Here is a 115343-nt window from a genome sequence, read left to right on the forward strand (position 1 = left end):
ATCGAGCCCATCCGGTCGTGGACGGCGGCGATGGCGCGCGCGAGGTCGCCGTGGAGCCCGAGCTCGTCGAGCGTCTTGCCGCTCTCGCGCATCTCGGCCGCCCGGCGGACGCCGTGCGTGAGGGCGCGCTCGAACTCGTAGAGCGCGAAGTCGGGCCAGCCGAGGCCGGGGAAGGACGATGCGAGCGACGGCAGCACGCGGTCGAGGCAGCCGGCCTTCTCGGCCCCGAGCAGCGCCTCGATCGTGATCGCCTCGAGCCCCTTCACGAAGACGCTCCGCACCATCTTGATGGCGGTGGCGCTGCCGATGTCCTCGCCGACCTTCTCGAACTTGAAGTCGAGCCGCTTGATGAGGTCCGTCACCTCCGGAGGGAAGCCTCCGGCGATCAGCACGGGCGTGCGGTGGCCCTTCGGGTGGACCGGCGCCATGACCGCCATGTCGACATAGGTGACGCCCTTCGGTTCGAGCAGCGCCGCCGTCTCGCGCTTGCGGCCGGGCGAGACGGAGTTGATGTCGAGATAGACCTGTCCGTCGCGAAGGTGCGCGACGACCGATTCCGCCGCTTCGAGGCTCGATGCGGCCGTGACCGCTGCGACGACCCAGTCGGCGCCGGCGACCGCGTCGGCCGGGGTCGGGGAGACCTCGACGCGCGCCGCCTTCGCCCGGCCCGCCGTCTTGCCGCCGAGGCCCTCGCTGTCGAACAGTATGTCGTAGGTGGAGAAGGCGAGGCCGCGGTCCTGCGCGGCGAGCGTCTCCTGGAATGCGGCGGCGGCCTCGCCGAAGCCGATGAACGCGATCTTCATGAGCGTCTCCTCTCGAGTGTTCGTGCGGCGCCGGCTAGCCGGCGAAGATCCGGCCGTCGAAGAGCTTGCGCGCCGTGCGCAGCACGCCCGCCCGTTTCACTTCGCCGCCCTCCATCGTCGCGACGACCGACATCTCGCCGGTCGGGTGCTCGACGGACAGCGTCTTCTCCTCGCCCTCGGGGATGGCCGCGAGCGCGTGAGCCGGGCTGCCCTCGAGCAGGCAGGCGGTCGCCACGCTGACGGCGCCGAGCACGCCGATCGAGGAGTGGCAGCGATGCGGTATGAAGGTGCGCGTCGAGATGGCGCCGCCGTCTCTCGCGGGCGAGACCATCGTCATCTTCGGCACCGACTTATCCCTGACGTCGCCGAGATTCATCATGGGCCCGCAGGCGAGCCTGATCGCCTCGAGCCTTTCACGCAGCGCCTCGTTCCCCTCGAGCTCCTTCGGGCTCTCCTCGCCCGTGATGCCGAGGTCGGAGGCCCGGAGAACGACGCAGGGCATGCCGTTGTCGATCATCGTGACCTCGACGCCCTCGACCGTGTCGGCCTCGTTGCCCGTCGGCAGGAGCGCGCCGCAGGTCGAGCCTGCCGTGTCCTCGAAGACGACGGGGATCGCCGCAGCCGTGCCGGGCACGCCGTCGATGCGCGCCTCGCCCCTGTAGGTCGGCACTCCGCCCGGCGTCGCCACGGTCGCCACGGCGATCTGGCCGGTGTTCTCCATGTAGATGCGGACGTCGGTCGTGCCGTCATTGGCGGTCACGAGGCCGCGCTCGATCGCGAAGGGGCCGACGCCCGCGAGGATGTTGCCGCAGTTCTGCGCATCGGTGACGATCGCCTGGTCGACGAAGACCTGCAGGAAGAGATAGTCGACGTCGACGCCCTCCCGGCTCGACGGCGCGACGACCGCGACCTTCGAGGTCAGCGGGTCGGCGCCGCCCATGCCGTCGATCTGGCGGTCGTCCGGCGAGCCCATCACGCGCAAGAGGAACGCGTCGCGTGTCGCCACGTCCTGCGGGAGGTCGCCCCGCAGGAAATAGCCGCCCTTCGAGGTGCCGCCGCGCATCCACATGCACGGCACGCCCTGTTCAGACATATTTCAGGCCCTTCGCGGCCAGCCGCTCGCGGAAGCCGTATATGTCGAGCCCGAGCTCCCCCGACTTCAGGCGCTGGCGGTTCTTCTCTTCCTTCTCCTCGCGCGCCTGCGAGGCCTCCGCGACCTTCGCCGCCTCCTCGCGCGCGACGACGACGATTCCGTCGTCGTCCGCCACGATCACGTCGCCCGGGTTGACGATCGTGCCGCCGCAGACGACGGGCACGTTCACCGAGCCGATCGTCTCCTTGACGGTCCCTTGCGCGAACACGGCCTTCGACCAGACGGGATAGCCCATCTCGCGCAGCTCCTGCGTGTCGCGCGTGCCGGCCTCGATGATCGTGCCCTTCACGCCCTGCGCGGCGAGCGAGCAGGCGAGGAGCTCGCCGAAATAGCCGTCCTCGCAGGGGCTCGTCGGCGCGATGACGAGGATGTCGCCCGGCCGGCACTGCTCGACCGCGACGTGGATCATCCAGTTGTCGCCGGGCGGCACGGTCACGGTGACGGCCGGCCCCGCGATCCGCACGCCCTGCTGGATCGGCCGCATGTAGGACGCCATCAGGCCCTTGCGGCCCTGCGCCTCGTGCACGGTCGCGACGCCGAACCCGCCGAGAGCCTCCACGGCCTCGGGGCTCGCGCGCTCGATGTTCTGTACGACGATGCCACTCATCACAGCTGGTCCACGGTTCGGGGGAAGATCGACTGGAAGGCCTCGGCGTATTTCGCCTCGCGGCCACCCGACTGGCCGCCGGAGTTGCGGCGGAACTGGTTGCCGCGGTTCTCCGCGACGTTCGTGTAGTAGTGCCAGAGGTGCTGCTGGCCCTCCATGCACTCGATCGCGGCCTTCTTCTTCTCCCAGACCGGGGTGATGTCGAGGATCGTGTCGGGCTTCCAGCCGCACTGCTCGGTCTGGTGCGGCTCGAACAGGTAGAGCTGCGGCGCGCCGAGCACCTTCTCGCCCGGGTTGTGGCCCCAGGCCTGCGCGATCATGCGGCACTCTAGCGCCATCTTGGCGGCGTAGGGGTGGTCGGTGTTGTAGGGGTCGTCGAGCGAGTGCGACAGCATGAAGGCCGGCTGCACCTTGCGGATGACGTCGACGAGCCGATCCTTCGCGGCCCGGTCGAGCTCGAGCGGGTAGTCGCCGAGGTCGAAGAACTGGATGTCGTGGGCCTGAAGCGCCTTCGCGGCGTTCTCGGCCTCCTTCTGGCGGGCGTCCTTCACCGCCTGGAGCGTCATGCCCTCCTGCTTCCACAGCTTCGCGCTCTCGCCGCGCTCGCCGTAGGAGAGGCAGACGATCGTCACGTCGACGCCCTGCTCCTGGTGCAGGGCGATGGCGCCGCCGCAGCGCCAGACGAAATCGGCGGAATGGGCGCTGATCACCAGCGCGGTTCTGTCGGCCATTTCAGGCTCTCTCCTCTTCGGCGGCCCCGCCGACGGGCGGCGTGCCGTGGGTGTGGAAGCTCATGGTCGTCTTCAGGCCCCGGGCCCAGTTGCCCCTCCGCGATATGCCGAACGGGGCGACGTTGGGGAAGGGCTCCGCTGCGTGCGACATCGTGCACCTCCGCCCGCGCTAGTCCCGTGCCCCGCTCGCGGCGTGGCCCGGCGTCGTGTCACCGGCCGTCGCGCAGCGATAGGCGAGGAAGGCGAGGGCGAGAAGCCCCGCGCCCCGCGCGGCGAGGCTCGTCGCGTCGGTGGACGCGACGTCCGTCGGCCACAGGACGAGGAGCGAGGCGAGCGCCATGAGGCCGCGCTCGGCCGCGCCCATCGGGCGCACGAACCATCCGGCGAAGGCGACCGTCAGCCCCACGACGCCGACGGCGCCGAAGACGATCGACAGCGCGATCTGCGCGCCGCTGCCGATCATCAGGAGGCCCGGCATCGTGACGAACAGGAAGGGCACGAGGAGCTTCACGAAGCCGAGCCGCACCGACTCGATCGCCGTCCGGTTCGCGTCCCCTCCGGAGATCGACGCGGCCGCGTAGGCGGCGAGCGCGACCGGCGGGGTGATCGCCGAGACGAGGCCGTAATAGAAGATGAACATGTGCGCGACGATCGGCGGCAGGCCAAGCCGCGTCAGTGCCGGCGCCACGAGCACGGCGAGTAGGAGGTAGGCGGCCGAGGTCGGCAGGCCCATGCCGAGCACGAAGGAGGCGAGCGCGGTCAGGAGCAGGATCGCCCAGATCCGGCTGCCGCCGACCTCGACGATCAGGCTCGACAGCATGAGGCCGAGGCCGGTCAGGTTGAGGACGCCGATCACGGCGCCGGCGGCCGCGACGGCGGCGACGATGGGCAGCGTCGCGAGCAGCGTGTCGCGGCAGACGAGCGCGAGGCCGACGGGGCCGATCCGCGTGTCCTTGTGCCACGGCGAGATCAGGAGCCCGAAGACGATGCACATGACCGCCGCCTGCGTCGGCATGCGGCCGGCGATGAGGAAGCCGACGAGGGCGATCAGCGGCAGGAGCAGGTAGCCGCGCCGCAGGAGCGTCTGCTTCAGAAGCTGCCAGCCCGCACCCGGATCGGGGGCGAGGCCGAGACGGCCGGCCTCGAGCCGCACCGCGACCATGAGGGCGAGGACGTAGAGGAGGCCCGGCACGAGGGCGGCGAGCGCGATCTGCGCGTAGGGCACGCCGATGATCTCGGCCATCAGGAAGGCCGCGGCCCCCATCACCGGCGGCAGGATCTGCCCGGCCGACGAGGCCGCGGCCTCGATGGCCCCGGCCAGGACCGGCGAGTAGCCGACGCGCTTCATCAGCGGGATCGTGAAGGTGCCGGTGGTCACGACATTCGCGACGGCGCTGCCGTTGATCGTGCCGAGGAGCGAGCTCGACAGGGCGGCCGAGAGGCCGGGGCCGCCCCTGACCCGGCCGGTGAGGCCTCGCGCGAGGTCGACGAAGACCTCGCCGGTGCCGATCTTCATCAGAAGCGTGCCGAGCAGCGCGAAGAGGAAGATGTACTCGACCGCGACCCCCATCGGGACCCCGTAGACGCCCTCCGTCGAGAGCATGAGCGTCGAGGCGAGCCGCCACAGATCGTAGCCGCCGTGCCCGTACTTGCCGGGAATGAGGTAGCCGAACCAGGCGTAGAGGATCGCGCAGACGAGGAGGACGACGAGCGCCCAGCCGAGAGAAAGCCGCGTGAGCACGAGGATCACCGCCATCAGCCCGGCGAAGATCCAGAGGTCGGGCGCGGTCGCCATGGCGCCGCGCATGATGATGTCGATATAGGACTGCCAGAGATGGAGGCCCGGCACCGGCGCGAAGAGGGCCATCGCGTAGCAGAGGATCCGGACCCAGCCGTTCCGGGCCCGGTAGCCGAGATAGAGAAGCCCGGCGGCGGCGATCAGCGAGAAGAAGGCGGAGCGCAGGATGAGAGCCGTGATCAGGCCGAAATAGGCGCCGTAGATCACGAGCGCGGTCACCGCGACCGCCAGGAGGGCGACGAGGCCGGAGACGACGACCGTCTCCGCCCGTCCGCGCGGCCCCGGTGCCTCGATACGCAGCCTTTCGAGGCCGAACGCCATGCCGCCGCTCCGGAACCTACTGCTCGTCGAAATAGCGCTTGGCGCCGGGGTGCAGGTCGATCGGCGTGTTCGGCGCGTCCTCGACCGAGATCGCCTTCGCCTGCGGATGCACCTCGCCGAGCTCGCCGAGATTGTCGAAGATCGCCTTCGTGACGTTGTAGACGAGCTCCTCGTCGGCGCCTTCCTTCGCGAAGAGGGTGGCGGGGTCGTTGATCACCGTCACCGGCTCGGTCTGGTCGGGATAGGTCCCGGCGGAGATCTCGTAGGCCTGGTAGAAGGGGTATTCCTCGAAGATGCCCTTCACCTTCTCCTCGTCCAGCGAGAGCAGCACCATGTCGCGCTGCGCGTCGAGGTCGATGAGCGCCGCCGTGGGTGCGCCGGCGAGAACGACCGTCGCGTCGATCGTGCCGTTCATCAGCGCGGCCGTGCCCTCGGTGTAGGACAGGAACTGAACTCGCGAGGGATCGAAGACGCCGTAGGCCTCGAGCAGGCGCTGGGCGATGACGGCCGAGTTCGACCCGGGAGGCCCGAGATTGACCCGCTTGCCCTCAAGCTCCTCGATGCTCGAGATGCCGGTGTCGGCGGTCGTCGCGATCTGCAGGACGGCCGGGTAGAGATAGGCCACGGCCGCGACCGGCTGGGCGTCGCCGTCGAAGGCGCCTTCGCCGTTCTTCGCCTCGTAGAGGGTCGAGGACGAGGAGAAGCCGATCTGCATCTGGTCGGCCGCGACGCGGCGGATGTTCTCGATCGAGGCGCCCGTCACCTCGGCGCGCGCCGTCGTGTTCTCCATGTGCTTGTTCAGGACGTCGGCCATGCCGGCGCCGATCACGTAGAACAGGCCGCCGGTGCCGCCGGTGCCGATCGAGATGCGCTCCTGGGCGACCGCCGGCGATGCGACAAGCATCGTCCCGAGCCCCAGGGCCATGAACGCGTGTGAGAGCTTCACGTCTCGTCCTCCCTTTCGATGTCGCTGTCCCGGACCCCGGCTCTCCGACCAGGTTCCTCACCGGCTGCCACCGCGAGCGGTGGCGTCCGACCGGCGTCCGGCGTCGCCCCGGGCGGATCCCGCGGCAACTCGGGCTCAACCCTTAAGCACCGTCCGCGCGTCTGTCCAGTGCCCTTAGACGATCGTCCAAGAACCTTGCTTGCGCGATGAGCGGCGCGGGCGCCCATCATCCGCTCCTGCGCAGGAACATTCTTCTTGCCACGGAAAATAATATGGACGATCGTACAAAAGCAATGAGCGACGCAGAAACCACGAGGCGTGATCAGCCCGCGCCGGAACGGCGGCAGGCGAATGTGCGGCAGGCCGTGCTGGCGGCCGCGGAGGCGCTGTTCGCCGCGCACGGCTTCAACGCCGTGTCCATTCGCGACATCGCGGCCGCGTCGGGCGCCCATCCGGGCAGCGTCACCTACCATTTCACGAACAAGATGAACCTCCTGCGCGAGATCTACCGGCGCCACTGCGGGCCGATGAACGCGCGCAGGCTCGAGCTCCTCCGGGAGGCGCTGCGGATCAAGGCGAAGCAGGATCGCCTCCAGGCGATCCTGCGCGCCTATATCGTCCCGGCCTTCTCCTCCTCGACCGATCAGCCGGGCGGCGGCGCCCAGTTCACGCGGCTGCGCGCGGCGCTCTCGGCGGAGGGCAGCGAGGAGACGCGCGGGATCATCGCTGAGGCGTTCGACGACACGACCCGGCAGTTCCTCGACGCGATCCACGAGACGCTGCCGGAGCTGACGCGCGGCGAGGTCGTCTGGCGCTCGCAGTTCCTGCTCGGCTCGCTCTACTACACGCTCATCAATCCCGAGCGGGTCACCCGCCTGTCCGACGGCGAGGTCGACGGCTCCGACATGGACGCCGCGATCGACCAGCTCGTCGCCGCCATGATGTGGGGGCTCATGGGCCCGGCGCCCCGGGACGACGGGAGCGGCGGGTCCCGGACCTGACCGCCGGCGAGCCGCAGACGACACCATCGAGACGAGAAACCGAGGAAACCCGCGGATGGCGACCGCCAGCACGATTCTGCCCTACGACACCGATCCCAAGAAGCCGGACGTGAAGCTGCCGGCGGGAGCCTGCGACGCGCACTGCCACGTCTTCGGCCCCGGCGACCGTTTTCCATACGCTCCAGGGCGCTCCTACACCCCGGTCGATGCCGGCAAGGAGACGCTGTTTGACCTCCACCGCTTCCTCGGGATCGATCGTTCCGTCATCGTCCAGGCGAGTTGCCACGGCTCGGACAACTCGGCGATGCTCGACGCGATCGCGCACGGCGAGGGGCGATATCGCGGCATCGCCATGGTCGAGGAGGACGTGAGCGAGGACGAGTTGAGGCGCCTCCACGAGGGCGGCATCCGCGGCGTGCGCTTCAACTTCGTGACCCATCTCGGCGGCGATGCGAAGATCGAGTCGGTCATGCGGATCGTCGAGAAGATCGCGCCGCTGGGCTGGCACGTCGTCGTGCATTTCGACGCCGAGAAGCTCGAGACGCTGGGGCCGGTGCTCAAGCGCATCCCGCTCGTCATGGTGATCGACCACATGGGCCGGCCGGACGCGAGCCTCGGACTCGACCAGCCGGCCTTCCGCCTCCTGAACGAGCTCATGCAGGACGAGCGCTTCTGGGTGAAGGTTTCGGGTTGTGAGCGCATCTCGCGCGCCGGCCCGCCGTTCCACGACGCCGTCCCCTTCGCCAGGAGCCTCGTCGAGAGCTTTCCCGACCGCGTCCTCTGGGGCACCGACTTCCCGCATCCCAACATCAAGAAGCACATGCCGAACGACGGCGAGCTCGTCGACCTCCTCGCCCTGATCGCGCCCGACGAGACGCTTCTCCACCGGCTGATGGTCGACAACCCGTTGCGGCTCTACTGGCCGGAGCAGGTGTCTCGGGCGTGACCACCCGGTGACGCCTGACGAGGTCCGGCTTCCCTTGCGCAAATAACGCTTTCATCTGTCCGTTCTCTCGCGGAAACTGCGGTGTCATCATCATCTGCAGGACGGGCAGTCGCCGTGAGCGCGGAGGCCGACTTCATCGAGCTGTTCGACGGCGGTGGGGAAGCCCCGGCGCCGCTCGGGCCGCCATGGAAGGTCGCGGTGATCGACGACGACGCCGCCGTCCACGAGGGCACCCGGTTCGCGCTGCGCGACTTCCGCCTCGAGGGCCGCGGCATCGAGCTCCTCTCGGCGTTCTCCGCCAGCGAGGGGCGGGCGCTGCTGGCCGATCACCCCGACATCGCGGTCATCCTGCTCGACGTCGTCATGGAGGAGGACGAGGCGGGGCTCGAGCTCGTCGACGTCGTCCGCAACGAGCTCGCCAACGAGACGGTGCGGATCATCCTGCGCACCGGCCAGCCCGGCCAGGCGCCGGAGCGGCGCGTCGTGGTCGACTACGACATCAACGACTACAAGGCGAAGACCGAGCTGACCGCCGACAAGCTGTTCACGGCCCTCGTGTCGGCGCTGAGGGGCTTCGAGCAGCTGAGGCAGCTGACCGTCTTCCGCGCCGGCCTCGAGGCCGTCATAGAGGCGGGCGCGGAGCTGCTGGCCGCGGAGGACGTCGACGCCCTGGCCGGGACGGCCGCCCGGCGCGCGGCGGGGCTCGTGCCCGGCGCCACCGAGGTCGCGGTGTCCCTGCAATGTCCGGCCGCGGGACGGGCCTTCGCCCGATGGGGCGCCCCCTCCGACCCGCCGCTCGACGGCCTGCTCGACGAGGGCCTGCGGAGGCGCCGGGCGATGGAAGGCGAGGGGCGCTCGGTGCATTTCGCCGTCTCGGGGACGTGCTCGGAGGTGGTGCTCGCCGTCGCGCACGGGGGCGAGGCCGCGGCGAGCGCGCGTGGGCTCGCCGATCTCTTCTGCACCCGCGTCTCGGTCGCCCTCGACAATCTGCGCCTGCGCCGGCAGCTGCACCGGGCGAAGGACGACCTCGAGAGACGGGTCGCGGCGCGCACGGCGGAGCTCGTGGGCGCGAACCGGCGGCTCGAGGCGCAGGGGCAGGACCTGCGGCGGGCGAACGCCTTCAAGAACGAGATCCTCGGCACGATCGCCCACGACCTGAAGAACCCGCTGAACGTCATGCTCGGCCGCGCGCAGATCCTCGGCGAGCTCGTCGAGATGTCGCCCTTGCCGAAGGAGCCGGCCCACCGGCAGATCGAGGAGATCCGCAAGGCGGGCTCCAGGCTCTCCTCGATGATCGACAGCCTGATCTCGAACGCGATGATGGATGCCGCCGACATCAGCCTCGACCGCGCCGAGATCGATATCGGCGAGCTCGCCCGCCAGGTCGCCGAAACAAACCGCGCCGCTGCGGAGCGCAAGGCGCAGGACATCGCGCTCGGCGCAGAAGCCGGGCTTCTCGTCCACGGCGACGGCGAGCGGCTGCGCGAGGCGTTCGACAACCTCGTCGGCAACGCCGTGAAGTACAGCCCGCCCGGCGCGCCGATCGAGGTGTCGGTCGAACGCACCGGCGGCCGGGTGCTCCTCAGCGTCCGCGACCGCGGGCCCGGCCTATCGCCGGAGGATCTGAGGCGCGTCTTCACGCGCTTCCAACGGCTCTCGGCGCAGCCGACGGGCGGCGAAAGCTCCACCGGCCTCGGTCTCTCGATCGTCAAGCGGATCGTCGAGCTGCACGGCGGCGAGGCGACGGCCGCCAACAGGCCGGGTGGCGGGGCGGTCTTTGCGATCTCCCTGCCGCTCATCGGGGAGGAGGCACGGAAGTGACGGGGCAGCCGCATATCTACGTGGTCGACGACGAGGCCGCGGCGCGCGAGATGGTGGGAGACTACCTGCGGATGAGCGGCCTCAGGGTCACGCTCTGCGAGGGCGGCCAGGCCCTGCGGCAGGCGCTGGCCTCGGAGCCGCCCTCGCTCGTCGTCCTCGACCTCAACATGCCCGAGGAGGACGGGCTCTCGATCATCCGCGACCTCAAGCGGTCGAGCGGCGTGCCGATCATCATGCTAACCGCCACTGCGAGCCCGATCGACCGGATCGTCGGGCTCGAGCTCGGGGCGGACGACTATCTCGCCAAGCCCTGCGAGCTGCGGGAGCTCCTGGCCCGCATCCGCTCCGTGCTCCGCCGAGCCGATGCCGGCGCCATCGCGGTCGCGCCGCAGCCGCAGCCGCAGGCGAACGCCCTCGTGAGGGTGGGCACGAAGCAGCTCGACCTCGACGCCCGCCTCCTGCGCGACGAGACGGGGGGAAGCCAGCCGCTGACCTCGTCCGAGTTCAGCCTCCTCAAGGCCTTCGTCGAGAACCCCCGCCGGGTTCTCTCGCGCGACCGGCTGCTCGATCTCGCCCAGGCCCGCGACGCCGAGGCCTTCGACCGCGCCATCGACGTGCGCATCACCCGCATCCGCCGCAAGATCGAGCCCGATCCGCAGCGCCCCACCATCATCCGGACGGTGCGCGGGGCGGGATACGTGTTCTGCCCCGACGGCGAGGGCTGAACTGTTTCCTCTCCCCGGCCGCGACGAAACAATTCTCGCTGGCGACGAAACCTCTTTCCCGCCGCCACGACAGACTGGTGAAACCGGCAGCCCCTAGAACGGTCGTCATAGGGAGCTGCGGTCCGATGCGGCCAGGGCGGAAAGGGGAGACGTCAGATGATCGACGCGCGCACTCTCGTCATCGCGGCCGTGGCGACGCTCGCCGTGGTTGGCCTCGACTTCGGCATCGGCCACAGCGCCGCGTTCGACGAGGCGAGGCCGGCGAAGGATCAGAGCCGCGTCGTCGGTCACACGACGACGACCGACCCGAACGCGCCGCAGTCGTCCGGCAGCGTCACCGTCGTCGGCCAGGCGAAGGCCGATCGGCTGTCCGCCGCGCCGTCCTGCGCCGCTCGCGGCTGGCCCTACCTGCCGGAGGCCTGCCTCGTCACCGCCGACGGCCGCGCGCCGCGCACCGCCGTCCGCACCCTCACGATCGAGGAACGTTCCGCCGCCGGCTCGAGCCTCGTGAGGCTGCCTGTCACGCAGATCGTCAGCCAGTAGGGCTGCCGGGGGGAGCCGGTCGATGGACATGATCCCGAGCAACGTCGCCGGGCGGCGCCCGGGGGGAAGGCCGGGCGGGCCGATCATCCGCCCCGCACGGCTCGAGGAGACGGGGCTCCTGAGCCATCTCCACCTGGCCCATCTCTGGTGCGTCGCCATGCGCGACTGCTCGGCCGACGACATCGCGGCCTATCTCGAGCTGTTCCCCGGCGTCGACCCGGGCCTCGTCGCCTCCGGCCGCTACCTCGTCATGGAGGCGGACGGGCAGGTCGTGGCGGGTGGCGGCTGGTCGCCCGTCGGCGAGACGCTGACCGCGGCCCTCGCCATCGCCGGCAACGGCCTCGCGGAGACGGCCCTTCCCCGAGCATCCGCCATCCTCCGAGGCGTGTTCGTCTGCGACGAGAGGGTCGCAGCCCACCTGACGCGGGGGCTCATGCAGCGCCTGGAAGCCGGCGCGGCCGGTGCGGGGCACGCCCTGTCGCTCGTCGTCACCACCCGCGATGCGGCGATGCGACTTCCCGCGCCCGGCTACCGCGACATCTGCCCGCTGCCCCTCGAGACGAGCGGCGCGAGGGTGCTGCCGCTCCTCCAGCTCAGCAAGCGCATCGGCGCGGCCCTCTCGGCCGTCGCCTGATGATCCAGCCGCGCCCGTCGCCCGATGCAAAACCTGTTCCTGCCTCGGCTGCGCCTGCTAGGATCGGCGGCGTGAAGGCCTCCCCGGGCGACGGCGCGCCCCACGGCCCGAGTGGGCGGGGCAGGCGGCGGGGCAGGCGCGGCATGCGCATCGGCTACAAGATCTTCCTCGTCGGCGGCTTTCCCATCGCGATCGCCGCCGCCATCGCCGTCGCGGCCGTCATGCTGCTCGGCGAAGCCGACCGCGCGCGCAGCGGCGCGATCCTCGCCGGCGCGATCCACCGCAACGTCCTGACCGCCGTCACCGAGCGCGACCGCTACGTCGACTCGCTGCCGGGCGAGCGCGACATGCATTCCGCGCGCTTCGCGGTCCCGACCGAGCGGGCGGAGAAGGATCTCGCCACGCTGCGCGACATCGCGAGCGACGGAGACGATGCCGCCGCGATCGGCGAGGCGCGTCAGGCGCTGGTCCACTACGTCATGAGCATGGGGCAGCTCGAGACGGTCACGCAGCAGAACGACATGCTGATCGCCGAGATGGCGGGGCGGGCGAGCCGCCTGATCGAGCTGACCGACGAGGCCCGCCAGCGCCAGCACGACTCGAACGCCGACATCGTCGCGGCCCTTTCGCAGCGCGACCGGCAGGTGCGCGACGCGCGCGACCTGGTGGAGGCCGGATACGCTCTTCGCTCGGCGCTCTCGGCCGCCGGCGTGCAGGCGATCGCGGTGCTCGCGGGAAGCGAGGCGGCGCGGGGCGAGGCGGGCGACGGGCTCAACGGCTCGCTCCGGCGGCTGCGATACGCGGTCGCCGGCCTGTCCTCGGTGCTCCGGGTGCAGGGGAAGGGCGAGGCTGCCGACGAGCTCGAGGCGATGGCGGCAGGTTTCGGAGATCGCCTGATGGCCCTCGCGGATCCGTCCTCGACGCCGCTCGACGCGCTGCGCGCGGGGGAACCGGGCGGGGACGTCGAACAGGCGCTCACCCAGTGGGCGGAGCGTCTGCTCAAGGTCTACACGACGCAATACCGCGCGCTTCACGACGAGATGGCGGAGCTCCTCACCTATTCCGTGAAGGCGCACGAAACCGAGCAGGCGACGCAGAACATCGCGATCGCCGTGCTGAAGCTCGGCGACGCGGCGGCCGGCGCGTTCAAGAGCCGAAGCCCCGAAGCCTCGGCCGCCGTGCTCGACGAGAGCCGGGCCGTCGCCGACGCGATCGTCGGGCTGCCGATCTCGCCGCTGATCCAGACGGACATGATCGATGCTTTCGAGCGCTGGCGGGAGGGCCTGTCGACGACGACGGAGGGGCTGCGCCAGCAGAACGCGCTGATCGCCGGCATGGACGCCGCCGCCGAGCGCATGACCGCCGCAGCACGCACCCTCGACCAGCGTTTCACCGAGAGCGCCGAGGCGATCGGCCGCTCGATCCGCACGGTGCTCATTCTCGGGGCGGCGATCGGCCTCGTCTTCGGCGCCGGCACCGCCGCCATCGTCGCACGCTCGATCGTCTCGCCGCTCAAGCGCCTCCAACTCGGGATGCTCGACCTCGCCGGCGACCCGCATCGCGGCCGCATCGAGGGCAGCTGGAAGCGCGACGAGCTGGGCGACATGGCGCGCGCGACGAACGTCTTCGTCGGCGAGATCCTGCGCCGCGAGCATGCGCTCAGGCGATCGAAGGACCGCGCCGATCAGGCGCTGGCCGAGCTTCGGCGCACTCAGGCGGAGCTCATCCAGGCGGAGAAGCTCGCCTCCCTCGGCCAGCTCGTCGCCGGCGTCGCCCACGAAATCAACACGCCTCTCGGCATCGCGCTCACGACCTCGACCGTGCTCGACCAGGAGGTGTCGACCTTCCGGCAGGAAGCGTCGTCGGGGCGGCTCGCCCGCGCCTCCTTCGACCGCTTCACGGCACGGATGGAGGAAGGCTCGCGGCTGCTTCTGGCCAATCTGCGGCGGGCGGCCGACCTCGTGCACGCCTTCAAGCAGGTCGCCGCCGACCAGGCGAGCGGGGAGCGGCGCTCCTTCGAGCTCAGCCGCTGGCTCGAAGAGCTCCTGACGAGCCTCGGTCCGATGCTGCGCAAGGGCGGCCACGAGGTGGTGGCCGAGTGCCCCGAGGGCCTCGAGGTCGAGACCTATCCGGGCGCGCTCGCCCAGGTCCTCACGAACCTCGTCACGAACGCCATCACCCACGGTTACGGGCCCGGCGAAAGGGGCACGATCACCATCCGCGTCCGCCCGCTGGACGGCACGACGCTGCGGATCGTGTTCGCCGACGACGGACGCGGCATCCCCGCGGAGAACCGCCGCCGCGTCTTCGACCCCTTCTTCACGACGGGGCGGGGAGGGGGGTCGACGGGGCTCGGCCTGCACATCGTCTACAACCTCGTCACGAGCACGCTGAACGGCCGGCTCGACCTCGAGAGCGAGCCGGGACACGGCACGCGCTTCACGATCGACCTGCCGCTGAGAGTGGCGGAGGCCGTCGCGGAGCCGGCGATGGAGGAGATCGCATGAGACGCACGATCCTGACGGTCCTGCTCCTCGTCCTCGGTGCCCACGCGGCGGCGGCGAAGACGCTCGTCTTCTGCTCGGAGGGCAACCCCGAGGCTCTGAACCCCCAGCTCGTGACGACGACGACCGGCATGAACGCGGCCATGCCGATGTTCAACAATCTCGTCGAGTTCGCGCCCGGCTCGACCGAGATCAGGGCGGCGCTGGCCGAATCCTGGACGATATCGGACGACGGTCGCACCTATGTCTTTCAGCTTCGCCCGGGCGTGAGGTTCCACCCGGCGCCCGACTTCACCCCGACGCGGGAGATGAACGCCGACGACGTCGTGTTCTCGCTGATGCGCCAGTGGGACGAGAGCCACCCCTTCCATAAGGTGACGGTCGGCGGCTTCGACTACTTCAAGGATATGGGTCTTCTCGAGCTCATCGAGGCGATCGAGAAGGTCGACGAACGCGCCGTGCGGATCCGCCTCGCGCGTCCGGAAGCGCCGTTCCTCGCCAACCTCGCCATGCCGTTCAACGCGATCCTGTCGGCGGAATACGCGGCGACGCTCGCGGCGAGGGGGGAGCCGGAGCGGCTCGACGCGTGGCCGGTGGGGACGGGGCCCTTCGTCTTCGACGGCTACCAGAAGGACGTCACGGTCCGATACCGGGCCTTCGACGGCTACTGGCGCGGCCGCCAGCCGATCGACACGCTCGTCTTCTCCATCACGCCCAATCCCGCCGTCCGCCTGATCAAGCTCAAGGCCGGTGAGTGCCAGCTGATGGTCTTCCCCGATCCGGCCGACGCCGCCGCGATCGCGGCCGATCCCGCCCTCGTCCTGATGCGGCAGGAAGGCTTCAACATCGGCTATCTCTCCCTCAACACCCGGATGGCGCCGTTCGACGATGTCCGTGTGCGCCGCGCCGTCAACATGGCGATCGACAAGGGGCTGATCCTCGAGACCGTCTATGCCGGGGCGGGCGTCGTCGCGAAGAACCCGATCCCGCCGACGCTCTGGTCCTACAACGACGACATCGAGCCCTATCCGCACGACGCCGAGGCGGCGCGGCGGCTGATGGTCGAGGCGGGCTATGCGAACGGCATCGACACCGAGCTCTGGTACATGCCCGTGAGCCGGCCCTACAACCCGAACGGCAAGCGCGTCGCCGAACTCATCGCCGCCGACCTCGCCATGATCGGCATCCGCGCCGAGCTCCGCACCGAAGGCTGGCAGGAGTACCGCATCAGGCTCCAGTCGGGATCCGCGCCGATGGCGCTGTTCGGCTGGACGGGCGACAACGGCGACCCCGACAATTTCTTCGACGTCCTGCTCGGCTGCACCGCCGCGAGGCCCGGGGGCAACAACGTCGCCAAATGGTGCGACCGCGACTACGAGGCGCTCGTCTCCCGCGCCAAGGTCGCGCCGTCGCGCGCGGAGCGGGAGGAGCTCTACCGCAAGGCGCAGGTGATCTTCCACGACGAGGCGCCATGGGTTCCGCTCGCGCATTCCGTCGTCTTCCTCGGCGCCCGCAAGGCGGTGACGGGCTTCAAGATGGACGCGCTCGGCCGCAACATCTTCGAGGGCGTGGACCTTTCGGACGTCGATTCTCGCTGAGGCGAGCCCCGCCCCGCCGCAGCCTCCCCGCGAGAGCGTGATTGGCCCCTGTCGCCGTCATTCCGTTAAGGTGCTGCCGCCAACGAAATAACTCCGGGAGCAGTCGATGAAACATGCAATCCTTGCGTCCGCCCTCGTTCTGGCCGCCTCGCCGGCGCTTGCCGAGGACGTGACCTACGAGGCGGCCGGTGCGAGCCTCACGGGCTATTATGCGGCCGCCGAGAACCCCAAGGGGCTCGTGCTGATCGTTCATGACTGGGACGGGCTCGACGACTACGAGCGCGGCCGCGCGGACATGCTGGCCGAGATGGGCTACGACGCCTTCGCGCTCGACATGTTCGGCGAAGGCACGCCGGTCGAGACGACGGAAGACAGGCGGGCTGCCACCGGCGCCCTCTACGAGGACCGGGAGCGGATGCGGTCGCTGATCGAGGCTGGCCTCTCCGCCGCGCGCGAGCATTCCGGTGCGGAGCGCGTCGTCGTGATGGGTTACTGCTTCGGCGGCGCGGTCGCGCTCGAGGCGGCCCGCTCCGGCGTGGCCGAGAACGCCGCCGGCTACGCGACCTTCCACGGCGGCCTCGAGACCCCCGAGGGCCAGAGCTGGCCCCAGGACGTGGCCCCGATCCTCGTGATGCACGGAGCCGCCGACACCTCGGTGACGATGGACCACGTGACCGCCCTGACCGGGGAGCTCGAGGAGGCCGGCGCGACCTACACGATCGAGATCTATTCCGGCGCGCCGCATGCCTTCACCGTGGAAGGCTCCGACCGCTACCAGGAGCGGGCCGACAGCGAGAGCTGGCAGGCCTTCTCAGAGTTCCTGGCCGGGAAGCTCGACGGCTGAACCGCCATCCGCCGAGCGAGAGCGGTGCCCGGCCCGGGCGCCGCGCCTCGCCGGCCGCCGCGGCGGTTCCCCGCTCCGGGCGGGCGTGCTAAGAGCGCAGGAGATGCCTCCGGGCACTCTCGAAGCGCCTGTCCGCACGTCCCTTTTCCGCCCGAGCGCCCCGTCATGGATCATTCTTCGCCGATCGTTCCCGTGATTATGGCCGGCGGGGCTGGCACCCGTCTGTGGCCGCTGTCGCGCGACACGATGCCGAAGCAGTTCATCGCGCTCCTCGACGAGGGCCAGTCGACGTTCCAGGCGACGCTGCGCCGCGTCGCGGCGCGAGGCTTCGACCGGCCGATCGTCGTCACCAACCACGATTTCCGCTTCATCTGCGCGGAGCAGATGCAGGGTATCGGCATCGAGGGCGACATCGTGCTCGAGCCGGAGCGGCGCGACAGCGCCGCCGCCGTCGCCGTCGGAGCCCTTCTCGCCCACCGCCGCAATCCCGATTCCGTCTGCGCCGTGCTCGCCTCCGACCACGTCGTCACGCAGGAGGAGGGGCTGCTCGACGCGATCCGCGAGGCGGCCGCCGCCGCGCGTGGCGGCTGGATCATGACGCTCGGCATCACGCCGGACCACGCCTCGAGCGCCTACGGCTACATCCAGCCGGCGGAGGAGGCGATCTCCGGCCGCGCCCGCGCCATCACGCGCTTCGTCGAGAAGCCCGACGTCGAAACGGCACAGCGTTACCTCGACGAAGGCTATTCCTGGAACAGCGGCAACTTCGTCTTCGGCGCCGAGCTCATGCTCCAGGAGCTCCACGCCCATGCGCCGGAGGTGCTGGAGGGCGCGCGGGACGCGCTCGAGGGCGCGACGCGGGATCTCGACTTCCTCCGCCTCGACCAGGCCTCCTTCGCGCGCTGCCCGAGGATCTCGATCGACTATGCGGTGATGGAGAAGACACAGGCCGGCGGCGTGCTCGCGGCCGAGTTCGGCTGGTCGGATATCGGCTCCTGGGATTCGCTGCACGCGATGAAGGCGAAGGACACCTCCGGCAACGTGCTGGAAGGCGACGTGCGGGCGATCGACACCACGAACTCCTTCGTGCGCAGCGACAACATGCTGACGACCGTCCTGGGCCTCGACAGCGCCGTCGTCGTCACGACGCACGACGCCGTGCTCGTCGCCGCCCGCAGCCACGTGGCGGAGGTGAAGAGGCTCGTCGCCCAGCTCGCCGGCGAAGGTCGCCGCGAGGCCGGCGAGCATCTGCGCGTCCACCGCCCCTGGGGCTGGTATCAGCGCATCGACATCGGCGCCGGCTTCCAGGTCAAGCACATCTGCGTCAAGCCGGGCGGCGTGCTGAGCCTGCAGCGGCACTTCCACCGGGCGGAGCACTGGGTCGTCGTGCGCGGCACCGCGGAGGTGACGCTCGACGGCAAGGTCGCCCTCTACCACGAGAACGAAGCGGCCTACATTCCCGTCGGCGCCGTCCACCGGCTGCACAATCCCGGGAAGATCGACCTCAAGCTGATCGAGGTTCAGGTGGGAAGCTATACCGGCGAGGACGACATCGTGCGCATCGAGGATGTCTACTCGCGGGGCTGAGAGCGTCCCGCGCCGAGGCTATCAAGACGCCCGGTCGAGATGCTCCCGGCCGCCCAGCACCACGAGCCACACCACGCTGTAGAGGAACAGCGACACGACCAGCACGCTGATGATCATGCGCAGCCGGCGGGGCATGGTGGCTTCGTCGGGTAGGTTCGCGTCGACCACGCTCTGCACGTAGATGCTCTGGCGCCGCGCCTCCTGGCGAGCCTGGTCGATCGCGTTCGAGGCGATCGTCATCGACTGGTCGGCGAGGTCGCGCTGCAGGACGAGGTTCTCGTAGGTGGACATGTGGTTCGAGATCGCGTTCTCCGAGCCCGTGAGCTTCAGCTGCTCTTGGCGGATCTGATCCTCGAGAACCTGTGCCTGCACCCTCAGCGACTGGATGAGCGGGTTCGACGGCGAGGTCGACATCTGCTGGTCGATCTGGGTGCGCGTCTCCGCGAGCCTGCGCGTCAGGCCGGCGATCACCTCGCTCGTCGGGGTCGAGCCGCCCTCGGGATCGATGAAGAGCTGGCGATTGCGGAACTCCGTCAGCTCCGCCTGCGCGCGCTTGACCCTCTGCTCGGCTTCGCTCATCAGCCCCTGCGCGTTCGCGAGCGCATCCTGCTCCGCGCGCACGTTCATCTCGTTCGCCAGGCCTTCGCTCAGGCGGATCAGCTCGTGGGCGACCGCCTGCGCGTCCTCGGGCCTGAACAGGTCCACCGTGAGGACGTTGATCCCGGTGAGGTCCTCGCGCACGACGTCGACGCGCGCCTCGTAGCAGTTGAAGAGCGTCTCGAACGTGTCCTTCGACCACGGCTTCATGCAGTAGGTCACGAAGTCCGCCTCGGGGCGGTTCAGGATCTCGCGCATCGGGAGCACTTCCATCAGGTCGCGCAGAGCGTCGCGCGACTTGATGTAGCTCTGGACCGCGTAGGCGTCGTCGTCGGCGCGGCTGAGGCCGAAGGTCTTCAGGAACGACGCCAGGCCACCGATCGAGTTGCTCGACGCGCTGCGCACGAGGAAGCGGCTCTCGGAGACGTAGCGGTCGCTCGCGATGAGGCCGAAATAGCCGACCGAGACGGTGACCGGGATCACCACCATCAGGATGAACAGCGCCGTCGTCAGCGACATCGGCAGCCGCAACGGCCCGAGGCGCGAGGAGAGGCCCTCCCGGCCGGGCAACGCGATCTGGCGGTTCGACGTGAATGGGCTGAGGAGCGACACCCGCGGGCTACTCTCTATCCGTTCTGACGCGCGCTCCTTTGTCGGAGACGTGCTGACGCAGGCGAACTATACGCCGATTATGGACATGTTGCGACGCCAGGGGCTCACGTTCGCACCACCCCTACAGAAGCTCCTTGTAGAGCGCGTCGATGCGCTCCCGGTAGCGCTCCGGCGAGAAGATGCGCGCCTGGTCGGGCCCGCGGCGCGACAGCTCCTCGCGCAGGTCCGCGTCCGAATCGAGGGCGCGGATGGCCTCGGCCATCGCGACCGTGTCGTAGGGGTCGACGAGAAGTCCCGCCTCGCCCACGACCTCGGGAAGAGAGGCCGCGTTCGACGAGAGGACCGGCGTGCCGAGCGACATTGCTTCGAGCGCGGGCAGCCCGAACCCCTCGTAGATCGAGGGGAACAGCAGAGCCCGGGCATTCGCCATCAGCGACATCACCTGGTTGAAGGGCAGGTAGGACAGATAGATGATGCGGTCCATCTGGCCGCCGCCCCTGAGCGCCATAGGGCGCACCATCTCGAGCTTCTTCAGGAGCTTCTCGTAGCCCCAGCCGAGCTTGCCGACGATCACCAGGGGATGGTTCGACCGCGCGGAGATGAAGGCGTCGACGAGCCGCTCGAGGTTCTTCTTCGGCTCGAGCGCGCTGACGAACAGGAAGTAGCGCTGCGGCCTCAATCCGAACGAGGCCACCTCCCGCTGCGTGTCGTCGCGCGACCGGTCGAGGTAGCGGGCGGGCAGGCTCACGGCCTGATGGGTGTTCACCACCCGGTCCTCCTCCACGCCGAGGAAGCGGATGATGTCCTGGCGCGAGAACTCCGAGACGGTGACGATCTTGTCGGCCGTCCGGGCGAGGACCTTGAGGCCCTCGAGCATCGCCCGCTTGTTGTCGAGCGTCGTGTGCGGCAGGCGCAGCGGCACGAGGTCGTGGATCGTGTAGATGTTCGGGCACCCTTTCACCTGGACGGAAGCGGGGTGCGTCGCGTGGAACAGGGCCGGCTGGCGCAGCGGCTTCAGCGTCAGCCTCTTGCCGTAGCGCAGGAGGTGCTGGTCGGCGCGCCAGAACAGGAGCTCGGCCGCCTGCCGGCGCCTGAAGCCGCCGAGGCCGGGGAAGATCGAGGCATCGGCGGTGAAGCCCGAGCCGACCTCGTGCGCCGTCACCGCCCTCGGGAAGTTGGCGAGATAGTGCTTCACCTTCGTGTAGCGCGACCGAATCGGCGAGATCCTCTCCCGGCCGGCGCGGTCGTAGAGGCGGATCTCGTTCCACTCCGGGTTGTTGCGCGCCACGGGAAACTCGGTGTCGAAGACCACGTCGAGCTCGTAGCCGAGGTCGCGCAGCACCTCGGCGAGGTTGCGCGCATAGGATGATATGCCGGTGCCCTCGCGAACGGCGAGATTGCGGCCTTCGAGCAGTATTGGAGCTGTCATGGTCGTCCGAAGTACAGGAGTTGGTCTTCACCGGAGCGGTCCTCATAGGCCACCCGCGGCGCGATCGGAAGAACGTCGCCCGTGATATCGAGGCGGGCGACCGCCCCGTAAATGTCCAGCAGCTCCCCGAGGAGAGCCTGCGCATCCTCGTAGCGGCCCGGGTTGTACTCCAGCACGAGGTGCGGCCGGTGCGTCCGCAGCGTGTCGAGGCCGCCGCGCAGGATCGCGACTTCCGCGCCTTCCGCGTCGATCTTCAGGAAGTCGACCCGGTCCTCCTCCGCCAGAAGCCGGTCGAGGGAGGTCACCGGCACGGTCGTCGACTGAAGATGCGGCGGCGAGACCTTTCCCTTGATCACCCGCGCGTTCTTCGGCTCGCCGGCCGGCCAGACGAGCCGAAGCGAGCCCGTTGGCGTATCGCCCAGTGCCACGCCTTCGATCCTGGTGCGTCTCCGGAAGCCGTTGAGGTGCATCGTCCGCCGCAGCCATTCGAGCGCCATCGGGTTCGGCTCGACGGCCACGACGCGGCCGGCCGGACCGCAGAGATGGGCGAGGGCGAGCGTGTGATAGCCGAAGTTCGCGCCGACGTCGACGCAGACCATGCCCGGCTCGACCCGGCCGATGAGGAAGCGCGTCAGCCAGCTCTCCCAGTAGCCGTCCATCATGACGTGGCCGGCGAAGCCGACATCGTCGCCACGCAGGTACATCTTGAAGCGGCCGAGAACCCGCGCGAGCACGATCCCGTCGCCGACATAGACCGCCTGATGCCGGCTGCGGAACTCGTCCTCGAGCGTCGTCCGGTCGAGGTCGAGGCCGGCGCGCAGGTCGAACGGTCGCCCCTGCCGCGCGAGCCATCGGGCCACGCGCCGGCTGATGTTCAGGTGGCGGAAGGGAGACGGCCGGCTCGAGTGGGGCATGGCGGCGACGTTCGCGAAGCTCCGGAAGGCCGGCGTGGCGGACACGAGGGCCCGGTGCGAGGGATCGGCGGGTGTCACCCGGCGTCACCGTGGTTACACCCATTCCGGCCGAAGATCATCCCCGGACTGCGTGCGGGCGGAGGAGACCCGTCCGGAGCGGCGGGCTCAGACGGGCCTGCCCCGTGCGTGTTCGGCCACCCGCGACACGATCTCCATGCTGAGCTCGACATGCCGCCCCCAGCTGATCGCGCTGTACCCCTGCGCCCGCTTAAGCGCTTCGGCGCGAGAGGGCCCGTCGACATCCGTCAGCCCCTCGATCGCCTCGACCCAGCCATTGCCGTCGATCGTGCCGAGGAGCCGGGCGTGCCCGTCGGCGACCTCGCGGTGGACCGCGATGTCGGAGGCCACCACCGGCGTGCCGAGCGACAGCGCCTCGGCGACCGGCAGGCTGAACCCCTCGACCTGCGAGGGCGCGAGGAGGGCCCGGGCGCCCTTCAGGAGCGCGGCGAGCCCGAGGTCCGGCAGGTCGGCCACCTCGATGAGGTGGGGCGCGAGGCTGGTCGAGCGTTCGAGCACGTCGATCATGTTCTCGTTCTCCCACCCCCGGCGGCCCACGAGCACGAGCTTCGGCGTGTTCGGGCCGTGTCGCCGCGCGAGCTCGCGCCAGACGTTGAACAGGAAGATCAGGTTCTTTCTCGGCTCGATCGTGCCGATGCAGACGAAATAGGGGGCATTCGGCGCGCGTGGCCGGGGGGCGTCCCTGTCGGAGAACCAGCGGTCGACGCCGAGCGGCACGACCTCGATCTCCGGCACCCGCCAGCCCTGGCTCTCCATGTAGCCGGCGACGGAGCGCTTCGTGGCCTCCGAGTTCACGATCAGCAGCGCGCCGCGTTCGGACGCGGTCTGCAGGCGGGCGTGATGCCGGGCCGCCGAACCCGGCGAGCAGAATTCCGGGTAGAGGACCGGAATGGCGTCGTGGATGAAGAAGACCGCCGGCACGCCCCTGCGCTCGAGCCACGCGAAGCGCTGGGGCTTGTCGGTCTGGGTGTGCGAGCAATGAAAGTAGCTGCGGGCGCCGCCGGCGGACCGGTTCGTCGCGGCCGCGAGGCGCGCCCGTGACCGCACCATCTCCTGGACGGGGAGCTGCAGCGCCCGGCCCATGGCCTGCCGCCGGCTCTGTCGCTTCAGGCGCAGGGCGTGCGGCCGGTCGGTGGCGGCAGGCGCCTCGATCGCGGCGCGCAGCTCGCCGTAGAAGGGATCCTCGAGCCCGGTCTCGCTGTCGAGGAGCCAGGATCTTTCGATCCGGTCGAGCAGGGTGCGCATCGTGCCGTGCCGCACGGCGCCGGTGAAGAGCGGCGTTGTGATGACGCTCACGACCTCGCCGTAGTTCTCCTTCTGCACCAGTTCCTGCGCATAGGCGAACTCCACCCGGTCGATACCGGTGGGGGCGCCACGCAGCAGGCGCGTGGAGATGCGGGTCAGATCCAGGAAGGTCAGCATGTGATGGCGGGCGGTCAGAGGGTGGAGTAGATCTCGAGGGCGAAGTCGATATCGTCGAACACCCGTCCCCGGCCGTTCTTCAGAACCAGCGCCCGGTCGCAGTATGTCTTGATGATGTCCTTGGCGTGGCTGACGAGGATCATCGAGCAGTGCTTGCGTCTCTCGAACAGGGCCTCGCGGCACTTCTTCGCGAAGCGCTGGTCGCCCACGGCTATGACCTCGTCGATGAGAAGGCAATCGAAATCGACCGCCAGGGTGAGGGCGAAGGCGAGGCGCATCGCCATGCCCGAGGAATAGGCCTTCACCGGGTGTTTCAGATAGGAGCCGAGCTCGGCGAAGTCCTCGACGAAGTCGATCGTCTCCTGGATCGGCTTGTCGTACACCCGGGCGATGAAGCGGATGTTGTCGAGGCCGCTCATCGCGCGCGCGAAGCCGCCGCCGCCGAAGCTCAGGGGCCACGACATCGTCATGCCCCGCGTCACGGTTCCTTCGGTCGGCTGCTCGACGCCGCCGATGATCTTCACGAGCGTCGACTTGCCGGCGCCGTTCTTGCCCAGCACGGCGATCTTCTCGCCGGGCCCGACCCCGAAGGTGATGCCGTCGAGGACCCGCTTCTCGCCGAACTTCGTGTCGTAGCACTTGACGATGTCGTGCAGCTCGATCCGCCGGTCGTCCTGCGTCGGCACCGGGGAATGGGGAAGCGACGTCGGCGTCTCCGCGATGATGTTCAATGCCGGTGCTCCAGGGTGACCCTCAGGAGCATGCCGCCGAGCCAGTAGGCGAGCCAGGCGCAGCCGCCGACGAGCAGCAGCGTGAGGATGATCCTCGGATGCGACGGCCGGTCCGGCAGGTTGGGCTCGCTGATCCGCTGCAGGTAGAGGCGGTTGACGGCCGCCTCCTGCCGCGCCTGCTCGAGCGCCTTGTAGGCGGCCGTCAGCGCCTGCACCGAGAGCTCCCGCTCCAGCGACAGGGCCTCGTATGCCGAGATCTTCGGCGCCATGGAGTTTGAATCGCCGGCCAGCTGGCCCCGCACGTCGGCGATCTGCTTGTCGAGGGCCGCCTTCCGGTCGAGCAGGCTGCGCAGCTTCGGGCTCTGGCTCGCGGTCGCCCTGAGCTGCGCGATCTCCGTCTCGATGGTCAGGGCCTGCTGGGTGAGCTCGGTCAGGAGTATGATCTGCGACTGGCTCTGCGCAGCCGGGTCGAGGACGCTCTCGGTGTTGCGGAACTCCGTCATCCTCGCCTGGACGTCGCGGATGCGCGCCTCGACCTCCTCCACGAGGCTCTCGCCGAAGGCGATCGCGTCGGCGGAGGCGCGGTCGTTCATCCGGTTCACGAGCCTCTCGGCCTCCTGCAGCAGCGCCTCCGAGATCGCCTGGGCGTCCTCGGGCCTGAAGGCCAGGACCTCGAGCGTGCTGATGCCCGAGTCGGGATCGAACTCGACCGTCACCACGTCCTGCATGTACTCGTAGATCTCCTCGGTGGTGTCCGAGGCCCAGAACCGGTCGAGCCGCGTCAGGAAGTCGGCCTCGGAGCGGGTCATGCGCTCCACGAACTCCACGTTCCTGACGAGGTAGCCCGCCGCGTCCCGCGAGGAGATATAGGCGGAAATGGCGAAGCTGTCGTCGTCGTTGCGCGCCAATCCGCCCGTCAGGCCGAGCGGGTTGGCGTGTCCCTTCCGGATCACGAAGCTCGCCTCGGAGGTGTAGCGGTCGGCCGCGATGAAGAAGAGGTAGACCGATGTCACGAAGAGCGGCAAACACACCACAAGGAGGAACGGCCACCTCCGGAAGCCCGACGCCTTGACCTCTGGCTCGACCTCGTCCGTCTCGATCTCGAGGAAGCGGACCTGGGGCTGCGAGGGCGCGCGGCCGGCGGGCTCGAAGGCGGGGGCCGGCAGATCCTCGTTCGGCGCCGGAGCGGTCGGCGCGACCTCGGGCCTGAACGGCAGGTGAATGGCGCGCGCTCGCTCCGGCATCTGTCGCAGCACGGACAGCGGAATGCCGCGCACGAGCCGCGCGACGGAGGCCCTACGGGAGGTCGGTCCCGTATCCGAACCGGATCGGGAGTGGCTTGTCATCGGCATCTAATTCCCTGGCCGGTCTCTGCGGCCATCCTGCCTCGCCTCACCTGCGTGTGGCCGGCTCGCGCCGTGCCGACGCGACCGGCCAGTTGGAGGGCTGAATCATAGAAGAAGCTTGGCTCCATGCCCATGGCCCGTGCCGGGCAATTCCATAAGTCGAGACGTGCCGAGCCGGCGGCGGCCGCAGCCATCTCGAATGCGGCGTCCTGGGCCACCCCTCGCCGCCGGGATCCGGTTCTATTCTGAAACAATATCGCGAGGTCCCTCCTGGCCGGCCGCGCTCGCCCCGTTCGCAGCGGCAGCGCCAGTCACTCGAACCAGTGTTATACGGCAGTTTCTGCCATTTTTGTGATGCTGCGGAAACCAGCGGAATCCGAGGGGCCGCGAGGCGGAGGCTCCCTTCGGGCGAAGGGCCGGTGTGGCTCGTGTCTGTGGCCCAAAAGCCACAAGGGCCTATCGATGGCCCCACACGCGACCCGAGAGATAGCCTTCGTTCACCTTATGTGTGTACCGCTATGCCCAAACAAGAAGCGCGAGTCCGACGCCCCAACGCGTAGCGTAGAAGACCGGAGTCATGATGCCCAACCGTGTCGTCGTCCTGGCCGCCGCACTCATGCTCGGCGGCTGCTCTGCTTTCCCCTCGCAAGGACCTTCCGCGGGAGCGATCGAGAGCGGAGCCGGGGTGCAGGATCCGCAATGGCTCGAGGCGGGCTATCTTCTCGTGCCGGTCAACCAGCGCACGCTCGCCTATGCGGCGGCCGAAGGTCGCCCGAGCTTCCGCAGGATCGCTGCTCTGAGCCTTCCCGCCGAACAGGGGATCGGCGTGGGAGACGTTGTCTCCGTTGCCATCTTCGAGGCAGGCGTCGGCGGTCTGTTCTCGAGCGTCAGCGTCGACGGCGCGAGCTCGTCGAGCAGCACTCGCCTGCCGGACCAGCAGGTGACGCGCGACGGCAGCATCACCATTCCCTATGCCGGCCGCCTCAGCGTCGCCGGCCTGACGCCGAGCCAGGTCGAGGCTCGGATCGTGCAGGCGCTCGGGCAGCGGGCCGTGGAGCCGCAGGCGGTCGTCTCCGTCGTCCAGGGCACCTCGACCTCGGTCTCCGTCACCGGCGATGCCGTTGCCGGCAGCGCGATCCCGATCCCCGCCAATGGCTTGAGGCTCCTCGATCTCATCGCCCGCGCCGGTGGTCCCACCGCGCCGGTCTACGAGACCGCCGTCGCGCTGACGCGTGGCGGGCAGACGGTCCAGATACCTTTCACCGAGCTCGTGTCCAACCCTTCCGAGAACGTCTACGTGAAGCCCGGCGACGCGGTGCTCCTGACGCGGCAGCCGCGCACCTTCGTGGCCCTCGGAGCCACCGGCGCGAACACCCAACTGCCGATCAAGGGCTACGAGATGACCGTGGCCGAGGCGCTGGCCGACGTGGGCGGCCTCAACCCGAGCCAGGCCAACGCGACCGGCGTGTTCCTCTTGCGCCAGGTTCCGGAGTCCGAGGCCAGGGCGATGTTCCCCGGCGACGCGATCGCCGCGCAGGGCCCAACCGTGTCGGTGATCTACCGCTTCGACATGTCGCAGCCGACCGGCCTCATCTATGCCCAGCGCTTCAACGTGCGCAGCGGCGACATGCTCTACGTGGCGACGGCGGCCTTCGCCTCGGTGCGCAACGCGCTGTCGATCTTCCAGGGCGTCGCATCGCCGGTCATGTCGACCGCCGCGACGGCGGCGAGCTTCTGAAACGGCGAAGCAAGGCTCAGGGAGCGCTGAAGCGCTCCTGCAGCCCGTATTCGCCGACTGTGAACGGGGCCGTGACGGGGAAGTAGGAAAGCCACTCGCGGCAGTCGATCTGGCGCCACGCGGCTCCCGGTCGCTCCGAGAAGGGGCGCGGCTCGCAGCGCCCGGTGGCGGCGAAATCGGCCGCCCTTGCCTCGGCATCCGGCAGATGCGTCTCGTCGAGGTTCTCCCAGCGCTCCCAGCGGATCATCCCGAAGCCCTCGGCGAAGTAGAAGCGCTCGAGATGGTCGGCCGTCTCGATGCTGGCGCGGCCGTAGTGCTCCGAGACGATGACGCGAGCTTCGACCGACACCTCGCGCGGCCTGGCGCCGGGCCCTTCGCTCACGCCGAAAGAGAGTTCCTGCGTGTCCAGCCGATAGCGCGTGTAGGACCTGTTGTAGGTGAAGGTGCAGGCATCGCGCTCGTACACGATGTTGAGCCGAGCCATCGCGTCCGTCCATCGTCCCTCCGCGATGTCGTCGCCGAAGAGGAGCCATCCCTCATGCCTTAAGAGGCCCGAGGAGAAATAGCATGTGGGATCGACGAACCACTGCCGGCCAGCCCCGCCATCCTCGGTGAAGATGAAGTAGAATGCGTTGCCGATCGCGGCCGCGATCTGGCCGCCGTCTCCTTCGCCCGCGTCGAAATGCTCGAAGCGCCTGCCGCCGGTGCCGAAGTCGAAGGTCTGCACGGCGAGTGGGCCGGCGTCGCTCTGCCAGAGAACAGAGTCGCTCGCCTGGTAGCCCCGCGGGTTCGCTCGCGCGGCGGCCCGGTTCGGCTGGTCGTGACGCCGGAAGAACGCCTCGTCCTCCAGCGTCTGCATTCGCGTGGCGGGGCAATCCGGGGTGAAGGGAAGGACGGGAAGGGGCGTGCCGCCGGGGTCGACGCAGATCGACTGGACGAGGAAGGCGAGACCTGCGCTCACGTCCATCGCGCAAAACCCGTCGCGCGGCTCGCGAGCTGTGGATCACCGGGCCTACGCGCAGCGTGCAAGACCCCGCCTATATCCGGTTGACAATTCCTACCGGGTCTATAGGATTTAACTCGAGCTGGTCGAGGGTGAGGGAGGCAGGTGATACGGCGACCTCACTCCGCGGGAATGAGACGTCCGCCGATCTCGTATGCGGGTGCGGGATCGCGGCGGATGGCGCCGGCGACACGGGGCTCGCGGTCGGCGGCGGCCGTGCTCTCGATCGAGAGGATGCGGCGCGCCAGTTGCGGGATCAGGATGGCGCGGGCTTCGGGGGTGTGGAAGCCGCCATTGATCTGGCACGTGGCCAGGAGATAGTTCCGGTAGTGCTCGACGAATTCCGGGTCCGGGCCGACGGGGTCCTGCCAGAACTCCGCGAGGGTGCCCTGGAAGGTCAGCCCTTCCACGTCGTAGACCGCCTTGCCCATGCACTTGACCGGTGAGCCGCCCATGACGCCCTGCAGGCCGCCGGTCGAGTTGATCGTGACCATGCAGTCGGACAGGCGCATCAGCTCGGCGATGCCGGTCTTGCGCATGTAGACGGCGCGGCCTTCGAGGCCGAGCTCCTTCGACAGTCGGGCGAACTCCTCGGAGAGGTTCTCGATGCCGTAGTCGAGCGGGTGCTGCTTGACGACGAGGAACGCGTCGCTGGGCGCCGAAGCAGCGAAGGAGCGCACGACCTCGTTGAGGAAGCGCAAGTTGCTGCCGAACGGCGAGTGGTAGCGGATCTGGCCGTCGCCGGGCTTTTGCATCAACGTCAGGAAGATCCGGCCCTTCGACTGCTCCTTGTGCTCGACGACCCGGGCGAGGAGCTTCGACTCGTCGTGCAGGACCCGCCACGCGTACTCGCCGACATAGCCGATCATCTGCCGCGCGACGGAGTGGCCGTAATAGCGCGGGTTGTAGGGCAGAACCGGCTTCAGCAGCGAGCTCCAGGCGAAGTGCCGGATCGTGTTGACGACATGCGGGCGCATGTTGACCGAAAACTCGCGGCACTTCCGGCCGGGCCGCTCCGCGCTGCGGATGACCTCTGGGTCGCGGCTGAGCTCGCTGTTGCCGTTCACCCCGTTGTCGGCGAGCGTGATGTGGTGCGGCCGGAGGTAGCCGTTCTCCAGCACCAGGCGCGAGACGTTGAGCCGCTTCGCGATCGCCAGAGCGATCCGGTTGCGCGGCAGCGTGTCGTTATAGGTGACGATCGTGTCGATGCCGCGCTCGCACAGGACCTGCCGGATGAACCGGCCCCAGTTGACGGAGCGGTCGAGCCGGATCCGGTTCCTGGCGGGCGTCTCCATGTGGTCGCCGCCGTCCAGGATCACGCGATAGACCTCGGCCCCGCCATTCTCCAGAGACACTGCCAGCTCTCGAAAGAGAGGCCCGAACGGTGCCCCAACGAAGAGAATGCGCTTTGCCACGACGTCGCGCTCCCACAACCTCACCAACTGCAGGCCCCCTTTATTCTAGCGATCGATGGTTTTGTCACCGTCTCGTGAGGGTGAAACCGCCAATCGCCGCTGCAGTGTTGCACCGTTGCCATAAGGGAACTGGCCACAGGTGTGCATCAGCCGCTGACGGTGCGCAAGGGGAAATCTCGCGGCACCCCGTCAATCCGGGGGGCGACCCGTGGCCATCGATGCTGCACTTTGCACGTGCGGCCTCCGGACTTGGGTCGTGGCATCATTTTGCGCTGCACCCCTTGCGCTGCGGAAGAGGCTGGGGCAAGGGCATGTCTCTTTCATCGCTGAGGACACCAGCGTGAAGTGGCTACACCGTTCCGAGCTCGCCCCGCCGGCCCCCGGGGGAATGCCGCCGACAGAGGCGTGCGGGAGATGGTCATGCTGAAGGGCTTGAGGCAGGGGCTCGGTTCCCTCCTGCGCGGGCGGAGGCGGGTGGCGCCCGACGCCTCCGTGGCAGAGGCACGTGTCGACGCGCTCGTGCGGACGGCCGACGGCGCCCGCGACGGCGGCCGGTCGGCGGAGGCGGCCGCGCTCTATGCCGAGGCGCTGGCGGCGGCGCCCGAACGGGTCGACCTGCGCGTCCAGATGGCCAACATGCTGAAGGACTCGGGCCGCCTTCTCGAGGCGGAAGAGGCCTATGGCGAGGCGCTGCGCGTTCGGCCGAAGGAGGCCGACATTCACCTGCAGCTCGGCCACGTCCACAAGACGCTCGGCCGCCGCGAGCGGGCGCTCGAGAGCTATCGCATGGCGTTGCGGCTCGATCCGGGAAGCGACGCGGCGCGCCACGAACTCCTCGAGCTGGGACGGGCCGAACTGCAGGGCGACCGTCTGGAGGCGGGTGCCGTCGACCGCGCGCTCGAGCGCATCGCCGCGCTGACCCACCGCATGGAGCTGCTTTCCCGGGAGGTGGAGGAGGTCAGGCGCGCCCTTCCCAATCTCTGGATGGCGGCCGCGTTCCCGGTTTCGCTCTATGGGGCCTACCGCGAGCGCTTCGACGTTCCTCCAGCGCCCGCAACGGCCGGCGGCGTCGCGCTAGGGGTCATCGTCGAGGCGAGCGACGCAGATCCGCGCGCGCTCTACGCCTTCCTCGAGTCGCTGCGGTCCCAGACCCTGACCGAATGGACGTGCGTCGTCGTCTGCAATGGCGCGGGCGTCCGAGAGATCGCCGAGCGCGCCGCCGCGAGCGACGGCCGCGTCCAGTGGATGGAGGCAGGAACCGGCGATCGACCCCCTCTCCCGGAGGTGCTTCGTGAGGCGGGGATTGTGCTGACCCTGGGGCAGGGGCTCGCGCTTCACCGCCGGGCGCTCGAGTGGTTCGGCTATGCCGGTGCGGCCACGCCCGGACGGGCCTTCATCTGCGACGAAGAGAGGCGTGCCGGCCCGGACGGGCCCCTCGTCGGCGCGGAGCTGCGCCAGTGCCCTGACCTGGAGATGCTGCTTCAGGCCGATGTGGCAGGCCACGCCGTCGCCTTCCGGAGCGGCGAGCTCGAGGGCGCGCGGCTGCCGCTTGCGGAATTGAGGGTGCGGCGCCTTCTACAGCTCGCGGAAGACGAGGCGGTGGGACATCTGCCGTTGCCGCTCGTGCAGAGCTTCGAGCCGGCGGCTCCGTCGCCGGACGCGTCACGCTACGCGACCTGCGTCGCCGAGTACCTGCGTGATCGGCACGGAAACGGGCCTTCCGCGCCCCGCCTGACGGGCCACGAGCCCGGCCCGCCGGCGATCCTCTGGCCGGCTCCATCGTCTCCATCCGCCATCTGCGTCGTCGTGCCGACGCGCGACAATGCGGCCGACGCTGCCTCTTTTCTGAGCACGCTGTCGCGCAGCGCCGAGGAGCCGGAGAGGGTGGAGGCGCTGGTCATCGACAACGGGACGAGCGAGGAAGCGTCCCTCGTGGAGCTCGACCGCCTTCGCGAGCGCCCCGGCGTGCGCGTCGAGCGCTTCGACGAGCCGTTCAACTGGTCGCGCCTCAACAACCGGGCGGCGCGTCTCACGCAGGCGCCGATCCTGGTTTTCGCCAACGACGACATGACGATGCTCAGCCGCGGGTGGGACGTGATCCTCGATCGTCTGCTGCATCGCGAGGACGTCGGGGCGGTCGGACCGAAGCTCTTCTATCCCGACGCCACGATCCAGCATGCGGGGGTCATCTTCGGCTGGCGCGGCGGCAACATCCATGATGGCCTGCATGCGCCCGGAGACGATCCGGGTCCGATGATGCGCTGGAACCTTCAGCGCCGTGTCGTCGCCGTGGACGGAGCCTTCCTCGCGACGCGCCGGCAGGTTTTCCTGGAGCAGGGCGGCTTCGACGAAGAGGAACTGCCGGTCTCGTCCTCGGATGTCGATTATTGCCTGCGTCTGCGGTCCTCCGGCCTCTCCATCCTCTACGCTCCCGCGATCCGGCTCGTGCATCACGAGTCGAAGTCGAGGGGCAGCGACCACGCCGATCCGGCGCGGGGGGCGCGATACTTGCATGAGCATTCGGTGCTGCAGCGTCGCTGGGGGCGGTTCGCGAGCTGGGATCCGACCGTCAACCCGATCTGGTACGATGGAGGGCGTCCATTCCAGATGATCAGACCGTCCTCGGAAGAGGCGCTGCTCGACTACGTCGCGCGGTCGGGATCCGGCGGGGCGTGGCGGGTGGAGCCATCCGCCGCGGCGTCATGAACATGCCATCAAGCGGCCTCAAGAGCCTGTGGTGGCCGCGTCGGGTCACCCCTGTATCGAGTTCGGGAAGGATCATTCCATGAAGCTGCGGCGACTGTTCCCGCGCACCGCTTCCCTTCGGCGCCGAGGCGGCGTCAGCCGGGAAGTCGAGGCTGGCAATCGGGCCAATGCCGAGCGGAGATGGCCCGACGCCGAGCGGCATTATGCCGCCGCGCTCGCGAAGGATCCGTCGCTGACGGGGGTCTGGGTGCAGTACGGCCACGCGCTCAAGGAGCAGGGCTTCGTCGACCGTGCGGTCACCGCCTACAGGCTGGCCCTGGGGTTCGATCCGCAGCAGGCGGACACGCATCTGCAGCTCGGCCATGCCCTGAAGCTCCTGGGAGAGAAGGTCCGGGCGGCCGAGTCGTACCGGCGAGCCTCCATCGTCGATCCCGGTTTCATCGAGAGCCGCAAGGAGCTGCAGGCCCTGGGAGAGCCCCTTCCGGGTCCGAACGAGACCCTGTCGAAGGAGGCTCTCGAGCGGGAGGCCCTGAAGGGTGGGCACCGTGATGTGCTCGAAGGGCGGCAGGCCGGTGCGGGGGAAGAGCCCCGGGAAGAGATGCAGCTCGCGGCAGCCGACATCGCTTCCCGCAACGGTGCGGGCCGGGAACTGGTCGATCTCTTCGATTCGGGGTTCTACAAACTGCAGGCGCGGCGGCACGGCCTCTCGTCGGGGGCGAGCCATGAGGAGAGCCTTCAGCACTTCTTCCGGACCGGGCTCGCCAAGATGCTGCCGATCCGGCAGGGCCTCGAGTTCGACCCGCTCTTCTATTCCGAGACCTATCTGCCGGGCATGCCCTTCAAGCCGGAGAACGCGTACCGGCACTGGGTCACGGTGGGCCTGCGGCAGAGCCATCATCCCAACCGCCCGGCATGGGTGCGCAACTATGTCGGCGCGACGAGCCCCGATCTCGACGCTCTGGGGCTGGAGACCTGGCACCACGTTTGCGCGGGCGGCCAGAGCTTTCCGAACTGGGTCTCCCTCTTCAAGGCTTATGCCGACGGGGGCGTGCTCGACGCGCGTTGCGTGCTATCGTCCTCGCCCGATGCCACAGGCCTTCTGATCGGCATCGCGGAGCGGCTGCTCAAGGACGGACGGACGGACGAGGCGCTGCGCGTGTTCCAGCGGATCATGCTGACCCGCCCCGGCAACGCCCGGGTGCGCCGCCGCGTGGCGAACATGCTCCTGGAGCGTGGCTTCTACGCCGAAGCGGCCGAACATTATCGGATCTTGGCCACGGACGAGGCGGGCAGGGCGGAGGCGCTCCTGAACCTGTCCTTCTGCTACGAGCGCACCGGCGACTTGCCGCGTACGCTGGACATTCTGAGGGATGCGACCGCCGCCGCGCCGGGCGACCGCGGCATCCGCGAGCATTTCCATGCCGTCTGCAAGCAGCATATCGACCGGACCTGGGCTCTCGCGCAGGCGACGGCGCGGATGGGAGATTCCCAGGCGGCGCAACGCCTGCTCGTCGATGCCGCCTCCTTCGTCGCCGGCCTGACCGAGCCGGACGAGCAGCTGCCCGCAAGGCCCGTGAAATCCGTGGCGATCGTCGGCAACAAGGACCTGCCGCAGTGCTACCTCTACCGCATCGAGCAGAAGATGGAGCACCTCGAGGCTGCGGGGTACCGGGTCAAGCTCTACGACGTCCACACCGAGGTGCCGGACTACCTGGCGGAGGCGGCCGGCTTCGAGGCGGTGATCTTCTACCGGGTGCTCGCCTTCCAGCACATCATCGAGGCGGTGCAGAAGTCCCGCGAGCTCGGCATCGTCACCTTCTACGAGATCGACGACCTCGTGTTCGACGCGGAGCTCTATCCCCCGAGCTACGAGAGCTATGGCGGGCTCATCACGCGCGACGAGTATATCGGGCTCGAGATGGGTGTCCCGCTCTGCGCGGAGGCGATGTCGCTGTGCGACTACGGCATCGCGTCGACGCCCCCGCTGGCCTGCCACATGGAGAGGTTCGTCCGCTCCGGCCTCGTCTTCGTCCACCGCAATGCGTTCGGGGCCAAGCACGAGGCCTTCCGCAGGAAGCCTCCCGTGGCGACGGCGAGCGACGCCGTCACGATCTTCTACGGGTCCGGCACGAAGGCCCACAAGGAGGACTTCCAGGAGTTCGTGGAGCCGGCGCTCGTGGAGGCTGTCCGGCGGCACGGCGACCGCGTCAACATCGTGCTCGTCGGCCACATCACCCGCACCGATCGGCTGAAGAGCATCGAGAAGCACGTCACGTATGTAGATGCCACCTGGGACGTCGACGCTTACTGGTCGATGCTCGCCGTCGCCGACATCAACCTCGCCGTCCTCAGGCCCTCGGAGATGGCCGACGCCAAGAGCGAGATCAAGTGGCTCGAGGCGGCGATGCTGGGCGTGCCTTCCCTGGTCAGCGACACCGCCACCTACCGTGAGGTCGTGAAGGACGGCGAGACGGGGTTCCTCGCCCGGACGGTGGCGGACTGGACGAAGACGCTCGATCGCCTGATCGCCGATCGGGACCTGCGCCGGCGGGTCGGCGCGGCGGCGCGTCGACAGGTCGAGGAGGAGTATGGGATCGATGCGATGGCCGGCAACATCCGGCGCATCCTCGAGGAGGCCGTGCCCGTCGAGGAGGCAAGGAAGCGCCCGCTCGTGGCGATCGTGAACGTCTTCTATCCCCCTCAGGCGATCGGCGGCGCGACCCGGGTCGTCCACGACAACGTTCGGGATCTGCAGCGGCTCTACGGCGACCGCTGCGATTTCGTCGTCTTCACGACCATCGAAGGCGACAGGCGCGCCTACCACACGATCACCTATGCCCAGGACGGCGTTCGCGTGCTCGGCGTCGTTGCGCCCGACAATCCCCGGATCGACCAGGTCGTGCAGGATCCGAAAATGGAAGAGGCGGTCGAGCGCTTCCTCGACATCGCGCAGCCCGACCTCGCGCATTTTCACTGCATACAGCGATTGACGGTCGGCGCGGTCGAGGCGGCACTCAACCGGGATATCCCCTACGTCGTTACCGTCCATGACGGCTGGTGGATTTCGGACCGGCAGTTCCTCGTCGACGCGGCCGGGCATCTCGACCTCTACGACTATGGGCAGCCATATCGCACGGCGAAATCTTCGGGGAAGGACGCCTTCGAACGCCTGATGCGCCTGCGCCGGCCCCTGATGGAGGCACGCAAGGTGCTCGCCGTGTCGGAGCCGTTCGCCGAGATCTACCGCCAATGCGGCGTGCCGAACGTCCAGGCCGTTCCGAACGGCGTCTCCGATCTTCCGCAGGTTCACCGCGTGCCATCGCCCGACGGAAAGGTCCGGCTCGGCTTCATCGGCAGCATGTCGAACCACAAAGGCTGGCACCTCGTCGAGCACGCCCTCCGCAACGGCCGCTTCGAGAACCTGCGCCTGCTCGTCGTCGACCATGGGATGGCCGCGGGGGAGGAGCGTGACGAGATGTGGGGCGCGACGGAGGTCGCCTTCCGCCCGAAATGGCCGCAGGCGCGCATCGGCGACCTCTACGGCACGCTGGACGTCCTGCTCGCTCCGTCCGTCTGGCCTGAGAGCTACGGGCTCGTGACCCGCGAGGCGCTGCTGTGCGGCTGCTGGGCCGTCGCCTCGGATCGGGGCAGCATCGGCGAGGACATTCAGCACGGCGTCAACGGCTACCGGATCTCGGTCGAGGATTCCGAACCGCTGACCGAGGTTCTGGAGGCGATGAACAAGGATCCGCAGCGCTACCTGCAGTCGCCTCCGCCACACACGAAGCTTCGCATGTCGGAGGATCAGGCGAGGGACCTCTTCGAGATCTATGCGGAGTTGCTCGGCTGGTCCGACGTCATTCCAGACGCTCTGCCGGGCGAAAGCGACGAGCAGGGCCTGCAGATCGCGGCGGGCACGGCGTGACGGAACCGCTTGAGGCTGCCGCGGATCACCCGTCCCCTTGTGGACAGATGCCCGGTCACTGTGTAGGAAAGCGAGCCTTCCGGAGCATGCGCTGGCATGCATTTCCGGAGGGTCTTTGTTGGGAGTAGCTATGAAGATCCGCCCGCTTGAGATCCCCGAGGTCCTTCTGATCGAACCTCAGCGTTTCGGCGACGAGCGCGGCTGGTTTAGCGAGACCTTTCGAGAGGCGGCGCTGGCCGAAGCGGGCTTCACGCGGCGCTTCGTTCAGGACAATCACTCCTTCTCTGCACCGAAGGGCACCCTGCGTGGCCTTCATTTCCAGGTCGATCCCAACGCGCAGGACAAGCTCGTGCGCTGCACGAGGGGCAGCATCGTCGATGTGGCCGTCGACATCAGGCAGGGCTCGCCGACATACGGGCGGCACGTTAAGGCCACGCTCTCGGCGGAGAACGGACACCAGCTTCTCGTGCCGATCGGTTTCGCCCACGCCTTCGTGACGCTCGAGCCCGACTGCGAGGTCCAGTACAAGGTGACCGGTTACTACTCGAAGGAATGCGACCGCGGCATTTTCTGGAACGATCCGGATCTCGGCATCGAGTGGCCGTTCCCGGCGGAGGAAATGACGCTGTCCGAGAAGGACAAGAACGCGCCGCTTCTCGCCGACAGCGCGCCCTTCTTCGTCTATTGAGTGCTAACGGAAGTCCCGAGCGATGAGGGCCAACTGAACATGCCACGCACGATCCTGGTCACCGGCGGCGCCGGCTTCATCGGCTCGGAGGTCTGCCGCTACCTGATCCGCGAGACCGACGCGCGCGTGATCAACGTCGACAAGCTGACCTACGCGGCGAACGTGCGCTCGCTCGACCCGATCGCGAACAATCCCCGCTACCGCCTCGTCGAAGCCGACATCGCCGACCGCGAGAGCATGGCGGCGCTGATCGCCGAGGAGCAGGTCGACGCGGTGATGAACCTGGCTGCGGAGAGCCACGTCGACCGCTCCATCACCGGCGCCGCGCCGTTCATCGAGACGAACATCGTCGGCACGTTCTCGCTGCTGGAGGCGGCACGCGCCTATTGGAACGAGCTCGAGGGAGAGCGGAAGCAGGCCTTCCGCTTCCTGCACATCTCGACCGACGAGGTCTACGGCTCGCTCGGGGCGGACGGCTACTTCACGGAGGAGACGCCCTATCAGCCGAGCTCGCCCTATTCGGCGTCCAAGGCCTCGTCCGACCACCTCGTCCTGGCCTGGCACCACACTTACGGCTTCCCGGCCCTGATTTCGAACTGCTCGAACAACTACGGGCCCTATCACTTCCCCGAGAAGCTCATTCCTCTCATCATCCTGAATGCGCTCGAAGGCAAGAAGCTGCCGATCTACGGCAAGGGCGAGAACGTGCGCGACTGGCTCTACGTGGAAGACCACGTCCGCGCGCTCTGGACGATCCTGAACGGCGGCCGCCTCGGCGAGAAATACAACGTTGGCGGCAACAACGAGTGGAAGAACATCGACGTGGTGAAGCGCATCTGCGCGATCCTCGACGATGTCAGGGGGGAGGAGAGCCCCGCCGGCGGGCATGCGAGCCTGATCGAGTTCGTGACGGACCGACCCGGCCACGACGCCCGCTATGCGATCGACGCGACGAAGCTAAAGGACGAGCTCGGCTGGGAGCCGCAGGAGACCTTCGAGACCGGTCTCGAGAAGACCGTGCGCTGGTATCTCGACAACGAGGACTGGTGGCGGCCCCTGCGCGAGGGACGGTATGACGGGAGCCGCCTCGGGCTTCTGGACAGGAAGGCGGGATGACGATCCCGCCGCTCCTCGTCTTCGGCCGCAACGGCCAGGTCGCGCAGTGCCTCGTCGAGGCAGGCGCACGCACCAAGCGACCCGTCGTTGCGCTGGGCCGCAACGAGATCGACGTGCTCGACGGGCAAGCCTTGAGGGCCGCCATCGCCGTTCACAAGCCGCATGCGGTCGTCAATGCTGCCGCCTACACCGCTGTCGACAAGGCCGAGAGCGAGGAAGGCGAAGCGATGCGCCTCAACGCCGAGGCGCCGCGGCTGATGGCGGAGGCCTCGGAAGCTGCAGGACTTCCGTTCCTGCACATCTCGACCGACTACGTGTTCGACGGCACGCTCGACCGACCCTACACCGAAGACGACACGCCGAACCCGCAGGGCGCCTACGGCCGCACGAAGCTCGCGGGTGAACTGGCCGTCGCGGCGGTCGCGGAGCGCCACCTCGTCCTCCGCACCGCCTGGGTGTTCTCCGAGAACGCCAACAACTTCATGAAGACGATGATCCGTCTCGGCGCAGAGCGGCCGCAGCTGCGCGTGGTCGACGATCAGCGGGGATGCCCCACCTACGCAGGCCACATCGCCGCGGCGCTTATCGTGCTCGCCGAACGGATGAACGACGAGACGGCGCCTGCGGGCACCTTCCACATGGCCGCCGAGGGCGAGGTGAGCTGGCACGGCTTCGCGGCCGCGATCTTCGAGGAGTGCGCGGCCCGGGGACTGAAGTTCCCGCAGGAGCTGCTCGCCATTCCGACGTCCGAGTACCCGACCCCGGCCAAGCGGCCCGCCAACTCCGTGCTCGACTGCAGCCGTCTCCTCAGGGAGTTCGGCGTGCGCCTGCCGCACTGGAGGGACGGCCTCGCCCTTGCGATGGACCGCTACCAGGTGCTCAACTCGAATTAGCTAGCAGCCTTTCAGAGGGAAGAAGATGGCACGCAAGGGGATCATCCTCGCCGGCGGGCGCGGCACGAGGCTCTATCCGGCGACGCTGGCGATGAGCAAGCAACTGCTGCCGGTCTACGACAAGCCGATGATCTACTATCCGCTGTCCGTCCTGATGCTCGCCGGCATCCGCGAGATCCTGGTCATCTCGACGCCCGAGGATCTGCCCTTCTATCGCCGCCTCCTCGGCGACGGATCGGCTTTCGGCGTCGAACTCTCCTATGTGGAGCAGGCGGAGCCCCGGGGGCTCGCAGAGGCCTTCATCCTCGGGGCCGACTTCCTCGGCGACGATCCGGCGGCCCTGATCCTCGGCGACAACATCTTCTTCGGTCATAACCTCACGGATCAGGTGGCCGAGGCCTCCAGCCGGACGTCTGGCGCGACTGTCTTCGCCTACCATGTCGAGGATCCCGAGCGGTATGGCGTCGTCGATTTCGACGGCAACGGGACGGCGACCTCGATAGAGGAGAAGCCGGCGAGCCCGAAGTCGCACTGGGCGGTGACCGGCCTCTATTTCTACGACAACGACGTCGTCGAGATCGCCCGCAACGTGAAGCCGAGCGCGAGGGGCGAGCTCGAGATCACCGATGTCAACATGGCTTATCTGGAGCGAGGCGATCTGCAGGTGGAGCGCCTGGGGCGCGGCATCGCGTGGCTCGACACCGGCACGCATGCGAGCCTCATGGAGGCGGGCGAGTTCGTCCGCGCGCTGCAGGACCGGCAGGGTCTCGTCCTCGCCTGCCTCGAGGAGATCGCCTACGTGAACGGTTGGATCGACCAGGACCGCCTCCTGGCAGCCGCCGACCGGCAGAAGAGCACGGCCTACGGGCGGCACCTCAGGGCCGTCGCCGAGGGGCGCCTCTAGCCCCGCCGACACCTCCGGTCCGGGCTCCACGCTCGCAGGTTCATAGTCGAGGCCGCACCTCAGGCATTCTCCGTATCTTGCATTGGCGGGATCGGGGGCGAAAACTCTCCTCCTATCGGCGAAGGCAAGAGCGGGCCGAGGGAGAGATCGATGACGACGAGCCGGTATCACGAGGTCTACGCCGCGTGGCGCGCCGACCCGGAACGCTTCTGGGGCACCGCTGCCAGGGAGATCGTCTGGGAGACGCCGTGGGAGAAGGTCTTCGACCCCGACGCGGGCCTCTACGGGCGATGGTTCGTCGGCGCGACGTGCAACACCTGCTACAACTGCCTCGACCGCCACGTTCACGGCGGGCGCGCCTCGCAGGCCGCGCTGATCTACGACAGCCCCGTCACCGGCGCGAAGAAGCGCTTCACCTATGCGGAGCTGACCGACGAGGTCGCGACGCTCGCCGCCGTCATGCGGCGGATGGGCGTGGAGAAAGGTGACCGCGTCATCATCTATATGCCGATGGTGCCCGAGGCGGCGATGGCGATGCTCGCCTGCGCCAGGCTCGGCGCCATCCATTCCGTGGTCTTCGGCGGCTTCGCCGCGCCGGAGCTCGCGAAGCGGATCGACGACGCGGGCCCGAAGCTCATCCTCTCCGCCTCCTGCGGCATCGAGCCGAACCGCGTGGTCGCCTACAAGCCGCTGCTCGACGCCGCGATCGCCATGGCCACGAACAAGCCGCAGGCCTGCCTCGTCCTGCAGCGCGAGACACTGACCTGCTCCCTCGACGAGGGGCGCGACCGCGACTGGGCGGAGGCGATCGCCGACGCGCGTGCCGCGGGCGAAAAGGCCGACTGCGTGCCGGTGGCCGCGACCGACCCGCTCTACATCCTCTACACGTCCGGCACGACCGGGAAACCGAAGGGCGTGGTCCGCGACAACGGCGGCCACATGGTGGCCCTCAAGTGGTCCATGTCGGCGATCTATGGCCTCGAACCGGGCGAGGTCTTCTGGACGGCCTCGGACGTCGGCTGGGTCGTCGGCCATTCCTACATCGTCTACGGCCCCCTGCTGCACGGCTGCACGACCGTCCTCTACGAGGGCAAGCCCGTGGGAACGCCCGATGCCGGGGCGTTCTGGCGGGTGATATCCGAACACGGCGTGAAGGCGTTCTTCACCGCGCCCACAGCCTTCCGCGCCATCAAGAAGGAGGATCCGCGGGCCGAGCTCCTCAAGGAGTACGACACGAGCGGGCTCAGGACGCTCTTCCTCGCGGGCGAGCGTGCCGATCCGGACACGGTCAAATGGGCGGAGACGATCCTGGGCGTCCCCGTCGTCGATCACTGGTGGCAGACCGAGACTGCGTGGGCGATCGCCGCAAATCCCGTCGGCCTGGGGCTTCTCCCCGTCAAGCACGGCTCGCCGAGCGTGCCGATGCCCGGCTACGACGTGCAGGTGCTCGACGAGGCGGGCCACGCCGTCGAACCGGGGAAGATGGGCTCGATCTGCATCCGCCTGCCGCTGCCGCCGGCCTGTGCTCCGACGCTCTGGAACGACGAGGCGCGCTACCTTGCGTCCTATCTCAGGGATTTTCCGGGGTACTACCGCACGGGCGACGCGGGCCATCGCGACGAGGACGGCTACGTGTTCATCATGTCGCGCACCGACGACATCATCAATGTCGCCGGCCACCGCCTGTCGACCGGCGGCATGGAGGAGGTCCTGGCGAGCCATCCCGACGTGGCGGAGTGTGCGGTGGTCGGTGTGGCGGACGCGATGAAGGGGCAGGTGCCGGCCGGGTTCGTCGTGCTGAAGTCGGGGGTCACGCGCGATGTGGAGGAGATCGAGAAGGAACTCGTGGCCCTCGTGCGGGAGCGTATAGGCCCCGTGGCGGCCTTCCGCCTCGCCATCACCGTCGACCGCCTGCCGAAGACCCGCTCCGGCAAGATCCTGCGCGGGACGATCCGGTCGCTGGCCGACGGACAGGAGACGGCCGTTCCGCCGACGATTGACGATCCGGCGATACTCGATGAGATTTCGACGGCACTTCGGGCGAAGGGGCTGGCCCGAAGCGTGTGACCTCGCCTTTCCGCGCAGGTCGTGGGGCAACGGGTTCGTGCCTTCGGCGTTGTTGTCTGGCGGCCGACGGACGCGCGGGCCCAGAGCGGCCCCCCGCGGGCTCGGTCGGAGCCGGTTGATCGAAGGGGAGCACCATGCGGTTCGAAGGCAAGGTCGCGATCGTCACCGGCGGCGCGAGGGGCATAGGGCGGGCATGTGCCCTGCGACTGAGCGAAGAGGGCGCGCGCGTCGTCATCGCCGACGTGCTGGAGCGTGAAGGAGAGGATACCGCCGCCGAGTGCGGCGGCGCCGACGGCGAGGCGAGGTTCATCTACTGCGACGTCGGCGAGCGGCTCGACGTACGCAACATGCTGACCGAGACGCTCGAGCATTTCGGCCATGTCGACATCCTCGTCGCGAATGCCGGCATCATGCGGTCGGTACCGTTCCTCGAGGTCACCGAGGCCGATTTCGACAAGACGATGTGCGTGAACGTGAAGGGGACGTTCCTCGTCGCCCAGGCCGTGGCTCGCCACATGGTCGAGCGGGTGGAGGCCGGCGAGGAGCCGGGCTCGATCATCACCATGAGCTCGATCAACAGCGTGGTCGCGCTGCCGAACGCCGTCGCGTATTCGGCATCGAAAGGCGCCATCTCGCAGCTCACAAAGTCGATGGCGCTGGCGCTGGCCGAGCACGGCATCCGGGTGAACGCCGTCGGGCCGGGCAGCGTGTCCACGGACATGCTCGGTGTCGGCGACAACTCCGCCATGCGCCGCAAGATCCTGGCGCGCACGCCGCTCGGCCGCATCGCCACGCCCCGCGAGATCGCGGGCGTCGTCGCCTTTCTCGCCTCCGACGACGCAAGCTACATCACCGGCCAGACGATCTATCCCGACGGCGGGAGGCTGAGCCTCAACGGGATCGTCACTCCCCCCGAGGAGGAGTAGGCCCCGAGGCGGCTCCGTCGGCGAGCATCCGCGCGATCTCGTCGCGCGCCTGCTCGATCCGGTGTCGGTGGAACCCTATGAGCGGGTATTCGGCGCCGTGCGCGAGGCTGAGGAGCGCGTTGACCCGGTCGAGCTCCTCCCGTGTGCACCGTCCGGCCCGGCGGGCCGCGATCAGGCCGTCGCGGTACGCGACGATGCAGCGGACCGCACCCGCGAGCTCGGCATGGCTGATCTCCCGGCCGTCCTTCGCGAGGACGTCGTCGAGCCGCTCCCGCGCGATCCGGCCCTTCTCCCGCGCCTCTTCGGATTTCATCGTGGCCACCCGGAGTTCTCGCGAGGGGACGTCTTGTGTTGCGCTGGCAGATGCTCCTCCTGCGCGAAGCGGAAATAGTCGCGCGGCCGCTCGGCCGACCGCTGGCCGAGCTTGATCGTCGCGTCGCGGCTCAGGAACCCGCCCGCGATGACGGCGGCCGCGGCGAAGAGCGCCAATCCCGGCTGGCGGTTTCCGCTCAGCCGGTAGGCCGCGTAGGCGGCGAGCGGCACCGCCCCCGCGACGAGAAGATCGGCCGTCTCACGGGTGCGGCCGGCGGTGGTTTCACGGGTCGCGCTGGCGACCTCCGCGTGCGCCCGGTGGCGCTTGTTCACTGCGGTGACGGCGATCTGGGCTCCGGCCGCCATCGCGGCGATCGCGTCGAGCCTGTCGGCGGTCTCGTGGCGCCCGCCGAGGCGCTCGCCGATCGAGAGAGCCGCCGCCGAGGTGGCGATGGAGCTCGCGGCGAACTTCGCGCCGAGGTGCCTGGGGCTCGCAGCCCAGACCGGCGTGCTCGTGGCGGAGAGGAGGGCGGCGGTGTAGGTGCCCATCGCGGCGCCGGCGACGGCTGCGGGAAGCTGTGCCGCATCCGCCGTCCGCTTCGCCGCGCGCGCGATCCGCCCGCGCCCGAGCGGCAGCTCGCCGAGCAGCGTCAGGCCCGAAAGGCCGCTGAATCCCAACAGCACGTAGGTGCCGATCGACATCGGCGAGGTCGGCCGGAAGATGCGCATCATGTTGTAGAAGCGTCGAGGCGTCCGCAGGTCGGCGACGAGGAGCGCGCCACCCGCCGCGGACCCTCCGATCGCGAGCCATCTCGCATTTCGGACGATGCCGCGCGCCTTTCGTGGAGAGGCCCGCCTGAAGAGCGTCGCAAGGACCTGTGCGCCGCCGGCGAGGCCGGCCACGCCGATATAGGCGCCGACGAGCCACTCCCAGGGCGCCGGCTTGAGGGCGGGGCGGTCGTAATAGGTCTCGCCCGCATAAGGCCGGCGGAGAGGGCGGGGCGCGTCGGAGAGGTCGTTCATCGGCGCTGGCTCCGGGCGAAAAGGGCGAAGGCCGCGGCGGCGAGCCCGGCCATCGCGGCGAGGCCCGTGCCGAGCGCGGGCGCGATCCGCTCGGCCGGCCGGGTCGGGGCGGCGGGGAGGTTGTAGAGCTCGGGCCGGTCGACGAGCAGGAAGAAGGCGTTCAGCCGCTCCAGCCCTCCCGTCGAGCCGGGGCTGCCCGGCGCGCCGTAGAGATATGCGTCCACGACACCGCGGCCGTGGAGATCCTCGACCCGCTTGCGGGCCCGCCGGTCGAGATCCTCGATCTCGCCGAACTGGATCGAATCCGTTGGGCAGGACTTCGCACACGCGGGTTCGAGCCCGCCCTTCAGCCGGTCGTAGCAGAGCGTGCATTTGTGGGCCTTGCCGTCGAGCTCGTCCAGCTCGACGACGCCGAATGGGCAGGCCGGCACGCAGTAGCCGCAACCGTTGCAGATGTCCTGCTGGACGACGACCGTGTCGAACTCGGTGCGGAAGATCGCGCCGGTGGGGCAGGCCTCGAGGCACGGCGCATTCGAGCAGTGCTTGCACACGTCGCTCATCATCAGCCACTGGCTCTGGAAGCCCGGCAGGTCGTCCGGCCGCCGTGTCCCCTCGTGCCCCATCCGCTCGAGGAACGTCACGTGGCGCCATGTGGTCGCGGAGAGGCGCTGCGTGTTGTCGTAGCTCATGCCGGTGAGGCCGCCGTCCTCGGCCGGCAGCTGGTTCCATTCCTTGCAGGCGACCTCGCAGGCCTTGCAGCCGATGCACAGCGTGGTGTCCGTGAAGAAGCCGTAGCGCTTGCCGGGCTCGATCGTCACGCCGGCGGTCATCTCCGCCTCGCGTGGCGGCACGTGCTCGAACTCGCTTTCGGGGGCCTGCGCCGCTCGTGCGTGAACGTTCATGGGCTCATCTCCGGTGCCGGCTGCGGCGGATGCGGCCTGCCCGCACGTCGCAGGTCAGCGCCTTGTTCTCGTGCATCGACGAGTTGGCGTCGCCGACGACCGCCGTCAGGACGTTCGCGATGTCGCCCGTCGCGTAGCCCTCCCAGCCGAAGTGCCACGGCATGCCCACCTGGAAGATGTGGCGGCCGTCGATCTCGAAGGGCTTCAGCCGCTCGGTGACGAGCGCCCGTGTCTCGACCTCGCCGCGCGGCGTCGAAAGGACGATCCAGTCGAGGTTCCGAACGCCGATCTGCCGCGCAAGCTCCGGCGGGATCTCGGCGAAGCCTTCGGGCTGCAGCTCGGCGGTGTGGGGCACGCCGCGTGTGGGCGTGCCGCCGGAATGGTGCTCCGTCAGCCGGTAGGTCGTCAGCACGTGAGGAAAGCGCGGGTCTCCGAGGGCGTGGAGCGGATTGTCCTCGCGCGCCCATTTCTTCGCGACCGGGCTGTCCTGCTGCGCGTGCAGCGGGTTCCGCACCGGGCTCTGGACCGGCTCGTAGTGCGTCGGCAGCGGCCCGTCCTTCAGGCCGGAGGGGCTGAAGATCTGGCTCCTGCCGTCCGGCATCATGATGAAGGGCTCGTCGCCGCCGAGCGCGTCCATCCCTTCGGGCTTCTTGTCCCAGTCCGGCCGGTAGTGGGGCGGCTTCTCCGGCTCGAAGTCGATCTCGTCGGGGCTCTGCCACTTCCCCTCCGCCTCGTCCCACCAGACGAGGCGCTTGCGCTCGGACCACGGCTTCCCGTCCGGATCCGCGGAAGCGCGGTTGTAGAGCGTGCGTCGGTTCGCCGGCCAGGCGAAGGCCCAGCCGAGATGCGTGCCGGGGCCGTCCGGCCCGTCGGGGATGCGGGAGCGGGCGCGGTTGTCGTCGTCTTCGGGATAGACGCCGCTATAGAGCCAGCAGCCGCAGGCGGTCGACCCGTCGGCCTTCAGCTCCTTGAACGAGGCGACCTGCTTCTTCTCCGGCCAGGTGTAGCCGTTGATTTCCCTCAGCACGTCGTCCGCCCGCGGCTCCTCGCGCGGGCCCTCGGCGCGGTAGTCGAGGGTGAGGTTGCGGATCGGCCGGTCGCGCTCGAGCTCCGAGTTCGCGTAGAGGGCCTTCAGGCGCTTCGCGAGATGGTACACGAACCATAGCTCCGAGCGGCTGTCGCCCGGTCCCTCGACCACGCGGTCGTGCCACTGGATGAGACGGTGGGTGTTCGTGAAGGTGCCGGCCTTCTCCCCCGCGAGCTCTCCCGGCATGAGGAAGATCTCGGTGCCGATGTCCTCGGGCCGACGCTCGGCGCTCTGGACGAGGTGCCCCTTCCGCCAGAAGTTCGCGCTCTCGATCTCGTCGGTGTCGCGCACGACGAGCCAGTCGAGCCTGCCCAGCCCCCGCTCGACGAGCTTCGAGTTCGAGCCGCCGATCACCGGGTTCTGGCCGAGAAGGAACATGCCCTTGATCAGCCCGTCGTCGATCGCGAGCGTCATCGCGAGCTGCGAGTGGTCGCCCACGATCTTCGGTAGCCACTGGTAGCCCCACTCGTTCTCGGGGCCGACGCTGTCGCCGTACCACGCCCTCAGCAGGCTCGTGATGTATTTCGGGAAATTGTGCCACCAGCCCGTCGGGATCGTCTCGTCGTCGAGGAACTGGTCGAAGTGCCTGGCCTGCGGCTTGAAGGCGTTCGGCTGCGGCAGGTAGCCCGGCAGCATGTTGTAGAGCGTCGGGATGTCGGTCGAGCCCTGGATGCTCGTGTGGCCGCGCAGCGCCAGGATGCCGCCGCCCGGCCGCCCGATATTGCCGAGAAGCGTCTGGACGATCGCGGCCGCCCGGATCATCTGGACGCCGGTCGTGTGGTGCGTCCAGCCGACGGCGTAGCAGATCGCGGCGGTCCGGTCGGGGCCCGAGTTCCGGGCCAGCGCCTCCGCCACCTTCAGGAACGTCTCCTTCGGGCAGCCGGTCACGCGCTCGACCATCTCCGGCGTGTAGTCTGCATATTGCCGCTTGAGGATCTGGTAGACGCAGTTCGGGTGCTGGAGCGTCGGGTCGTCCGGCGGCGGCCCCTCGTGCAGCCGCTTCGTCATCTCGGAGTAGGATTCGGCGGTGTCGAGATAATGCTCCGCCAACGCCGAGGGAATGACCATTCCCTGGTACTGCCAAGTGTCGAAGTCGTAGGAATGCTTCTCCTCGTTCCAGCCCGAGAAGAGGCCCTCGTTGCGTGCCGCCTCGATGAAGTTCTCGTCGATGATTGTCGCGAGGTTCGCGTAGCGGACCGCGTATTCCTTGAAGACGAGATCGTTCTCCAGGATGTAGCGGATGATCCCGCCTAGGAACGCGATGTCGCTTCCCGCGCGGATCGGCGCGTGGATGTCGGAGAGGGCGCTCGTCCGGGTGAAGCGGGGGTCGGCATGCATCACCACCGCGCCCTTCTCCTTCGCCTGCATGACGAAGCGGAAGGCGATCGGGTGATTCTCGGCCATGTTCGAGCCCATGACGAGCACGGCATCCGCGTTCGCGAGATCCCACTGCGCCATGGTCGCCGCGCCGCGACCGAACGAGGCGCCCAAACTGGGCACCGATGAGGAGTGTCAGACCCTCGCCTGGTTCTCGATCCAGACCATGCCGAGGCCGCCGGAGAACACCTTCTTGATGAGGTAGTTCTCCTCGTTGTCGAGGGTCGCGCCGCCGAGCGAGGCGACGCTCAGCGTGTGGTTGACCTGCGTGCCGTCCGGCAGCGTCTCCACGAAGGTCTCGTCGCGCGTCTTCTTCGTCAGATGGGCGATGCGGTCCATCGCCCAGTCGAGCGGCACCTCCTCCCACTCCGTCCCGTGGGGGCGCCGGTACTTCACCTTCGTCAGGCGGTCGGGATTCGAGATGAGGGAGAAGGTCGCGGCGCCCTTAGGGCAGAGCGTGCCCTGGTTGATCGGGCTTCTCGGGTCCCCCTCCACGTGGATGAGCTGCCCTTCCTTCGCGTAGAAGAGCTGTGCACAGCCGACCGCGCAATAGGGGCAGATCGAGGTGCCGACCTTGTCCGCCTCCTCGAGGCGGGGGCGAAGCTGCTCCGAGGCGCTGCTGCGCGCGGCGGCGCCCTTGTGGCTTTCGCCGCGCATCTGGCGCGGCAGCGACCAGTCCCTCAGGAAGGATCTCAGGCGCTTGCCCGGCGTGCGGCGGTTCACCGTCATGACGTCACCCTCGCTGTCGTGGAACGTGCCCCCGCCCTCCAGGCGCCCCGGGCGAAGGCGGGGTTGGTGGCTGGGAGTATGTCGTGCGCGAGGCCCGCAACCACGCCCGGCGCGTCCTCGTATCTCACCCTGACCCGGGTACCTCGCGCGGCGAGGGGCTTCAGGTCCTGCGGCTCGAGCGGGGCGTTGCGGTGAAGGATGTAGAGCTCGGACGAGCCGTCCTCGCGCGAGAGCCGGAATCGGCCCTCCTGCACCACTGTGATGATGCCGATAGCGGTCTTCATCCAGTCCCTCTCCTCGCCGAGCATCAATGTCCGGTCAGGGAAGAGGTTCCTCTTTCATTCCAGGCGGATGAAAGCGTGCGCACCCGTACAAGCGACCTCGCCGACGATGGCGGCGCCGGGAGCCGGTCCGCCGCGGAGCGCGAGGAGGCAGCTCTCGGCGGCCTGTGGCGGCACCGCGGCCAGGAGCCCGCCCGCCGTCTGCGGGTCGAAGAGGGCCGCATGGGGCGGCCGCTCCGCCACGATCGCCCCTTCGATCCAACGCGCGGCCTCGGCATTCGACGGGTGGAGCGTGCTCAGATACCCCGCTTCCATTGCCTCGAGAGCTCCGGGGAGGAGCGGTAGCCGGCCCAGCTCGACCGTGGCCGCGAGGCCCGAGCGGCCGATCATCTCGGCCAGATGCCCGGCGAGGCCGAAGCCCGTGACGTCCGTCACGGCACGCGCCCCATGCGACCGCAGGACGGCGGCGGCAGGTCCGGAGGAGCGCTGCATCTCCCGAAGCGCTACCGCCATGTCTCGGCCCTTCGCGCGACCCCGCATCGCGGCCGCGAGCAGGGCGCCCGTGCCGAGCGGCTTCGTCAGGATCAGCCGGTCGCCGGCTAGCATCGCTCCCTTTCGGAAGAGCCTCTCCTGGCGGGCGCTGCCCGTCACGGCGAAGCCGAGCATAGTCTCGGCGACCTCCGCGCTGTGTCCGCCGGCGAGCGTCGCGCCGGCCTCGCGCAGTGCCTCGACGGCGCCTGCCAGCATCTGGAAGAGCTCGTCCTCGACCACGTCCGGCGCACCGGGCGGCAGGCCGGCGATCGCGAGGGCGGCCGCCGGGTCGGCACCCATCGCCCAGATGTCGGACAAAGCGTGGTTCGCGGCGATCCGCCCGAAAACGAAGGGGTCGGAGACCATCGCCCGGAAGAAATCGACCGTCTGCACCATGAGGGCGCCGGGGGTCGTTCGCAGCACCGCCGCGTCTTCACCTTCGCGCAGTCCTACCATCACGGCGGGCGATGGCGGCGGATCGAGCCGTTCGATCACCCGGGCGAGCACGCCCGCCGGGATCTTCGCGCCGCAGCCCGCGCAGCGCATCGCTTCGGGGTCCTGTGGCGACAGCGGCGCATCCGCCTTCGTCTCGCCGGCCATGTCGGGCAGCACCTGGTATTTCCGCATCCACCGGCGGTCGATCCGGTCCTTCCAGCGCCAGAGGAGGTCGCCTTCGGCCGCGAACGGCCCCCGCGAGGCGACCGCATGCTCGTCGTCCGTCGAGATGAGCGACAGGAAGTGCCGCTGCGCCCGGAACGGTCTCGGCGGAAGACCGCGCGCCGCGCGCCGCAGGTTCGCCTCGAGCGGTGGCCCCGCGCGGACCGCGAAGACCCCCGCCTTCGGGCGCGGATCGGACACCACGGTCGCCGTGTCACCGACCGCGAAGACGAAGTCGTGGCTGACCGACCGGAAAGCCCGGTCGACAGAGACGAAGCCCTCCGCCAGCTCGAGACCTGTCGTGGCGAGCCACGGATGCGGCGCCGGTCCGGTCGTCCAGACGAGCTCGTCGAAGGGCTGCGTATCGCCGGCGACGGTTCCGAGTTCGCCCGCCCGCACCTCGGCGACGGGAGTACGCTCGAGCAGGCGCACGTTCCGCGTGTTCAGGATCCGGCGAAAGATGCCGGTCGTCCTCGCATTGTGGCCGGACATCACCTCGCCCTCCGTCACGAGGGTGAAATCGTGCCTGTGCGGGCCGCCGGAGAGGCGGTGGCGCAACGAAAGGAGAAGCTCGACGCCGCCCGCCCCGCCGCCGGCGACCACGATCTTCAGCGGTCGCGCCTCCGCATTCGCGTGGAGTTCGCCGAGCCATCTGAGGAACTTCCGCACCGGCCGCACCGGTGTCGCGTGCTCGGCGGCCCCCGGAACGTTCGCCCTCGCGGTCGAGCCGATGTCGAGCGAGAGGAGGTCGAACCGGAGTGGGGGACGGTCGGCGAAGATCACGCGGCGGCCCGCGAGGTCGAGCCCCGTCGCTCGCGCATGGATCAGCCGCGCGCCGGCAAACGTGGCGAGCGGCCAGAGATCGATATGGGCTTCGTCGTGCGTGTATCGCCCGGCGATCAGGCCCGGCAGCATGCCGGAATAGGGCGTTTCGATTTCGTCCGCCACGAGCGTCAGGCGCACCCCCGGCAGCGGCCGCATGCCGAACCGCTTCAGCACATGGACGTGAGCATGGCCGCCGCCGACGAGCACGATCTCCTTTTCGATCGGAATGGAGGATTTCATCTCGCTCGGCACTCTCGGTCGGGGCGGCGCCTCCCCTTATGACGGCCGCGCACCGCGCCTGCAACCGAAGGCATAGGACCTCGGCGCGCCCCTTGCCTACGCCGCATCGAGCCGGTGCGGCGGCAGACCCTTCGATTTTCCGCTGAGGTTCGCCCCGAGCGAGACGAGGGAGGGCCATCTCGCCGCCAGCGCGCCCGCCGCCCGCGCGCCCGGCTCCCGCGTCAGGAGCTGGGCGAGCGCGGAGGCGAACCGTATGCGCGGGGCGAACATGCGGCGCCAGCGTGCGGCGTAGCGGCGGCCCGCCGCAGCTCGGGCGGCCGGGTCGCGCCCGTCGATGGCGCCGAGCTCGCGGCCGAGAAGCCAGCCCGCCTGCATCGCCATGGTGATCCCTTCGGCGATGACCGGGTGCGCCTCGCCGGCGACATTGCCGACGCGGAAGACGTCGTTCTGGTACCGGGCGCGGATGCCGGGCCTGATCGGGCCTGCCGCCAGCCACTCGCCGTCCGTCTCCGCCTCCGAGAGCGCTTCGCGAGCGCCGCGGCAATGGCCGAGAATATGGCGCAGCACGGCCGGGCCCGCGGGCTCTGAGTTGCGGATCAGGTCGAGCCTGTCGCGGCGGATGCAGCAGGAAAGCGACAGCCGCCCGCCGTCGGTGCGGACGAGGCCGCCATAGCCGCCGAGAAAGGCGATGAGCGGCATCAGGTCGTGCGGCAGCCGGTCGTGCCGGAAATGTGCCTTGAACCCGATGAGGTCCGATGCCGCATGTCGCCTGTCCTCCTGTGTCGGCAGCGCTCCGGGCTCCCACGATCCGTGCGCCGCGACGAGGATGGGGGCGCAGAGCGTGTCGTTGTCCTTCCTGCGGCGGATCTCGACCTGCCAGGCCGCGGACCGGCGCTCGCAGCGCGTCGCCCGCCACGGCTGGAAGATCCGGGCGCCGGCCTGTCGTGCGGCATCGAGGAGGAGGGTGTCGAGCACGTCGCGGCCGAGCGCGCGGCCGCGGCCGTGACCGTCAGGCATGGCCGTTTCGATCATGCGATCGCCGATGAAGAGGCCGACGCGGTCGATCTCCGGCCCCGCGTTCTCCCGCCATGCTGCGCCGACGCCGAGGCGGTCGAGTGGGGCGGAGTTCGTGCCGGAGACGAACTCGCCGCAGACCTTGCGGCGCGGGAACTCGGAGCGCTCGACGACCGCCACCGAGCGTCCAGCCCGGGCCAGCGTCAGGGCGGTGACCGCGCCGGCCGGGCCGCCGCCGATCACGATCGCGTCGAAGCCGGTCATGCCGGTTCGCTCCCCGTTTCGCGCACAGCGGCGAATTCATGCAGGAAGAGCCCCGCCTGCCGTTCCTCGATCCGCCACCCGGCTTCGTGGGGCCAGTGATCGCGCAGCTCACTGCCTTTGAAGCCGCCGCGCACGCTCACCGAGGCGTCGTGCCGCGTGACGTCGTTCGCGCCGATCACGAAGAGGCGGGAGAGATGATAGGGCAGGGGGCCGCGGACCGGCTCCGTCGCCGCAACTGCCGGCGCCGCCGCCGCCATCAGCCGCAGCAGGTGCCTCAGTTCATCGCCCTCGAAATGGTGGAGGAAGAGGTTCGCCAGCGCGAGGTCGAAGCCGTGGGCATTCCCCTCCAGCCAGTCGAAGGCGTCGGCCTGGACGGTGGAGAGCCGCCACCCCAGGGACTCGAAGGCGGCGCGCCGCTTCGGCGGCACGATGTCCTGCTGGTCGAGGAGCACGAGTTCGACGTCCTTCCAGCGCTTCGACAATCGCTTCGCCATGCCGAGGCTCGCCGCCCCGTCGCCTGCGCCGATCTCCAGGATCCGCCGGGGCGGAGCCGGCATCGTGGCGAAGAGCAGCCGCGCCATGAGCGGCGCCTGCAGCATCAGGGCGTTCGTGCGTGCGAGGTCCCGCCGCGACGCGACGGCTCGCGGATCCTCGCCCGGCAGCTCGTCGAGGATCTCCGGGATGACCTCGCGCTTCGCCAGGTTCATGGTGAGCCTCGCTCAGGCCGCCGTGCTGAAGAGCATCGTCTCGGCCGTCAGGCCCGGCCCGAAGGCCATGCCGCAGCCGTGCGCGCCGCGCCTGTCCTGCGCCATCAGGGCCTTCAGAACGAACATCACGGTCGCGGACGACATATTACCGTAGTCGCGCAGCACGCCGCGCGAGGCGGAGAGGGCACCAGGATCGAGCTTCAGCGCCTTGGCGACCGCATCGAGAACGGAGCGGCCACCGGGATGCACGGCCCAGAGGTCGATCGCCTCGGGCCGCCGCCCGTCGAGGATCTCGCCGTGACGCTCCTTCAGCGTGTGGCGGATCGCGCCCGGCACCTTGCCCGAGAGCACCATGTCGAACCCGTCCTCGCGCACGTGCCACTCCATGAGCTCGCTCGTGTCCTCGGCGAGGAAGGAGCGGAAGCTGTCGAGCCGGATCCCGGTCGCCTCGGCGGAGATCAGCGAGGCCGCGCAGCCGTCGCCCCAGAGATAGAAGGAGAGAAGCTGCTCGATGTCCTTCGTCTCCTTCAGGTGCAGCGTGCAGAGCTCGAGGTTGACGAGGAGCACGCGTGACCGCGGCTCGGAGCGGACGATGTGGCGGGCGAGCTTCAGCCCGCTGATCGCGGCATAGCAGCCCATGAACCCGACGATCGTGCGCTCGGCCGACCGGTCGAGCCCGCAGCGGGCGACGATCTCGAGGTCGAGCCCCGGCGCCGAGAAGCCGGTGCAGGAGGTGACGATGACATGGGTGACGCGCTTCGCGTCCCCGCCCAGCTCGAGGCGCGCGACCGCAGCCTCGGCAAGCTGCGGCGCGCGCTCCTCGTAGATCTGCATCCGCTTGTTCGTGCCCGGAAAGGAGCCGCGTGGAAACAGGCCCTCCACGTCGACGACGGGCCCGGAGGGATCGTCGGCGGGCGCGATGCACGAGAACCGGTGCCGGATCCCGCCCTTCTCCGCCATGCGCTCGAAGAGCGTGCGGTACATGCTGTTGCCGCCGATCTGGGCGCGGGCGAAATCGAGGAAGAACTGGTGGACGTCGTTGGGCGGAGTGGCGGTGGCGATGCGGTTCACGAAGGCGTCGGCCAAAGGGGTGCTCCTGTCGAGGGTGCAGGCACGGATCGCCCCGGGGACCGATCACGGCGCGCCCGAGAAGAACTCCCTGACCTCGCGCAGCAATCGGTCGTCTTGATCCGCATAACGCGGCGAGAAATGGAACGGTTCGAGGCGCTTCGCCCCGGCGCGGCGGGCGATCTCCACCGCTTCGCGTGTGGTCAGGTGGCCTCGATCCGCGGCGACTGCGGCGTCTTCTGCCGCGAAGGCCGCCTCGCAGAACAGGATGTCGACGCCTGCAAGAAGCTCACCCGCAGCCGTGATGTTCGCTTCCGTGCCGCGAATGTCGGTGACATAGCCGATCTTCTGTCCCCGCTCGACGGTCACGAGGTGACGCAGGTCCCGGAGCGGCCGTGCCGGCAGACCGTCGATCGCGATGGCCGTATCGTCAGGCGCCCCTGAGGCGACAGCCTGCTTGAACGGCCCCAGCCACGGCCCGATCGGCAGGCCCTCCGCTTCGACCCTGTTGCGCCAGACATTCAGGTGCCGCGCCTCCTCGACCGCGAAGGCCAGGCATGGGATGAAATGGTCGAGCGTCACGGCCCGCACGCGCAGCGCCGGCTCGTCGAGGAGGCAGCCGGACGGCAGGTCTGGCGGGTCGAGCGGCTCCGCCACGAAGCGGTTCCGAAGCCGCAGGCGGGCGCGCCGCCGGCTCCCGTCCTCGTGCAACTCCTGGACGACGAAAGCGAGATCCGCGGCGTACTTGTCGGCGAGGTTCCAGGTGTAGGCGGCCAGCTTCTGGGCGACGGCGGCAATCAGCCCCTCCGGCCCGTGCAACCTGATCGTCGCCACGCGGCCGATCGACAGGCGCAGCACCGTGTCGAAGCCGACGAAATGGTCGAGATGGCAGTGCGAGACGAAGGCGTCGCTCACGCGCAGGATCTTGCGCGCCGGCAGGGCGTGCAGGTCGCCGATGTCGAACAGGAAGGCGCGCCGGGCGAACTGGAAGTCGAGGAAGAGCGCGGGGTCGCCCGTCCGGCCGTTGACGAGGTCGGGGTGGAGAAGCGCCTTCACACCTCGCGCTCCTCCCCCGAGACGCGCCGTCGCGCGCCCCAGCCTTCCAGCACCTCGTTCATGTCGTCGACCACGAAGAACCTCGCGCTGTCGACGTCGTAGCCCTCGGCGAGGAGGTCGTCATAGTCGGTCATGACGTGGCGGACATAGGAGACGAGCGACAGCCACGCCGCCTCCTCCGGAGAGGCCGTCCTCAGGCCACGGCTGTCCAGCGCATGGTCGGCGACGACCGCGCTCTCATGGTCGGGGATGTTCGGCGCGAGGTGGCGGAGAGCCTCCTCGATGTCCTGGCGGCGCGGCATGATCCTCGCGGCGTGCGATCGCTGGCCACAGCAAAACACGTCGAGGACGCCATGCCCACCGGCCTCTCGCCGCCAGATGCGCAGAGGGGCCGGCCGATGCCGTCCCCGGAGGTTCGGCCAGGGGTGGACAGGGTGGCGGAGGAGGAGACATCGCGGGGCCTGGCTTGCTGCCCCGCGGTGGGGCGTTGGCCCGATTCGGGCGCGGCGGGCGGAGGACCGCGCAGGTCCCCTCCCGCGTGTCAGGCGAAGAAGCGCATGTACACCACTTCGGGCGTCTGGCGCCGCCGCTGCGTGCCGCGGAACGTGCTCTGCGGTCGAGCGGTGGCCTCGCGGTCACCGAGGCGGGAGGCGACCTTCTTCAGCGTGCGCCCGGCCGTCTCGAAGAGGCTCCGCTGGCCGCCCGGAATGACGGGGAGGAACGAAGTGTGCGTGAGAGTGGTCATCTTTCATCTCGCTTGACGAACTTTCGGCGGGGAAAAATGCCCCGTCTGGTCGTGGTATTTGGTATACCAGACGCACTTGCACAATTGCCTTCCGCACAAGGCCGCTCTGCACACCCTGCAGGGCTGGCCGCCTCCGGAGGTGATCCTCGCTTTTGTAAGGCTGGCTTAGATTTAGACGGGCGCGCCAACCGAGTGTGCAGTTGCGAATAATCAGGCCTCCGCTTTTGTTGCGGATGCGAAGATTGCGCGGCGATTGACCCATCGGAAGGTCGGCTTCCATTGTGGTATTCGCGAATTTTGCGCCACCCGCGGGCGGGTCTCGGAAAATTTCTACTTGGCACGGTGGTATGTGGTCGACCACAGTGGGGGTCAGATGCTGGCCTCGGCGCGCGACCGCCGTGGAGGCCGGATCGGCCAATACGAACCGATAATCGTTCGCTCCCGACTCCGTCCCTGCGGCTTAGGGGGGAGGCGGCGGGGCAGGGCGAGAGGAAGTAGGAGGAACGCGACTTGAGCTCGACGACAATTGACACCGATGCCCCGGCACGTGCCGACGCGGTTGCCGAGGACGTCGCCAAGCCGGGCGATACGATTTACCTCGACGCGCCCGGTACGACCCTGAAGGACAGCTGGAAGGCCGCGGGACCCGGCATCGCCGCAGCGATGACCGGCATCGGCGCGAGCCACATCATGCATGCGCCGACGGCGGGGGCGCAGTACGGCTACGCGCTCCTGTGGATCATCCCCGCCGCCTATCTCCTGAAATACTGCGCCTTCGAGTTCGCCCACCGCTACACGCTCGTGAAGGGCGAGAGCGTGATGGAAGCCTATGGCCGCGTCGGCCAGTGGCCCTTCTACTACCTGATCTTCCAGTCCTTCGCGAACACGTTCGGCATCGCCGGCCGCGCGCTCGGCTGCGGCGCCATGCTCTGGGCCGCGTTCCCGTTCATGCCCCTCGAGGCGTGGTCGCTGGCCGTGCTCCTCGCCAGCGTCGCCATCCTGTGGGCCGGCAAATACAGCGCTCTCGAATCGGCGGTGAAGATCTGCATCATCGTCTTCGCGCTCTGCTCCTTCATCGCCTTCGCGCTCCAGGCACCGCCCCCGGGCGAGTATCTCTCCCGCCTGCTGCCGACGCTTCCGCCGATCGGCGCGATGCTCCTGTTCGGCGCCATGTGGGGCTACTTCCCGACCACCGTCGAAGTCGCGCCCATGCAGTCGAACTGGGCGGTCGACAAGAAGAGCGGCATGGTGAAGGTGCACGAGCTGCGTCGGCAGGGCTACAAGGTCGAGATGCACCCCGACTACATGAAGAACTACCTGACGCTCTTCAAGCGCGACATGAACACCTCCTATATCGTCGCGATGCTGACGGGCATGGTGTTCCTGATCGTGGGTGCCGTCGTCCTGCAGCCCCTCGGCATCGTTCCCGAGAGCCGCGAGATGGGCCTGACGATCGCCCGCATCTACACCGACACGTTCGGCGCCTGGGTGTTCCCGATCATCATCGCCGGCGGTGTGGCGGCGCTGTTCTCGACGGTGTTCACCTACTTCGACGGTCAGGCCCGGCTGGCGGAGGAGAGCTTCGTGCGAATCCGCCGGAAGTGGGACAATCCGGAGACCCGGAAGCTGATCTACCGCAGCTTTCACATCCTCTGGATCATCGGTGGCGCCGCCATCATGTTCGGCATGCCCCGGCCGATCTTCGTGGTGCAGGTCGCCTCTGTCCTGGCCCTGCTGTTCTCGCCGGTCATCTACTGGCTGAACATCCGGGCCGTGAACGAGTTCGGGCCGGACGAGATGAAGTACAAGCCCGGTCCCTTCATGATGGGCCTGGCGTGGTTCGGGACGGTCTCGCTCGCCATCATCAGCATCTACGTGCTGGTGACGATGCTGACGACCTGAGCCCAGGCGTATACCACCGAGACGAGGCTCGCGCCGCGGAGACATCCGCGGCGCGAGCTTTTTTGTACCGACCGACCGCCATGCGCCGAGCGACAGCGCGCTCGGCTAGCGCCGCCCGGAGGCCTCCAGGAGCCGCCAGGCGCCGAGGGCGGTGACGGCGGTGCCGGCCATGCCCCATGAGAGATCGAGCACGACGATGCGCGGGGTATAGGCCTGGAGGATGGCGAGGTTCGTCAGGTCGTAGGTGCCGTAGGCGACGAGGCCGAGGGCCGCGCCGCGGAGGGCGACCTCCCGCCATGCCCTCCCGGGCAGCACGGCGAAACCCGCGATGCCTCCGGCATAGACGAGGTAGAAGGCGGCGGCCGCGCCCCAGCGCGGCGTCTCCAGCATGAGGGAGCCGAGCGCCTCCCGGAAGTGGGCCGCGACCACGAAGCCGATCCAGAGCGCGTCGAGGACGAGAAAGACGGCGAGGCTGTAGCCAAAGGCGAGCACCGCCCGCTTGCGACGCGACATCGGGATCCTCCGTCATCTGCCCGCATGCACGTGCGCCGCGGGTTTCGGGAGGAGTACGTGCCGCCGACGAAAACGGAGCACCCGCATGGTGGGAGCGCAGAGGGGTTGGAAGCGGCCGAGCCAGGTCATGGGCTCGGTGAAGAAGGGTCACTCGCCCGGCGTGAGGTCCGCCTGGCGGATGCGTTCGGCCAGCGATATGCCTTCGGCTGCCCCGTGGGGCTCTCCGTTCAGCACGCGGCCGTTCACCGGCTTGCCGTTGGCGGGCTTGCCATTCGCCTTGCGTGGCAGGCGGGAGCTTCGGCCCGGTGCCGCCGACTCGATGAGCTGGCGCAGGTCGTCGCCACCGCTCTGTGCGGCGCTCCGGGTGATGCGAGCGGCGAGGTCGCGCATCGATTCACGCAGCGCTTCGGTGCGCTCGTGCTCGTGTCCCTTCGCCTCGAGCTCCTTGTCACGCGCTCTGAGCGTCGTCTCGAGCTCGGCCATGCGGGCCCTGAGCCGTGTCATCTCGCCCTCGCTCTCCGCGTGCCGTACCTCGCCGCCGGCGCTCTTCACGAACGCGGCGGACAGCCGCACCTGCTGCTCGGCGATCCTGCCCTTGGCGGCCTCGAGCTCTCGCCGCAGCGCCAGCGTCTGCTCGCGACGCGCGCGGGACAGGTTCCGGCGCCGCGCGAGGCGCGCATTCCAAGCCTTTTCCTGTTCTTCCATGCGCGCGATGCGCAGGCTCTTCGTGGAGAGCTCGGTGCGCAGCTCGGCGAGCCGTGTCTGGTGCTCCTCGGCGAGCTTGCGCTCCGCCTCCAGGCGCGCCGTCATCTCGTCGCGCTCGGCGAGCATGTTCTCGCGCTGTGTGCGCAGCGCCACGAGCTCGACCTTCCGGCTGTCCGCAAGCGCGTGGACCTCGCCCAGCTCCTTCGTGCGGGCGCGCAGGGCCTCGTTCGCCGCGGTGATCGCGTACTGCTTCTCCTTGAGAGCGGCTGCCTGCTCCGTCACCTGCTTCTCGAGGCCGCGGATCGTCGCTTTCAGATCCTCGACACGCGCTTCGAGCTCGGCCTTGGCCGTCGCGAGGCCTGCGGTCTCGATCGTCAGCTCGCTCACCCGCTGATCGCGCCGGCCGAGCTCGATCTGCTGCTGCGAAGCGCGCGCGCGGCTCTCTTCCAGCCGCACCTCCAGCCGTCGCTGCGCAACCGCGTACTCGGCGCGGATGGCATCCTTCTGAGCGGCAAGCTCCGGCAGGCGAAGCGGCGCGGTCGCCAGCACCTGCTCGCGCGCGAGACGCGCGGCACGACGCCACAGGAGCGGGCCGAGGAGTAGGGCGATCAGTGCCGTGATCAGCACGCCCAACAGGAAGATGATGCCCGCCTCGACCATCGACGTCGTCTTTCGCGCGTAAACAAAAGGCCGGGCCGTACGCAAGTAGCGCACTGCCCCGGCCGCAACTGCTGAATAGTCTAGCTGGTTGCCGTGCAACACTCCAGCGCGGCTAGACGCCACGCGGGAGTGTCGTAAACACGCGGTCTCAGAAGGGGTTCCAGGTCGGCTGGCGGGTGAACTTGAGATAGCCGAGGTTGAAGCCGAGACGCGCTCCGATCCCCGTCCGGATCGGCGCCACCGTCGTCACCTTGTCGGTGTAGACCGAGACGCCGACGCCGGCGACGAGATAGGCGGAGCCGTTGACGCCGGCGAACTTCGTGTACATCCGGTCCGCGGCGGGAAGGTCGTAGACGAGCATCATCGCGCGGTCACCGTTCGCGCCGATGTCCGGGCCGAGCGAGGGGCCCTGCCAGTAGAGACGGTGCGAGCCGATCGTCTTCGTCTCCAGGACGCCCTCTCCGTAGCGCAGGCCTGCGAGGAACGCGCCGCCGCCTTCCTCGCCGAGCACGTAGCCGTTCGGCCGCCCTCGGCTCTGGAAGAGGTACTCGACGGAGCGCGCGAGACCCTCGGAGATCGAGCCGAAGAACTGGTGCCCGGATTCGATGATTTCGTTGTAGGTGAACGTGTCGTCGGTGCGGTAGGCGGCGTTGGCCACATAAGGGGCCGCCAGCGTGCCTGCCGTCGCGCCGAGGCCGACGAGGATGGAACGGCGGGTGATCGTCATGTCGCTCTCCCGGTTGCGCGGGGCTGCCGGCCCATGCTTCACGCGATCTTTACGCGTGCCGCGCTCTCCTGGCGGCCCTGACTGTCCGTCCCTCCAGATGCACGGAGATTGGTTAAAAGTGTATTGTCTTGCGCGCGTCCTCGTGCTGGCAGCGCTGATCGGCCTCGCGCATGCGCCGGAGGGCCGGGCGGGGCTGGCGCCCGATATCGTCGGGGGCGCGTACTCGGGCTTCGCGATCGGCGGCCATGACCCGGTGAGCTACTTCGCGGGCCGGGCGACCACCGGCTCGGCGGACCATCAGGCGATGTGGGGCGGCGTGGGCTGGCGCTTCGTCAACGAGGGCAACCGCGAGGCCTTCCTGCGGGACCCCGAGGTCTACGTGCCCGCGTTCGGCGGTCACTGCGCGACGGCCCTTGCTCGCGGCGAGCGGGTGGAGGGAGATCCGCGGCTCTTCGCCCTGCATCGGGGCCGCGTCTATCTCTTCCATTCGGCCGAGGCGAGGGCGCGCTTCCTGAAGGAGCCCGACCGCATGGCCGCGAGCGCCCGGGCAGGGTGGGCGCGGGTCGCTCCGCACGCGCCGGCCGAGCTCAGTCCGGCCGCTTTCCCCACGCGATGAAGCCCGGATTGTCGTAGCCGCGCTCGGCCTTCCCGTATCGCAGGACGCCGCCGTCGACGCTCTCTACCGAGCCCCCGGCGGCCCGCAGCACGGCGTCGCCCGCGGCCGTGTCCCACTCCATCGTCCGGCCGAACCGGGGATAGACATCCGCCTCGCCCTTCGCGACCAGGCAGAACTTCACCGAGGATCCCGCGCTGCGCGTCTCGCTGATGCCGCGCGCCTTGAGGAAGTCCTCGGTGGCCGTGTCGCGGTGCGAGCGGCTGGCGACCGCGACGGGCGACATCCCCGCCGCCCGCGCCTCGATCCGCCGCCATCCGATGAGGTGGTCGCCGGGCTCCGACAGCGTGCCCTCGAAGGCGCCGGACGGGCTGCCGGTGTAGACCGTCCCGAGGGCCGGGGCATGAACGACCCCGAGCGTCGGGACACCGTTCTCGATGAGCGCGATGTTGACGGTGAACTCGCCGTTGCGGCTGATGAACTCCTTCGTGCCGTCCAGCGGATCGACGAGGAAGAAGCGGCTGTCCACCTCCGGGATGCGGCCCGCGCTGACCTCCTCCTCGGCGATGACGGGCGTCTCGGGGAAGAAGGCGCGCAGCCGGTCGAGGATGATCTTCTCTGCGGCGCGATCCGCCACGGTGACGGGCGAGTCGTCGCCCTTCCTGTCGACCTCGATCTCGTCGCCGTAGTGGCGGAGGATCTCCTTGCCCGCGTCGAGCGCGATGTCGACGAGTTGTGTCGTCAGATCGTCCGGCCGTTCCGCTGTCATTCCCGATCGTCCCGCATGTGTGAAGATCCGTGCCGAGGGCGGGCTTAACAGATCGGCGCGCGGAGACAAGCGCTCGCCTTGCCGCTGGCGCGCGCGGAATGTAACACTCCGGCCCCGTCGAAGGGCGGATTCGCGAAGGAGACGAGGCCGATGGGCGATTTGCGGGAACCTGACGAGCTCGAGCTCGCCGCACTGATGTGCAGCAAGCTCTGCCACGATGTCATCGGCCCGATCGGTGCCATCGGCAACGGGTTCGAGCTGATCGACGATCTCGGTGGCGATCCGGATCCCGAGGCGCTGAGCCACGTGCGCCGCAATGCCGACAAGGCCTCCCGCCGCATCCAGTATGCCAGGCTCGCCTTCGGGGCGATGGGAGCGGCGGGCGACCAGTTCCCTGTCGACGAGGCGCGCCGGCTGACCGTCCAGTTCTTCGAGGACGAGAAGCAGACCGTCGTCTGGGAGCCGACGGGCCAGGCCCTGCCGAAGGACGAGGTGCGCCTGCTCGTGAACCTCGTCGCCATCGCGGCCGCCGCGATCCCGCGCGGAGGCGAGGTGACCGTCAATATCGAGGCGGACGGCGAACGTACCGGCTTCCGACTCGTGGCCGCGGGACCGCGTGGTTCCGTCGTCCCGGCCGCACCGTCGGCGCTCTTTGCCGGCGAGGCGCCTCCCGAGGGGCGCATCGACGCCTACAACGTTCAGGTCTATTACGCGACCAGGCTCGCCAAGGCGGTCGACATGAGGCTCAGTTTCGTGCCCGGAGAGGGGCAGACGGAGCTGCACGCCGTGCCGCTTCCCGCCGAGACGGATGCGTCGGAGGAGACCCCTGGCGACTGAACTCCCACCTGGTCCTCGCGGCCTTCGCGGCCGCGGGCTCGATCACCGGCATGCCGGTGCTCCCGTTTCCGTTTCGATAAGCAATGGGCGTTAGCCTGCGCGTCAGCGCCTAGGCCCGGGAGCGGTCAATGTCCCTCTGTCTCATCGTCGACGATTCCGCCGTCATCCGGAAAGTCGCCCGCCGCATCGTCGAGGGAGCCGGCTACTCGGTCGTCGAGGCGGCCGACGCGAGCGAGGCGCTGATCGCCTGCCGCCGGGCCATGCCGAACCTGATCCTGCTCGATGGCATGATGCCCGGCATGGGCGGGGCGGATTTCCTCCTGAAGCTGCGAAAGATGCCCGGTGGCGACGCGCCGAAGGTCGTCTACTGCTCGACGGAGGTCGACGTCGCGCAGATGGCGCGCGCGAATCGCGCGGGGGCGAACTTCCACCTGCAGAAGCCCTTCGATCGCGAGATCCTACTCGCCAAGCTCGCCGAGACCGGCACCGTCCCCGCCGCCGTCTGACGGACGTCACCATTACTCCGCCCCGGTCGCGAGAGCGGCTCTTGCCCAACCGCGGCTGCGTGCTCTAGTTCGACCGCCATGTCGGCGTGTCCGGGAGGGCGCGCCCAGCGCGAGGCGGACGATGCAGACGATCATTCAGCCGGACCCGATCGAAACGGAGGAGTTCCGCGACGCCGAGAGCGCGCTCCGTCGGATCGAAGAGATATACGAGCGCAACACCGCTTTCCTTCGCGAGCAGTTCCGCGCCTATCTGAGCGGACGGGCCCCGTCGTCGCGCGTGCGCGCCGCCTACCCGTTCGTGAGGATCGCGACGAGGAGCCATGCGCGCGTGGATTCCCGCCTGTCCTACGGCTTCGTCGCACATCCCGGCGTGCACGAGACCACGGTCACCCGGCCCGACGTCTTCCGCGACTACTACCTCGAGCAGATCTCCCTCCTGATCGACAATCACGGCGTGCCCGTGGAGGTCGGGGAATCCGACGAGCCTATCCCGATCCACTTCGCCTTCGTCCGCGACATCAACAGCGAAACCGCCGACGCGCAGCGCCAGGCGGGGGAGGGGGAGCCGGAGCGCCCGCTCCGCGACGTCTTCGACGTGCCCGACCTCGCCTCGATGGACGACGCGATCGTCAACGGGACGCTCGACCTGGCACCGGGAGCGCCGGAGCCTTTGGCGCTGTTCCGGGCAGGCAGGGTCGACTATTCGCTGCACCGTCTGCTCCACTACACCGGGACGCAGCCGAGCCAGTTCCAGAACTTCGTGATCTTCACGAACTATCAGTTCTACGTCGACGCGTTCGTCCGCATCGGCCGCGCCCGCGTCGCCTCGGGCGATCCCGGCTGTGTGGCCTTCGTCGAGCCGGGCGGTGTCGAAACGCGGCTCGACGCGGACGGCCGCCTCCAGACGTCCGGCGAGGCCCCGGAGCGGATGCCGCAGATGCCGGCCTATCATCTCGTCTGCGGGGGCTCCTCCGGCATCACGATGATCAATATCGGGGCCGGGCCCTCGAACGCCCGCACGATGACCGACCACGTCGCCGTCCTGCGCCCGCATGCGTGGCTGATGCTCGGCCACTGCGCCGGCCTCAGGAACACGCAGAAGCTCGGAGACTACGTGCTCGCGCACGGCTATGTCCGCGAGGACCACGTGCTCGACGAGGATCTGCCGACCTCCGTGCCGGTGCCGGCGCTCGCCGAGGTGCAGGTCGCGCTCGAGCGTGCGGTGGCCGAGGTGACGGAGCTCGACGGCTATGCCCTGAAGAGCGTCATGCGAACCGGCACGGTCGCGAGCGTGGACAACCGCAACTGGGAGCTCGGCGATCACCGCGCCGTGATCCGGCGGCTGTCGCAGTCCCGCGCAGTCGCGCTCGACATGGAATCGGCCGTGATCGCCGCGAACGGCTTCCGCTGCCGTGTGCCCTACGGGACGCTGCTCTGCGTGTCGGACAAGCCGCTGCACGGCGAGATCAAGCTCGCCGGCATGGCGGGCGCCTTCTACCGCCAGCGCGTGGAGCAGCACCTGCAGATCGGCCTGAGGGCGATCGAGCTCCTCCAGGAGCAGGAGCGCGGGCGGCTCCACTCCCGCAAGCTCCGCAGCTTCACGGAGGTCGCGTTCCAGTAGGCGCCGGCCGCGGGGGTTTGGGAGGCGGGGGAGGCGCCCTATATGCGCCTCTCATCCACAGATGCTCCACACCGAAGAGAGGACGTCGGGCACCCATGCCGAAGATGATCCGCAGAACGCTTCTGGGCCTCGCCGCCGCCGCGACCCTCGCCGCCGCACCGGTCGCCGCCGCCGCCGACCCGATCCGCGTGGGCATGTCGGGCGGCTATTTCCCGTTCACCTTCGTCGAGCAGGACGAGCTGAAGGGGTTCGAGGTCGACTTCATGAATGCCGTCGGCGAGGAGATCGGCGCCGAGATCCGGTTCGAGACGATGGCCTTCTCCGGGCTGATCGGCGCGCTCCAGTCCGGCCGCATCGACACGGTGGCGAACCAGATCACCATCACCCCGGAGCGGCAGGAGAGGTTCGTCTTCTCCGAGCCCTATGTCTATGACGGCGCGCAGGTGGTCACCCGCCGGGGCAACGACGAGATCACCGGGCCGGAATCGCTGAAGGGCCGCTCGGTCGCCGTCAATCTCGGCTCGAACTTCGAACAGCTCCTGCGCGATCTGCCCTATGCCGGCGAGATCGACATCCGGACCTACGAGAGCAACATCGAGCAGGACGTGGCGCTCGGCCGCGTCGATGCCTTCGTGATGGACCGCGTCAGCGCCACCCAGGTCATCAGCGAGCGCAACCTGCCCCTGCAGCTCGCGGGGAAGCCGTTCTCGACGATCGAGAACGCCCTGCCGTTCCGCGACGACGAGGCGGGACGGGCGCTGCGCGACCGAGTGAACGAGGCGATCGCGACGCTGAAGGAGAACGGCACGCTGGCCGAGATCTCGCGGAAGTGGCTCGGCGACGACGTGACGACCGCGCCCTGACGCGGCGTCCGCCGCCTTAGGACCCGCGCGAGGAACGACCGGACCGGAGACGCCACCATGCAGGGGCTCGATCTCGATTACATGGTCGGGCTCCTGCCCGTCCTCCTGAGCTATCTCCCGCTGACGCTGCAGCTGGCGGTGACGGGCATGGCGCTCGCCCTCCTGCTCGCCTGCCTGCTCGCGGTCGTGCGGGTGCTCCAGGTGCCGGTGCTCGACCCGCTGGTGCGGCTCTTCATCTCCTTCTTCCGGGGAACGCCGCTCCTCGTGCAGCTCTTCCTGTTCTATTACGGGCTGCCGCAGGTCTTCGCCTTCCTCACCGCGATCAACGGCATCACGGCGACGATCATCGGCCTGACGCTGCATTTCGCGGCCTACATGGCGGAATCCATCCGCGCCGCGATCGTCGGCATCGACCGGAGCCAGACCGAGGCGGCGCTGTCGATCGGCATGACGACGAGCCAGATGATGCGGCGTATCGTGCTTCCGCAGGCCGCGCGCGTGGCCGCGCCGACGCTGATGAACTACTTCATCGACATGATCAAATCGACGTCCCTCGCCTTCACCCTCGGCGTGACCGAGCTCATGGGGGCGACCCAGAAGGAGGCGGCCGGGAGCTTCCTCTACTTCGAGGCCTTCATCACCGTCGCGGTCATCTACTGGATCGTCGTGGAGGGCCTGTCGTGGGTGCAGCGGCGCATGGAGGTCTTCCTGAACCGGGCCTATGCGAGATGATCGAGATCCGCGGCCTTACCAAGCGCTTCGGCGACCGCGCCGTCCTCGACGGCATCGACCTCGATATCGGGCGCGGCGAGATCATCGTCGTGATCGGGCCGTCCGGCACCGGAAAGTCGACCCTGCTGCGCTGCCTGAACTTTCTCGAAAAGCCCGACGCCGGCACGATCCTGGTCGGCGACCTGACGGTCGACGCGGCGCGCGCCACGAAGGACGAGATCCTCCGCCTCCGGCGCTGCACCGCCTTCGTCTTCCAGAACTACGCGCTCTTCGCGAACAAGACGGCGCTCCAGAACATCGCCGAAGGCCTGATCGTCGTGAAGAAGATGGCGAAGGCGGAGGCGCATGCGAAGGCCCAGGCGATCCTCGAGCGCATCGGGCTCGGCGACCGCGGCGATTCCTATCCCGCGGCGCTGTCGGGCGGCCAGCAGCAGCGCGTCGGCATCGGCCGTGCGATGGCGCTCGAGGCCGCCCTCATCCTCTTCGACGAGCCGACCTCCTCGCTCGATCCCGAATGGGTGGACGAAGTGCTCGACCTCATGCGCCAGCTCGCCCGGGCGCACCAGACGATGCTCGTCGTCACGCACGAGATGCAGTTCGCGCGCGACGTCGCCGACCGGGTCATCTTCATGGACGAGGGCCGCATCGTGGAGCAGGGGCCGCCGAGCGAACTGTTCTTCAGGCCGGGGGACGAACGGACCCGGAGCTTCCTGCGCAAGGTGCTTCCGCCGGCCTAGGGCGGTCGCGGTTCTCCCCCTGGCCGGGCCCGACAAGGCGAAGGGCGCGACACCTTCCGGTGCCGCGCCCTCTATAGGGTCAACTCTCGGAATGGCGGCCTCAGGAGGCCGCGAGCTCCTGGTCGGGATCGCGCAGCACGTAGCCGCGGCCCCAGACGGTCTCGATGTAGTTCGCCCCGCCCGTGGCGGCCGCGAGCTTCTTCCTGAGCTTGCAGATGAAGACGTCGATGATCTTCAGCTCGGGCTCGTCCATGCCGCCGTAGAGATGGTTCAGGAACATCTCCTTCGTCAGCGTCGTGCCCTTGCGGAGCGAGAGAAGCTCCAGCATCTGGTATTCCTTGCCGGTCAGGTGCACGCGCTGGCCGTGCACGTCGACCGTCTTCGTGTCGAGGTTGACGCGCAGGTCGCCGGTCTCGATGACCGACTCCGCATGCCCCTTCGAGCGGCGGACGATCGCATGGATGCGCGCGACGAGCTCGTCCTTGTGGAACGGCTTCGTCATGTAGTCGTCGGCGCCGAAGCCGAGGCCGCGCACCTTGTCCTCAATGCCCGCGAGGCCAGAGAGGATCAGGATCGGCGTCTTCACCTTCGCCACGCGCAGCATCTTCATGACCTCGTAGCCGCTCATGTCCGGCAGGTTGAGGTCCAGAAGAATGATGTCGTAATCGTACAGCTTGCCGAGATCGACGCCCTCTTCGCCCAGGTCAGTCGTGTAGACGTTAAAGTTCTCCGACTTCAACATCAGCTCGATGCTCTGTGCTGTCGCGCTGTCGTCTTCGATCAGCAAAACCCGCATGCCAATCCCTTTCCGCGTGCCTGTCCTGGGCTTGCGCCTTCCAAGCGGGGAAGGCGGGACCGACGGAAGTTCGAATTCCGATTCGGAAGGCTACGCCACAATGGTTAACAAACCCTAATCCCGTCAACTCTCGGAGCGTCGACGCGGACTCCGGAAAAGGCCCCAGCCCATTGAGAATCCGTCGCTATTTCGGCTCGTTGAAGTTCACATTCCGCTTTAAGGTTCCTCGCTAACCGACTCTTCAGACTCGGCTCGTCGGTCCCCCCGCCGCCGCTGCTCCGGTGGTTTACAGCGGTTTAAGGAGTTGGTTGGAAGTATTGACGGGAGCCGTAAACGAATCGTTACGTGTGTCCGAAAGGAATCACGATGAAGGGCCTTCTCGACGAGATCGCCGGCCTGCCGGACCACGAGGTTTTCGGCAGAGTTGCGGCAATTCAGGGGCTGCTGGTCGAGGTGGTGGGGCCGGTGAACGCGATGCGCATCGGCTCGCGCATCAACGTTGACGACACATCAGGCTCTCCGGTCGAGCTCGAGGTCGTGGGCTTCCGCGAGAACCGCGCGGTCTGCATGCCCTTCGCGCCGCTCGACGGCGTCCGCATGGGCTGCCGTGCCGTGCTCGCCGAGGCGGAGCCCTCGATCCGACCGACCCGAGCCTGGCTCGGCCGTGTCATCGACGCGCGCGGCAACCCGATCGACGGGAAGGGCCCGCTGCCGCAGGGACCGTCGCGCCATCTGCGGTCCAATCCTCCGCCCGCCCACGCCCGCAAGCGCGTGGGGGAACCGGTCGATCTCGGCGTCCGCGCGCTGAACACGTTCCTCACCTGCTGCCGCGGCCAGCGCATGGGCATCTTCGCGGGCTCGGGCGTCGGCAAGTCCGTGCTCTTCTCGATGCTCGCGCGCAACGCCTCCGCCGACGTGTCGGTCATCGGCCTGATCGGCGAGCGGGGGCGGGAGGTCCAGGAGTTCATCGAGGACGATCTCGGCCCTGAGGGCCTCGCGCGCGCGGTGGTCGTCGTGGCGACGTCGGACGAGACGGCGCTGATGCGCCGGCAGGCCGCATGGACGACGATGGCGCTCGCCGAGCACTTCCGGGACGAGGGGGCGCAGGTGCTTTGCCTGATGGATTCGATCACCCGCTTCTGCATGGCGCAGCGCGAGATCGGGCTCGCCGGCGGCGAGCCGCCGACATCGAAGGGCTACACGCCCACGGTCTTCACGGAGCTTCCGCGGCTCCTCGAGCGGGCAGGCCCCGGCGTGGGCGAGGGGGCGATCACCGGCCTCTTCACCGTGCTCGTCGAGGGCGACGACCACAACGAGCCGGTCGCGGACGCGGTGCGCTCCATCCTCGACGGCCATATCGTCATGGAAAGATCAATTGCGGAGAGAGGTCGATTTCCCGCGATAAACATTTCGAAATCCGTTTCGCGCACGATGCCTGGCGCTGCCGATCCGGAGTACCTTCCCGTGGTCAAGAAGGCACGCCATCTGATGGCGACCTTCTCGGACATGGAGGAGCTCATACGGCTCGGCGCTTACCGTAAGGGGGCGGATCCCCTTGTCGACGAGGCGATCGCCCTGAACCCGGCACTCGAGGCGTTCCTCGGCCAGGGCAAGGACGACACGACCTCGATCGGCGAGGGGTATGTGCGTCTGGCGGAGATCGTCGGACGGTCCGCGAAGCCGGGGACGGGGGAAAAGGGTGAGAAGCAATGAAGCCGCGTAACACGCTCATTCGCGTGAAGAAGTTCCAGGTGGACGAGAAGCGCCGGCAGGTCATGCAGATCGAATCGATGATCGCGGACTTCCAGCGCATGGCGGACGATCTCGATCGGCAGATCGCCGACGAGCAGAAGCGCGCCGGCATCGACGACCCCGCCCACTTCGCCTACCCGACCTTCGCGAAGGCCGCCCGGCAGCGGAAGGAGAACCTGCTGGCCTCCGCGGACGGCCTGCGCGACCAGCTCGCCGCCGCGCAGGAGGCGCTCGAGGAGGCGTTCCTCGAGCTGAAGAAGGTCGAGCTCCTCGACGAGCGCGACGCCGAGCGCGAGCGTCACGAGGAGAACAAGCGGGAGCAGGCCGAGCTCGACGAGATCAGCCTGCGCAATCGGGCCAAGGCCAGCTGATCTGCCCTCGGCGGGCGCTCAGCCCGCCGCTATGCGATGCGCCCGCAGCTTGTCGTATGCCGGGCGCACCGCCTCCGCGATGTGGAGCAGGTGGGGCGGCAGCGGCGCCGGCTCGACCGCCGGCGGGGGCGAGAAGCCCCGGCTCGCCGCCACGGACTGGTACCAGTGGTGCGCCCAGACGCCGTCCGTCGTCCGGATACCCGGCTCCCAGGCGAGCATGCATCTGTCGAAGTCGAGGCCGAGCCGTTCGCAGAGCGCGGTCAGCGTGCCTTCCGGATCCGCCAGAACGTCATGCGAATCGATGACCGGCGGCGCCTCGCCCAAGCGGTCCGCCACACGGTCGAAGATCTCCTCCTGCTTCAGGAACCCCACGTCGGAGGCGTCGACCGCCTCGCGCTTCCTGACGTAGGAGGCGAGCACCCGGTTGGGATCGCGGATCAGGAAGACGTTCGTCACCCGGTCGATCCAGTCGCGTCCGATCCCCTCGATCATGTGATGGGTCATGTGCTTCTGGTAGAAGACGCGTCTGCCCGCCGGCAGCGGCGCCAGGAGCATCTCCTCCACCTTGCGGGGGTCCGTCTCGCCGGCCGCGATCACCTCGTTCTTCATCGGATGGTCGATGCCGGTCATCGCGAGATAGGCGGCATAGAACGGCTCGTCCGACACGACCGTATCGGCGCGGCTGCCGAAGGAGCGCATCATCGCCGTCGAGATGTTGCGTGGGCCCGACCACATCGCGATTCTCAGGGCGCCGTCCCGCATCCTTCACCTCCCTTCGACCAGATCCTGCCAGGCCGGGTTCTCGTTCAGCTTCTCGCGTGCATACCAGCACAGCGGGACGATGCGCGACCCCTCGGCGCGGGCGTCGGCGGCCAGCCGCTCCACGAGCGCGTAGGCGATGCCCTGGCCGCGGAAGGCAGGCAGGGCCTCCGTGTGCGTCACCGTCAGCCATCTGCCGGTGCGGCGGTAGGTCAGCGCGCCGGCCCGCGCACCGTCGACGCTGGCCGTGTAGTCGCCGGCCGACCCGTCGTCGCGCCGGATGATGTCGATCGCCATGCGGATGTCCTTCTTCAGGCGGGCCGCACGGATTCCCGCCGCGCAAGCTCCTTGTAGGCCTCGCGAAGCCGTCTCGTGACGGGGCCCGCCCGCTCGTCCGTCGGCGGCACGCCGATGACCCGGCCGTCGACGTCGTGCACCGGCGAAAGGCCCGCGAAGGTTCCCGTCACGAAGGCTTCGTCCGCTCCGTAAACGTCCGTCAGCGAGAAACGCTTCTCCTTGACCGGAATACCCTGCTCTCCGCAGAGCCTGATCACGTTGCCCCGTGTGATGCCGCCGAGGCAGTAGAGCCCGTCCGACGTCCACACCTCGCCGTCGCGCACGATGAAGAAGTGCGTCGAGTTGCAGGTCGCGACCGCCCCGTCGGGGTCGAGCATGAGGGCCTCGTCGGCACCCGCCTTCGTCGCCTGGATGCAGGCGAGGATGCAGTTCAGCTTCGAGTGGCTGTTCAGCTTCTGGTCCTGCATGTCGGGCGCCGTGCGGCGGACATGGGTCGTGAAGAGCTTGAGGCCGCGCTTCGCGAGCTGCGGCATCGGCGACTTGTACTCGGGTATGATGACGATCGTCGGTTCGCCGATCGTCATGCGCGGGTCCTGGTAGGGCGTTCGCTTGACGCCACGCGTCACCATCAGGCGAACATGGACGCCGTCGGTCATCTCGTTGGCGTCGAGGCAGTCGAAGATGCGGGTCGCCAGAGCCTCCCGCGTCAGGCCGATCTCCATGTCGATCGCCTTGGCGCCCTCGTAGAGGCGCTTGAGGTGCTGGTCGAGGAAGGCGATCCCGCCGTTCACGACCCGCAGGCCCTCCCACACGCCGTCGCCGAGAACGAAGCCCGAGTCGAAGACCGACACGACTGCGTTCGCCCGCGGTTTCAGCTCGCCGTTGACGGAGATCTGGATGTGCGCGTTGCGCGGGTCGTCGCTGAAGTCATGCGTGCCTTGGGCCATACGGTCCTCCGGTTGTTCTGGAGCAGGGGAGACTAGAGGTGCGGGAGAGGGCCCCGCAACGACTCCGCTGCATGGTGGGGTTGCGTGGCGAACATCTTCGCAGGCGCAATATTCCCGCGCCGATCCTCGTGGGGGCAGGCTGCCTCACCCGTCGCGAAACCCTTTCTCGCTTCGTCGCTTGAAAGGTGGATGCAGCGCAGCGTGGTTCGTGACCCAAGCCGATGACCTCAGCCCCCCAGCCGACGAGCCTGAGCGCCGTTCTCGACACGGTGGAGCGGGTGGCCAGAGAGCACCGTTCGGTCTGCCTGACGGACGTGCGCGACGCGATGGGCGATCGGGGCTTCGGGCCCATGCTCATGCTGCCGGCGCTCGTCATCGTGTCGCCGCTCTCGGGCATCCCGACCCTGCCGACGATGACGGCTCTCCTGGTCGCCCTGGTCGCCGTGCAGATCCTCGCGGGGGCGAAGTCGCTTTGGATCCCCCGCCGCCTGGGCACGGCGTCACTGTCCCAGGCGCACACCGAGAGGGCGCTGCGCGCTCTGCGTCCGATGGCCCGCTTCGTCGACCGGCTCGTGCGGCCGCGGCTCCGCTGGGCGACCGGGCCGATCGCCATGCGGGCGGTCGCCGTCCTGTGCCTGCTGATCGCGCTGACGATGCCGCCGCTCGAGTTCCTGCCCTTCGTGAGCTCCCTGGCCGCCGTCGTCATCGTGGTGCTCGCCCTCGCGCTGACGGCGCGCGACGGCCTCCTCGTCCTCCTGGGCTTCGCCCTGGCGGCCGCAGGCTTCGCCGCGGCGGTGTACACGGCCGTGGAGGTGGCGGGGTAGGGGGCAAGCGGCGGCAACCGGGCGGGACTCGGGTGCGCGTCGAGGGCGGCTGCGAAGCCGCCGGGGGATCGTCAGTCGAACAGGTTCAGGTCGAGCCGGTAGCTCAGGCCCGCGCCGACCGTGAACTGGTCCTTCGAGCCCGCCCGCTCGACGATCGGTGAACCGGCCGCGTCGCCGACGAGCCTGCTCCAGCCGGCCTCGACGTGGAGGTCGACGAGATCCGTCAGGTTGTAGATCGCCTCGGCAGCCACCCCGACGCTCTTGAAGCCGGCGGACGCGTCGTAGGCCGGAAGTCCCGAGGCCGCGGCCTGACCGGGCGTGACGGAGTAGTAGGTGTCGAAGAAGTCGCTGCTCGCCGCCGAGACGCGGGGGCCCGCGATGAAGCTCAGGCGATCGGTCGGGTTCATGATGAGGTTGAGGCCGGCCTCGCCGACGACGCCCTCGTGTCCGCCGAAGCCCTGACGGACCGCGAGGAACGCGCCGAACATGTCGGTCTCGTAGGACATCTTGGCGCCGAGCTCGACCGCGGTGTCGACGTCCCCCAGACCGGCGAGCGCCTCGTTGTCGCTCTCCTTGCGGCTGCCCTGGATGTTGAAGGAGGGGCCGATCGAGAAGCCGCTCGAGGGTCCGCCGAACTCGCCGATGCCCGGCAGGCGCAGGAATTCGAGCGAGATGATCGGCCACGGCACGACGTGATAGTCGTCGGATCCTTCGTAGTCGGGCTGCACCAGGGCGCCGAGCCCGAGGCGCAGCGACAGGTCGACGTCGCTCCCGATCGGAGCGGACGGTCCCGGTGCGAACGGATCGGCAGCGATCGCCGGTGTGCCGGCCGTCGCCAGAAGAACGGTCAGAACGGTCAGACGCACGAAGACACGGCCCCCTTCAAGGGAGCCTCCGCCCGGCCCCCGATACCCCAGTCGAAGCTGAAGATAACAGAGGCGATGCGCGCCGCGCGTAACCGAAATGCCACGCCGCGGCGGCTTCGGCGTCAGATCGAGCCGAGGGTCTTCAGCTTCGCGCGCGGGTGGATCTCGTTCTGCGACATGACGACGGTCTGGGCCCGGAAGCGCTCCACGATCGAGCGGACGTGCGGCCGCACGAGGCCGCTCGTCAGGAGCACGGGCATCTCGCCCTGGCGCGCCGCCTCCTCGAAGCGATCCCGCACCGACTTGATGAACTGCTGCAGCTTCGACGGGGCGATGGCCAGCTGCCGGTCCTCGCCGTCGCCGACGAGCGCCTCGGCGAACTCGCGCTCCCAGTCGGGCGAGAGCGCGACGATCGGGACGTAGCCCCCCGGCGACTGGTGCTGGGCGCAGAGCTGGCGCGACAGCCGCGCGCGGACGTGCTCGGAGATGCCGCGCGTGGACCGGATCGACCCCGCGACCTCGGCGATCGCCTCCAGGATCGTCGGCAGGTCGCGGATCGAGACGCGCTCCTCGAGCAGCGTCTGCAGCACGCGCTGGATGCCGGAGATGGTGATCGCGCCCGGCACCACGTCGTCGACGAGCTTCTGCTGCTCCTTCGGGAGCTCGGAGAGGAGCTTCGAGACCTCCGCGTAGGAGAGAAGCTCGCTCATATTGGCCTTGAGGAGCTCGGTCAGATGGGTGGCGACGACCGTTGCGGGATCGACGACCGTCAGGCCGCGAATGTTCGCCTCGTCCCTGAGCGAGGCCTCGATCCAGGTCGCCGGCAGGCCGAAGGTCGGCTCGGTCGTGTGCGTGCCCGGCAGGTCGATCTGGCGACCCTCGGGGTCCATCACCATGAAGGCGTTGGGATAGACGTGGCCGCGGCCTGACTCGACCTCCTTGACCTTCACGACGTAGCTGTTCGGCTCGAGGTGCATGTTGTCGAGAAGGCGCACCGAGGGCATGACGAAGCCCATCTCGCTGGCGAGCTGCCGTCTCAGCGCCTTGATCTGCTCCGTCAGGCGGTCCTGGCCGTCCGCGCCGTTGACGAGCGGCAGGAGCGCGTAGCCGATCTCGATCTTCAATTCGTCCATCGCCAGCGCCGAGCTGATCGGCTCCTCCGCCGGCTTCTGCTCGGCCTGGTGCTTCGCCTCGGCCTGGGTGACGATTTCCTGCGTCTTGCGCTCGACCTGCTTGTTGCGGGCGCGCCATGCGAGATAGCCCGCGCCTCCCGAGAGCGCGAGGAACGGGACCATCGGGATGCCCGGCAGCAGCGACATGATCGCCATGACGGCCGACGACATGCCGAGCGCCTGCGGGTAGCTCGTGAACTGCCGGCCGAGCGCCTGGTCGGCGCTCTCGTCGGAGCCCGCCTTCGAGACGAGAAGGCCCGCCGCGGTCGAAACGATGAGCGCCGGGATCTGCGACACGAGGCCGTCGCCGACCGTCAGCAGCGTGTAGGTCTGCGCCGCCTCGCCGAAGCTCAGGCCCATCTGCGCGACGCCGACGATGATACCGCCGATCACGTTGATGAACGTGATCAGAAGGCCGGCGATCGCGTCGCCGCGCACGAATTTCGAGGCGCCGTCCATGGCGCCGAAGAAGCCCGTCTCGTCCTCGAGGGCCTTGCGCCTGGTCCTCGCGGTCGTCTCGTCGATCAGCCCCGCCGAGAGGTCGGCGTCGATCGCCATCTGCTTGCCGGGCATCGAATCGAGGCTGAATCGCGCGGCGACCTCCGCGATGCGGCCCGAACCCTTCGTGATGACGACGAAGTTCACGATGATCAGGATCGCGAAGACGATCAGGCCGATCACGAAGTTGCCGCGCATCACGAAGTTGCCGAAGGCTTCGATCACGTGGCCCGCGGCCGCGGATCCCTCGTGCCCGTTCTGGAGGATCAGCCGCGTCGAGGCGAGGTTCAGCGATAGCCGCAGCATCGTCGCGATCAGGAGAATCGTCGGGAAGGACGAGAACTCGAGCGCCGACTTGATGAACAGCGAGGTCATCAGGATCAGCACCGCGAAGGTGATCGAGATGGCGAGCGCCATGTCGAGCATCAGCGGCGGCATCGGAAGGATGAGGACGACGAGGATCGTCATCACGCCGACGGCGAGTGCCAGATCGCCCCGCTTCAGCGCGTCGCCGACCTGCAGGAACCGGCTCCTGCCCGCAGCTCCGCTTGCCGCAGGAACGCCCGCCGCCGTCGTGTCCGCCATTCTGGTCCCCGCCACCCGGAATATTCTGCCCGGCAAGCTTTGCCGGGTTCATGGTTAGCGAAAGGTTAACGGCCCCCCGGGCGTCGGGCCGGGCGTACCGCCGGTGGCTGGTTGCGTGCTCCCCCTAAAGGAGCCCGGACGCAGCTTCGCCTCCGCGATCGGCCACAAGTCCCGAGAGGGAGGGAAGCACGTAAAGCCCGCCTGCCGGGACAGCGCGTATTGCGGCAGGAAGAGCTGGTGCTGCAGCGTCACGAGATTGATTCCGCGGTCGCCCGCCCTCTCCACCTGGATGAGCAGCTCGTACCAGATCGGATGTCCCACGCCTGCCGCCTTCAGGCGCTTCTCGATCTTCGGTGACAGGTGCCTGTAGGTCCGGAAGAGGTTGAACCAGACCCTGTTGACCAGGATCTCCTCGTCTTCCTGCTCCGCAACGGTCGACACCACGCGAACCCTCTCGATCGTTCCGATTCGAGCCTTCAACCTACGCCGCCACCCGCGCCGCGGCGAGCCCCGGCAATGTCGGGCGGCCGTGCACGTCATTGCGCCGCGACGCGCGGCGGAGCCCCGAAAATCGTGCCGCTTCGGCGACTGCGATGCCTTCCAACGAACCGGTCAGAGATTGGTCAAAGCAAATTAGCATTGTCTAATCGTCTGCAAATAAACATCTTTCCACCCAACTTGCGCCGTGACGTGCCGTTGGCGGGTTGACTCGCACCCAACCAATGTTGGACTTTCGTCTAACCATTAAGGGAGCCGCGCGCCTTGCGCGGCACAAGAACAAGCCGCCACCCCCTAACCACGCAGGCGGCCTCGACCTCAAAAAGGGAGGAAAGACATGAACCGCAGGACAAGCTTGAACAGACGTACGTTCCTCGGGATGTCGGCGGGCGCGGCCGCCATGGGGCTGGCCGGTACGCGGCCGGGCTTCGCGCAGCAGTTTCCGAGCCACACCATGAACGTGGTCATTCCGACCGGCGAGGGCGGCGGCGTCGACCGCGCCGCCCGGGCGTTCACCTCGGTCTGGCAGAAGCACCTGGGCGCGAACTTCGAGTTCGGCTACTTCCCCGGCGCCTCCGGCCAGGTCGGCTACGAGGTGTATGTCGGCAAGCGCGAGCCCGATGCTCACAACCTGCTCTTCGGCAATATCGGGCCGGAGATGATCGTCTATGCGACGCAGGACACGAGCTACACCTACCCCGACGACTACATCTACTTCGCCGGCATCGACGTCGACGATTCCGCGATCTGGGTGGCCGCGAACAGCGAGTTGCAGACGATCGAGGACCTCGTGGAGGCGGGCAAGCAGCGCACGATCAACATCTCGACGAGCCGCCTGCCGCATCCCTCGAGCCTCGGCGTGCTCGCGCTCGGCGAGGCGACGGGTGCCGACTTCCGGCTGATCCCCTATGGCGGCGGGTCGGCCGCGCGCACGGCCGCCATCACCGGCGAGGTCGAGGCCTGCGCCACGTTCCTGGGGTCCTCGCTCGGCCTGGACGACCAGATCCGGTTCCTGACGGTGTTCCAGAACCGCAACCGGCTGCCGAACCTGACGAACGACGCGCCGCCGGTGAACGAGGCCCTGGGGACCCAGATCCCGGCGCTGTCCGGCACGAGGGCCTGGGCGATCCACCGGGCGGCCGCGGAGGAGTATCCGGACCGTTTCGAGAAGCTGAAGGAAACCTCGCGAGCCGCGTTCGAGGATCCCGCCTACAGGCAGGAGGTCGAGCAGTCGAAGCTCATCTGGGAGTTCGCGGAGTATTCCGACGAGGAGGCCTGCGCCGCGGAGGCGCGCGCGACGATGGAGCTCGCCGAGCGCTACAAGGACGTGCTCAGCGGCAACGGCTGATCGGCGCCGTCCTTTCGCCTCCACTCGCCGGAGGGGCGCGAGCCGTCCCTCCGGCCTGACGCAACGCGCCGTCCGTCGCCCGCCGACGTGACGCTCAGCCTACCGAAAAAGTGATGTCCGAACAGACGCAGGACGCAGGCGCGGCCCCGGCGGAGAAGCCGGCGCTCGACGCCAACGAACTCATCATCCCCGTCGCGGGGCTCATATTCGCGGTCTACTACATCTCGACGATCTGGGACCTGCCGTGGGGCGCCAAGATGAGCGGCCTCCTGCTCGGCGTCTCCGTCCTCGTCCTCTGCATCCTGTTCCTCCTGCGCTCGCTGTCCGCCATCGGCGCGGGCCGCATCACCTTCAAGGTGGGCGAGGTGTTCGGCACCGGCACGCTCTTCGTCCGCCGCTTCGGAACGATCGCGCTCGCCGCGCTCTACGTTGCGCTGATGCCGATATTCGGCTTCGCCCTCGGCACCTTCCTGTTCCTGATGTCCGCCATGGCGCTCCTCGGGGTGCGGGTGTGGAAGCCGCTCGTCGGGGTGCCCTTCATCCTCGCCGCGACGGGGTATCTGCTCTTCGTCGTGGCGCTTCGCTCGAGGCTGCCGGAGGGCGTCGTCGGGCGCCTCGTGGGCTCCCTGACCGGCGCGGGGAACTGAGGCCATGACAGCGGACCTCCTGATAGACCTCTTCTCGATGGCCATCGGCTACTGGTGGATCATCCTCATCGGCACGACGATCGGCATCATCATCGGCGCGATCCCCGGCTTCGGCGCGCACAACACGATCATCATCCTCCTGCCTCTGACGCTTGCGGTGCCGATCGACCAGGGCCTGACCTTCATGGTCAGCCTCTACGTCGCCTCGCACATGGGCTCGGGCATCCCGGCGATCCTTCTGAACATACCGGGCACCGGCGGCGCGGCGGCGACCACGCTCGACGGCTACCCGATGGCCCAGAAGGGGCTCGGGCAGCAGGCGCTGGTGCTGAGTTTCCTCGCCTCGACGATCGGCGGCTTCATCACCGCCATCATCGCGCTGTTCGCCATTCCCTACCTCGCGCAGATCGCCTTCTACCTGCACAGCGTCGAGATGGTCGTCGTGATGCTCTTCGGCATCACGCTGATCGCGGTCATCGCGGCGAAGGACACGCTGAAGGGCCTGATCGCCGGCCTCATCGGCCTCCTGATCGGCGGCATCGGCGCCGACCACATCTACTCCAACCCGCGGGGCACGTTCGGCTTCCTCGAGCTCTATGACGGCGTGCCGCTCGTGCCGGCGCTGATCGGCCTGTTCGCGCTGTCCGAAGCCTTCGTGATGATCGAGCAGGACCTGATCGTCTCCAAGAGCGGCCGGGCCCACATGCTGAAGTCGCGCTGGAGCGACACGTGGGAAGGCATCCGGATGGGCGTTGCCCGCCTCTGGCACGTCTGCTGGACCTCGCTCATCGGCCTCGGCATCGGCGCGATCCCGGGCGCCGGCGCGAGCATCGCCTCCTTCGTCGCGTACCAGCAGTCGCGCACCTTCTCCAAGACGCCCGACGCCTACGGCAAGGGGCACCCCGAAGGCGTGCTCGCCCCGGAGGCCGCGAACAACGGCGTGTCGTCCGGCAGCCTCATCCCGATGCTCGTCATCGGCGTGCCGGGGGGCAGCACGGCGGCCGTCATGATGGTGGTGCTGAACTATCACGGCGTGGCGCTCGGGCCGCGCCTGTTCACCGAGCAGCCCGTTCTCGCCTACGGCGTCTTCGTGACGATGATCGTGAGCTACGTCCTGATGATCTTCACGATCCTGCCGCTGACGCGCTACCTCTCGCGCATCACGCTGGTGCCGACCCAGTTCCTCGCGCCGTCGATCATCTGCTTCACGCTGATCGGCGCCTTCATCTACCGCGGCTACCCGTTCGACATGGGGCTCGCGATCGCCTTCGGCGTGATCGGCTACATCGCCCGCAAGACCGGCTTCCACGTCGTCGCGCTCCTGATCGGCGTCATCCTCGGGCCGCTCCTCGAGGAGAACTTCCTGCGGGCGCTCCGCCTGTCGGGCGGCGATCTCGGCGTGTTCTTCTCGCGGCCGATCGCGAACGGGCTGTGGCTGGCGCTTCTCGCCTCGCTCGCGACGCCGTGGATCCTCGCCCGCTACCACAAGAGCAGAGAGACGGCCGGAGGAAAGCCATGACACGGACGGACCTGACTGCGGCGGCCGACGGATCGGCCGGCTACAACGTGCGCCGCCTCGGCTATCTCGACATACAAGGCGGCGGCCAGGTCGAGGTGCATCGCGGGCACGCCTTCGTCGGTCACATGTCGCCGCCGGACGGCACGAGCATCATCGACGTCCGCGACCCCGCGAACCCGAAGGTCGTGGCGACGGTCGCGCCGCCGGACCAGTACTCCCACACCCACAAGGTGCGGGTGGTCGGCGATCTGATGATCTGCAACGTCGAGCGGCACAAGCGCCACTTCTATCGCAAGGGCGAGCGCATCGCCGCGGTCGAGGAGGCGCACCGCGCGCGCACCGGCCGCGATCCGGGCGACGCGGCGATCGCGGCGGAGCTCGGCGTCGAGGCGGCCGACGTGCCGGAGCTTCGGGCGGGCCTCGAACGGGGATACCGCGACGGCGGCTTCCGCGTGTTCGATATCTCCGACCTCGCGAGGCCGCGCGAGCTCGCCTATGTCCACACCGGCGGCATCGGCGTGCACCGCTTCCACATGGACGAGCGCTACGCCTACATCTCCACGGAGATGGAGGGCTTCGTCGGCAACATCCTCGTGACCTACGACCTCGCGGACCCCTCCGCGCCGAAGGAGGTGTCGCGCTGGTGGATGCCGGGGCAGAACGTGGCGGCGGGCGAGACGCCGGACTGGCCGGGCCAGCGCCACAGGCTGCACCATGCGCTGCGCTTCGGCGACCGCATGTTCGCCGCCTGCTGGTACGCCGGTGCCTGGCTCGTCGACGTGTCCGACATCGCCGCGCCGCGCACGATCGGCCGCTTCGACTACCACCCGCCGATCCCCGAGCCGACCCACACTTTCATGCCGGTGCCCGGCCGCTTCGACGGCCGCGAGCTCGCGCTCGCCTGCGACGAGGAGCACGACCACGTGCCGGGACAGCCGCACGGTTTCCTGTGGGTCCTCGACATCACCGACCCCGCCAATATCAAGCCGGTCTCGACCTTCCATGTGAGCGAGCGGGATTCCCCCTACGCGCGCGCCGGCGGACGCTTCGGCATCCACCAGTTCCGCGAGAAGATGGACGGCACCATCGTCCACGCGGCGTGGTTCGCGGGCGGCCTGCGCGTCATCGACATTGCGGATCCCGCCCGGCCGACGGAGATCGCCGCCTATGTGCCGCCGCCGCCCGAGGGCTATCCCGCGCCGCAGAGCAACGATGTCGACGTCGACGACCGCGGCCTGATCTACCTGCTCGATCGCAATCGCGGGCTGAGCATCCTCGAGCACACGGGGTAGAGGTGGGGCTTCGCGGCACGCCTGAAGTCGCGAAATCAGCGGAGGCCGAGGCCGGCGACGGCCTCGACGATCGTCCTGCGCAACCAGACATGCCGGGGCGCATCCTGATGGCGCGCGTGCCAGGCGAGGCTCATCGTGACGCCGCCCAGGTCGAGCGGCGGCTGCGCCGTCACGAAGCGCCGCATGTCGGCTGCCGTGCGGGCCAGGCTCGACGGCAGCGTCATGACGAGGTCGGACCTCGCGGCGATCTCGACGGCCGCGAAGAAGCTCGGCACGCGCACCTTCACCCGGCGCTGCCTGCCGGAGCGCTGGAGTACCTCGTCGACCCACGCCCGGCCGATACCCGTCGTGCTGACGACGACATGATCGAGCGCGAGGAACCGTTCCAGCGTGAGCTCGGCGCCTGCGGCGGGGTGCTCGGCCCGCATCAGCGTCACGAAGTGGTCTTCGTAGAGACTGCGCTTCCGGATCCCGGCGGGCGCATCCTCGACGAGCCCGACGAGCGCGTCCGCGGCGTCGCCTTCCAGCGCCTCGAGCGGCTGTCGTCCCGGCGGTATCACCTCGAGATCGACGGAGGGGGCATGCGCCGCGAGGCTTGCGATGAGCCGGGGAGCGAGCACTGCTGCCTCGAGGTCGAGCATCAGCAGGCGCACGGGTCGGGTCTCCCGCATCGGATCGAACGCCCTGCCGTCGAGGAGCTCCCCGACACCTTCGAGCGTGCCGCGCAGTAGCGGACGCATTTCCTCGGCGCGCGCGGTGAGGACGTATCCGCCGGGCCCGTCGGCGAGAAGCGCGTCGGAGAAGAGCGCCCGCAGCCGCGCGAGCGCGCGGCTGGCGGCGGGCTGGCTCATGCCGAGCCGCATCGCGGCGCGCGTGACGCTGCGCTCCTCGATCAGCGCCGCGAGCACCACGAGCAGGTTGAGGTCGACACGTCTCAAATCCACTTCACGCATGACGATAATACATATCATGCATTCGACGCATGACGAGGCCCGATCTACCCTCCGGCACATCAACCAAGGGAGATCTGCATGTACGTCGTGCTTGGAGCAAACGGGCGAGTGGGCGGCGAAACCGCCAGGGCTCTCATCGCCTCGGGAAACGCCGTTCGCCTCGTCCTGCGACGGCCGGAGCAGGCTGAGAAGTGGGCGGGAACGGGTGCCGAGATCGCCATCGGCAGCATCGAGGACGGGTCGGGCCTCGTCGAAGCATTGCGGGGGGCGTCGGGCGCGTTCCTGCTCATGCCTCCGCCCGTCGAGGGCGATCCGTTCAGGCGCGCCGACGAGCTCGGAAGCGCGCTCTCGGAGGCCGTGCGGCGGGCCGAACTGCCGAGAGTGGTGGCGCTGTCCTCCGTCGGCGCCCAGCACGAAACGGGCACCGGCATCATCGCGACGCTCAACCGGTTGGAGAAGCACCTCACGGGAGCAGCGCCGTCCCTCACCTTCCTGCGGCCGGGATATTTCGTCGAGACGTGGAGCGAGGTGGTGCAAGCTGTGCTCGCCGAGGGCGTGCTTCCGACCTTCCTGGAGCCGTCCCTGAAGATCCCGATGGTGAGCACGACCGACGTGGGCCGAACCGCCGCCGGTCTCCTCGGCGACGGCGTCACCGGCGCGCGGACCGTCGAACTGCGGGGGCCGGACGACTGGAGCGCGAACGACGTGGCCGCCGCCTTCGGCCGGGCCCTCGGCCGGCCGGTGACGGCATCATTCATTGCCCCCGAGGCCCGGACAGCCGTTCTCGCCCGAGCGGGCGTCCCTCCGGCGATCGCCGAGGCGCTGCTCGGGATGTACGACGGCATCGCCGGCGGAAGGGTCGAACATGCCGAGGGCGCCGAACGACGCCGCGGCTCCGTCGCGCTGGACGACGCGGTCTCGAGGATCGTGCAGAGCGTCGAGGCCGAGGCACGAGAGCCCGCGGCCTGAGGCCCGCCGAGGGCTCGGGAAGGGAGGGAGCCCTGGTGAGCGGCCGGCAAAAGGAGCCGGTCGTGGGTCCCCGAGCTGCGTCCCAGATGAGGATCGGCGGACCGGGGCACTTGCCTCGACGTCCGCCAGAGGGGAAGATCGCTGCACCTGCGACGCAGCGCGCCGCCCCCGCCCGAACGCCTTCTCGACCGCGGAAATGTCCTCCGAAAGCCCGACCTCCTTCGATCTGCGGGCGCTTTCGGGCGCCGAACGCTTCGAAATGTGGAGCACGCTGGTGCGGCCGCTCTTCGACGTGCGGCTTCCCGACGGCAGCGACGTCGAGACGTTTCGTGGCGAGGCCTCGACCGTGCTGCTCGGCGACGTCGTGATCGCCCGCACCTCCGGGGACGGCCAGCACTTCTCGCGGACATCGGGCACGATCCGGGACAGCGGCTGGGACCATCTCGTGATCCAGTGCTACGACCGGGGCGCCTATGCCGGCGACCTCGCGGGCCAGGAGGTGGTGGTCGGGTCCGGCGAGATCGGCGTCCTCGATCTCGCGCGGCCGTTCGAGACCTTCGCCAGCGCCTTCTCAAACCTCACGCTCGTCATCCCGCGCGAGAAATTCGTCTCGTTGCGGCCATCGGGCATCCACGGCCTCAAGGTCGACGGCACGCGACCTCTCGCACGGATCATCCGGGCGCATATGGGCTTCATGGCGGCGGAGGGGCATCGTCTCGACCTCGCGGAGGCTGCGGCCTGCACCGACGCTCTCGTGGCCCTGGTGACCGGCGCGGCGACCGCCGATGCCCCGCCGGGCGTGCGTGCGGCGGCAGCGGCGAGCGCACGGGCGACGGCGCTCGACTTCGTCGACCGCAATCTCGACAGTCCTGGCCTGTCGCCGGACCGCATCGCCGAAGCCTGCGGCATCTCGCGGGCCACCCTTTACAGGATCCTCGAGATGGATGGCGGCATCGCCGCCTTCATCCGCGACCGCCGCCTCGCGAGGGCTCTCGATCTCCTCGCCGGCGGCGCGGCCGAGCGGCGGTCGGTCGAGCGCATCGCCTTCGACGTCGGCTTCACGAGCGCGGCCCATTTCTCCCGCGCCTTCAAGGCGAGGTTCGGGGTTCGCCCGAGCGACGTGCCGGAGCTGGCGAGGGAGGGCGCCGCCGTCGTCGCCGCCCTGAAGGCGGACACCCGGGCCGCGCGCTGGCTCGCCGACATGCGCGCGCTGCGCGCCAGCCTCGGCTAGAACGGGCACCGGGCCAGAGCTTGGCGGGGAGGGCCCCCCGACCCTCCCCCCGCCTAACGCGCCCGGCGGAGCGGACAGAGCTCCCCGGTCGCGATTGCGTGCCATCACCAGCGCAAGACGACGGACGCGTTGAGCGACTGCTCGGTCAGCCCGTCGCGTGCCTCGACCGCATAGGCCGCGACGGCGGAGAAGCGGTCGTTGGCCGCGAACTCCAGCCCGACGGTCGCGAGCAGGGCATCGGCGCCGATCTCGGCGCCGGGTGCGTCGAAGGCCGCGTCGAGGACCGCGTGCGGGCTCGTGCGCGCGATGTCGAGGAAGTCGTGCCGGTAGGCGAGCGAGAGCCGCGGCGTGAAGCGCCCGCTTTCGCCGAGGTCGAACCCGCGTTCGGCCATGAGGCCGAACGTCACGTGCCCTTCCTCGTAGGTCTTGTCGTCCACGGCGAGGGCGAAGGCGCCGCTCTCGGAGAGGCCCTTCCGCTCCATCGCCCGGTAGCCGAGCGTGACGGTCGGCAGGAGGGTCGCGAGGTCCGTGTCGAAACGCTGGCCCGCGTGAGCTTCCACGAAGCCGCCATTGCCGTCGGTGGAGCTGGCGAAGGAGCGCCCGAAGGCATGCCGGCGGACGTCCCACTCGACGTGGGAGAGGCCGGCCCTGAGCCCCGCCTCGAACTGCGCGACCTGCCCGGAGAGGTAGATCGCCGCATGCAGCGCGTCGAGATCGGCGCTGCCGTGGGCGCCGTCGACCTCGCTCGTCTCGTAGGAGACCGCCCCGCCGGCGGCGTAGGCCTCGCCGACATGGTCGACGCCGAACGTGAAGGCGGTGGCGCCGCCGTCATGGCCGGCCGTGCCGCTGCCGACATCGCTCGAGCTGCGCTTCGCCCGGCTCCAGAAGTCCGTGGTGCCCGGCGTCCGCGCCACGTCGAGGGCAAGCTGGCCCTGGCGAAACGCGACGGCGTCCGCGAACCGCCCGACCGAGCGAACGCCCTCCTGGCCGGCGGCGACATGGATCGTGCCTGCTGCGGCGTCGAGGTTGGCCGCGAGCGCGCCGGCATCCGCCACGAGGTAGAGCGGGTCGAAGACCGAAGCCTCTGACGCGTCCGGACGGACGCCGGCCGCAGGACGCGCCTCGTCGAGCGCGCCGCCGAAGGCGCGGGCCGCCGCCGACTGCGCGGCACCGAGCGCCGAGAGGTCGCCGTAGGAGGTCGGCGTGTTGACGAGCGACAGCGCGTCCGGGGTATAGATCACGTCGAACCGCGTGCCCGGCAGCAGGCCGGCTGTCGGCTGGTCGAGCCGGTCGAACGATCCCGTCACCCGGCCTTCCGGCGCGTAGGCGACTACGAAGGTCTGGCCCAGCGACGGGGTGAAGCTGTTCGTCGCGTCGCCCGTGATTCCGCGAAGGACCGGCGCCAGGGTGCCGCTCGCCGTGAAGGTCGAGCCGTTGCCGGTCAGCACGATCAGGTCGTGGTTGCCGGCCCCGGTCCCGGCGCGGGGGCCGTCGACCTCGATGCGTGTCGTCGCGGTGCCGGCGAGCGTCACGTCGCCGGTGACGAAGAGCGTGCCGGGGGAGAGGCCGGGCGAGAGCGTGCCGGCGACGTCGACGTCACCGACCACGAGGCCGCCGCCGCCGAGCGTGCCGTCGATGCCGACCTGCATCCGGAGCGTCTGGAAGACGGAATGCACGTAGAGGGCGCCGTCCTCGATGATCGTCTCGCCCGCGAATTCGACGGGCTTCGCCACGTGCAGCTCGCCCGACCCCTCCTTCGTCAGGCCGCCCTCGCTCGTGAAGCCGAAGAGCCAGCTCCGTGCGCCCTCGACGTTCGCGACATACTGCCCCGTCGACCTGGGATCGATGCCGAGCGGACCGGAGAGCGCCCGGTCGAGCCGCAGGAGGCCGTGGCCGTAGACCGCGTCGACGCCTTCCTCGCCGAGATCCTCGGCCGTCTCGAAGAGGATGTCGGTCAGCTTGCCGGGGGAGAAGTGCGGGTAGGCCTCTATCAGGATCGCGACGGCGCCCGCGACATGCGGCGCGGCCATGGACGTGCCGGCGGAGTAGCCGTAGTCGTCCGTCGGGTAGGTCGAGTAGATCGGCCGCTGGAGCGGGTTGCCGTTCTCGTCCCTGTCGATGCCGCCGCCCGGCGCGGCGATGCACCACTCCGCGGCGACGCCGCAGCGGTTCGAGTAGGCCGTGATCTCCTTCTGCGCGTCGACCGCCACGACGACGATGATGCGGCCGTACTCGGCACCGGTCTCGGCTTCGTAGGCGGCGATCGCGTCTGGATGGAAGTCGCTGAAGTCGAGGTCGAGCCCGGTCTCGTCGACGAAGATCGGCGCTCCGGCGGAATTCGTCGCGCCGGCATTGTCGGGCGAGATGAAGGGGTAGAGGCCGATGCCCGTGGGATTCTCGGCGAGCACCGGCGCGTCGATATACTCGTTGCCCGCCGCGACGACGAAGATCTTGCCGCTCTCGACGAACTCCGCCAGCGCCTCAGCCTGCTGCGCGTCGTCGAGCGTGATGCCGCTGGTCGTCTGCCCGACCTCGGAGAGGGGGCCGAAGGACCCGTTGGCGACCTTCACGTCGTCGAACTGCGCGAGATAGGCGATCGCGTCCGCCGTCGTGTTGCCGGTGGGCGAGATGTAGCCGCAGTCCTCGCCGCCGCTCAGGAGCGCGATCGGGCCGCAATATTGCAGCGCCGCGATCGGCACCATCTCGTCGATCTGCTCGACATATATCTCGCCGTCCTGCGGGATCGCCTTGATGGGCAGGATCGTGGCGCCCGGGGCGATGCCGACCATGCCCTGGCCGTCGCGCGCCGCGGCGATCGTGCCGGCCACATGGGTCCCGTGGCCGTCCGTGTCGTCCGTCGCATCGCCCGGTTGGCCGAAGATCTCCTCGAGCGTCGTTTCCGCAGTGATCGCCTGGAGATCGGGATTGACCCAGTAGAGATAGCTCTGGCCGCGCGGATCGATCCGCCCTTCGAGCTCCGGATGGACGCGGCCGTCGGGGCTCTGGTCGAAGCCGCTGTCGATCACGCCGACCACCACGCCGGCGCCGGTCAGTCCGAGTTCGTGCGCGGCTTCGGCGCCGATCAGGTTGTAGCCGTAGTTGCGCTGCTCCTCGGTGAGCGCGTCGAGATCGGCATCGGGGCGGGCGCCGGGAGGCAGCGCGGCGCCGGCCGAGCGGGCGGCGATCGCCTCGGCCGTGCCGGCGGCCTTCGCGATCTCGGCCGACAGGCCGGGCGCGATGGCGTTCGCCCGCGCGACGATCTCGGCGGAGCGGAACGGCGTCAGCCGGACGTTCTCGAAGACGGAGGCGACGAAGGATCGCGTGCCGTGCGCCTTAGCCCGGGCCAGGGCATCGGCGACGGGAGAGGCCGACAGCTCCTCGGCTGGCTGGGCCGCCGCGGGCAGGGCCCCGGCAGAGATTGCAGCCGCGGTCATCGCGGCGATCGACACGGACAGGAAGAAGGGCGCAGCAATGGCGCGCCGGACACGCGACGACGTCTTCATGAACCTCGGAAGTCCCCCCATTGGCCATCTTCCAGAGGCGAAGATGGCGAAGAATGCCGCTTCTATAGGCGAAACGAGGGGTCCGGGCTTGACTATGCGTCTCAGAAAGCCGGGCGCGAGGAAGAACAGGCAGCTGTTGCGGATGAAGCACAGCGGGGGCGGGGGCTCCGTCCCGGCATGGCCGTGAGGGGCAGCCGGGGCGTCGTCGGAGATCGCCGCCGTCCGGCTGACGGCGATCTCGGCCTTGCGCGGAAATGCTAGCCCGCGTAGGCCCTCGTCTCGCTGCCGCCCGGTGCGCTGACGGGGAAGCCCTCGTCGGAGTACTGGTGCAGCTTGTTCCTCAGGGTCCGGATGGAGATGCCGAGGATGTTGGCCGCATGCGTCCGGTTGCCGAGGCAATGGTCGAGCGTCTGCAGGATGAGGTCGCGCTCGACCTCGGCGACGGTCTTGCCGACGAAGGCGCGCGCGGCCGCCTCGGCCGCCTGGGCCGCGCGCGAGGCGGGGTCGTTCTCGCCGAGGCTCGACCCGTCCGGCAGGACGAGCGCCTCCGGCCCGATCGTCTCGCCGGTGCGCAGAAGCACCGCGCGGTGGATCGTGTTCTCGAGCTCGCGCACGTTGCCGGCCCACCGATTGGCGGTCAGCGCCCGGCGCGCCTCCTCCGAGAGGCGGCAGTCCTGCACGCCGTTCGCCTCGCAGTACTTGTGGACGAAGTGCTCGGCGAGGGCGAGGACATCGGCTGGGCGGTCGCGCAGCGGCGGGATCTTGAGGTTGACGACGTTCAGCCGGAAGAACAGGTCCTCGCGGAAGGAGCCCTCGCGCACCGCTTCGGAGAGATTGCGGTTCGAGGTCGCGATGATGCGTATGTCGACGGCGACGGGCTTCGTGCCGCCGACCCGGTCGATCACCCGCTCCTGGATCGCCCGCAGCAGCTTGGCCTGAAGCCTCACGTCCATCTCGGAGATCTCGTCGAGCAGGAGCGTCCCGCCGTTCGCCTCCTCGAACTTGCCGATGCGGCGGGCGACCGCGCCCGTGAACGCGCCCTTCTCATGGCCGAAGAGCTCGCTTTCCAGGAGGCTCTCGGGGATCGCGGCGCAGTTCACGGAGATGAAGGGCCTGTCGGACCGCTTCGACTTGCGATGGAGGAGGCGGGCCATCACCTCCTTGCCGGTGCCGCTCTCCCCGGTGATCAGGACGCTCGCGTCGGCGGGAGCGATCTGCTGGGCGAGGCGGACGACGCCCGCCATCGCCTCGTCGCGATAGACGAGGGAGTGGGTCTCCTCCGCGACGGCGGCGAGGACCGCAGCGATCATCTCGGGGTCGGGCGGGAGAGGAATATATTCCTTCGCGCCGGCCCTGATCGCCGCGACCGCGGAGCGGGCATCGTTCTCGGTGCCGCAGGCGACGATCGGCACGTGGATCCGCTCGAGCTCGATCCGCGCCACGAGATCGCCGATGTCGAGGGCGACGTCGACCATCAGAAGGTCGGCGCCGCGCCCGCCGCGCAGCGCCTTCATCGCCTCGTCGAGGCCGGACGCATGCATCACCGAGGCACCGCGATCCATGGCGATGCGCGTCGCCGCGGAGAGCTGCCCCCGCAGCGTGCCGACGATCATGAGCCTCATCGTGTTCTTCCTCCGTCCATTGGGTCGTGCCGGTCGCGGTCGTTCAACCGCGCTCGTTCTTCACGATCTCCGTCATTGTGATGCCGAGCTTGTCCTCGACGAGCACGACCTCTCCGCGGGCGACCAGTCGGTCGTTCACGTAGATGTCGACCGCCTCGCCCACCTTGCGGTCGAGTTCGATGAGGCGCCCCGCCTCGAGCCCCAGGAGCTCGGAGACGCCCATCCGCGCACGCCCCAGTATTGCCGAGACGCGCACCGGGACGTCGAAGATCGCCTCGAGGTCCGCCGCCGAGCGCGGCTGGTCGTCGTCCTCGCCGAGTGTCGGTCGAGGCTCCTCCATCGTCGCCGTGTCGCTCAGATCGCCGAACGGCTGCTCGTCATTCTCTGCCATCGGCTGTCCCTTCCTTCATGTCGTCCTTCCGCGCCGCGCCCCGCGTGGCGAGGTAGCGCCCGACGGCGTCGTCTATGTCGGCCTCGATCTTCGCCCGCTCGCGGACGGCGCCGCCGTCGGCCCAGTCGATGCGGCCGTCGCCGGGCGCGACGTCGGGGTCCGGGAGCACGACGACGCGTCCGCCGAAGCCCTTCTCCGCGACGATCTTCGAGACGTTGCCCCGCAGGATCTCGGCCGCCTCGTCGTTCACGCGGATCACGAGATGCGGCGCGTCTCCGGCCCACTCGACGCACGAGCGCAGGAGGGCCTCGACCTCGACGGCCGGCTCCTTGTCGATGAGCGTGGTGCAGAGCTTGCGGGCGACGCCGACGCCGATCTGCACCGCCTCCTCGGACGCTTCGCGCTCTTCCGCATCCCGGCGCTCGAGGAGGCTCGCCAGCGACTTGACGAGGGCGGCCGTCGTGTCGGCCACGCGCTTCTCGACCTGGCCCAACGCCTCGCGCTTGCCGGCCTCGCGCCCTTCCCGGCGTCCTTCCTCGCGGGCGGCCGCGACGGCGTCGTCGAGCGTCCGCTGGTCGAAGGTGGGCGCGGGCGCCTCCTTCTTCTTCGGCGCGGTGTCGATCGCGAAGACCTCGTCGAAGAGGTAGCGCTCGGCGGATCGTGCCATTGTGGGCGCCTCAGTAGACAAGCTCGTCTTCCTGGTTGTTCTTCGCGATCACGATTTCGCCCTTGGCGGCCAGGTCCTTCGCGAGATTGACCATCGCCATCTGCGCCTCGTCGACCTCGCGCAGGCGCACCGGCCCCATCACCTCCATGTCCTCGCGCAGCATCTGGGCGGCGCGCTGCGACATGTTGGAGAAGAAGAACTCCTTCAGCTTCTCGTTCGCCCCCTTCATGGCGACCGCCAGCTTGTCGCGCTCGATCCCGCGCAGGAGCGTCTGGATGCCGGCCGCGTCGAGCTGGGCGAGATCCTCGAAGGTGAACATGAGCGCCTTGATCCGCTCGGCGGAGTCGCGGTTGTGCTCCTCGAGGGTCGAGAGGAAGCGGGCCTCCGTCTGGCGGTCGAAATTGTTGAAGATCTCGGCCATCCGCTCGTGCGGGTCGTGGCGCTGGGTCTTCGCGATGTTCGACATGAACTCGCTGCGCAGCGTCTGCTCGAGCCCCTCGATGATCTCGCGCTGCACCGACTCCATGCGCAGCATGCGGTTGATGACCTCGAAGCCCAGCTCGGGCGGCAGGATCGCCAAGACCCGTGCGGCATGGTCGGCCCTGATCTTCGACAGGATGAGCGCGATCGTCTGCGGGTACTCGTTCTTGAGGTAGTTCGCGAGGACCGTCTCCGGCACCTTCGTGAGCTTCTCCCACATGTTCCGGCCGGCGGGACCGCGGATCTCCTCCATGATCATCTGCACCCGGTCCTCGGGCAGGAACTGGAGGAGCAGGCGCTCGGCCGCCTCGTCGTTGCCGATGACGGCGCCCGCCTTGTTCATGTCGAGCACGAACTCCGCGAGCAGGCGCTCGATCGTCTCGGCCTGGACCTTGCCGAGCTTCGACATGGCGATCGTCACCGTCCGGACCTCGTCCTCGTCGAGGTCCTTCAGGATCAGCGACCCGGTCTCGGGGCCGAGCGCGAGGAGGAGGGCGGCGGCCCTGTCGGCACCCTTCAGCTCCTGCGATCCCGTCGGGGCCGGCAGGCGGGTCGAGATCGTCGCGAGCTCCTGGCTCATGCTGCCGCTTCCTCGTTGATCCAGTTGCGCACGATGCTGACGGCCTCTTCCCGGTTCTGTGCGACCATCTCCTGCACGCGCATCACCGCCGCCTGCTGAACCTCACCCGCGATCTCGGCCATGGCGACCTGGTCCATCGCCGGGTCCCTGCTGTCGGGCGGCGCGAGCTGTGGCAGCCCTGCGGAGGCGTGGGCGAGCTCGGGCAGACCCTCCGCCTGCTGCGCCAGCTCCTGCTCGTCGGGCGCGAGGATGCGCCGGACGAGCGGACGGGCGACGAAGAGGACGACCAGGATGCCGATGAGGCCGAGGATCGCCGTCTCGATGATGCGCATCACGTCGGAGCGGGTGAGCTCCGGCAGCCAGCCGTCGTTCTTCGGCGCAAGAGCCAGCGTCGGCGGCTCGGCGAAGCGCAGGTTCACGACCTCCACCCGGTCGCCGCGAGCCTCGGAGAAGCCCACCGCCGAGCGCACGAGGGCCGCGATCCGCTCGAGCTCCTCGGGGCTGCGAGGCTCGTAGACGACATCGCCATCGGGGTTCTGCGAGTAGTTGCCGTCGATGACCACGGCCACTGAGATGCGGGCGACGCGGCCGGCTTCGGTCGTCTCGACCTTCGAGGTCTTCGAGATCTCGTAGTTCACGACCTCTTCGGTGCTGTTAGCCGATTCCCGGTCGGCCGCGCCTGCACCCTGCTGCTGCCCTGCGGCGGGCAGCTCGTTGCCGACGGTGACGCCATCGGCGGCGGCGCGCTGGTTGTCGCTCTGCTCCTCCCGCGTCTGCGTCGACCGGATGACGCGACCGTCGGGATCATAGGTGTCGGACTGCGTCGTCACACGGGCATGATCGAGCTCGGTCGCCACCTGAACGCGCATGCGGTCCCGACCGACGACGCTCGAGACGATCTCCTCGACGTGGCTGCGGACGCGGCGCTCGAGCTCGACCCGGCGCTCGTCGAGCGCGGAGGCGGCGAACATGTCCTGCGCGACGGTGCCGTCCGCCAGGAGCCGACCCGTCTCGTCGACGATCGACACGCGGTCGGGCCGCATGCCCTTGACCGCCGAGGCGACGAGGTGGCGGATCGCGCGGACCTGCGCCGTCTCGAGCTGCCCCCGCGAGCGCACGACGATCGAGGCGGAAGGTTCCGGCTGCTCGCGGGAGAAGAGCTCGCGTTCCGGCAGGTTCAGGTGGACGCGGGCTGAGCTGACCCGCTCGAGCGCCTGGATCGTCCGCGTCAGCTCTCCCTCGAGCGCGCGGACGTGGTTGATGTTCTGCACGAAGCTCGTCGTGCCGAGGCCGTCGGAGCGATCGAAGATCTCGTAGCCCACGCCGCCGCCGGAAGGCAGGCCGCTGCCGGCGAGCTCCATCCGCAGCCGAAGCACCTGCTCCTCGGGCACGAGGATCGTTCCGCCGTTGCGATTGAGCTCGTAGGCGACCGCCTGCGTCTCCAGCCTCTCGATGATCGAGTTGGCGTCGCGGGTGTCGAGCTCGGTGTATAACGGGACCATGACCGGCGCCGTGAGGCGCAGGATGAGGAAGGCGAAGAAGCCCGCAAGCGCGACCGCGACGGCACCCATGGCCGCCAGTCGCGCCGCACCGAGCGACTTCAGAAAATCGAGTACACCCCCCACCGGAAAGTCCCTGTGCCGTTCTGCTTGCCGACGCCCCAGGGAGCGACTTTGTGCGCTCCGCTGGGCAGAAATTTCCTATCGCGTGGTGAATAAATGGTTAACGCGGAACGGGCGTCGGAACCTTCCCCTACGGTTTCCGAGGGTTTGAGCCGATTTTCGTTCTTTCACCGCGGCAGATCCTGCCGGGTTCGTTAACGGGAAGGCGCCCTTCGTTAACGAATGCTGAGACGGGAGGCTCGCAGGGCGCGGTGGCGAAGCCGTCGGCGGGTGTCGCAGGCGCCCGGCTATCGGCTGATCGAGGCGGTGCCGACGACTCGCACCGGCTCCGGGCCGCCGGTGCTGAAAGCGTCGGCGTCACCGGGCTCACGCCTCGCCGACTTGTCGCGATCACGGAAAGAAAAAGCGCCGGTCGCGATCGCGCCGGCGCTCTTGCTTCGACAGGTGGAACGGCTCGGCTACTGCCGGTACTGCTGGATGCGGGTCGCACGCAGTCCCGCCAGGCCGTGGCGGTCGATCGAGGCCTGCCAGCTCAGGAACTCCTCGACCGTCAGGGTGTAGCGGCTGCAGGCTTCCTCGAGGCTCAGGAGGCCGCCACGCACAGCGGCGACCACCTCTGCCTTCCGACGGATGACCCAGCGCTTCGTCGTGGGCGGCGGAAGATCTGCGATCGTTAACGGGCTCCCGTCCGGCCCGATGACGTATTTCGTCCGCGGCCGATACTGCTCCGACATCGACACTCTCACAACGCGATACCAATCACGGCGTGAAACTATCGGTGCGCGTTTAAGAATTGCCTAAGCGAATGGTGGGCAAATCGTTAACATACATAGCGAATTCGCCTCAAAACGAGACTCGTGGCTGCTGCATCACGACTGGCTCACCGACTGCACGTTCGAGAGCGGGACGCCCCGGTCTCCGGAAAGCAGCACCGGCTCCGATCCGGAGAAGTCGACACCGTCGATGAGGGCCTGGACCGCCACGGACACCGGGATGACCGTGTTGCTGTCCGTCCGGGCATCGACCGTCAGCGTGTAGTAGCCGTCGCCCGCAGTGCCGCCGTTGCTCGTCGTTCCGTCCCAAGTGAAGGCGTTGGCGCCCCGCTTGACCTCCCGGACCTCCTCGTAGACCACGGCGCCCGTGTCGTCGCGGACGGTGAACGTGGCCGTCTCGGCGGCGGCACCCGCGCTCACCTGCCATTTCGCCTGTCCGTTCGCGAGCGAGGTCGATGCGGACTGGACCGTGATCGTCTTGCCGATGAAGCTCGTCGCCGCCGTCGCCGCATTGACCGACTGCATCTGGATCAACGCTTCCAGATTGGCGTTCGACTTGATCTGCTGCTCGACGCCCGAATACTGCACGAGCTGCTTCGTGAACTCGTTCGCGTCGAGCGGCTCCATGGGGTTCTGGTTCCTGAGCTGGGTGGTCAGGAGCTTCAGGAAGGTGTCGAAATTCGCATTGAGCGTCGCGCCGTCGGAGCCCGACTTTGCTGGCGTCATGGCGTTCGAGATGCCGCTGAGAAACATGGTCAGTCTCCTTCTGCCGACCCGCTAGATGCGCAGGTCGAGCCCGCTCTTTGCCGTCCCACGGCTGGCCTGTTGCGGCTGCGATGGCGTTGTCTCTTCGGTGAAGTCGGACGGGCGATCGCCTCCAGGCGACTGCTCGGCCGTTCCGTCATGCGCTTGTCTGCCGTGCCCGCCGGCGAAGCCGCCCTGATCGCGCAGCTGGAAGCTCAGCCCGTCGCGATCGACCGTGAAGCCGCTCTGCGTCAGTGCCCGCTCCAGTGCCCTCGCGTCCCGCACCAGCGCTTCGAGGGCATCGGGGCGGTCGACGACGAGGTTCGTGGACACCCGGCCGTCGCGGTGGAATTCGACTCGCACCTCGACCCGGCCGAGCTCCGGCGGATCGAGCAGGATCTCGAATGTCTTGCGGCCGGCTTGGACCTCCCGTCCGATCGTCAGGCCCAGGGCGGCCGTATCGAGGCGTGGCGTCTGCGAAGGGGTCGCCGGCAAGGCATGGCCAGGGTGGCCGAGCCGGATCGGAGCTTCTCCGACCGCGGCTGCCGCCGCGGTGCCGGCGGTGCCCAACGGCCCGGCGAGCTGGGTCTGGCCGAGCTGCGACGGCATCGGCTCCGCCGGCGGCATGCGGGCCACCCCGTCTCCGGCGGCGGACGGCTTGAGGCTCGCGTCGAACGCCATGTCGTCTGACTTGCCTGCCAGGGCAGGCTTGGCGCGTGCCGCAGGCGCCGACGCGCTGCCAGCCTGCGTGTTCGTCCGTGCCGCAGCCTCCGCCGAAGCTCCTGGCCTCTGTCCGCCCGCGGCGATGAGCGGGGCGCCTCCTTGCGGGCTGGATCTGCCCTCCGACAGCGGCTTGTCCGTGCTCTCCGCACCGCGAGCCTGTGCGACGCCCGGTCTCGCCGGGGGCACCAGGCCGGCCACGGCGGCCATGCCCGAGAGGACGGTCGTGCCGACGGCGGATTGGCCACTCGCGGACGACTGTGCGGCCGGCTTGGCCACCTCGATGCCTGACGAAGCCAGACCCTGTCGCGCCGGAGGCGCCGACGGCTCGGCGACGTTGATCGCGAAGGGCCTGACGGCACCCGCCATGATCGGAGCTTCCCGTGTACCCGAAGTGCCGAGGCCGAGAAGCTGTTGGCGAAGGGTCGCCGGCGTCCTCGCCATGCCTGCCGGCGTGACGCCGGGAGCGGCAAGGGCCCGGTCGGCGGTCCTTGGGGCCTGCGCTGAGGTCTCGATCCCGCCGGCTGCGGCGAGCTCGGCGAAGGCGAGTGAGAGCGGCCGGCGCGGCGCGTTCGTCACCTCCGCACGCATCGGAGGTGTAGGTACCTGCTGTGCCCGCCGAGCCATACCGTCCTGATTGATCGGCCCAGGCGCCGCTCGAGCGGGCGCGCGATCCTGCTCCCGTGAGGCCCCAGGGCTGACCGCGGTCGCCGCGGTGCCGTTGCCTTTTGGCGCAAAGCCACTGACGTCGGCGGGCTCGGCAGGCGCGGCCGCGGCCTGCCGCTGCATGGCCGGCTCGGGCGCATCCGCCAGGGTCGCCGCGGCATCCGATGTGGCGGTGAGAGGAGCGGTGGCGCCCGTCGCGCCGGGCATCGCGGGATGCGACGCCTTCACGGCGGCCTCGGTCAGCTTGCCGTCGATCTGCGGCGCCTGGCTCGAGGCATCGGCCTGCGCAGGCGTGAGCGGGCTCGCCGGCGTCGCGCGCTGGACGGCCGGCCCGGCCGTATCAGCCGAGGCTGGGGTGGCATCGGGCGTGGCGATCAGTGGGGCGGTGGCGCCCGTCGCACCGGACGTCCCAGGATGCGGCGCCTTCACGGCGGCCTCGGTCGCCTTGCCGCCGATCTGCGGGGCTGGGGGCGAAGCCTCGGCCTGTGCGGGTGTGAGCGGGGTGGCCGGCGTCGCGCGCTGGACGGCCGGCTCGGCCGTATCAGCCAAGGCGGGGGTGGCATCGGGCGTGGCGGTGAGCGGGGCGGTGGTGTCCGTCGCACCGGACGCCTTCGCAGTCTCCTGAACGTCGACCGCCATCAGCTTGTCGGCCGCACGGGGCAGGCGCGCGTCCATGCCGGAGGGGACGGCGGGCGTGATCGCAGATGGTGTCCTGGCCGGCTCGCCTCCGCGCACTGTTTTCAGGTCGGGGCTCGGAACGAGGGGGCGCGCTGCCGCAGCGCCCTCACGTCGCTCCATTGCCGCTTCCGAAGCTCCGTCCGAGGCGGCGGGACGGGGCGCGCTGTCGGTGGAAGCAGGGTCGACGACGGGCCGGGGCGTGGCCGACTTCACCGGCAGTGATGCGTCATCGGCCCGCGCAGTATCCCTGCTGCCGGCCGTCGGCAGGCTTTCCGCGTGGCGTGGCTGGCGCGGCGGAGCCGGCGTGTCTTCGGGCGTCTGCGGGCCGTTCGCGCCGCGGCCTGCCGTCGGGGCGAGGGGGCTTGCGCCACCAGTCGTCGGCGCGTCCGGCATCGCGGGATCGGCAATGACCTTCAGGACCACGCCATCCGGCAGGGCCGGTGACGGGACCTGGGCGCGGCTCTGGGCAGCATCGGCCATCGGGGAATTTACAGAACGCACATCCGCGCCGGCGGGCGCCTGCGCGGCTGCGGGCGCTCGACCATCCGGCTGACCCTGTTCACCGGCTGAGGCGGCTCGATCGGGGCGCGGAGGCTGCGCGGCCGGAGAGGCGGCAGGCATCGACGGATCGGCCGCGGCCGCGGCCGCCATCGGCTGGGATGAGGCCGGTTGTGCGGTCTTCGCGGCGTGCGGGGAGGTCGCCTCGCGACGCGCGGGCTCGACACCCTCGGGGGCGGCATCGGATCCCGTCGAAGAGGCGACGGATGTGGCAGGGCGCTGTGGCACGGCCGGGGCGGCCGCCACGGGGCCGACGGGAGTGCCGGGACGCGGCGCCGTGGCGGGGGAGGCCGCCGCGGCGGTGTGCGGCTGCGCTCGAACCTCCTCGGCGGAGGGTGTCGCGGTGGTCCTCGCCACCCCGTCCGCGGCCGGCAATCGCACTGACGGCTCCGCGACCTGCCCGGATGCCTCGTTGGTCCGCCGTGGGCCGTCCTGTTCCTCCGCGTCTGGAGCGATCGACCCGTTCGTCACCCGGCTCGGTGCCCCGTCCGCAATGGAGGCGGCATGAGCGGCGCTCTGCGCGGCCATCTGTTGCAAGGGCGATGCGGAGGGCAGGGTCGCAGGCGTGCCCGCTAACTGATTTGCACTCGCGGCTTCCGTCCAGAAGCGTCCGGCGTCTCCGCGGGCGCTCGCGGACAGGCTCTCGCCGCCTGCCTGCGCACGCGCCGTAGTCGAATCGTCCGTGGCCGGCGCAGCGGGAGTGTTCTTGTCGCCGCCTGCTGCCGGGGCCGGACTGCCGGCATCCGCGTCTGCGACAGGGGGTGCGGGGAGAGCGCCGCCGCTTCGGCCAGCCGCCGGCGAGGGACCCGGCGATCCCCCCGCGATCGGGCCTCTGGTCTCGGGTTGCGACTGCCCCAGAGGACCACCCCGGGTCGGAAGAGGCGTTCCTGCACCGGTGTCGGCGCCCTTCTGCGGCGCGCCCTTGAGCGGACCGGCCGGCGGCGTCCCGGGGAGGGGGAGCGGCTCGCTGCCGTCGGGCGCGGTGGCATTGTCCCGATCGGCTGGAGCGACCGCCGGGGACAGCGGACGGTCGGCTGGTCGCGGCTTCTGCCGTTCCGTCGCCTCGCTCTCGTCGCCGTCTTCGTCGTCGGGACGCTCCGTCCTCGCCACCAGCGCCTCGTACTGGGCCTGCGCCACCACTGCGGCAACCCGCGTCCGCGCGTTCGTGCTAACGCCTGCGGCGGCGGCCTCTCCAGCGAGAAGAGCGGCGGGAGAGGCGCTTGCGCGGATCTGCGAGGGCGAGGCGGGAAGGCGCGGGTCAGGGTCGGCCGCGCTGGCCGAGAGAACGTCCGCGAAAGCACCGTCTTCCGCCTGCTCGGGCGACCGCACCTGAGAACTGCCGCCGGAAACCGAGGAGACGAGAGACGCGAGCGAAGGAAACATCATCTACCGGGCACTTCACGAGTCGCGCCAGATTGCGGCGCGGGAACAACACCTTGTGCCCAGCAATCTTCGGGCCAACATGGGAGCGACAGGCGGGGACAGGGTTTCGGAGCCGTGTGCCTTGAAGCATGGCACCCTCCTGTGCGATGAAGCGCGGCAAAACTTGCCGCCGGCCCTGCAGTCTTTCCGCCGTGAGTTCGGCGGCGTCCGGCGACGGCGAGAAGCCGTATGGCAGAACCGACATGACCGACGTGAACATCGACCTCGAACTGCCCGTCCCGCGCGAGGAGGCGCGGGTCGTCGTCGCCATGTCCGGCGGCGTCGACTCGAGCGTCACGGCGGCACTCCTGAAGGCGTCCGGCTACAACGTGGTCGGCGTGACGCTGCAGCTCTACGACCATGGCAGCGCGACGCATCGCTCCGGCGCCTGTTGCGCCGGCCAGGACATCTACGACGCCCGCCGCGTCGCCGCGAAGCTCGACATTCCGCACTACGTTCTCGACTACGAGGCGCGGTTCCGCGAGGAGGTCATCGACCGCTTCGCCGATTCCTATCTGATGGGCGAGACGCCGATTCCTTGCGTCGCCTGCAACCAGTCGATCAAGTTCCGCGACCTCCTCGAGACGGCCAGGGATCTGGGCGCCGATGCGCTTGCGACCGGTCACTACATCGCGAGCCGGGGGCGGCCGGGCGGCGGCCGGGCTCTCCACCGCGCGCGGGACGAGAGCCGGGACCAGAGCTATTTCCTGTTCGCGACGACGTCGGAGCAGCTTTCCTTCCTGCGTTTCCCGCTCGGCGACATGGAGAAGGCGGAGACGCGCGAGTGGGCGCGGCGCTTCGGCCTCGACATCGCCGAGAAGAGCGACAGCCAGGACATCTGCTTCGTGCCCACCGGACGCTACAGCCAGGTGATCGCGCGGCTGCGCCCCGGCGCGTCGACGCCCGGGGACATCGTCCATGTCGACGGCCGCATCCTCGGCCGCCACGAGGGCATCATCCACTACACGATCGGCCAGCGGCGCGGTCTCGGCGTCGCCACCGGGGAGCCCCTGTTCGTCGTCGATCTCGACGCCGGCTCGGCGCGGGTGGTGGTCGGGCCCCGCGAGGCTCTCGAGACGCGGCGTATCTTCCTTCGGGACGTCAACTGGATCGGCGACGGAGCGCTGTCGTCAGGGCGTCACGAGCTCCATGTGAAGGTGCGCTCCACGCGGGCACCGGCCCCTGCGTGGCTCGAGGTGGCCGATGACGGCCGGGTGACGGTCGAGCTCGCCGAGGGCGAGGCCGGCGTGTCGCCCGGGCAGGCCTGCGTCTTCTACGAATCGGGAGCGTCGCAGAGCCGGGTTCTCGGCGGTGGCTGGATCACCGGAACCCGATCCGCGTTTCCCCGCGTTACCGAAGTGGCGTTTCCGCGCGAGCCCGCCGCCGCGCGCTGAACGCTTAGCGACTTGTCTTGGGCGGCGGCCGAGAGGGAAGCCAGGTTCCGACATGACCGAATCCCGGCAGACTGAGTCGCGCGCGGCCGAGCATCACATTCATCTGCAGGCGGACGACGTGCGCCGCGTCTACAAACGTTACGCGCCGATCTACGACGTCTTCTTCGGCAAGATCGTGGACACCGGGCGGAAGCAGGCCTGCGAGCACGTGAACAGCCTCGGTGGTCGCGTCCTCGAGGCGGGCGTGGGCACGGGGCTCTCCCTGCCGATGTTCGGCCCCGACGTGAAGGTGACCGGGGTCGACCTGTCGGGCGAGATGCTCGAGCGCGCACGGCAGCGGGTCGCGCGGGAGGGTCTGACGAATGTCGAGGAACTCCGCGAGATGGACATCGCCGCGCTCGACTACCCCGATGACAGCTTCGACGTGGTCGTCTCGATGTACACGATCACCGCCGTGCCCGATCCCCTGAAGGTGATGGCCGAGTTCGAGCGCGTCTGCCGTCCGGGTGGCGAGGTGGTGCTCGTCAGCCATTTCAAGTCCGAGAAGGGCCTCTATCAGCATGTCGAGGCGCTGATGGCGCCGCACGGCAAGAAGCTCGGATGGCATCCTGCGATGCCGGTCGAGTACATCATGGGGCAGCCGAACCTGACGCTGGTCGAAACCCGCCGCTTCAGGCCGTTCGGCCTCTTCTCCATGCTGCGCTTCAGGAAGACCGACTCCGAGGCGCCGGAGCCGCTGCACTGAGGCAGAAGCGCCGTTATGACCGGGCGGGACTGCCGGCGAGGGAGAACCTGAGCTCGCAGACGGCGCCGGGGTCGCTGCGATAAGCGAGCGTGCCGCCGATCTGCTGCGCGAGCGACTGGATGATGCGCGTGCCGAGATTCCGGGACTGGCCGTCGAGGAAGTCGGCCGGCCAGCCGGGGCCGTCATCGGCCACGGTCAGCGCCACCCTGCGCTCGAATTGGCCGTCAGCATCCGCGATCTGCTTCAGTCCCACCCGCAGCCGCCCGGCCCGGCCGTCGGCGAAGGCGTGCTCGATGGCGTTCGAGATGAGCTCCGTCGCGATCAGGCCCAGCGGGACGGCGAGGTCGGCCGGGATGCTCACCGGATCCGCCTCGACCTCGTAGGAGACGTGCGGCGCGTTCGCCGCCTCGAGGAGGTCCGGTCCGAGCGACAGGAGATACGGGCCGAAATCGACGTTCTGCTGGCCGGGGTCGTGCAACTGGCGCTGGATCTTCGAGATGAGGTTCACGCGCGCGGCCGCCCGCGCCAGAACGCTCGCCGCCTCGCCGTGGAGCCCGCGCCGCTGCGCGTTGAGCATGGCCGACACGACGGCCAGGTTGTTGGACACCCGATGCTGCAGCTCCTTGAACATCAGGTCGCGCTCGGCCGCGAGACGGGCGGCCTTCTCCCGCTCCGCTTCGAGCCGGTCGAGGGCCTGGTGCATCCAGTGGATGAGCGAGATGTCGACGGCGATGATCGCGACGTAGAAGCCGAGCGCCAGCGCCGCTCCACCATTAAGGGCGAAGGAGAGATGCGGGGGAATGAAGAGGTACCAGGAGGCGAAGCCGCAGGCGACTCCGGTGACGATGCCGGGCCAAAGCCCCGCGAAGAAGGCGGTGAGGATGACGGCGGGAAAGAAGGTGAGGTAAGGGAAGCCAGAGGGGAGGTCGCTGTCGAGCCAGTAGCGGAGGCCCGTGCTGACGACGACCGCCGTCGCCGCGAACAGCCACCGGTGAGTCGCACTGTCGCGAAGCCTCCTCGTGCGGACGAGCGCCCTCTGGACGAGGTTCAGCGTGCCTGTCCGGCCGCCGGACTGCTCGATGGCGATCTCTTCGCCTGCGGATGTCACTCATTGCCTCCTGGCCACGCGGGGCGCGTGCGCGTCTCTCCGGCGCCGCTTCTACAACGGCGACATCACCGTCGGGAAGTCGACATTTTCCCGCAGTGTGAGAGACTTGCGCCCACGAGGGGCCCTGGCCGGCAACCGTGGAGGGCAGTAACCCGTCCCACGGTCGCCGGGATCATCGCCGGAGCCCGCGAGGATCGCCGCTTCAGGCGATCCTCATCACCACGCGCCCGTCGATCCTGCCGTCGCGCATCCGGTCGAAGATGTCGTTGATGTTGTCGAGGCTGTCCCAGCTGAAATGGGAGGCGACCTTGCCTTCCCCTGCGAACTGCAGGGCCTCGACGAGGTCCTGCCTCGTGCCGACGATCGAGCCTCGGACGGTGATCCGGTTCAGGACCACGTCGAAGATCGGCAGCGGGAAGTCGCCGGGCGGCAGGCCGACCATGGACATCGTGCCGCCGCGCCGCGTCATCGCCAGGGCCTGCGCGAAGGCGGGGCGCGAAACGGCGGTCACAAGGATGCCGTGGGCGCCGCCATCGGTGATCTGACGCACCTGCTCGACCGCGTCGTTGGCGCGCGCGTCCACGGTCGCGTCCGCGCCGAGCTCTGCGGCGAGCTTCAGCTTGTCCTCGGCGACGTCGACGGCCACCACGTGCCGGCCCATCGCCTTCGCGTACTGCACCGCCATGTGGCCGAGCCCGCCGATGCCGGAGACCGTTACCCAGTCGCCCGGCTTCGTGTCCGTCTCCTTCAGGCCCTTGTAGACGGTGACGCCCGCGCACAGGACGGGGGCCGCCGCGCCGAAGTCGAGGTTGTCCGGCAGGTGTCCCACATAGTTCGGGTCCGCCAGCACGTATTCGGCGAACCCGCCATTCACCGTGTAGCCCGTCATCTGCTGGTCGTAGCAGAGCGTTTCCCAGCCCGTGCGGCAGTGCTCGCAGTGGCCGCAGGCCGTGTGCAGCCACGGCACGCCGATCCGGTCGCCTTCCTTCACCGCCGTAACCTCCGCTCCCACGGCCGCGACGTAGCCGACGCCCTCGTGGCCGGGGATGAAGGGCGGCGTCGGCTTGACCGGCCAGTCGCCACTCGCCGCGTGCAGATCCGTGTGGCAGACGCCCGATGCTTCGACCTTCATCAGGATCTGGCCGCGCCCGACCTCCGGCACCTTCATGTCCTCGATCACGAGAGGCTTGCCGAGCTCGCGGACGACCGCAGCCTTCATCATCTTCGCCATGTGCAGAAACTCCCGGGCTGATGGCGTCGTTGATCGTTCGGGTAGGCGAAAGAGGCGGGAGGCGCCATGATCTGGCGCAAGGACAATGCCGCGGCGGTCCGTCTCCTGCCGGTCACGCGCGGCGCCGTCATGGCGCCGTCGCGGCATTCGTCATAAGGGTTTTCGAAGGAGCAGCCACCGCTCCGCCTGTGCGAGATTGAGGACGAGCGCATGAAGATCGCGATGATCGGGACCGGGTATGTCGGTCTCGTCTCTGGCGCCTGCTTCGCCGACTTCGGCCACGAGGTCGTGTGCGTCGACAAGGACGAGCTGAAGATCAAGCGTCTCCTGAAGAACGAGATCCCGATCTACGAGCCGGGGCTCGACGTTCTGGTGGCGGGCAACCAGACGGTCGGCCGGCTCTCCTTCACGACCGATTTGCCGAGCGCGGTGAAGGGGGCGGACGCGGTCTTCATCGCCGTCGGCACGCCGTCGCGGCGCGGCGACGGCCATGCCGACCTCTCCTACGTCTACGCCGCGGCCGAGGAGGTGGCGAAGGCGGCCGACGGCTACGTCGTCGTCGTCACGAAGTCGACCGTGCCCGTGTGCACCGGCGACGAGGTCGAGCGGATCGTGCGCGAAGCGCGGCCGGACCTGAAGATCGACGTCGCCTCGAACCCCGAGTTCCTGCGCGAGGGCTCGGCGATCGAGGACTTCAAGCGGCCGGACCGCGTCGTCATCGGCGTCGAGAACGAGAAGGCGCGGGAGGTCATGCGGCTTCTCTACCGCCCGCTCTTCATCAACGAGACGCCGCTCCTGTTCACCAGGCGGCGGACGGCGGAACTGACGAAATACGCCGCGAACGCCTTCCTCGCGACGAAGATCTCCTTCATCAACGAGATCGCCGACCTCTGCGAGAAGACGGGCGCGGACGTGCAGGACGTCGCCCGCGGCATCGGCCTCGACCGGCGCATCGGCTCGAAGTTCCTGCATGCGGGGCCGGGCTTCGGCGGCTCGTGCTTCCCGAAGGACACGCTGGCGCTCGTGCGCACGGCCGAGCAGTTCGAGGCGCCGACGCGGATCGTCGAGGCGGTGATGCAGGTGAACGACGCGCGCAAGGGCCGCATGGCCGACCGGATCATCGAGGCCTGCGGCGGCTCGCTTCAGGGCAGGACCGTGGCGGTGCTGGGCGTGGCTTTCAAGCCGCAGACCGACGACATGCGCGAGGCGCCGTCGATCGACATCGTGGGCCGGCTGAAGGCGGCGGGCGCGACGGTGAAGGCCTACGACCCCGCGGCGATGGGAGAGGCGAAGAAGATCGACGCCTTCGCGGGCGTCGTCTGGTGCAACTCCTCCTACGAGGCGATGGCGGGCGCGGACGCGCTGGCCATCCTCACGGAGTGGAACGAGTTCCGCGCGCTCGATCTCGGCCGTGTCAGGCGCCTCCTGACTGCGCCCGTCATCGTCGACCTCAGGAACATCTACACGCTCGAGGAGATGCGCGAGAAGGGCTTCACCTACGTGTCGGTGGGGCGACCGGCCGTGGCGGGCGAGGTCGTCGAGGTGGCACCGCCGCTCGAGCGCGCCACAGAGCAGGGCTAGGACGCGAAAAGGGCCCGGCCGACAACGCGGCGCGAGCCCTTTGCGTGTCTCCGCGAAGGCGTGGCGCCGCCAGGCGCCGTGTTCGCGGCAATTCGTGAAGCGGCGGGCGCTAGCGCCCCTCCGCGAGACGGGTCAGCGGCGCCCGCCTGCGACCGCCTTGCGCTTCGGCTTGGCGATCAGGCCCTCGCGCTGCGCCATCTTCCGCGCAGCCTTGCGGGCGCGGCGGATCGCTTCGCCCTGCTCGCGGGCGCGCTTCTCGGACGGCTTCTCGTAAGAGCGGCGGCGCTTCATCTCGCGGAAGACACCTTCGCGCTGAAGCTTCTTCTTGAGGGCCCGGATGGCCTGCTCGACGTTGTTGTCACGGACGAAAACTTGCAGGGGTCTCTCCTTTGCCGATCATGTTGGTCATCACCGCCGGTGACGGCCGCAGCGGGGCGACCTGTCGCATCAGCGGATCCAGGGTACGATCAGTCCGGCCTTCGACCACAGAGGGAAGGCGCCAGATCCTTCGGAACGAAATTGGAGCGGAAAGGTTCCGCTCCAAGCAACCAACGCCCGAGCGTCCGGCACAGCAGCCGCAAATGGCAGACCGTCACGCGAACGGCCTGCCGTGGCGCGCTTCAAGCCGAACTCGAGCGTCGGGATGAGGCTGCTCAGAGCGCCTCGAGATTCGTCGCGGCGGGCTTGCCCGAGCGGCGGTCGTTCTCGACCTCGTAAGAGAGCTTCTGACCCTCGGCGAGGGCGGACATGCCGGCGCGCTCGACGGCAGTGGCGTGGACGAACACGTCCGGGCCGCCCTGGTCGGGCTGGATGAAGCCGTAGCCGCGATCGTGGTTGAAGAACTTGACGGTACCAGTGGCCATTTGGGCCTCCTTTGAAACACGCGAAATTGCGTTTCGGCTCGATGCGACCCTTCGCGCGAGCCGTTATCCGAAATGAGCGATGTCTTGGGAGAGGCCGAAAGTCCGGCAGTCAAGGCAGAGCGCAGTCTCGAACAGGCGCATATATGGACTCTCGCGAGCCGCAAGGCAATCCACCAGCGCCGAAATTGCGCCCTCGTCTCACGTGGTGTGGGACGGCGCATAGCCGAGCCGGACCGCCGTCATCTCCGTGGTCCTGCGGATCAGAGCCTCTTCCGCGGCGTCGAATGTGGGGCGGTAGTAGGACGGGGCGCTGACGAGCCCCCTGGCGGTGTCCGGCAAATCCCCCGCCTCGAGGTCGCAGTGCGCGAGGACGCGGCTCATCGTACCTGCCGGATCGGCGCACATCTCCTCGTAGCGCACCACGTGGATGGCGGAGGCGAGCGCGGGGTCTCGCTCCAGGCTGTCGACGACGTGGCCATAGACGATCGACCAGTGCAGCGCCCAACCCTCGACCTCCCGCCCGTCCCGCCACAGCCGCATGACCTCCTCGGCGCCCTCGCCACCCGTGTTGATCGATCTGCGGTCGGGCCCGAACTCGAAGTGCCCCGTCCGCCGCAGGTGCCGCGCCACCCTCGGATCGGCCTCGGCGTCGCGGCAGAACAGCCGATGCTGCTTCATGAGCGAAGCTATGTGCCAGAGGGGATCGCGCACCGGCACGACGAACCGAGCGTCGGGGAAGAGCTTCAGGAGGTAGTCGAGGCGGGTGACGTTGTAATTGCCCTTGGCGAGGTAGCGGGTTCCGCCGCGCAGCGCGAGCAGCTTGCGGATGTGGTCGCGGTAGAAGGCCTCGAACGCGGCGTGCGACGTCTCCCCGTCCAGCACCGAACTCCTCGAGGGATCGTGGAGGTGCTCGAAGAAGGCCATCCAGAAGACCTCCTCGAAGGCTTCGGGGCTCTCTGGCGTCACGAGGATGCGGTCCTTGTGCGCGCGCTCCTCGGCCTCCTGCTCCCGGGTGCCCGCCCGGTCGACGAACCAGTTCCAGGCGAGAGGGGTCAGCACCGGCGGGAAGTCGCGATACCTGTGGGTCGCGACGTCTTCGTGGCGGGCCAGAAGCTCGAGCAGCATCGTGCTGCCGGATCGTGCGAGGCCGGTGACGTAGATCGGCGCGACGATGTCGCTGCCCTCGATCCGTTCTCGCGCGAGGCGGGATTCCATTCCGCCCAACCGGATCCAGGCCCAGGGATGTCGCTCCACGAGCCCACCCAGAAAGTCCATCCACCCGCTGACGCTCGATCTGGCGTCGCTCGTCTGCGTCATGGTTCAGCTCCGCTACTCGATTCGTCGCACGTGCTTGAGGGCGAGCGACATGAGGACGAGCGCGGGGAAGAACACGAACTCCCACCGCCGCGTCCACCACGGGCCGGCGCTGAGCATCTCGCGGCCCGGCAGATCCAGCGTGATCCAGTCGATCGGCAGCTGCTCCGACAGATAACCGGCCGGATTGCCGATCAGGGCGTTCCACCAGCGCCGCTTGTGGATCACCGGCACCGGCGCCTCGACCGGAACCTCGGCGACCGTCTCGCCCGAATCGCTCGTGATGCGGGCGAGGCGGGGCGCGCCGTCCACCCATTCGCCGCTATAGCCGGGGGGCGCCGTCACCTCGACGCGCTGCCCGGCAGCCGGCAAGTCACGCCCGTAGCTGCTGTCGAGCCAGATGATCAGCATCAGCAGCGGCAGCGAGGCGATCAAGGTCGACGGCAACACGACGATGACGCGCTTGAGCGCCAGGCCGAGCATCTCGCGGATCAGCGGTCCGGCGCCCTCGAAGGGCCCGTCATAGCCCGCGAGCCGCGCCTGGGCGTCTGCGAGGCGGGTGCGCAGGCCGGCGATCTTCGCCTGGGGCGACAGGGCTCTGTAAAGCTCCATCGAGGCGAAGGACGCGACCACGGCCCATAGGACGACGACGAGGACGGTCGGCAGAAGCCGGCCGAGCTGGCCGTCGACCCATGAGAACAGCGGGGCGGGCAGATCGAGGAGACCCATGGCTCACCCCTCGCGGGGCGGCTGCGCCGTGGAGGGGCTGCCCGTCATGCCGGCGCCCGCGCCGGTGCCCGTCGTGGATCCGCTCGCCTGCCCGCCCTTCCGCCGCCGCATCAGCTTGCGGATGGGCCAGGCCACGACGAAGGCGATCGCCAGTCCGACGGCGGCCACCAGGGCCCACAGGGCGCCGAGGAGGCTCAATCCGGCCCCGGGCCCGACATAGGCCGAGGCGGCCGTCGGGAGGAGGGCGAGGGTCGTCGCGATGAAGATGAACCGTGTCATGCCGGGGTCCTTTCGATTGTCTGCGATGCCTGGAAGGTGCTGGTGAAGCTCTCGTCGAGGTCGTCGGGCATGATCCGCTGGCCCCAGCAGACGATGGGGATGCGGCCTTCTCCCTCGCCGCCGCGGACGGGGTTGACGTACTCCCAGACGATCTCGCCCTGGCGCGTCACTTCGAGCAGCCGGCCGCCGCTCGATTCGGTGATCAGCGTGTTGCCGTTCGCGAGAGCCTGTTGGGAGGACCTGATCATGCTGTCGAGCGGGTCGTCCGGCGTGCCGCCGTACTCCCACACGATCGCGGAGTTGCGCGGGTTGTACTCGAGCACGCGCGAGCGGGCGTTCGGACGGTCGTAGTTCCCGTAATTGTCGAACAGCAGGATGTTGCCGTTCGGAAGGATGTCGGGATCGTGCTGGCCCAGCCATTCGGAGCGTCTGGCCCACGTCACCGTCTCGCTCGGCAGGTCGAGAACCACGATCGCCTGAAGCTCTCGGAAGGACAGCATCACCTGGCCCTCCTCGCCCGGCGCGAAGTTCACCGCGTCCTCCGCGGTGATGTAGTCGACCGTGTTCGCGTGGAGCGGGTCCGCGACGGCGTAGGAGGTGACCGTGTGCAGCATCTGCCGGAACTCGGAGCGCGCCATCGCATCGATCAAGGAGACCTTCACGAGCTCCTCTCCCTCCGGCGAGAGCACGACGAGGAAGTCGTCGAGGCGCGGCCGGGCGAGGTTGTCGAAGCCGTCGATCTTCGTGTCGACGAACTCGTGGGTGAGCAGGTAGATCCGACCGTCGGGGCCGATGTCGATGTCGTGGTGGGTGTGGTCGAGGTAGCTCCAGATGACGTTGGAGTCCTTGTCGAGCTTCACCGCGCCGTAGCCGTAAGGGGTGTCGCCCGCCGCCTCGTAGATCGCGAGGAGGTCGCCGTTCGGATAGACCATCGCCTTGCGGAAATAGACGTTCTGGTCGGGCAGAGGGTTCTTCACCCGTGCGGTCTCGTTCCAGACCGTGCTGAAGGGCCGCGACCACTGGTGGATCACCTGGCCGTCCATCCCGATCAGGAAGGCGGCCGCCTCGTGGCCGCTCGTGTAGAGGGTGAAGCCGTCCTGCGCCCGATCCGCGTCGTGGACCGTCACGCCTTTGTCCGGGCGCCGCTCCGGATACCAGAGATCGGAGCGGTAAACGTCACGCGTCGTCGTCGTCTGTTCGTAAAGGGCCCGGCCGCCCTGGTAGGCGTTGGCGATCTGGGGGCCCGGAGGCACGCCGGCGGTCGTGAGGACGGCACCGGCCACGAAGGCGATGAAGACGACGGCGACGAGGAACGCCGCGAGGAAGATGCGGTCGCCAGACGAGCTGGATGGATTATCCGTGGGACCGTCCGCTGGCGTCTGCGGCATGGCGCGCTCACTCCTCTTCACTTGTCTCTGGCGCAACAAAGCGACCGCTCTGGGCCATAAAATGGAGAGAAGGGGGCGACGCTGCCCCATTCATGGACCTGCTTGACGGGAATCGGTCGCCAAACGCCGGGACCTTCTTCTTGTTCCCTGGCGGTGGCGGTTTCGGAGACAAGGCCTGTGCAGGCCGATCTCGTTCACGAGAAGAGGCGTGCTTGCCGCTGCCCGTGAGACGGCAGCGGGTCGTCTGTGCAGCCGGCGGCGTTCCCGCTAGCGGACGATGGTGATGCGTTCGGCGGCGCGGGTGATCGCCGTGTAGAGCCAGCGCTCGCGGGTGTCGCGGAAGGCGAAGCTCTCGTCGAAGAGGACGAGGTCGTCCCACTGCGAGCCTTGCGCCTTGTGCACGGTCAGGGCGTAGCCGTAGTCGAACTCGTCGGAGTTCCGGCGCTTCGCGAAGGGCACGTTCTCCGGCCCCTTGTCGAACAATTCCTTCAGCACGCGAATCTTGGCGGAGGGTCCCCGCGGACCCTCGTCCTCGCTCTTCACGAGCAGGTTGACCGCGGGCCCGTTCGAGAGCCCGAGCGAGGTCACGCGCCAGAGGCCGCCGTTCAGCAGCCCCTTCTCGGAGGAGTTCCTGAGGCAGACGAGCTTCTCGTCGACCTGCGGGTAGGGCTCGGTGAAGTCCTTCAGCTCGCGGATGCGCCGGTTGTACTTGTGGCGGGTGCGGTTGATGCCGAGGAGCACCTGGTCGGCCGACAGGACGGTCTCCGCGTCGATCTCGTCACGCCCGATCACGCGGCTCGACCCGTACTCGCCGTAGTCGAGGTGCCCGCCCTCGCGCACCGTCTGCGCGAGGTCGATGATCGGGTTGTCGCGCGCCTGCCGGTGCACCTCGGTCAGCAGGATGTCGGGCTCGGCCTCGGTGAAGAAGCCACCCCCGGAGACCGGAGGCAGCTGCCCGGGATCGCCGAGCACCAGCACCTTCGTGCCGAAGGAGAGGAGGTCGCGGCCGAGCTCCTCGTCGACCATCGAGCATTCGTCGATGATCACGAGCTCCGCCTTCGCGACCTGGCTCGTGCGGTTGAGCGAGAAGGCGGGCAGGGTCTCGCCCGTCTCGTCCTCCGTCTCCTCGCCGCGCGGCCGGTAGATCAGCGAGTGGATCGTCCGCGCGTTCGCGCAGCCCTTGTTGCGAAGCACCTGCGCGGCCTTGCCGGTGAAGGCGGCGAACAGGACGTCGCCGTCCACCCCTTCGGCGATCTGCCGGGCGAGCGTCGTCTTGCCGGTGCCGGCGTAGCCGAAGAGCCGGAAGACCTGCGAATCCTTCTCCTTCAGCCACCTGGAGACGGCCGTCATAGCCTCGTCCTGCTGGGGGGAAGGTTTCATCGGATCGTCTGTCCGCTGGGGTGGAGATGCCGGGCGGCGCCGGTGGGGAGCCGCCGGCACGGCCGCGGCGACGGGAGTATGTCCCTTCGAGGTCGAGAACGCAACGGGAACGACGTCAGCCCCACCACGCCTTCTCGTCGACGATGACCACGTCCGGGTCGTACATGCGCCAGTGGGCGCCCTCCGCGACGCGGGAGACCTCGGCCGCACTCGAAGCGGGCTCGGCGCCTTCCGCCAGGGAGATGTAGATCGTGCCGGAGACAGGGTGGCCCTCGTCGCGCAGTGCGACGTCGGCCCTCCTGACGAAGGGCAGGGCCTCGACCGCGCGGCAGACGTCGCCGGTGATCGGGTCCGGCGCCTGGCGCTTCGGAGTCATCGGAACCTCGTCCGCCAGGTCCTTCAGCGCCTGCACGACGTGGACGCGCCCGTCGTTGAGGACGTCGAGCGAAATGACGAGCGCCGCCACGGCGTCCGCCCACCAGAAGCCGAATCCGACCCCGACGATGCCGCCGATGCCGGCGAGCGCCGTCATCCAGTCGGCCCGCTGCATCGCGGCGTCGGCGACCAGCACCTTGTCGTGGATCGCCTCCGCGACCGGCATCTTCATTCGCCCCAGGATCACGGGCGGGACGGCGCTGTAGGCGAGGGCGGCGATCATCACCCAGCCCATCCAGATGTCATGGCCGAAGATCTCGATCGGCCCGATCGTCGGATGATCGCGGGTCAGAAGGGCGGTGGCACTGTCGTAGATCAGGTAGAGGGCGAGGATCACGACCGTGGTCGCCGCCACGAGATAGGCGATCGGGATCACCTTGTAGTAGCCGAAAGGGAAATGCTCGTCGGGCGGCTTGCGCTCGAAGCGACGGGCGATCAGGAAGGCGGCCGCCGGGACGAGGCCGAGAATGTCCTCGATCCAGGCCGCCCGCATCGCCTGCGAGCTGCCCATGGCGAAGGCCATGACGAGGATGATGGTCGTCATGAAGAACAGCGTCGCCCATTCGAGCCGATGCGCCCGCCGGAGTTGGCGCGCCTGCTCCTCCGGCCACACGAAGGGCTGGCGCAGCTTCATCGCGTGTCCGTCAGGAGGCGTGCATGAAGTTCGCCCTTGTTGGCCTTCAGGAAGCGTTCGAGCGACATGAGCCAGGCGTTCTCCCCCTTCCCGACGGCCAGGACGTGCTTCCGCGTCGACAGCGTCTCGACCGTCCTGTCGCTCGGCGCCACCTGTCAGGAGGGCTTGACCTCGAGCGAGGCCGTGCTCCCCGCCATATCGGGTGCGACCGGCACACCGCCGGCGGCGCGGACCGCCGCCGCCTCGACGGTGCCCGGCGAAACCGCGACCGTGTTTCCCTCGACGCGTTCCGGGCCGCCGCTTCCCGGCGCGACAGCGACGAGCGCCGTCTCGAGGTAGGGGCGGGTCAGCGCGACGCGGTCGCCCCAGGCGCTGTCCTGCGTGAGGCCGCCGACGACCAGATGGATGCGCCGCGCCTCCAATGCCTCCAGCACCTCCTCCGGCGTGCCCCGGATCCACTCCACCTCCGCGTCGAGCGATGCCGCGAAGGCCGCCGCCAGCTCGACCTCCAACCCCTGTGGCACCCCGTCCTCGATTGCGACCCAAGGGCTTGCCTCGATGAGGCCCACCTCGATCGTGCCGCCCCGCGCCGACTGGAGCGTGCCGTCCGGATCCCGGGGGAACTCGTCGCAGGCGGAGAGGGGCATGGCCAGAACACAGGCGAAAGCGATGGCCGGCAGACGGCGGTGAGGCGGAGGTCGGCGCATGTCGGATGCCTCGGAGGGGACGACCGGCGCGGCATCACGCCGTTTCACCGGTCCGTCCTGCACCAAATGGCGTGCCGCCTCGACATGTTCCCGAAGCCGCTGCGGTGCGCCGAAGATCCGCGATGGACCGGCCGGCCTATTCGGGGCACCCTCGACGCACGCTCTCCCGACGCGAGGTGCCGCAACGCCATGTCCTTTCTCGGCTTCTTCGGCTTTCTCGGCCGCAGCCACGACCTTCGCCAACTCGACGCCGCGCTGCGGGCCTTCGACCTTCATCCGCGCATCGTGCCGGAAGCGGTCAAGCTCGCGCTCCTGAGGCTCGTGAAGGACACCCCGCAGGGCGACGACTTCCGGCCGGCCGCCTCGCTCCTCGCCTACTGCATGCTCGGGCCGCAGGGCTTCGCCCATGCAAACGGGGAGGAGGCGACGCTGGAGCAGGAAGCGCGCATCGAGCGGGCGTTGGCGGCGGGGCAGGGGACGGATGCGGAGATCGTGCTGCTCGCGCTTCACGCCAAGGTCGTCCAGCCGAGCGTGGTCGACCTCTTCGACCTGCGCAGCGAGCAGAGCGGATGAGGAAAGGTTGGGAGCCGGTTCTCAGCCGGCATCCCGCTCTCACCTGCCGATTTGGCCTCAGGCGGCGGCCGGCGCCGTCGTGGGCCCGCGCGTCCGCCAGAGCACGAACAGCATGATCGCCACGTTCACGAGGTTGAACGCGATGCCGTTCAGGAAGGCCGCCTGGTAGGAGGCCGTCAGGTCGTAGATCGCGCCCGACATCCAGCCGCCGAGCGCCATGCCCATGACGGTGGACATCAGCACGAGCCCGACCCGCTGCCCTGCCTCGCGGGCCGGCAGGTATTCCCGCACGATGATCGCGTAGCACGGCACGATGCCGCCCTGCGCGAGCCCGAAGATCAGCGACACGACGTAGAGCGAGGCCAGCCCGTCGAACGGGATGTAGAAGAGGAGGGCCAGGAACTGGAGGACCGAGCCTATGAGCAGCGTGCGCACGCCGCCGATCAGGTCGGCGACGAACCCCGACAGGATCCGGCTCGCGACCCCTCCCAGCAGCATCAGCGACAGCATCTGCGCGCCCACCGCCACGCCGTATCCGAGATCGGCGGAATAGGCGACGATATGGACCTGCGGCATCGACATGGCGACGCAACAGCCGACGCCCGCCGCCACGAGCAGCCATTGCAGCGTCCGCGGCGAGAGGTCGATCGCCTGCCTCGGCGGAACCGGCACAGCGCCCGCGGCCGAGACATGCAGCGGCCGCCGGCGCAGCGCCAGCGCGAGCGGAATCATGACCGACACGCAGACGATGGCGATGACGAGATAGGCGCTGCGCCAGCCATCCGCGGCGAGGACGTCCTTCAGGGCCATCGGCCAGACGACCCCGGCGAGATAGTTGCCGCTCGCCGTGATCGCCACCGCGAAGCCGCGCTGCCGGTCGAACCAGTGCGAGATGTCCGCAATCAGCGGGGCGAAGGTCGCGGATGCGCCGAGGCCGATGAGGCCGGCGTGCAGGACCGCGAACTGCCACAGCCCTTCCGAGACGGCCGCCAGCGCATAGCCCGCACCGAGCGCCACTGCCGCGCCGACGATGCAGACCGTGATGCCGAACCGGTCGACCGCGCGGCCGAGCAGCAGGTTGCCGACGGCGAAGCCGATCATCGTCGCGGTGTAGGCGAGCGAGGCGTCTCCCCGGTCGACCGCGAATTCCGCCTGGACCTCCGGCAGGACGAGGATGACCGACCAGAGCCCGACATTGCCGACGGTCGCGAGAACGAGCGATGCCACGAGCCGCGCCCAGGAATAGCGGCCGTCGAGGACCGTTTCGCGTTCGCCGTACTCCAGCTGCGCCTGCGCCACGTTGCCTCTCGCCACTTCCTCTCCAGCACTGCCTATACTCTCCTGGCAGCCCGGTACATCCGCACCACTGACATCGCATGTCACCATTGCGGCTGGCGCGCACCCTCCTTAGACCTCTGCCGGTCCCCCTGCGAACCCCGTCCCGCGGCCACCGATCATGCTTCCCGTCGACGCCATCCTTCCCGAGCTTCTCACGACGCTCGACGCGCACAGCCGGGCGGTCCTCATTGCGCCGCCGGGCGCCGGCAAGACGACGGGCGTGCCGCCGGTGCTGCTGGACGCCGCCTGGCGGCGCGACGGCCGGATCATCGTCGTCGAGCCCCGGCGGCTCGCGGCCCGTGCCGCCGCCGCCCGCATCGCCGCGCTGCGCGGCGAGGAGGTGGGCCGGACCGTCGGCTACCGCGTCAGGAACGACACGACGATCTCGGCGGTCACGCGCATCGAACTCGTGACGGCGGGCGTCTTCGTCCGGATGATCCTCGACGATCCGGGGCTCGACGGCATCGCCGCGATCCTCTTCGACGAGGTGCACGAGCGCGCGCTCGACGTGGATCTGGGCCTCGCGCTCGCTCTGGAGGCGCAGGGCGCGTTGCGCGAGGACCTGAGGCTTCTCGCCATGTCCGCGACCCTCGACGGGCGGCGCTTCGTCGATCTCTTCGGCGGTGCCCCGGTCGTGGAGAGCGAGGGGCGGCTTCATGCCGTGGAGACGAGCTATCTCGGAAGCGAGCCCGGGGCCCGCGTCGAGGATCGCGTCGCACGGGCGGTCCTGAAGGGGCTCGCGGAGGAGGAGGGCTCGATTCTCGCCTTCCTGCCGGGACAGGGGGAAATTTCCCGCACGGTCGAACGCCTGGCGGAGAG

The 115343-nt window shown here is 69.0% G+C and carries 102 protein-coding genes (2 of these 102 cut by a window edge); 41 read left to right on the forward strand and 61 right to left on the reverse strand.

Annotated elements, in window-relative coordinates; all coding sequences use genetic code 11:
- The 7 genes in view from N177_RS18075 to N177_RS18100 are tightly spaced (at most 34 nt apart) and all read right to left on the reverse strand, a layout consistent with a single transcriptional unit that may run on beyond the window.
- Positions 1-803 carry the 5' portion of an NAD(P)-dependent oxidoreductase gene (locus N177_RS18075; RefSeq protein ID WP_023433856.1) on the reverse strand. Its footprint begins 82 nt before the window's first position, so 803 of the gene's 885 nt are visible here — the first part of the coding sequence; it begins with the start codon at positions 801-803; the stop codon falls past the left edge of the window.
- A gap of 34 nt (positions 804-837) precedes the next feature.
- A complete protein-coding gene (locus tag N177_RS18080) occupies positions 838-1896 on the reverse strand; it encodes a 4-oxalomesaconate tautomerase (protein WP_040486152.1) in 1059 nt (352 codons plus the stop codon).
- Positions 1889-2563 (reverse strand): 4-carboxy-4-hydroxy-2-oxoadipate aldolase/oxaloacetate decarboxylase, encoded by a 675-nt coding sequence (locus tag N177_RS18085; protein WP_040486153.1) that lies wholly within the window; start codon positions 2561-2563, stop codon positions 1889-1891. The genes N177_RS18080 and N177_RS18085 overlap by 8 nt, the downstream gene beginning before the upstream one ends.
- Positions 2563-3294, reverse strand: a complete 732-nt coding sequence (locus N177_RS18090; RefSeq protein ID WP_023433859.1) for a PIG-L deacetylase family protein — start codon at positions 3292-3294, stop codon at positions 2563-2565. The genes N177_RS18085 and N177_RS18090 overlap by 1 nt, the downstream gene beginning before the upstream one ends.
- A 1-nt stretch (position 3295) precedes the next feature.
- A complete protein-coding gene (locus N177_RS21740) occupies positions 3296-3445 on the reverse strand; it encodes a hypothetical protein (protein WP_023433860.1) in 150 nt (49 codons plus the stop codon).
- Positions 3446-3463: 18 nt separating this feature from the next.
- On the reverse strand, positions 3464-5413 hold the full coding sequence (locus tag N177_RS18095; RefSeq protein WP_023433861.1) for a TRAP transporter permease: 1950 nt from the start codon (positions 5411-5413) through the stop codon (positions 3464-3466).
- Between the two features lie 16 nt (positions 5414-5429).
- Positions 5430-6359, reverse strand: coding sequence for a TAXI family TRAP transporter solute-binding subunit (locus N177_RS18100; protein WP_023433862.1), 930 nt, complete (start codon positions 6357-6359; stop codon positions 5430-5432).
- A gap of 293 nt (positions 6360-6652) precedes the next feature.
- Between N177_RS18100 and N177_RS18105 the strand changes: the two genes are divergently transcribed.
- The 10 genes from N177_RS18105 (at position 6653) to N177_RS18150 (ending at position 18562) form a co-directional block, all read left to right on the forward strand.
- Positions 6653-7360 (forward strand): TetR/AcrR family transcriptional regulator, encoded by a 708-nt coding sequence (locus tag N177_RS18105; RefSeq protein WP_051402477.1) that lies wholly within the window; start codon positions 6653-6655, stop codon positions 7358-7360.
- Between the two features lie 55 nt (positions 7361-7415).
- The gene (locus tag N177_RS18110) at positions 7416-8306 is read left to right on the forward strand and encodes an amidohydrolase family protein (RefSeq protein ID WP_023433864.1); all 891 of its coding nucleotides are present in this window, start codon (positions 7416-7418) and stop codon (positions 8304-8306) included.
- A gap of 114 nt (positions 8307-8420) precedes the next feature.
- On the forward strand, positions 8421-10127 hold the full coding sequence (locus tag N177_RS18115) for a sensor histidine kinase (RefSeq protein WP_023433865.1): 1707 nt from the start codon (positions 8421-8423) through the stop codon (positions 10125-10127).
- Positions 10124-10852, forward strand: coding sequence for a response regulator (locus N177_RS18120; RefSeq protein ID WP_023433866.1), 729 nt, complete (start codon positions 10124-10126; stop codon positions 10850-10852). Before N177_RS18115 ends, N177_RS18120 begins: the two co-directional genes overlap by 4 nt.
- Before the next feature lie 156 nt (positions 10853-11008).
- A complete protein-coding gene (locus tag N177_RS18125) occupies positions 11009-11395 on the forward strand; it encodes a hypothetical protein (protein WP_023433867.1) in 387 nt (128 codons plus the stop codon).
- Positions 11396-11417: 22 nt separating this feature from the next.
- The gene (locus tag N177_RS18130; protein ID WP_023433868.1) at positions 11418-12029 is read left to right on the forward strand and encodes a hypothetical protein; all 612 of its coding nucleotides are present in this window, start codon (positions 11418-11420) and stop codon (positions 12027-12029) included.
- A gap of 71 nt (positions 12030-12100) precedes the next feature.
- On the forward strand, positions 12101-14536 hold the full coding sequence (locus tag N177_RS18135; protein WP_244444310.1) for a sensor histidine kinase: 2436 nt from the start codon (positions 12101-12103) through the stop codon (positions 14534-14536).
- Positions 14533-16131, forward strand: coding sequence for an ABC transporter substrate-binding protein (locus N177_RS18140; protein ID WP_023433870.1), 1599 nt, complete (start codon positions 14533-14535; stop codon positions 16129-16131). Before N177_RS18135 ends, N177_RS18140 begins: the two co-directional genes overlap by 4 nt.
- A 106-nt stretch (positions 16132-16237) precedes the next feature.
- Positions 16238-16975, forward strand: coding sequence for a dienelactone hydrolase family protein (locus N177_RS18145; RefSeq protein ID WP_023433871.1), 738 nt, complete (start codon positions 16238-16240; stop codon positions 16973-16975).
- Between the two features lie 165 nt (positions 16976-17140).
- Positions 17141-18562: a mannose-1-phosphate guanylyltransferase/mannose-6-phosphate isomerase gene (locus N177_RS18150; RefSeq protein ID WP_023433873.1), complete on the forward strand. Its 1422-nt coding sequence runs from the start codon at positions 17141-17143 to the stop codon at positions 18560-18562.
- A 21-nt stretch (positions 18563-18583) separates the two neighbouring features.
- Here N177_RS18150 and N177_RS18155 read toward each other — a convergent pair whose 3' ends face one another.
- The 6 genes from N177_RS18155 to N177_RS18180 all read right to left on the reverse strand — a co-directional run bounded on the left by N177_RS18155 (position 18584) and on the right by N177_RS18180 (position 25691).
- Complete coding sequence (locus N177_RS18155) at positions 18584-19771, reverse strand: KpsE/RkpR family capsule polysaccharide export protein (RefSeq protein WP_023433874.1); 1188 nt, start codon at positions 19769-19771, stop codon at positions 18584-18586.
- A 121-nt stretch (positions 19772-19892) separates the two neighbouring features.
- A complete protein-coding gene (locus tag N177_RS18160; protein WP_023433875.1) occupies positions 19893-21200 on the reverse strand; it encodes a glycosyltransferase family 4 protein in 1308 nt (435 codons plus the stop codon).
- On the reverse strand, positions 21197-22192 hold the full coding sequence (locus tag N177_RS18165) for an FkbM family methyltransferase (protein WP_023433876.1): 996 nt from the start codon (positions 22190-22192) through the stop codon (positions 21197-21199). Before N177_RS18165 ends, N177_RS18160 begins: the two co-directional genes overlap by 4 nt.
- 87 nt (positions 22193-22279) lie before the next feature.
- Positions 22280-23614: a glycosyltransferase family 4 protein gene (locus N177_RS18170; RefSeq protein ID WP_023433877.1), complete on the reverse strand. Its 1335-nt coding sequence runs from the start codon at positions 23612-23614 to the stop codon at positions 22280-22282.
- 14 nt (positions 23615-23628) lie between these two features.
- Positions 23629-24345, reverse strand: a complete 717-nt coding sequence (locus N177_RS18175) for an ABC transporter ATP-binding protein (protein ID WP_023433878.1) — start codon at positions 24343-24345, stop codon at positions 23629-23631.
- A complete protein-coding gene (locus tag N177_RS18180) occupies positions 24342-25691 on the reverse strand; it encodes a KpsE/RkpR family capsule polysaccharide export protein (protein WP_160170944.1) in 1350 nt (449 codons plus the stop codon). Before N177_RS18180 ends, N177_RS18175 begins: the two co-directional genes overlap by 4 nt.
- Positions 25692-26268: 577 nt before the next feature.
- Here N177_RS18180 and N177_RS18185 point away from each other — a divergent pair.
- The gene (locus tag N177_RS18185; RefSeq protein ID WP_023433880.1) at positions 26269-27429 is read left to right on the forward strand and encodes a polysaccharide biosynthesis/export family protein; all 1161 of its coding nucleotides are present in this window, start codon (positions 26269-26271) and stop codon (positions 27427-27429) included.
- Between the two features lie 16 nt (positions 27430-27445).
- Here the strand turns inward: N177_RS18185 and N177_RS18190 are convergent, their stop codons facing one another.
- Positions 27446-28396: a hypothetical protein gene (locus tag N177_RS18190; RefSeq protein WP_023433881.1), complete on the reverse strand. Its 951-nt coding sequence runs from the start codon at positions 28394-28396 to the stop codon at positions 27446-27448.
- A 155-nt stretch (positions 28397-28551) separates the two neighbouring features.
- Positions 28552-29787, reverse strand: a complete 1236-nt coding sequence (locus N177_RS18200; RefSeq protein WP_023433882.1) for a capsular biosynthesis protein — start codon at positions 29785-29787, stop codon at positions 28552-28554.
- Between the two features lie 480 nt (positions 29788-30267).
- On the opposite strand from N177_RS18200, the gene N177_RS18205 reads away from it, so the two are divergent.
- The 8 genes from N177_RS18205 (at position 30268) to N177_RS18240 (ending at position 43072) form a co-directional block, all read left to right on the forward strand.
- On the forward strand, positions 30268-32553 hold the full coding sequence (locus N177_RS18205) for a tetratricopeptide repeat protein (RefSeq protein ID WP_040486157.1): 2286 nt from the start codon (positions 30268-30270) through the stop codon (positions 32551-32553).
- A gap of 79 nt (positions 32554-32632) precedes the next feature.
- Positions 32633-36478 carry a glycosyltransferase gene (locus tag N177_RS20765; RefSeq protein WP_023433884.1) on the forward strand — a complete coding sequence of 1282 codons (3846 nt, stop codon included), beginning with the start codon at positions 32633-32635 and terminating at the stop codon, positions 36476-36478.
- A 130-nt stretch (positions 36479-36608) separates the two neighbouring features.
- Positions 36609-37166, forward strand: a complete 558-nt coding sequence (rfbC, locus tag N177_RS18215; RefSeq protein WP_023433885.1) for a dTDP-4-dehydrorhamnose 3,5-epimerase — start codon at positions 36609-36611, stop codon at positions 37164-37166.
- Positions 37167-37205: 39 nt separating this feature from the next.
- Positions 37206-38282, forward strand: a complete 1077-nt coding sequence (rfbB, locus tag N177_RS18220; protein WP_023433886.1) for a dTDP-glucose 4,6-dehydratase — start codon at positions 37206-37208, stop codon at positions 38280-38282.
- The gene (gene rfbD / locus N177_RS18225) at positions 38279-39175 is read left to right on the forward strand and encodes a dTDP-4-dehydrorhamnose reductase (protein WP_023433887.1); all 897 of its coding nucleotides are present in this window, start codon (positions 38279-38281) and stop codon (positions 39173-39175) included. Before rfbB ends, rfbD begins: the two co-directional genes overlap by 4 nt.
- Before the next feature lie 25 nt (positions 39176-39200).
- Complete coding sequence (gene rfbA, locus N177_RS18230; protein WP_023433888.1) at positions 39201-40079, forward strand: glucose-1-phosphate thymidylyltransferase RfbA; 879 nt, start codon at positions 39201-39203, stop codon at positions 40077-40079.
- 150 nt (positions 40080-40229) lie between these two features.
- Positions 40230-42146 carry a propionyl-CoA synthetase gene (locus tag N177_RS18235; protein WP_023433889.1) on the forward strand — a complete coding sequence of 639 codons (1917 nt, stop codon included), beginning with the start codon at positions 40230-40232 and terminating at the stop codon, positions 42144-42146.
- A gap of 134 nt (positions 42147-42280) precedes the next feature.
- On the forward strand, positions 42281-43072 hold the full coding sequence (locus N177_RS18240; protein WP_023433890.1) for an SDR family NAD(P)-dependent oxidoreductase: 792 nt from the start codon (positions 42281-42283) through the stop codon (positions 43070-43072).
- Here the strand turns inward: N177_RS18240 and N177_RS18245 are convergent.
- The 12 genes from N177_RS18245 to N177_RS18305 form a co-directional block, all read right to left on the reverse strand.
- Positions 43050-43385, reverse strand: coding sequence for a hypothetical protein (locus tag N177_RS18245; protein ID WP_152527961.1), 336 nt, complete (start codon positions 43383-43385; stop codon positions 43050-43052). The genes N177_RS18240 and N177_RS18245 overlap by 23 nt on opposite strands.
- A complete protein-coding gene (gene nrfD, locus N177_RS18250; protein ID WP_023433892.1) occupies positions 43382-44407 on the reverse strand; it encodes an NrfD/PsrC family molybdoenzyme membrane anchor subunit in 1026 nt (341 codons plus the stop codon). The genes N177_RS18245 and nrfD overlap by 4 nt, the downstream gene beginning before the upstream one ends.
- Positions 44404-45309 carry a 4Fe-4S dicluster domain-containing protein gene (locus N177_RS18255; RefSeq protein WP_023433893.1) on the reverse strand — a complete coding sequence of 302 codons (906 nt, stop codon included), beginning with the start codon at positions 45307-45309 and terminating at the stop codon, positions 44404-44406. Before N177_RS18255 ends, nrfD begins: the two co-directional genes overlap by 4 nt.
- A gap of 4 nt (positions 45310-45313) precedes the next feature.
- Positions 45314-48502, reverse strand: a complete 3189-nt coding sequence (fdh, locus tag N177_RS18260; protein ID WP_081718668.1) for a formate dehydrogenase — start codon at positions 48500-48502, stop codon at positions 45314-45316.
- A complete protein-coding gene (locus N177_RS18270) occupies positions 48499-48786 on the reverse strand; it encodes a hypothetical protein (RefSeq protein WP_152527962.1) in 288 nt (95 codons plus the stop codon). The genes fdh and N177_RS18270 overlap by 4 nt, the downstream gene beginning before the upstream one ends.
- 54 nt (positions 48787-48840) lie before the next feature.
- The gene (selD, locus tag N177_RS18275) at positions 48841-51036 is read right to left on the reverse strand and encodes a selenide, water dikinase SelD (RefSeq protein ID WP_040486158.1); all 2196 of its coding nucleotides are present in this window, start codon (positions 51034-51036) and stop codon (positions 48841-48843) included.
- Between the two features lie 96 nt (positions 51037-51132).
- Positions 51133-52314: an NAD(P)/FAD-dependent oxidoreductase gene (locus tag N177_RS18280; protein WP_023433898.1), complete on the reverse strand. Its 1182-nt coding sequence runs from the start codon at positions 52312-52314 to the stop codon at positions 51133-51135.
- Complete coding sequence (locus N177_RS18285; protein ID WP_023433899.1) at positions 52311-53021, reverse strand: methyltransferase domain-containing protein; 711 nt, start codon at positions 53019-53021, stop codon at positions 52311-52313. The genes N177_RS18280 and N177_RS18285 overlap by 4 nt, the downstream gene beginning before the upstream one ends.
- A gap of 12 nt (positions 53022-53033) precedes the next feature.
- Positions 53034-54107, reverse strand: a complete 1074-nt coding sequence (locus N177_RS18290) for a type III polyketide synthase (RefSeq protein WP_023433900.1) — start codon at positions 54105-54107, stop codon at positions 53034-53036.
- Between the two features lie 48 nt (positions 54108-54155).
- The gene (locus tag N177_RS18295; RefSeq protein WP_023433901.1) at positions 54156-55145 is read right to left on the reverse strand and encodes an MBL fold metallo-hydrolase; all 990 of its coding nucleotides are present in this window, start codon (positions 55143-55145) and stop codon (positions 54156-54158) included.
- Complete coding sequence (locus tag N177_RS18300) at positions 55142-55447, reverse strand: DUF2293 domain-containing protein (RefSeq protein ID WP_023433902.1); 306 nt, start codon at positions 55445-55447, stop codon at positions 55142-55144. The genes N177_RS18295 and N177_RS18300 overlap by 4 nt, the downstream gene beginning before the upstream one ends.
- 239 nt (positions 55448-55686) lie before the next feature.
- Entirely contained in the window at positions 55687-55890 is a 204-nt protein-coding gene (locus N177_RS18305) for a hypothetical protein (protein WP_023433903.1), read from the reverse strand.
- Between the two features lie 510 nt (positions 55891-56400).
- Between N177_RS18305 and N177_RS18310 the strand changes: the two genes are divergently transcribed.
- On the forward strand, positions 56401-57792 hold the full coding sequence (locus N177_RS18310; RefSeq protein WP_023433904.1) for an Nramp family divalent metal transporter: 1392 nt from the start codon (positions 56401-56403) through the stop codon (positions 57790-57792).
- Positions 57793-57897: 105 nt separating this feature from the next.
- On the opposite strand, the gene N177_RS18315 is transcribed toward N177_RS18310, so the two are convergent.
- The 3 genes from N177_RS18315 to N177_RS18325 all read right to left on the reverse strand — a co-directional run bounded on the left by N177_RS18315 (position 57898) and on the right by N177_RS18325 (position 60397).
- A complete protein-coding gene (locus tag N177_RS18315) occupies positions 57898-58305 on the reverse strand; it encodes a DUF2177 family protein (protein WP_023433905.1) in 408 nt (135 codons plus the stop codon).
- A 147-nt stretch (positions 58306-58452) separates the two neighbouring features.
- Entirely contained in the window at positions 58453-59670 is a 1218-nt protein-coding gene (locus N177_RS18320) for a coiled-coil domain-containing protein (RefSeq protein WP_023433906.1), read from the reverse strand.
- A 148-nt stretch (positions 59671-59818) separates the two neighbouring features.
- Entirely contained in the window at positions 59819-60397 is a 579-nt protein-coding gene (locus N177_RS18325) for a DUF1134 domain-containing protein (RefSeq protein WP_023433907.1), read from the reverse strand.
- Positions 60398-60515: 118 nt separating this feature from the next.
- On the opposite strand from N177_RS18325, the gene N177_RS18330 reads away from it, so the two are divergent.
- Positions 60516-61013, forward strand: coding sequence for a YHS domain-containing (seleno)protein (locus N177_RS18330; RefSeq protein ID WP_023433908.1), 498 nt, complete (start codon positions 60516-60518; stop codon positions 61011-61013).
- Here N177_RS18330 and cysQ read toward each other — a convergent pair.
- Positions 60985-61779, reverse strand: a complete 795-nt coding sequence (cysQ, locus tag N177_RS18335) for a 3'(2'),5'-bisphosphate nucleotidase CysQ (protein WP_023433909.1) — start codon at positions 61777-61779, stop codon at positions 60985-60987. The two genes, N177_RS18330 and cysQ, sit on opposite strands and share 29 nt — an antisense overlap.
- Positions 61780-61929: 150 nt before the next feature.
- On the opposite strand from cysQ, the gene N177_RS18340 reads away from it, so the two are divergent.
- The 6 genes from N177_RS18340 to N177_RS18365 all read left to right on the forward strand — a co-directional run bounded on the left by N177_RS18340 (position 61930) and on the right by N177_RS18365 (position 67075).
- The gene (locus N177_RS18340; RefSeq protein ID WP_023433910.1) at positions 61930-62616 is read left to right on the forward strand and encodes a histidine phosphotransferase family protein; all 687 of its coding nucleotides are present in this window, start codon (positions 61930-61932) and stop codon (positions 62614-62616) included.
- 128 nt (positions 62617-62744) lie between these two features.
- On the forward strand, positions 62745-63122 hold the full coding sequence (locus N177_RS18345) for a response regulator (RefSeq protein ID WP_023433911.1): 378 nt from the start codon (positions 62745-62747) through the stop codon (positions 63120-63122).
- A gap of 121 nt (positions 63123-63243) precedes the next feature.
- A complete protein-coding gene (locus N177_RS18350; protein WP_023433912.1) occupies positions 63244-64743 on the forward strand; it encodes an AMP nucleosidase in 1500 nt (499 codons plus the stop codon).
- A 95-nt stretch (positions 64744-64838) separates the two neighbouring features.
- Complete coding sequence (locus N177_RS18355; protein ID WP_023433913.1) at positions 64839-65606, forward strand: amino acid ABC transporter substrate-binding protein; 768 nt, start codon at positions 64839-64841, stop codon at positions 65604-65606.
- A gap of 57 nt (positions 65607-65663) precedes the next feature.
- A complete protein-coding gene (locus N177_RS18360) occupies positions 65664-66338 on the forward strand; it encodes an amino acid ABC transporter permease (protein ID WP_023433914.1) in 675 nt (224 codons plus the stop codon).
- Entirely contained in the window at positions 66335-67075 is a 741-nt protein-coding gene (locus N177_RS18365; RefSeq protein WP_023433915.1) for an amino acid ABC transporter ATP-binding protein, read from the forward strand. The genes N177_RS18360 and N177_RS18365 overlap by 4 nt, the downstream gene beginning before the upstream one ends.
- Positions 67076-67175: 100 nt before the next feature.
- Here N177_RS18365 and ctrA read toward each other — a convergent pair whose 3' ends face one another.
- Positions 67176-67871 (reverse strand): response regulator transcription factor CtrA, encoded by a 696-nt coding sequence (gene ctrA / locus N177_RS18370; protein WP_023433916.1) that lies wholly within the window; start codon positions 67869-67871, stop codon positions 67176-67178.
- 366 nt (positions 67872-68237) lie between these two features.
- On the opposite strand from ctrA, the gene fliI reads away from it, so the two are divergent.
- Positions 68238-69584: a flagellar protein export ATPase FliI gene (fliI, locus tag N177_RS18375; RefSeq protein ID WP_023433917.1), complete on the forward strand. Its 1347-nt coding sequence runs from the start codon at positions 68238-68240 to the stop codon at positions 69582-69584.
- Positions 69581-69994 carry a flagellar export protein FliJ gene (gene fliJ, locus N177_RS18380; RefSeq protein ID WP_023433918.1) on the forward strand — a complete coding sequence of 138 codons (414 nt, stop codon included), beginning with the start codon at positions 69581-69583 and terminating at the stop codon, positions 69992-69994. The genes fliI and fliJ overlap by 4 nt, the downstream gene beginning before the upstream one ends.
- A gap of 18 nt (positions 69995-70012) precedes the next feature.
- On the opposite strand, the gene N177_RS18385 is transcribed toward fliJ, so the two are convergent.
- From N177_RS18385 to N177_RS18395, 3 genes are read right to left on the reverse strand one after another with little or no spacing between them, the layout of a single operon-like run.
- Complete coding sequence (locus N177_RS18385) at positions 70013-70756, reverse strand: sulfotransferase-like domain-containing protein (RefSeq protein WP_023433919.1); 744 nt, start codon at positions 70754-70756, stop codon at positions 70013-70015.
- Between the two features lie 3 nt (positions 70757-70759).
- Positions 70760-71050 carry a GNAT family N-acetyltransferase gene (locus N177_RS18390; RefSeq protein ID WP_023433920.1) on the reverse strand — a complete coding sequence of 97 codons (291 nt, stop codon included), beginning with the start codon at positions 71048-71050 and terminating at the stop codon, positions 70760-70762.
- A gap of 14 nt (positions 71051-71064) precedes the next feature.
- A complete protein-coding gene (locus N177_RS18395) occupies positions 71065-71997 on the reverse strand; it encodes an aminotransferase class IV (RefSeq protein WP_023433921.1) in 933 nt (310 codons plus the stop codon).
- A gap of 221 nt (positions 71998-72218) precedes the next feature.
- Between N177_RS18395 and N177_RS18400 the strand changes: the two genes are divergently transcribed.
- A complete protein-coding gene (locus N177_RS18400) occupies positions 72219-72821 on the forward strand; it encodes an exopolysaccharide biosynthesis protein (protein WP_023433922.1) in 603 nt (200 codons plus the stop codon).
- Positions 72822-72892: 71 nt separating this feature from the next.
- Here N177_RS18400 and N177_RS18405 read toward each other — a convergent pair whose 3' ends face one another.
- From N177_RS18405 to N177_RS20770, 3 genes are all read right to left on the reverse strand, one after another.
- On the reverse strand, positions 72893-73687 hold the full coding sequence (locus N177_RS18405; RefSeq protein WP_023433923.1) for a MipA/OmpV family protein: 795 nt from the start codon (positions 73685-73687) through the stop codon (positions 72893-72895).
- Positions 73688-73809: 122 nt separating this feature from the next.
- The gene (gene flhA, locus N177_RS18410; protein WP_023433924.1) at positions 73810-75942 is read right to left on the reverse strand and encodes a flagellar biosynthesis protein FlhA; all 2133 of its coding nucleotides are present in this window, start codon (positions 75940-75942) and stop codon (positions 73810-73812) included.
- A gap of 54 nt (positions 75943-75996) precedes the next feature.
- Entirely contained in the window at positions 75997-76386 is a 390-nt protein-coding gene (locus N177_RS20770) for a hypothetical protein (protein WP_051402478.1), read from the reverse strand.
- A gap of 409 nt (positions 76387-76795) precedes the next feature.
- Here N177_RS20770 and N177_RS18420 point away from each other — a divergent pair, with 409 nt between their 5' ends.
- The 4 genes from N177_RS18420 to N177_RS18435 all read left to right on the forward strand — a co-directional run bounded on the left by N177_RS18420 (position 76796) and on the right by N177_RS18435 (position 81246).
- Positions 76796-77788: a Bug family tripartite tricarboxylate transporter substrate binding protein gene (locus N177_RS18420; RefSeq protein ID WP_023433926.1), complete on the forward strand. Its 993-nt coding sequence runs from the start codon at positions 76796-76798 to the stop codon at positions 77786-77788.
- A 113-nt stretch (positions 77789-77901) separates the two neighbouring features.
- On the forward strand, positions 77902-78435 hold the full coding sequence (locus tag N177_RS18425) for a tripartite tricarboxylate transporter TctB family protein (protein ID WP_040486160.1): 534 nt from the start codon (positions 77902-77904) through the stop codon (positions 78433-78435).
- Between the two features lie 4 nt (positions 78436-78439).
- Positions 78440-79954 carry a tripartite tricarboxylate transporter permease gene (locus tag N177_RS18430; protein WP_023433928.1) on the forward strand — a complete coding sequence of 505 codons (1515 nt, stop codon included), beginning with the start codon at positions 78440-78442 and terminating at the stop codon, positions 79952-79954.
- Positions 79951-81246 (forward strand): LVIVD repeat-containing protein, encoded by a 1296-nt coding sequence (locus tag N177_RS18435; protein WP_023433929.1) that lies wholly within the window; start codon positions 79951-79953, stop codon positions 81244-81246. The genes N177_RS18430 and N177_RS18435 overlap by 4 nt, the downstream gene beginning before the upstream one ends.
- 35 nt (positions 81247-81281) lie before the next feature.
- Here the strand turns inward: N177_RS18435 and N177_RS18440 are convergent, their stop codons facing one another.
- Positions 81282-82199, reverse strand: a complete 918-nt coding sequence (locus tag N177_RS18440; protein WP_023433930.1) for a LysR family transcriptional regulator — start codon at positions 82197-82199, stop codon at positions 81282-81284.
- Positions 82200-82277: 78 nt separating this feature from the next.
- On the opposite strand from N177_RS18440, the gene N177_RS18445 reads away from it, so the two are divergent.
- Positions 82278-83168: an NmrA family NAD(P)-binding protein gene (locus tag N177_RS18445; protein WP_023433931.1), complete on the forward strand. Its 891-nt coding sequence runs from the start codon at positions 82278-82280 to the stop codon at positions 83166-83168.
- A 196-nt stretch (positions 83169-83364) separates the two neighbouring features.
- Positions 83365-84399 carry a helix-turn-helix domain-containing protein gene (locus N177_RS18450; protein ID WP_023433932.1) on the forward strand — a complete coding sequence of 345 codons (1035 nt, stop codon included), beginning with the start codon at positions 83365-83367 and terminating at the stop codon, positions 84397-84399.
- 104 nt (positions 84400-84503) lie between these two features.
- Here N177_RS18450 and N177_RS18455 read toward each other — a convergent pair whose 3' ends face one another.
- The 9 genes from N177_RS18455 to N177_RS18495 form a co-directional block, all read right to left on the reverse strand.
- Positions 84504-87902: a S8 family peptidase gene (locus N177_RS18455; RefSeq protein WP_152527963.1), complete on the reverse strand. Its 3399-nt coding sequence runs from the start codon at positions 87900-87902 to the stop codon at positions 84504-84506.
- A 257-nt stretch (positions 87903-88159) separates the two neighbouring features.
- On the reverse strand, positions 88160-89524 hold the full coding sequence (gene flbD, locus N177_RS18460) for a sigma-54-dependent transcriptional regulator FlbD (RefSeq protein ID WP_023433934.1): 1365 nt from the start codon (positions 89522-89524) through the stop codon (positions 88160-88162).
- A 43-nt stretch (positions 89525-89567) separates the two neighbouring features.
- On the reverse strand, positions 89568-89915 hold the full coding sequence (gene fliN, locus N177_RS18465; RefSeq protein ID WP_023433935.1) for a flagellar motor switch protein FliN: 348 nt from the start codon (positions 89913-89915) through the stop codon (positions 89568-89570).
- Positions 89902-90582, reverse strand: coding sequence for a FliH/SctL family protein (locus tag N177_RS18470; protein ID WP_023433936.1), 681 nt, complete (start codon positions 90580-90582; stop codon positions 89902-89904). The genes fliN and N177_RS18470 overlap by 14 nt, the downstream gene beginning before the upstream one ends.
- Before the next feature lie 10 nt (positions 90583-90592).
- The gene (gene fliG, locus N177_RS18475) at positions 90593-91642 is read right to left on the reverse strand and encodes a flagellar motor switch protein FliG (protein WP_023433937.1); all 1050 of its coding nucleotides are present in this window, start codon (positions 91640-91642) and stop codon (positions 90593-90595) included.
- Complete coding sequence (gene fliF / locus N177_RS18480) at positions 91639-93267, reverse strand: flagellar basal-body MS-ring/collar protein FliF (protein ID WP_023433938.1); 1629 nt, start codon at positions 93265-93267, stop codon at positions 91639-91641. The genes fliG and fliF overlap by 4 nt, the downstream gene beginning before the upstream one ends.
- A gap of 455 nt (positions 93268-93722) precedes the next feature.
- Positions 93723-93998: a CtrA inhibitor SciP gene (gene sciP / locus N177_RS18485; protein ID WP_023433939.1), complete on the reverse strand. Its 276-nt coding sequence runs from the start codon at positions 93996-93998 to the stop codon at positions 93723-93725.
- Positions 93999-94133: 135 nt separating this feature from the next.
- The gene (locus N177_RS18490) at positions 94134-94790 is read right to left on the reverse strand and encodes a flagellar hook assembly protein FlgD (RefSeq protein WP_023433940.1); all 657 of its coding nucleotides are present in this window, start codon (positions 94788-94790) and stop codon (positions 94134-94136) included.
- Positions 94791-94814: 24 nt separating this feature from the next.
- Positions 94815-96842: a flagellar hook-length control protein FliK gene (locus N177_RS18495; protein ID WP_040486162.1), complete on the reverse strand. Its 2028-nt coding sequence runs from the start codon at positions 96840-96842 to the stop codon at positions 94815-94817.
- Between the two features lie 2186 nt (positions 96843-99028).
- On the opposite strand from N177_RS18495, the gene mnmA reads away from it, so the two are divergent.
- Together mnmA and N177_RS18505 are read left to right on the forward strand one after the other, a co-directional pair.
- Positions 99029-100219: a tRNA 2-thiouridine(34) synthase MnmA gene (mnmA, locus tag N177_RS18500; protein ID WP_040486163.1), complete on the forward strand. Its 1191-nt coding sequence runs from the start codon at positions 99029-99031 to the stop codon at positions 100217-100219.
- Positions 100220-100271: 52 nt separating this feature from the next.
- A complete protein-coding gene (locus N177_RS18505; protein WP_023433943.1) occupies positions 100272-100964 on the forward strand; it encodes a class I SAM-dependent methyltransferase in 693 nt (230 codons plus the stop codon).
- A gap of 13 nt (positions 100965-100977) precedes the next feature.
- On the opposite strand, the gene N177_RS18510 is transcribed toward N177_RS18505, so the two are convergent.
- A complete protein-coding gene (locus tag N177_RS18510; protein ID WP_023433944.1) occupies positions 100978-102072 on the reverse strand; it encodes a sensor histidine kinase in 1095 nt (364 codons plus the stop codon).
- Positions 102073-102274: 202 nt separating this feature from the next.
- Positions 102275-103303: an alcohol dehydrogenase AdhP gene (gene adhP, locus N177_RS18515; protein ID WP_040486164.1), complete on the reverse strand. Its 1029-nt coding sequence runs from the start codon at positions 103301-103303 to the stop codon at positions 102275-102277.
- A 210-nt stretch (positions 103304-103513) separates the two neighbouring features.
- On the opposite strand from adhP, the gene N177_RS18520 reads away from it, so the two are divergent.
- Positions 103514-104884 (forward strand): UDP-glucose dehydrogenase family protein, encoded by a 1371-nt coding sequence (locus N177_RS18520; protein ID WP_023433946.1) that lies wholly within the window; start codon positions 103514-103516, stop codon positions 104882-104884.
- Positions 104885-105016: 132 nt separating this feature from the next.
- On the opposite strand, the gene rpsU is transcribed toward N177_RS18520, so the two are convergent.
- From rpsU to N177_RS20775, 10 genes are all read right to left on the reverse strand, one after another.
- Positions 105017-105262 carry a 30S ribosomal protein S21 gene (gene rpsU / locus N177_RS18525; RefSeq protein ID WP_040486165.1) on the reverse strand — a complete coding sequence of 82 codons (246 nt, stop codon included), beginning with the start codon at positions 105260-105262 and terminating at the stop codon, positions 105017-105019.
- Positions 105263-105537: 275 nt separating this feature from the next.
- Entirely contained in the window at positions 105538-105747 is a 210-nt protein-coding gene (locus N177_RS18530; protein WP_023433948.1) for a cold-shock protein, read from the reverse strand.
- 198 nt (positions 105748-105945) lie between these two features.
- Positions 105946-107064, reverse strand: a complete 1119-nt coding sequence (locus N177_RS18535) for a sulfotransferase family protein (RefSeq protein ID WP_023433949.1) — start codon at positions 107062-107064, stop codon at positions 105946-105948.
- Between the two features lie 12 nt (positions 107065-107076).
- Positions 107077-107790, reverse strand: a complete 714-nt coding sequence (locus tag N177_RS18540) for a hypothetical protein (protein WP_023433950.1) — start codon at positions 107788-107790, stop codon at positions 107077-107079.
- Positions 107791-107793: 3 nt separating this feature from the next.
- Positions 107794-108069 (reverse strand): hypothetical protein, encoded by a 276-nt coding sequence (locus N177_RS18545; protein WP_023433951.1) that lies wholly within the window; start codon positions 108067-108069, stop codon positions 107794-107796.
- Positions 108066-109457: an arylsulfotransferase family protein gene (locus N177_RS18550; RefSeq protein WP_023433952.1), complete on the reverse strand. Its 1392-nt coding sequence runs from the start codon at positions 109455-109457 to the stop codon at positions 108066-108068. Before N177_RS18550 ends, N177_RS18545 begins: the two co-directional genes overlap by 4 nt.
- A gap of 267 nt (positions 109458-109724) precedes the next feature.
- Complete coding sequence (locus tag N177_RS18555) at positions 109725-110837, reverse strand: ATP-dependent DNA helicase (protein WP_040486166.1); 1113 nt, start codon at positions 110835-110837, stop codon at positions 109725-109727.
- A gap of 115 nt (positions 110838-110952) precedes the next feature.
- Complete coding sequence (locus N177_RS18560) at positions 110953-111906, reverse strand: cation efflux transmembrane domain-containing protein (protein WP_023433954.1); 954 nt, start codon at positions 111904-111906, stop codon at positions 110953-110955.
- Positions 111903-112058, reverse strand: a complete 156-nt coding sequence (locus tag N177_RS21745) for a hypothetical protein (RefSeq protein WP_023433955.1) — start codon at positions 112056-112058, stop codon at positions 111903-111905. The genes N177_RS18560 and N177_RS21745 overlap by 4 nt, the downstream gene beginning before the upstream one ends.
- Before the next feature lie 3 nt (positions 112059-112061).
- Entirely contained in the window at positions 112062-112661 is a 600-nt protein-coding gene (locus N177_RS20775; RefSeq protein WP_160170945.1) for a transporter substrate-binding domain-containing protein, read from the reverse strand.
- A gap of 141 nt (positions 112662-112802) precedes the next feature.
- Between N177_RS20775 and N177_RS18570 the strand changes: the two genes are divergently transcribed.
- On the forward strand, positions 112803-113186 hold the full coding sequence (locus N177_RS18570) for a hypothetical protein (protein ID WP_023433957.1): 384 nt from the start codon (positions 112803-112805) through the stop codon (positions 113184-113186).
- A 57-nt stretch (positions 113187-113243) separates the two neighbouring features.
- Here the strand turns inward: N177_RS18570 and N177_RS18575 are convergent, their stop codons facing one another.
- Positions 113244-114500, reverse strand: a complete 1257-nt coding sequence (locus tag N177_RS18575; RefSeq protein WP_244444311.1) for an MFS transporter — start codon at positions 114498-114500, stop codon at positions 113244-113246.
- A 142-nt stretch (positions 114501-114642) separates the two neighbouring features.
- On the opposite strand from N177_RS18575, the gene hrpB reads away from it, so the two are divergent.
- Positions 114643-115343, forward strand: the 5' portion of a protein-coding gene (gene hrpB / locus N177_RS18580) for an ATP-dependent helicase HrpB (protein WP_023433959.1). Its footprint extends 1750 nt past the window's final position; the window shows 701 of its 2451 coding nt (coding positions 1-701); it begins with the start codon at positions 114643-114645; its stop codon lies beyond the right edge, outside the window.

Origin of the sequence: Lutibaculum baratangense AMV1 (assembly GCF_000496075.1) — a bacterium.
In the GTDB taxonomy this organism is placed as follows: domain Bacteria; phylum Pseudomonadota; class Alphaproteobacteria; order Rhizobiales; family Tepidamorphaceae; genus Lutibaculum; species Lutibaculum baratangense.

What these genes read in the sequence shown, in the direction of transcription:
- fliI (WP_023433917.1), top strand. Translation starts at nt 68,238, where the DNA reads ATGAAGGGCCTTCTCGACGAGATCGCCGGCCTGCCGGACCACGAGGTT.
- N177_RS18400 (WP_023433922.1), top strand. Translation starts at nt 72,219, where the DNA reads ATGACCTCAGCCCCCCAGCCGACGAGCCTGAGCGCCGTTCTCGACACG.
- N177_RS21740 (WP_023433860.1), bottom strand. Translation starts at nt 3,445, where the DNA reads ATGTCGCACGCAGCGGAGCCCTTCCCCAACGTCGCCCCGTTCGGCATA.
- adhP (WP_040486164.1), bottom strand. Translation starts at nt 103,303, where the DNA reads ATGGCGAAGATGATGAAGGCTGCGGTCGTCCGCGAGCTCGGCAAGCCT.
- N177_RS18185 (WP_023433880.1), top strand. Translation starts at nt 26,269, where the DNA reads ATGATGCCCAACCGTGTCGTCGTCCTGGCCGCCGCACTCATGCTCGGC.
- N177_RS18320 (WP_023433906.1), bottom strand. Translation starts at nt 59,670, where the DNA reads ATGGTCGAGGCGGGCATCATCTTCCTGTTGGGCGTGCTGATCACGGCA.
- N177_RS18560 (WP_023433954.1), bottom strand. Translation starts at nt 111,906, where the DNA reads ATGAAGCTGCGCCAGCCCTTCGTGTGGCCGGAGGAGCAGGCGCGCCAA.
- N177_RS18430 (WP_023433928.1), top strand. Translation starts at nt 78,440, where the DNA reads ATGACAGCGGACCTCCTGATAGACCTCTTCTCGATGGCCATCGGCTAC.
- N177_RS18190 (WP_023433881.1), bottom strand. Translation starts at nt 28,396, where the DNA reads ATGGACGTGAGCGCAGGTCTCGCCTTCCTCGTCCAGTCGATCTGCGTC.
- fliJ (WP_023433918.1), top strand. Translation starts at nt 69,581, where the DNA reads ATGAAGCCGCGTAACACGCTCATTCGCGTGAAGAAGTTCCAGGTGGAC.
- N177_RS18360 (WP_023433914.1), top strand. Translation starts at nt 65,664, where the DNA reads ATGCAGGGGCTCGATCTCGATTACATGGTCGGGCTCCTGCCCGTCCTC.
- N177_RS18080 (WP_040486152.1), bottom strand. Translation starts at nt 1,896, where the DNA reads ATGTCTGAACAGGGCGTGCCGTGCATGTGGATGCGCGGCGGCACCTCG.
- N177_RS18540 (WP_023433950.1), bottom strand. Translation starts at nt 107,790, where the DNA reads ATGGGTCTCCTCGATCTGCCCGCCCCGCTGTTCTCATGGGTCGACGGC.
- N177_RS18270 (WP_152527962.1), bottom strand. Translation starts at nt 48,786, where the DNA reads ATGAAGACCGCTATCGGCATCATCACAGTGGTGCAGGAGGGCCGATTC.
- nrfD (WP_023433892.1), bottom strand. Translation starts at nt 44,407, where the DNA reads ATGAACGACCTCTCCGACGCGCCCCGCCCTCTCCGCCGGCCTTATGCG.
- selD (WP_040486158.1), bottom strand. Translation starts at nt 51,036, where the DNA reads ATGAAATCCTCCATTCCGATCGAAAAGGAGATCGTGCTCGTCGGCGGC.
- flhA (WP_023433924.1), bottom strand. Translation starts at nt 75,942, where the DNA reads ATGGCGGACACGACGGCGGCGGGCGTTCCTGCGGCAAGCGGAGCTGCG.
- N177_RS18305 (WP_023433903.1), bottom strand. Translation starts at nt 55,890, where the DNA reads ATGACCACTCTCACGCACACTTCGTTCCTCCCCGTCATTCCGGGCGGC.
- N177_RS18255 (WP_023433893.1), bottom strand. Translation starts at nt 45,309, where the DNA reads ATGAACGTTCACGCACGAGCGGCGCAGGCCCCCGAAAGCGAGTTCGAG.
- rfbC (WP_023433885.1), top strand. Translation starts at nt 36,609, where the DNA reads ATGAAGATCCGCCCGCTTGAGATCCCCGAGGTCCTTCTGATCGAACCT.
- N177_RS18160 (WP_023433875.1), bottom strand. Translation starts at nt 21,200, where the DNA reads ATGACAGCTCCAATACTGCTCGAAGGCCGCAATCTCGCCGTTCGCGAG.
- N177_RS18350 (WP_023433912.1), top strand. Translation starts at nt 63,244, where the DNA reads ATGCAGACGATCATTCAGCCGGACCCGATCGAAACGGAGGAGTTCCGC.
- N177_RS18315 (WP_023433905.1), bottom strand. Translation starts at nt 58,305, where the DNA reads ATGTCGCGTCGCAAGCGGGCGGTGCTCGCCTTTGGCTACAGCCTCGCC.
- N177_RS20765 (WP_023433884.1), top strand. Translation starts at nt 32,633, where the DNA reads ATGAAGCTGCGGCGACTGTTCCCGCGCACCGCTTCCCTTCGGCGCCGA.
- N177_RS18245 (WP_152527961.1), bottom strand. Translation starts at nt 43,385, where the DNA reads ATGAAATCCGAAGAGGCGCGGGAGAAGGGCCGGATCGCGCGGGAGCGG.
- N177_RS18110 (WP_023433864.1), top strand. Translation starts at nt 7,416, where the DNA reads ATGGCGACCGCCAGCACGATTCTGCCCTACGACACCGATCCCAAGAAG.
- N177_RS18530 (WP_023433948.1), bottom strand. Translation starts at nt 105,747, where the DNA reads ATGGCCACTGGTACCGTCAAGTTCTTCAACCACGATCGCGGCTACGGC.
- rfbB (WP_023433886.1), top strand. Translation starts at nt 37,206, where the DNA reads ATGCCACGCACGATCCTGGTCACCGGCGGCGCCGGCTTCATCGGCTCG.
- cysQ (WP_023433909.1), bottom strand. Translation starts at nt 61,779, where the DNA reads ATGACAGCGGAACGGCCGGACGATCTGACGACACAACTCGTCGACATC.
- N177_RS18130 (WP_023433868.1), top strand. Translation starts at nt 11,418, where the DNA reads ATGGACATGATCCCGAGCAACGTCGCCGGGCGGCGCCCGGGGGGAAGG.
- N177_RS18345 (WP_023433911.1), top strand. Translation starts at nt 62,745, where the DNA reads ATGTCCCTCTGTCTCATCGTCGACGATTCCGCCGTCATCCGGAAAGTC.
- ctrA (WP_023433916.1), bottom strand. Translation starts at nt 67,871, where the DNA reads ATGCGGGTTTTGCTGATCGAAGACGACAGCGCGACAGCACAGAGCATC.
- N177_RS18280 (WP_023433898.1), bottom strand. Translation starts at nt 52,314, where the DNA reads ATGACCGGCTTCGACGCGATCGTGATCGGCGGCGGCCCGGCCGGCGCG.
- N177_RS18570 (WP_023433957.1), top strand. Translation starts at nt 112,803, where the DNA reads ATGTCCTTTCTCGGCTTCTTCGGCTTTCTCGGCCGCAGCCACGACCTT.
- N177_RS18105 (WP_051402477.1), top strand. Translation starts at nt 6,653, where the DNA reads ATGAGCGACGCAGAAACCACGAGGCGTGATCAGCCCGCGCCGGAACGG.
- N177_RS18435 (WP_023433929.1), top strand. Translation starts at nt 79,951, where the DNA reads ATGACACGGACGGACCTGACTGCGGCGGCCGACGGATCGGCCGGCTAC.
- N177_RS18395 (WP_023433921.1), bottom strand. Translation starts at nt 71,997, where the DNA reads ATGGCCCAAGGCACGCATGACTTCAGCGACGACCCGCGCAACGCGCAC.
- N177_RS18545 (WP_023433951.1), bottom strand. Translation starts at nt 108,069, where the DNA reads ATGACACGGTTCATCTTCATCGCGACGACCCTCGCCCTCCTCCCGACG.
- N177_RS18095 (WP_023433861.1), bottom strand. Translation starts at nt 5,413, where the DNA reads ATGGCGTTCGGCCTCGAAAGGCTGCGTATCGAGGCACCGGGGCCGCGC.
- N177_RS18235 (WP_023433889.1), top strand. Translation starts at nt 40,230, where the DNA reads ATGACGACGAGCCGGTATCACGAGGTCTACGCCGCGTGGCGCGCCGAC.
- N177_RS18365 (WP_023433915.1), top strand. Translation starts at nt 66,335, where the DNA reads ATGATCGAGATCCGCGGCCTTACCAAGCGCTTCGGCGACCGCGCCGTC.
- sciP (WP_023433939.1), bottom strand. Translation starts at nt 93,998, where the DNA reads ATGTCGGAGCAGTATCGGCCGCGGACGAAATACGTCATCGGGCCGGAC.
- N177_RS18445 (WP_023433931.1), top strand. Translation starts at nt 82,278, where the DNA reads ATGTACGTCGTGCTTGGAGCAAACGGGCGAGTGGGCGGCGAAACCGCC.
- mnmA (WP_040486163.1), top strand. Translation starts at nt 99,029, where the DNA reads ATGACCGACGTGAACATCGACCTCGAACTGCCCGTCCCGCGCGAGGAG.
- N177_RS18520 (WP_023433946.1), top strand. Translation starts at nt 103,514, where the DNA reads ATGAAGATCGCGATGATCGGGACCGGGTATGTCGGTCTCGTCTCTGGC.
- N177_RS18170 (WP_023433877.1), bottom strand. Translation starts at nt 23,614, where the DNA reads ATGCTGACCTTCCTGGATCTGACCCGCATCTCCACGCGCCTGCTGCGT.
- N177_RS18180 (WP_160170944.1), bottom strand. Translation starts at nt 25,691, where the DNA reads ATGACAAGCCACTCCCGATCCGGTTCGGATACGGGACCGACCTCCCGT.
- N177_RS18470 (WP_023433936.1), bottom strand. Translation starts at nt 90,582, where the DNA reads ATGGCACGATCCGCCGAGCGCTACCTCTTCGACGAGGTCTTCGCGATC.
- N177_RS18340 (WP_023433910.1), top strand. Translation starts at nt 61,930, where the DNA reads ATGGGCGATTTGCGGGAACCTGACGAGCTCGAGCTCGCCGCACTGATG.
- N177_RS18240 (WP_023433890.1), top strand. Translation starts at nt 42,281, where the DNA reads ATGCGGTTCGAAGGCAAGGTCGCGATCGTCACCGGCGGCGCGAGGGGC.
- N177_RS18090 (WP_023433859.1), bottom strand. Translation starts at nt 3,294, where the DNA reads ATGGCCGACAGAACCGCGCTGGTGATCAGCGCCCATTCCGCCGATTTC.
- N177_RS18085 (WP_040486153.1), bottom strand. Translation starts at nt 2,563, where the DNA reads ATGAGTGGCATCGTCGTACAGAACATCGAGCGCGCGAGCCCCGAGGCC.
- N177_RS18285 (WP_023433899.1), bottom strand. Translation starts at nt 53,021, where the DNA reads ATGAACCTGGCGAAGCGCGAGGTCATCCCGGAGATCCTCGACGAGCTG.
- N177_RS18150 (WP_023433873.1), top strand. Translation starts at nt 17,141, where the DNA reads ATGGATCATTCTTCGCCGATCGTTCCCGTGATTATGGCCGGCGGGGCT.
- N177_RS18325 (WP_023433907.1), bottom strand. Translation starts at nt 60,397, where the DNA reads ATGACGATCACCCGCCGTTCCATCCTCGTCGGCCTCGGCGCGACGGCA.
- N177_RS18535 (WP_023433949.1), bottom strand. Translation starts at nt 107,064, where the DNA reads ATGACGCAGACGAGCGACGCCAGATCGAGCGTCAGCGGGTGGATGGAC.
- N177_RS18450 (WP_023433932.1), top strand. Translation starts at nt 83,365, where the DNA reads ATGTCCTCCGAAAGCCCGACCTCCTTCGATCTGCGGGCGCTTTCGGGC.
- N177_RS18555 (WP_040486166.1), bottom strand. Translation starts at nt 110,837, where the DNA reads ATGAAACCTTCCCCCCAGCAGGACGAGGCTATGACGGCCGTCTCCAGG.
- N177_RS18495 (WP_040486162.1), bottom strand. Translation starts at nt 96,842, where the DNA reads ATGGACGCGCGCCTGCCCCGTGCGGCCGACAAGCTGATGGCGGTCGAC.
- N177_RS18425 (WP_040486160.1), top strand. Translation starts at nt 77,902, where the DNA reads ATGTCCGAACAGACGCAGGACGCAGGCGCGGCCCCGGCGGAGAAGCCG.
- rfbA (WP_023433888.1), top strand. Translation starts at nt 39,201, where the DNA reads ATGGCACGCAAGGGGATCATCCTCGCCGGCGGGCGCGGCACGAGGCTC.
- N177_RS18440 (WP_023433930.1), bottom strand. Translation starts at nt 82,199, where the DNA reads ATGCGTGAAGTGGATTTGAGACGTGTCGACCTCAACCTGCTCGTGGTG.
- N177_RS18385 (WP_023433919.1), bottom strand. Translation starts at nt 70,756, where the DNA reads ATGCGGGACGGCGCCCTGAGAATCGCGATGTGGTCGGGCCCACGCAAC.
- N177_RS18355 (WP_023433913.1), top strand. Translation starts at nt 64,839, where the DNA reads ATGCCGAAGATGATCCGCAGAACGCTTCTGGGCCTCGCCGCCGCCGCG.
- N177_RS18300 (WP_023433902.1), bottom strand. Translation starts at nt 55,447, where the DNA reads ATGCCGCGCCGCCAGGACATCGAGGAGGCTCTCCGCCACCTCGCGCCG.
- N177_RS18125 (WP_023433867.1), top strand. Translation starts at nt 11,009, where the DNA reads ATGATCGACGCGCGCACTCTCGTCATCGCGGCCGTGGCGACGCTCGCC.
- rfbD (WP_023433887.1), top strand. Translation starts at nt 38,279, where the DNA reads ATGACGATCCCGCCGCTCCTCGTCTTCGGCCGCAACGGCCAGGTCGCG.
- fliG (WP_023433937.1), bottom strand. Translation starts at nt 91,642, where the DNA reads ATGAGCCAGGAGCTCGCGACGATCTCGACCCGCCTGCCGGCCCCGACG.
- N177_RS18140 (WP_023433870.1), top strand. Translation starts at nt 14,533, where the DNA reads ATGAGACGCACGATCCTGACGGTCCTGCTCCTCGTCCTCGGTGCCCAC.
- N177_RS18490 (WP_023433940.1), bottom strand. Translation starts at nt 94,790, where the DNA reads ATGTTTCTCAGCGGCATCTCGAACGCCATGACGCCAGCAAAGTCGGGC.
- flbD (WP_023433934.1), bottom strand. Translation starts at nt 89,524, where the DNA reads ATGAGGCTCATGATCGTCGGCACGCTGCGGGGGCAGCTCTCCGCGGCG.
- N177_RS18505 (WP_023433943.1), top strand. Translation starts at nt 100,272, where the DNA reads ATGACCGAATCCCGGCAGACTGAGTCGCGCGCGGCCGAGCATCACATT.
- N177_RS18455 (WP_152527963.1), bottom strand. Translation starts at nt 87,902, where the DNA reads ATGAAGACGTCGTCGCGTGTCCGGCGCGCCATTGCTGCGCCCTTCTTC.
- N177_RS18550 (WP_023433952.1), bottom strand. Translation starts at nt 109,457, where the DNA reads ATGCCGCAGACGCCAGCGGACGGTCCCACGGATAATCCATCCAGCTCG.
- N177_RS18390 (WP_023433920.1), bottom strand. Translation starts at nt 71,050, where the DNA reads ATGGCGATCGACATCATCCGGCGCGACGACGGGTCGGCCGGCGACTAC.
- fliN (WP_023433935.1), bottom strand. Translation starts at nt 89,915, where the DNA reads ATGGCAGAGAATGACGAGCAGCCGTTCGGCGATCTGAGCGACACGGCG.
- N177_RS18145 (WP_023433871.1), top strand. Translation starts at nt 16,238, where the DNA reads ATGAAACATGCAATCCTTGCGTCCGCCCTCGTTCTGGCCGCCTCGCCG.
- N177_RS18205 (WP_040486157.1), top strand. Translation starts at nt 30,268, where the DNA reads ATGCTGAAGGGCTTGAGGCAGGGGCTCGGTTCCCTCCTGCGCGGGCGG.